The following is a 115,343-nucleotide window of genomic DNA, read 5'->3' as shown; positions in this document are numbered from 1 at the left end:
CGCTTCGGAACCGGTTCGCAGTGCCGAGGTCACTTGCGCAGTGAACGGCCCGTTCGCTCCAAACGCGCGTGAACGGGCCGTTCGCGGCGATCGGAGTTCGGCGTCTCCGGCCGGAGTACGTAGACTGGGGGCGTGCGTCTAGCTCGTATTGCTCATCCCAGTGGTGTCGCGTTCGCTTCGGTCGAGGGGGAAGGTGACGATGCCGAGGTGCTGGAAATCGCGGAACATCCCTTCGGCCAGCCGAACTTCACCGGTAAACGGTGGCCGCTCGCCGACGTCCGGTTGCTCGCGCCGATCCTGCCGTCGAAGGTGATCGCCGTCGGGCGGAACTACACCAAGCACGCGGCGGAGTTCGGCAATGAGGTGCCTTCCGCGCCGATGCTGTTCATCAAGCCGTCCACCACGGTCGTCGGCCCGAACGTTCCGATCCGGCGCCCGTCCGATGTCGGCCGGGTCGACTTCGAGGGCGAGCTCGCGATCGTGATCGGCCAGCCGGTGAAGAACGTGCCCGCTGCGCGTGCCGCCGCCGCGGTCCTCGGCTACACGGTGGCCAACGACGTGAGCGCGCGTGAACTCCAGAAGTCCGACGGGCAGTGGGGCCGGGCCAAGGGGTTCGACACGTTCTGCCCGCTGGGCCCGTGGATCGAAACCTCGCTCGACCCGGCTGACCTGGCCCTGCGCAGTGAGGTGGACGGTGCGGTCAAGCAGGACGCTCGCACCTCCGACCTCGTCCACCAGGTTCCCGAGCTGGTCGAGTTCGTGTCGCGGGTGATGACGCTGCTGCCCGGCGACGTCATCCTCACCGGCACACCGGAAGGCGTCGGCCCGATCGCCGACGGCCAGTCGGTGTCGATCACGATCGAGGGAATCGGCACCTTGACCAACCCGGTGCAGGACGTCTGACCGGTTTTTCGCCGCTCGATGGCCACGGTCTCGGACAGCCGAGACCGTGGCCATATCAACATCCGGGGTGTCTTGCCGCGTTGCCGTTGGGTGGCGACTTGCTGGTGGAGGGCGCTTTTGGGTTGTTGCCGTTGGGTGGCGACAGTCACGTCCACGCAACGTGGCCTCTTCCGGCGAACGCCGGCTCACTCGTGGTGGGCCCGGGCCACTCGGGAGCCGAGTCCTGAGTGGGTTGTCCAGGAGCCGAGTCGCGAATGGGCTCTCCGGGAGCCGAGCTTCGTGTGGGCTCTCCGCGAGCCGAGTTGCGGATGGTCTCCCCGGAGTGGAGCAGCGCTGTGCCGCGGATGCGATCCAAGGCGAAATGTCAGCGCGCCGTGACCGCACGATGTGCAAGCTCGCCGTCCGCTCCGGAGTCGCGGCATTGCCGCGATCAACGAGTCACTCGTTCTTCCGGACAGCCTTCACCGCGTGGCGGTGACTGGTTCCATCGGTCGGCGGGCGAACGGCGGTGCTGCTTCTGGGCGGAACCCCACGCCCAGGAGGCGGGCCGGTAGGTAGCACAGTTTCGGGAAACGGGACAGAAGCGCGATCATCACGGGTGGGGGCTGGTTGCGCCGGCCGGCCATCACGGGGCGCACGACTTCGCGATGCAGCAATCGCTGCAAAGTCTGTACGGCGATCGTCGGCAGGAGACGACGGCTGCGTACGGCTGCGAGTTCCTTCGTCGTCGGACGGCCGCGGCGGAGGCTGTCGGCCAGTAGCCTCGCGGCGGCGACCGCGTCTTGTACTGCCAGGTTGATCCCGACGCCTCCGACCGGGGACATCGCGTGTGCTGCGTCGCCGATGCAGAGCAGGCCGTCGACGTGCCAGCGGTGCAGCCGGTTGAGCCGGACGTCGAGGAACTTGACGTCGTCCATCGACTCCAGTTCGTGAGTCCGGTCGGCGAACTCGGGGCAGACGTCGAGGATGCGCCGGCGGAAGTGCTCGATGCCTGCCGGGCGCAGGTCCTCGCCCTTCGGGGCGAAGTAAGCGACCTGGTAGTAGTCCTTGCGCGGCAACGGAACAGCGAAGCGCCGGTTGCGCATCCGTGGCGTCAGCGTCCCTTCGGCTTCGCCCTCGTGCCGGGAAAGCCGGAACCACCAGGCGTCGAACGGTGTGTCGTATTCACGCGGTTCCAGTCCCGCCCACTGACGGGTCAGCGACCATCGCCCATCAGCGGCGAGGACCAGGTCGGCCTCGAGTTCTCCCTCGCTGCCGTCTGCTGTGCGGTAGCGCACGCCCGACACCCGGCGGCCCGAACGCAGCAACCCGGTCGTCTGGGTCTCGAGCCGAAGCGTGAACGTCGGCTCCTGCTGTGCGGCGTCGGCGAGCAGGTCGAGGAAATCCCACTGCGGCACCATCGCGATGTAGGGGTGCGGCACGTCCAGCAGCGACAGGTCGGCGATGGTCATGACGCCACCGTCGTTGGTCGGGAAGCCGGCCCTGTGCAGTTCGGTGTGGGGAAGGGCGCTGAACTTCTCGCCCAGGCCCAGCTCGTCCAGCAACGTAAGGGTGGACGGATGCACGGTGTCGCCGCGGAAGTCGCGCAGGAAATCGGCGTGCTTCTCGAGCACCGTCACCTCGATACCGGCACGCGCCAGGAGCAAACCGGCCACCATGCCCGCCGGACCCCCACCGACAACCACACACCCTGTGCGCTCGGTCATTCCCCTCAGCTCCCGTCATTTCATCAGCCGTTGAATAACACGAGCATGCACGTCGGAGGCAGGTGACGTCAACCCGGCGTGTGAGGATCCTGTCATCGAGCACCGGCGGAACGGTCGGTAGCGGACGAGAGTCGGATGCGGGCTACGGCTGGGCGCGGCGGTGGGAGTCGGGCGAGGGTCGCAGTGGGTACGCCCGCGTGCAAGAGGCGCAGAGAGAAGGTGAGGCGGTGTCGGGGTCGTTGTCAGGGGGTGTGGCTCGTAGGGCTGGCGTGTTCGCGGGGCGTGGATGGCGAGTGTGAGGTGGACCCGTCGTGCGGCAGCCAGGCGGGCGTTGAAGGGTGAATCGGTGAGTGGATCAATATGCATCGACGCGCAAGGAGGGCACCCTCCGCGTCTTTCCTTGCGATAATGCCGGATAATCTATCTGCAATTTAACACGTTATTTGATGCCGGTTCCAGGGAAGCTATGGTTGCAAATTCATAGTTGCATCGAGTGCTTTGTAAGGTTATTTTATGGTGTAACCGTGTGATGTTGCTTTGCGGCCTGTCGGGCGGGTGGCTGTGGGAATGTGGCCGACGGTAGCGGTGGGGAGACGTGTGGTGGCACTGGCCGCGGTACGGCGAGCGGCGGTGCGCAACGTCGGTTGCCGGCTCGGTCTTGAGCACTCTGCTTCGTTGCAGCTTCATCCCTGCGCATCAGTCCGGACTTCCCCGCGCTTCACTCACTTCCTTCCCGGAGTCGGAAATTCTCGGTCCGGTTGAGGGGATCGGCCGTGGGCAGCGGCGGGGTGCGGCGGTGTCGGGAGTGTTGTTCGGTGCGAACTTTCGGTACCCGGAGTAGAGGTCGTGACCCGAAACAGCGCAGTGGTAATCACCTTTTTGGCCGCGTTGCGGGCGCGGCGCGTGCCCTAGTACTCCAGCCGGACTTCGTGATCGGGGCTGGTGGGGGGGTGCCTGGAGATGGGTGCGGCCGACAGTTGATCATGGTTGGTTGTGTGGACTTCCCAAGATCGCCTGACGGCCGCAGGTGTGAGCATAGACCCTGTCCGGTGGCGGGCGATGTTCGATGAGCTCATGGGGCGGATCGCGGGCCGGTTCGGGCGGGTCGAACCGCGTCGTGGGGCGGAGAAGTTGTTGCTGGGGTTGATGTCTGAGTTGCCGCGGAAGAATTGCTGGACCATCGCCGAGTATGTCGGGGACCCGAGCCCGGACAGGTTGCAGCATGTGCTGGCGCGGGCGGTGTGGGACGCCGACGCGGTACGCGACGACCTGCGTGACTACGTGGTCGAGCACCTCGGTGAGACTGACGCGGTCCTGATCGTGGACGAGACCGGGGATGTGAAGAAAGGCAGCCACACGGTCGGGACGCAGCGCCAGTACACGGGCACTGCTGGGCGGATCGAGAACTCCCAGGTCGCGGTCTATCTGACCTACGCCACCACCGCGGGACACGCCTTCGTGGACCGGGCCCTGTATCTGCCGAAGTCCTGGACCAGCGACCCCGAACGCTGCCACGCGGCCGGAATCGACGAGAACATCGCGTTCGCGACCAAACCGGCGCTGGCCACCGAGATGATCGCCCGCACCCTCGACGCCGGAATCACGGCGTCCTGGGTGACCGGCGACGAAGTGTATGGCGCCGACCCGCACCTGCGCACGGAACTGGAACACCGTGGTGCCGGCTACGTGCTGGCCATCGGACGCGACCGCCGCGTCGCGACCGGAGTCGGCACCTTCCGCCCCGACGACCTCGCGGGACGGCTGCCGAAACACGTGTGGCAACGCTTCTCCGCCGGTGCGGGCGCGAAAGGACACCGCTACTACGACTGGGCCCTGATCGACATCGACCCTGACACCACACCGGCGGGACACCGGTGGCTGCTGATCCGGCGCAACCGCCGCACGAAAGAACTCGCGTTCTACCGCTGCTTCGCAGCCACTGCCACCGCGCTGCCCGTTCTGGTGCGGGTGGCCGGAACCCGATGGCGCGTCGAGGAATCCTTCCAAACCAGCAAAGGACTCACCGGACTTGACCAGCACCAAGTCCGCCGCTGGACCTCCTGGCACCGCTGGACCATCCTGGCGATGCTCGCCCACGCCTTCCTCACCATCGTTGCCGCCACCGAGCGCACCCGGCAAGCGACCTCGACCGACTGGATTTCCTTGACCTGCAACGAAGTCCAGCACCTATTCGCCACACTCGCCATCACACCGATCACCGACATCGCGCACCGACTACGCTGCTCGATCTGGCGCAGACAACACCAATACCGAGCACGGCAGGCCCACTACCAGCGACAAGCCACCCGAGAACCATGAACATCACGATCTACGGCTGGAGTACTAGCCTCACTGGGTGGATTTCGCCGCGGCTGCTTCGACGCCCTCGCTCGCCGGCAACCCTGGGCGGGCGCCGTGGGTGCCTCCCGAGCTGCGGCTGGTGTGTCTCGACATCGACGACACCTTGATCGACTGCACTGCCGCGATCCGCCGTACGCTGTACGCCCTCACAGGTCGTGGCGATCTGTGGCCGTTGTGGGACGTGATCACCGAGGAGCACGTCGCGCTCGTGGTCGCCGGCGAACTCGACTACGACGTCATGCATCACCGGCGTACCGAGTGCTTCCTGGCCGAGTTGGGCATTGTCGTCGAGCCGGTGCAGGTGGGCGCGTTCGAAGCGCGTCGGCGGGAGATTCTGGCGCGTTCCTGGCGATTGTTCGACGACGTACTGCCCTGCCTCGAATGGCTGCGTGCCGCCGGGCTGCAGATCGCTGCCGTGACGAACGCCTCAGGCGTGCACCAGCGACGGAAGATCGCCGAACTCGGGCTGTCGCCGTTTTTCGACCACGTCGCCATCGCGGGTGAACTCGGTGTCGCCAAACCGGATCCGGCGATGTTCCGGTCGGTCTGCCTCGCTCTGCAATGCGCGCCGGGACAGGCGGTGCACGTGGGGGACAAGCTCGACACCGACGCCATCGGCGCGCGCGACGCCGGTCTGGGTGCGGTCTGGCTCGACCGGGACGGCACGGGCCAGGTGGGCGAGCGTGCGCCTGCCGGGGTGTACACCCTGTCCGGCCTGGGCGAGCTGCCTGAGCTGCTCGTTTCGGAGTACGCCACGGTCGGGGTGCCGGCCCAGCGTGCGACCGGGACCCCCGCTGCGCGAGTCCGCGGTGGCGTGTTCTAGTATTTCTCCTCGTGCGGTGCTGAACCGGCTGAGCTGGGAAAGCGCCTCACTGGGGTATGGTGTAATTGGCAGCACGACTGGTTCTGGTCCAGTTAGTCTAGGTTCGAGTCCTGGTACCCCAGCTGCGGAGAGGGACCCGCTTACCGGCCCCGCGAAAGCTTCTGGTAAGTTCTCTCTCGCAAGAAACGCCCCGGAAACGGGGAAGTTCCTAAGCCCCCGTCGTCTAGCGGCCTAGGACGCCGGCCTCTCACGCCGGTAGCGTGGGTTCGAATCCCATCGGGGGTACTCACTGAATCCCCGCAGCAGACTCTCTTCTGCTGCGGGGATTTTTGTCTGTCCTGCTTGCTTCAACTGTGCGCCGGTTCGGTCGGTGCGATCGCGCTCGGCCCGGTCGTGGGACGGATGTGCTTACCCCGCGGTCGCGCAACGGGCGAACTCGGGCGGGAGTGGTGTCCGCTCGCGTGGGGTGTCCGGCTGCCATCCTTTGCCACAGCGTCACGTCGGGCGAGTGGTGTGTCGCCTGAGGGCTCGGTGCGCTGGAGGCAAGGTCGTCGAGCTGTACGTGTGTGACAGGTTCCTGACAATCCAGTGTCGGAGCGTTTGGCGCGCGTCGTCTTGTGCGCCAGCGGGGTCACTTTCTCCTGTGATCGGAGCGAGAACAGGCAGAAGGTAGGTGGTTGATGTGGTCCAGAGCTCGTCGCGTGCACGGCATCGAAAACGGCTGGCTCACCGTAGCCGCGGCTCGTCGCGCCGGCGAGTATGCGCGATGCGACGTCCATCCTGTCGACGAGCATGCCGTATGGCCCATCGCGTCGGCGAGCACGCCGGGTCGCGGGCCCATCGTGTTGGCGGACGGACATGCCGTGTGGCAGATCCTGGCGGCGGGCATGCCCGTGTGTCATCCAACTTGGCGGTGGCCTGGCAGTGCTCACGCTGTGGTAGCTGCGGGTGAGGCCTCGCGCGTGGACCGTGCACGGACGTCGCCGGTAATCGGCAACTGGCTCGGTCGCAATCGTACGAGAGGTAGCGCTGCATCGGTTGGCGTGCAGGATTGCCGGTCAACGAGGTGAGCATCCACCGCAAAAGTGCACCTCCTGTCTCAGCTGAGACGTCCCGATCAGCAGCCGTGCCGGTTTGGTCCCGTCGTCAGGTGGTGGGGCTCTGCTGTGGTGTTCCGGGTTCGTCCGTCTCGTCAGAGAGACCTCGCGCACACGGGGCTACCAAGTGCCACAGCAAATGTTTCATACTGCAATGGTGTCTCAAGACAACAGTGTGCGGGTGCCGGTGCGGGTGCCGCTCGGTCGATGGGTCCGGGAGAGTGCGGCAGGGCTGATCAGTCTCTCGCTGGTGATCGGCGCGGGTGCCGGGGTCGGGGCGGTGGTGTTCCGGTGGCTGATCACCAGCTTCACGCACCTGTTCTCCGGCCAGGCGGACTACTCGGCGGCCGGCCGGGTGGCGCATCCGTGGTTTTCCGCGCTGGGGCCGTGGTTTTTGCTGTTCGCTCCGGTCGTCGCGGGGCTGGTGTACGGACCGCTGGTGTACCGGTTCGCACCTGAGGCGCGCGGCCACGGCGTTCCGGAGGTCATGTACGCGGTCGCTGAGCGCGGCGGGCGGATACCGGCGCAGGTCAGTGCGGTGAAAGCGCTGGCGTCCGCGTTGACGATCGGAGCCGGGGGATCGGTCGGCCGGGAGGGGCCGATCGTGCAGATCGGGTCGGCGCTGGGGTCCACGCTCGGACGGCTGACCCGCCTGCCGGAGCCGAGGTTGCGGGTGCTGGTCGCGTGTGGTGCGGCGGGCGGGATCGCGGCGACGTTCAACGCTCCGCTCGCCGGCCCGTTCTTCGCGATGGAGCTGATCCTGCGGGACTTCGCGGCCGAGTCGTTCGGAGCGGTCGTGCTGGCCAGCGTGACCGCCAGCGTCGTGGGGCGGGCGGTGCTCGGCAACGTCCCGTTCCTGGACCTGCCGCCGTTCACGATGCGGAACCCGGTGGAGTATCTGCTGTTCGTGGCGCTCGGATTGCTGGTCGGCGCGTGCGGGGTGCTGTTCACCCGCGTGCTGTACCTCATCGAGGATCTCTGCGACCGGGTGTGGCGAGGTCCCGAATGGCTGCAGCCGGCAGCGGGCGGGCTGGTGCTCGGCGGAGTGCTTCTCGTGCTGCCGCAGATGTACGGCGTGGGATATCCGGTGCTGCAGAACGCTGTCGAAGGCAAGTACGCGCTGGCGTTCCTGCTCGTGTTGCTGGTCGGGAAAATGGTGGCCACCAGCCTGACGATCGGGATCGGCGGCTCCGGCGGCGTTTTCGCGCCGTCGCTGTTCATCGGCGCGATGGCGGGTACGGCGTTCGGCATCATCGTCCATGCCTGGTTGCCTGAGTTAACAGCTCAACCGGGTGTGTACGGATTGATCGGCATGGGCGCTGCGTTCGCGGGTTCGGCACGGGCGCCGATCACGGCGGTGATCGTGCTGTTCGAACTGACCGGGCAGTACACGGTGATCCTGCCGATGCTCACCGCGATCGTGATCGCCACGGCGATCAGCCGGGTCCTCAGCCGCGACACGATCTACACGCTCAAGCTGCGCCGTCGCGGCGTGGATCTGGAACGGTCCCCGGCGGAACGCCAGCTGGCCGGAACGACGGTCGCCGCGGTCACCGAACCGCTGCCGGAACCGTTGCCGTCCGGGCTGGCACTGGACGAGGCCGCGCACGCGTTGGCCGTTTCGGGACACGGAATCCTGCCCGTGATCGACACGGAAGGCACCTACCAGGGGTGCGTGACCGCCCGCGCGGTCGCCGAAGCAGTCGCCGAGGGGCAGGAGGGCACGGCCGGCGACTTGGCCGAACTGCCGCCGCTGCTGACGCGGGACATGAAACTCGCCGACGCGCTCACGGTGCTCACCAGCGCTTCGGGGACCGGACTGCCCGTGCTCAGCGCGGAGCACCGGCTGGACGGATGGATCACCCACCAGTCCGTGCTCGGGGTGGTGCGATGACCGGTCAGGCCCAGCCGCCCTCGGCGGTCGTGCCCGCCGGTGGTTCGCCGCCGGCCTCGGCGAAGGCGGTCAGTACGTCGACCAGCCCGTGGCGCGCGCCTTCCGGCATCGTCTCGACGATCTTGGCGATCTCCCGGCGGCGACGGTTCGTGACCAGCCGGACGATCCGGGCGCCCTCCCGGGTGAGCTCGATGACCACTTCCCGCCGCGACGACGGATTGCCTTGCCGCGCCACCATGTCCACGGCGACCAGACGGTCGACCATCCGGCTGGCGGTCGAAGGGGTGACGCCGAGCAGCTCGGCGAGCGCGGCGTGCTTGAGCGGGCCGCGGGAGTGCAGGATCACCAGAAGCCGGAACTGCGGCAGCGTGATCAGATCACCCGCGGCCGCGATGGACCGCGCGGACACGGCGACGAGCAGCCTCGACGCGGTCAGCACCGCCTCGGTGACCGCATCGACGTCGGCGGGGACGTCGGCACGGTCGTGGGCGGCCGGGGCGCGGGACATGCCTCCAGTGTGCCGCATTCGCCGCGGGATTCGCCGGGAGAGGGGGCATCGAACGGCCGCGGTGTGACCGGGTGCTGAAGCGAGTGGGGCGGGTCTGTGCCGGCAGGCCGGGGGTGGTGTGAACGGTTGGGTGCGGTGTGGACAACTGGGGGCGGTGCGGACGGCTGCGGGCGGTGTGAACGGTTGGGTGCGGTGTGGACGGCTGCGGGCGGTGTGACGGCAGGGGCCGGTGTGGAGGGTTGGCGGCGGTGTGGACGGCTGGGCCGCTGGCCCTGGCCGCGGCTTGGCCGTGATGGCTTGACGGGCTCGACGCTCGGTCGGCTGTGCTGGCGGCGCGGAGGGTGGAACGTGTGTTCGGAGCCGGGAGGGCGTGAGTCGGTGTGGCTGGTGCTGTCGTCGGAATCGCGTGTCGGGGGATCGGGATCGATTGCTGTCGGGGTAGCGGGCTGACGTCGCGGGGCCGTGAGACGCGGACGTTGGCTCGGCGACCCGGCGACCCGGCGATCCGTCGGGCAGGAGCGGCGCGAACTGCATCGGGTCTGGGCAATGATGCGAGGTTGTTCGGCGGCTTCACCTTCAGCCGGATTCAGCACAGCGGTCGCGCCTCTTGGGAGTCTGTGGTTGTGGCGCGAACGCATGGCTGTGTACGTGCGCTCAGTGGGGTGAAGAAGACGACTGAGTGTCATGCCGTCTGCTGCAAGCGTTTTCGGGCAAGCTGGGACTGTGGTGGCTGGAAAGTGAGGCACTGCCGGGGCACGCTGACTCGGTAGCTGGTGGGGTGTTCGGGCTGGCCTTGCGGGCTCGCGGAGTTCGGCGCGTTCGGGCAGGCTGGCGAAGGACGTCGGGGCTCGGGGTGCGCCGGCGGGCGGCTGGGGTAACGCGGCGCGAGGGTGGAGGTGTGGGATGCCGGTGACCGATCGTCCTCCGGTGGGAGTGGTGCGGTGGTTGTTGCGGGCGCCGATTCCGTTGTACCGGGCGGGATGGGGGAGGCTGTTCGGGTATCGGCTGGTGTATCTCGCGCATCGGGGGCGTGTGTCGGGGCTTCGGCGTGAGGTTGTGGTCGAGGTGGTGCGGCATCGTGTGGAGGTGCCGGAGATCGTCGTGGTCGCGGCGTGGGGCGGGAAGCCGCAGTGGTATCGGAACCTGCGGGTGGCTGCGCCGATCGAGGTACGGTGCGGGCGGTACCGCTGGAACCGGCCGGAACGGCGGTTTCTGTCCACAGCGGAGCTCGACGAGGTACTGCGCGGTTATCGAGCGCAGCATCCGCGTGCCTGGGCACGCCTCGGGCCACGGCTCGGGTTTCCGGCTGAACCGTCGGATCCGCGGTGGGCGGACGCGGTAGGGCGGGTGCACGGAGTCGCGTTCAGTCCGGCCCGCTGAGCGGGTCCCGTAAGGCCTGCCTTGGGGAATCTGCTGTGGCCAAGCCAGGTGTGTGTTCCAGGGAGATAACGGCCGCGCGACGCTGTGGTCTGTACGGGACGGATCGGTTCTGGCCGCTGGGCTACGGAGAGAGTCGCGAAGGCGCTGGTCCAGTCCAGGAGCCGGGTTTGGTCCGCGGCGCGGAAGGGGTTCGGTGAAAGCGGGCGTGACGGGCTGAGTTCGGCGGGGCTGGGGCGTGGCTGGCGCAGGGCTCGAAGGTCGGACCGGCATCGCGGGGTGGCGGCAGCGATTTCGGTAACGATGGAGCCGGATAGTGGGTTGGCGGCGGTGCCTGTGGTCGCGTGTGGTGGCTGGTTGGGGCTGCGGCGGTTCCAGCAACGATAGAGCCGGAAGTCAGCGGGAATCGGCGGCTCGGCGCTTGGTGGCTGGTTGAGGATGCGGCGGTTTCTGCAGCGATGGAGCCGGAAGTCCGCCGGCATCGGCGGCAGGGTGAGTGGCGGACAGGCGTTGCGGCGGCGATGTGGGCGGCGACGGGGTGGGGTCGTCGGTTGGCCGGGGTGCCTGTGGTCGGTTGAGGCAGCGACAGAGCCGGAAGTCAGCGGGAATCGGTGGCAGGTCGCGTGGTGGCCGGTTGGCGCAGCAGCAATTCCGGCACCGACAAAGCCGAAACCCAGCCAGAAGCGGCGCCAGTCGCGTGTGTGGTGAACCGGCGAGACGGTGCCGACAGACCCGGCAACGGCAATGGTCCCGCACCCCAGGAGGGGCGCGGGACCATGGGAACCGGGAGAAATCAGACGCCGGCGAAAGCGGCGTCCACGAACTGCTTGTGCTGGTCCGCCCACTGCTTTGCGGCGTCCTTTTCCTTGCCCTTCTGGGCCTTCTGGATCGCGTCCTCCAGGGAGCCCAGGTCCTCGTCGCTCATTTTCAGCTTCTTCGACACCTCGGTCAGTGCCGGGAAGTCCTCGCTGAAGCCCTTGCGGCCGACGGAGTGGATCTGCTCGCCCTTGCCCATCGCGCCCTTCGGGTCCTGCAGGTCCTTCAACTGGTAGCGCGAGTACGCCCAGTGCGGGTGCCACAGGGTGACCACGATCGGCTCCTTGGCCTTGATCGCGCCGTCCAGCGCGGCGAGCATCGCGGTCGTCGAGGAGTTCTGCAGGGTGACCGCGCCGTCGAGGCTGTACTGGGACAGGACGTCCTTCTGCACGATGTCGGTCTCGCCCGCGCTGGCTTCGATGCCGGTGATCTTGCCGTCGAAGTCGCCCGCCTTCGCCTTCAGGTCGGCGATGCTGGAGACGTCCTGCACGTAGTCGGGCACGGCCAGGTTGAGGGTGGCCTGGTCGTACCAGACGCCGAGGTCCTCGAGCTGGTCGTGGTACTGGTCCCAGTACTTCTTGTGCGTGGTGGGCAGCCAGGAGTCCAGGTACAGGTCGACGTCACCCTTGGCGAGGCCCGCGTAGATCGGGCCGGCGTCGAGCAGCTGCGCGTTGACCTTGTAGCCCTTGCTCTCCAGCACCGTCTGGTACAGGTTCGTCAGGGCGATGTCCTCGTCCCAGCCGATGTAGCCGATGGTGATGCTCTTGGCTTCCTGGCTGTTGCCGGACTGCGACTCCCGTCCGCCGCAGGCGGCGGTGAGACCCACCAGGGCCGTCACCGCGGCGCCGACCGCGAGGATCCGCGTGAACCGTTTCGTTGTCCGCACTCGTTCGTCCTTTCTCCGATACGTGGTGCTCACGCGGCCGCGGTGCGGCGGCGGGCCCGGCCCACTGCCGAGCGGGCGCCGAGCGTCGAGGTCAGCCGGTCGAGGTAGATGGCCAGCACCACGACCCCGATCCCGGCCTCGAAACCCTGGCCGATCTTGAGGCTGGTGACCGCGGCGTAGACCTCCGAGCCCAGGCCGGGGGCGCCGACCATGCCGGAGATCACGACCATCGACAGCGACAGCATGATGATCTGGTTGATGCCGGCCATGATCGAGGGCATGGCGAGCGGAATCTGGATCTCGGTCAGGATCCGCCGCGGCGGTGAACCGAACGCCTCGCCCGCCTCGACCATCTCCGGGTCGACCTGGCGGATGCCCAGCTCGGTCAGCCGGACGCCGGGCGGCAGCGCGAACACCACGGTGGCCACCACACCCGGCACCGGGCCGATCGAGAAGAACACGACCACCGGGATCAGGTAGACGAACGACGGCAGCGTCTGCATGAAGTCCAGTACCGGCTTCACGACCCGGCTGACGGATTCGTTGCGGGCCGCGGCGATACCGGTCGGGACGGCGATGAGCACCGCCAGCACCCCGGCGACGAGCACCTGCGACAGCGACTCCATGGCCGACGGCAGTTCGCTCAGGCCGTCCACCAGCGCGAACCCGATGAGCGAGGCGATGCCGAAGCGCCAGCCGCGCACCCACCAGCCGAGCGCTCCGAAGATCAGCACGAGCACCACCGACGGCGGCCAGGTCAGCGCCGAGGCCACCCCGTTGACCGCGCCCTTGACGACCATGTCGACGAAGTCGAAGAACGGCCCGATGTTGTTCGTCAGCCAGTCGACGATCGCGGCGAACCAGTCACCGACCGGGATCCGCGGTACATGCCAGCCGTCGGCGAGGAAGAGCTCACGCATGCGCGTCCACCTCCTCCTGTGCGTCTTCGACCATGCTCAGCGACCGCAGCAGCGACTGCTGCGTGACCATGCCGAGCAGCGCGCCGTGCTGATCGACCACGGCCAGCGGCGCCGGTGCCGACGCGGAGGCGCCGAACAGCTCGGCGACCGGGGTTTCCGGTGTGGTGCTTGCGGCCGAACGGTCGAGCACCCCCTCGAGCGAGGCCTCGCCGCGGTCCGCCGCCGCCGACACCGCACTGCGCGTGACCGCACCGGCGAACCGGCCGTCGCTGGTCACGAGCACGCCGGTCAGTTCGTGACGGAGCATGGTCTCCCGGGCTTCCACCGCGGAAGTGTCCGTGGTGAACGAGATCCCGGCCGGTTCCATCACCGCGGACGCGGTGAGCACGCGGGTGCGGTCGACGTCGCGCACGAACCGGGTCACGTAGTCGTCGGCCGGTGTGGTCAGCATTTCCTGCGCGGTGGCGATCTGCACGATCCGGCCGTCACGCATCATCGCGATCCGGTCGCCGAGGCGCATCGCCTCGTTGAGATCGTGGGTGATGAACACGATGGTCTTGCCCAGCTGCCGCTGCAGGTTGAGCAACTGGTCCTGCATCTCCTTGCGGATCAACGGGTCCAGCGCGCTGAACGCCTCGTCCATCAGCAGGATCTCGGTGTCCGCGGCCAGAGCGCGGGCCAGTCCCACCCGCTGGCGCATCCCACCCGAGAGCTCACCGGGCAGCCGGTCCTCCCAGCCGGTGAGCCCGACCAGTTCCAGCGCGTCGGAGGTACGGGCCCGCTGCCGTTCGCGCGGCGCGCCCTGCACGCTCAGCCCGTAGGCGACGTTCTCCGCGACGGTGCGGTGCGGGAAGAGCGCGAAGTGCTGGAACACCATGCTCATCCGCCGCTGCCGCAGATCCCGTACCTGCGCCGGGGACATCCCGGTGAGGTCGTTCTCGTCCACGAGCACGCGGCCCGACGTGGCCGGCAGCAGCCCGTTCAGCGTGCGCAGCAGCGTCGACTTCCCGGAACCGGAGAGGCCCATCACGACGAAGATCTCGCCGGGCTCCACGGTGAACGACGCGTCGATCACCGCGGCGGTGACACCCGGGTCCAGATCCGCGCGGTCCGTGCCGTTCTCCAGCCTGCGTACCGCCTCCGTGGGACGGCGGCCGAACACCTTGTACAGATTCTCTACTCGAACTATCGGCAATGGTTTCTCATGTCTTTCGAGCCGGTTCGTTGCCGGGCAGATGATTGCATAATCCAACACTTGCCGGTGCTGAACATGAGCTCGGTTCACCTGTGGCACGTGCTTTTCGTGACCTGCCGCCGCCGTGCGCCGGGGCGGCGGGGGCGGCCGCCGGGCAGTACCGGGCGTAACCGGAAAAACGGGTGTGCGCTGGCGAAACCGGGTTCGCGCGCGAGCCTTTTCCGTGCACCGGACAGTCGAACACGCTGGGTAGCGATCACGTTCCCGTAACAAGACGGAATCCCTTGCTGGCCGCGATTTCCGTGACGTGACCGCGGACACGCACCGTCACACACGGTGCCGGATCGGACACGAGAACGAATCCTCTTCGAGGCGGCCGGGAACGACGATCCCGGCCCGGTACGCGACGTCGCACGACTTGCCGGAGACCGGTCCGTACGGCATCTTTACGCGTGGAGTGCCGGGAAGTCTGGTCGGCCGGCTCGTGCCCGCCCGGGTGACGAGTACCTCGCCGCATCCCAGGAGCACCATGATCCGCTTCGCCGCCGCCGAATTCCGCGATCACTTCCGCGCAACGCCGGCGTCGCCGCGGTTTCCGGCGGCCGCGAACCGGTTAGCCTGGGCAGATGCGTGCTGCCGACATGGCGGAGGACTTCCCGGTCGTCCCCGTCGATTCCGATGCGCTGGCCGCGGTGCGGATGCTGGCCGTGCGGCGGTTGCCGGGACTCGTGGTGATCGATGCCGACGGCATCCCGTGCTCGGTGCTGCCTGCCACGGAGGTGGTGCAGTTCCTCGTCCCGCAGTACGTGCGCGACGATCCTTCGCTGGCCGGCGTGCTCGACGAGCCGATGGCCGACCGGATGGCGGGCAAGCTGTCCGGCCACACCGTGGCGGACCTGCTGCCGGAGGAACCGGCGGAGCTGCCCACGGTGGACGCGGACGACACCGTGGTCGAGGTCGCCGCGAAGATGGCCCGGCTGCGCTGTCCCCTCGTGGCGGTGCTCTCCGGGACCACGCTGGTGGGCGTGGTTTCCGCGTCGAGGTTGCTGGAACTGGCGCTGGGACAGCGCTGAGCGTCCCGGTCGTGAGGTGGGTGGCGTGAGCACGATCATCGCGGTCGTCACTTTCGTCGTCGCCTATTTCCTCATCGCGACCGAGAAGATCCCGAAAACGCATGCCGCGCTCGGCGGTGCCGGGGTGGTGCTGGCGGCCGGGGTGATGGACTCGGGCAGCGCCTTCTTCTCCGAGGACACCGGCATCGACTGGAACGTCGTGTTCCTGCTCTTCGGGATGATGGTCATCGTCGGGATCCTCCGTCGTACCGGGGTGTTCGAGTTCGTCGCGATCTGGGCCGCGAAACGCGCCAAGGGCTCGCCGCTGCGGATCCTGCTGCTGCTGGTACTGATCACCGCCGTCGCGTCGGCGTTCCTGGACAACGTGACGACCGTGCTGCTCGTCGCCCCGGTCACGTTGCTGGTGTGCGACCGGCTGGACATCGCGCCCACGCCGTTTCTCATCGGCGAGGTGCTCGCGTCGAACATCGGCGGCACCGCGACCCTGATCGGGGATCCGCCCAACATCATCATCGGCAGCCGTTCGGGACTGTCGTTCAACGAGTTCCTCGTCGGCCTCGGTCCGATCGTGGTGCTCGAGGTGGCGTTGTTGTGCGTGCTGCTGCCGTGGCTGTTCCGCGGCAGCTTCCGGGTCGATCCGGAGCGGGTCGCCGATGTCCTTGCCCTGAACGAACGGGAGGCGATCACCCGGCCGAAGCTGCTGCTGCGCTCGGGGATCGTGCTCGCACTGGTGTTCGCCGGGTTCGTCCTGCATTCGGTGGTGCACCTCGATCCGGCGGTGGTCGCGCTGCTCGGCGCCGGGGTGCTGGTACTGGTGTCCGGGACCAGGCCGAAGGACTACCTCGCCGGCGTCGAATGGGAGACGCTGCTGTTCTTCGCCGGCCTTTTCGTGATGATCGGCGCGCTGGTCAAAACCGGTGTCATCGACTCACTGGCGCGGCTGGCCGCCGACACCACCGGCGGGCAGGCGCTGCCCGCGGTACTGCTCGTGCTCGGGGTTTCCGCGGTGCTGTCCGGCTTCATCGACAACATCCCGTACGTGGCCACGATGAGCCCGCTCGTCCTGGCCCTCACGCACGACATTCCCGACCCGGCGCACGCCGAGGCGCTGTGGTGGGCGCTGGCGCTGGGCGCGGACTTCGGCGGCAACCTCACCGCGGTGGGGGCCAGCGCGAACGTGGTCATGCTCGGTATCGCGGCACGGTCCGGCACGCCGATCTCGTTCTGGCAGTTCACCCGCAAGGGCGCGGTGGTCACCCTGCTCACCGTCGCGCTGGCCGCGCCTTATCTGTGGCTGCGGTACTTCGTGTTCTGAATCTCAGAACACCGCTGCGGGTTCACCGGTACCCCGGTCAGTCCGCGGATCCGCGGCGGGGCCACGGAGAGCAGAAAGGTGTAGCGGCCCAGTTCTGCGCATACCGTGGCGAGTTCGTCGACCTCACCGCGTCGACGAGCGGCATCCCCAGGCGTACCAGGGCGACCTGATGCAGTGGGCTCTTCCGCGGCTTCGAAATCCGCCCGGGTGATCGGATGTGCGGACGTCAGCGGGACCGTCCCCGGCGAGATCGAGACTTCCTCAGCGGCGCGGGCACGGGCCTGCTCGGTGATCGGATCCAGGATGCCGAGTTCGTCGCGGGCGCCCAACGGCCCCGTTGTCTCGCCAGGGGTCTGCTCGGCCGCTCCGGGAACACGGAACAGGCCCCGTCCGAGAGCGGGCGGGGCCTGTTCCGGTGTCCGGAGACGGCGTTACTTCTTCTTGGCAGCCGAGGGGCGCTTGGCGGCCGTGGTCTTGCGCGCGGTCGCCGTGGTCTTCTTGGCGGCCGGCTTCGCCGCGGCCTTGGTGGCCCGCGTCGTGCTCGCCTTGGCGGTGCTTGCCTTGGCGGTGCTCGCCTTCGGGGCGGTCGCCTTGGTGGCCTTGGCCGCGGTCGCCTTGGTGGCGCGCGTGGTGGTGGCCTTGGCCTTGGTGGCGGTCGCCTTCGCGGCGGGGGCCTTGGCAGCGGTGGCACGGGTACGCGTGGTGGCCGGCTTGGCGGCCGCGGCCCGGGTGGTGCTCGACGCGGTCGCCCGGGAGGCGCTCGCGCGCTTCACGGCAGTGGCCTTCGGCAGCTTCTTGGAGCCGGAGATCACGTCCTTGAAGGTGGTGCCGGCGCGGAAGGCGGGCACGTTGGTCTTCTTGACCCGCACGGACTCGCCGGTGCGCGGGTTGCGCGCGGTGCGAGCGGCGCGGGCGCGCTTCTCGAAGACGCCGAAGCCGGTGATGGTCACCTTCTCGCCCTTGTGGACGGTGCGGATGATGATGTCGACGAGACCGTCGACGGCTTCCGCGGCGGCTTTCTTGTCGCCGATGCGCTCCGACAGCGCCTCGATCAGCTGGGCCTTGTTGGCCATTCCAGTTCCTCCAACCAGAACTTGTTTTTTACGGCCATACAGGCCGAACGAGGCCATTATCACCCACGCGCCCGGCGAGTCCAATCGGGACCTCGGTTTTCCGGCCCGGATCCGGGTGTCCGGCGCGTGGCGGCGCGGGGTCTGTTCGCGCCGGCCGGAACACCGCAGTGGCTTCGGATCGACCGCCGGACCGGACGGGAAAAGCCTGTGCGCTGGGGTTTTTCCGGAAACCGGCTGATCGTCCTGCGGCTGCCGGGGCGCTGCGGTCCGGTGCGGTCCGGTGCGGGGCAAGCGGATCGGAACCGGCCGGAGCGAAGTTTTCCTTGCGGCGTGTCGCGATCCCGGCCGGCGCGTACGGGCCGTCGCGGAGATGGTCCACAGCGGACGTCGCGGTCGGTCTACTGAGGACGATCGGCGCGGAACGACAAGGGTCGCCTCCGCGCCGTGGGGACGGGGGAGGCGGCCCTCGGGGGGTCGCGGTGGGAGCGGGTGGGGTCAGAGTCGTTCCTGCAACGCGTCGGCCGCGGCGAGGAGGTCGGCCGCCCAGCGGGCACCCGGTTTGCGGCCGATGCGCTCGATCGGCCCGGAGACCGACACCGCGGCGACCACCGCGCCGGAGGAGTCGCGGACCGGGGCGGAAACGCTGGCCACCCCCGGTTCCCGTTCGGCGACACTCTGCGCCCAGCCACGGCGGCGTACCTCGAGCAGCGTGCGCTCGCCGTACACCGCGTCCGCCAGGATGGTCCGCTGGGTGTGCGGATCCGACCACGCGGCAAGGACCTTCGCGCCCGAGCCGGCCGTCATCGGCAACCGCGAACCGATCGGAACGGTGTCACGCAGGCCGCTCGGCGGCTCCGCGGTCGACACGCACACGCGCTGCACGCCGTCCCGCCGGTACAGCTGCACGCTCTCCCCGGTGATGTCCCGCAGCTTCGGCAGGACCGAGCTCGCCGCGTCCAGCAACGGATCGGTCGATCCGCCGGCCAGCTCCGCGAGCGCGGTGCCCGGGCGCCACCGGCCGTCCGGTCCTCTGCGCAGCAGGCGATGCACCTCGAGGCCGACCGCCAGCCGGTGCGCGGTCGCCCGTGGCAGTCCGGTGCGCGTGCAGAGTTCCGCCAGCCCACACGGGTCCTCCGCGACCGCCTGAAGCACGGCCACGGCTTTGTCCAGTACTCCGATACCGCTATGCTGTCCCACGACGCGATACTAACTTCCCGCACTTTGGGAAGTCCAGAATCTGGGAAAAACGAAACCCGGGCTGCGCCGTGCCGTGGCTCCGCCTCGTCAGCGACCACCCGAGTTCCGCGCTCCCGGCCGATCCTGTGGAAGGAGCCGGAGAATGACCAGCCCTACCGGCAAGGCCCGTACGCTGGCGGAGAAGGTGTGGGAAAGCCACCTCGTGCGCCGAGGCGAAGGCGCGGAGCCGGATCTGCTCTACATCGACCTTCACCTGGTGCACGAAGTGACGAGCCCGCAGGCGTTCGACGGCCTGCGGCTGGCCGGGCGGCCGGTGCGCCGTCCCGACCTGACCATCGCGACTGAGGACCACAACGTCCCCACGGTGGACATCGAGCTGCCGATCGCCGATCCGGTCTCCCGCACCCAGGTCGACACGCTTCGCCGCAACTGCAAGGAGTTCGGCGTCCGGCTGCATCCGATGGGCGATGCCGAACAGGGCATCGTGCACGTCATCGGACCGCAGCTGGGCCTGACCCAGCCGGGCACGACCGTGGTGTGCGGCGACAGCCACACCTCCACCCACGGTGCGTTCGGTGCGATGGCCTTCGGCATCGGCACGTCGGAGGTCGAGCACGTGCTCGCCACCCAGACGCTGCCGCTGCGTCCGTTCAAGACGATGGCGATCAACGTCGACGGGGTTCTGCGGCCCGGCGTGACCGCGAAGGACATCATCCTCGCCGTCATCGCGAAGATCGGTACCGGCGGCGGACAGGGGTACGTGCTCGAATACCGCGGCAAGGCCATCGAGGACCTGTCGATGGAAGCGCGGATGACCATCTGCAACATGTCCATCGAAGCGGGTGCGCGGGCCGGCATGATCGCGCCGGACGAGACGACCTTCGCCTACCTCAAGGGCCGTCCGCACGCCCCGCAGGGCGCCGAGTGGGATGCCGCGGTGGCCGCCTGGCGGGAGCTGCGCAGTGACGAGGGCGCACAGTTCGACGCCGAGGTGCACCTCGACGCGGACGAGCTGACCCCGTTCGTGACCTGGGGCACCAACCCCGGACAGGGTCTGCCGCTGGGTGCTTCGGTGCCCGACCCGGCCGCCATCGCCGACGAGAACGAGCGGTTCGCCGCGGAGAAGGCCCTGTCCTATATGGATCTGGCGCCGGGCACCCCGCTGCGCGAGATCACGGTGGACACGGTCTTCCTCGGCTCGTGCACCAACGGCCGGATCGAGGACCTGCGGGCCGCCGCGGACGTGCTGCGCGGGCACCGGGTGGCCGAATCGGTGCGGATGCTCGTGGTGCCCGGTTCGATGCGCGTGCGCCAGGCCGCCGAGGCGGAAGGGCTGGACAAGGTCTTCACCGATGCCGGTGCCGAATGGCGGCAGGCGGGTTGCTCGATGTGCCTGGGCATGAACCCGGACCAGCTCGCGCCCGGCGAGCGCAGCGCGTCGACCTCCAACCGCAACTTCGAAGGGCGCCAGGGCAAGGGTGGGCGCACGCACCTGGTCTCACCGCTCGTGGCCGCCGCGACCGCCGTACGGGGCACGCTCTCGTCCCCGGCCGACCTGGTTCCGGCCACCGCCTGACCGCCTCGTGAGTGCCGGGGCCGGGGAGAACCGGCGTTGTCACTCACGAGCACGTGAACCTCTGAGAGGAGCTCCCACCATGGAACCGTTCACCCAGCACACCGGCATCGGGGTGCCGCTGCGCAGGTCCAACGTGGACACTGACCAGATCATCCCCGCCGTCTATCTCAAGCGCGTGAGCCGGACCGGCTTCGAGGACGGCCTCTTCGCCGCCTGGCGCGGGCAGGACGACTTCGTCCTCAACACCGAGCCGTTCTCCCGCGGTTCGGTGCTCGTCGCCGGACCCGACTTCGGCACCGGGTCCTCGCGTGAGCACGCGGTGTGGGCGCTGATGGACTACGGCTTCCGGGTCGTGATCTCGGCGCGCTTCGCGGACATCTTCCGCGGCAACTCCGGCAAGGGCGGCCTGGTGGCCGCGCAGTGCGAGCAGTCCGACGTCGAACTGCTCTGGAAGCTGCTGGAGAACGAGCCGGGCACCGAGGTCACCGTCGACCTCGAGAGCAAGACCGTGCGGGCCAAGGACTTCACCGCGGCCTTCCAGATCGACGACTACGTCCGCTGGCGGCTGCTCGAGGGACTCGACGACATCGCCCTCACGTTGCGCCACGCGGAGGAAATCGACTCGTTCGAGTCCGCCCGCCCCTCGTGGAAGCCGGTGACGCTGCCCGCGCCCACCTCCTGACCGGTTGCCGGGGCACGGATTCCCTGCTCGGAAAGGGAATCCGGGTCCCGGCGGCCACGCTCTCCGCCCGCACCAGACGGCAGCTCCCGGGTCCCTCGGGAGGCGGAACCGTACCCGGGACAAGGGAAATTTCCGCGTGCCGTTTGGAATTTGTGCTGCGTTGGTAATACCGTGTGCGTTAGTCGGCCGACGTGGCCGTGGACGAAGAGTTCTTCTTGGAGGACTGGAATGGCCAACAAGGCCCAGCTGATCGAGGCGCTGTCGGAGCGTCTGGGCGACAAAAAGGTTGCTTCGCAGGCGGTCGACGGTCTCGTCGACATCATCATCCGGACGGTCAACAAGGGCGAGAAGGTGAACATCACCGGCTTCGGGGTGTTCGAGAAGCGTGCTCGCGCCGCCCGTACCGCACGCAACCCGCGCACCGGCGAGTCGGTGCGGGTCAAGAAGACCAACGTGCCGGCCTTCCGCGCGGGCACCACGTTCAAGGACGTCATTTCCGGCACGAAGAAGCTGCCGAAGGCGACCGCGGTCAAGCGCGCCACCGGCACCACCGCACGTGCCGCGAGCACCACGCGGGCGGCCGCGTCCCGCCCGGCGGCCACGCGCAGCACCACGACCCGGACCCGTGCCACCGCGGCCAAGGCGCCCGCCAAGGCCACCTCCACGCGGGCGGCCAAGTCCACCGCGACCCGGGCGACCAAGTCCACCGCGGCGAAGGCCACGACCTCGCGCGCCACCAAGGCGACCCCGGCCAAGGCGACCACCTCGCGCGCCAAGACCGCGGCGAAGCCGGCCGCCAAGAAGACCACGGCGACCGCGAAGAAGACCACGGCCGCCAAGCGCACCTCGGCGGCGAAGAAGAAGTAGCCCTTTCCCGGCGATACTTCACGGCAGGGCCCCGACCCACCCAGGGTCGGGGCCCTGCCGCGTTTCGCGGTCCCTTGATCGGCCGTTCGGGGGTTTTCCGGGGGCTGTGGGTGCGGAGGGGTGGCGGAAACGGTGGTGGCGGTGCTCTGGGTGTTCTGGCGGTGGTGGGGCTCGGATAAGCGTGCTCAGGCTGGGGCGAGTGTCTATGGATACGCGCCGGCGGTGTGCGATGTGCGGAGTTGCCGGTGTGGCGGTGCGGCGGGTGCGGTAAACGCTTGACGATCGGTAAATGGGGGCGAGCCAGTTCGATCGTCGAAGTGAATGCCGGGCGCCGGAGGTAAGCCGGGGACGGTAAAGCGGGATCTTCGGGCAATCCGATCGCCCGGGAATGGCGGTATTCATATCCGGCCCCGCGAACGGCCGGGACGCGGTGACGGGCGGCCGGAAAGGTCGGTGCCCGACGACGGCGAGTCCGGAATACCCGCCTGCCGGACTCGACCCCGGCAGGCAGGCGAAGGACGGGATCGAATCCACAACGGCACTGCACGCGGGGTGGATCGGGCGCTGAGCGGGTTATGCGACAGAGTCGGGGCGATGGTCCGGGGAACTCGGTACCGGGCGGGTGGACCGGTGCGGGCTGCTGTGACTGCGGGAGCAGGTCGATGCCCAGGACCGGTGACGTCGGAACTGAAGCAGGGACAACGACCTGGCTCCACAAGGCCGGACACCGGAGGGTGAGGTCAGTGCGCCGACCGCTGGAGCGGGCCACGGTACGGGTAGTGCTGAAGGGGCCGAGCGGTGCGCCAGCGGACGAGGCGGACGGTGCCGGAACCGAAGCGATTCCCACTGAACCCGAAGAGGGAGCGGCACTTCCCGTCCCCGGAGTATCAGCGATGCCCACCGGACTCGGGGCAGCAGCGCGACCGACCGGGCCCGAAGCAGCAGCGCGAACAACCGGTCCCGAAGCAGCAGCGACACCACCCGCCCCGGGGAAGGGGAGCAGGATGCCCATCCTGCTCCCCTTCTCCCCGTGGAACGGGTGTCAGGAACGGGACGGCACCGGTAGCGGCAGGGGGCTCGGGTAGTAGTCCGCGCTCACCAACGTCGCGGGTGTCGTGCCGGAGGTGCGGAACGACAGCACCCACAGCGAACCCTTCTTGCTGGGGACCACGCCGCCGCGGGAGGCGGGCAGGTCCAGGGCTTCGCGGACGGCCAGTGCGCTCACCAGGTCCGGGATCACCCCGCCCTGGCTGCTGATCAGTGGCGTGCCGCCGGCGGTGGCGATGGCCAGCAGACGGGCGATTCCCCGGGCCGGGTCGGGCCAGTAGCCCTCTTCCGACAACGCGGGCTCGTGCCGGACTTCGGTGGCCAGGTCGTCGGCGACACCGCCGACGGTCTGCACGCAGCGCAGGCGTGGCGCGGAGAACACCCGGTCCGGGCCGAAGAGTGGCAGCAGTTCCCGCAACGCCTCGGCCTGCCGCTGGCCGGCTTGCGACAGCGGGCGCAGGTCGTCGTCGCCGGTCCAGTCGTCGCGTTTGCCTGCCTTGGCGTGCCGGACGAGCAGCACCGTGGTGAGGTCCGCGGGCAGCGCGCAGAACTCGCGCAGCACACCGACGTCCGCGGGCCGGGTGAGCAATCGCTCGGCTTCCACGGGCCCGAGCCAGCGCAGTTCGTCCACCTCTTCGTTGGGCCGGAACTCGCCCGAAACCGCTTCGCCGCTGAAGTAGTCGACGGTCTTCTTCAGCAGCTTCCCGTTGCCCCGTGCGGGGACCTCGTAGGCCGTCTGCGCGACGTAGCGCCCGAGCACCGCGCGAAAGCCGGTCTCCTCGGCGATCTCCCGCACCGCGGTGGCCGGGAGTGTCTCGCCGGGGTCGGCCTTTCCCTTCGGCAGCGACCAGTCGTCGTACCGCGGCCGATGGACCACCGCGACCTCGGTGCCGGACGCCGCGGGGCGCCACAGGACCGCGCCGGCGGCCCGAACATCCACGCTCATCCGGCAGCTCCGTGCAGTTTCGCGAGTTCGGTCTGGTGGTCACGCACCTGCGAACCGGCAGCGGGGAACGGTTGCCACTCCCCGTTCGTGCTGAGCACCCAGCACCGGGTGGCCGGGTCGAGCGCGGAGTCGAACACGGCGTCCAGTTCGGCGGTCAGCTTCGGGTCCTTGACCCGCACCAGCGCCTCGATCCGGCGGTCAAGATTGCGGTGCATCATGTCCGCGCTGCCGATCCAGTGCGTGCCGCCGGCCCGGAAGTGGAACACCCGCGAGTGTTCCAAAAACCGGCCGAGGATCGAGCGGACCCGGATGTTCTCGCTCAGCCCCTCCACTCCCGGCTTCAACGCGCAGATCCCGCGCACCACCACGTCCACCGGAACCCCGGCCTGCGAAGCGTGGTAGAGCGCGTCGATCACCTGCTCGTCGACGAGGGAGTTGCACTTGATCCGGATGCCCGCCTGCAGTCCGGCCCTGGCCAGTTCGATCTCCTCGCCGATCGCCCGCACGATGCCGCGGCGGATCCCGTGCGGCGACGTGAGGATGGTGCGGTAGGTGTCCTGGCGCGAGTACCCGGTGAGCACGTTGAACAGGTCGGTGATGTCCGCGCCGATGCTCGGATCGGCGGTGAGCAGCCCGAGGTCCTCGTACAGCCGCGCGGTCTTCGGGTTGTAGTTGCCGGTGCCGAGGTGGCAGTAGCGGCGGATGGTCGAGCCCTCCTGGCGGACCACCATGGAGACCTTGCAGTGCGTTTTGAGTCCGACGAGCCCGTAGACCACGTGCACGCCCGCGCGTTCCAGCGTGCGGGCCCAGGTGATGTTGGCCTGCTCGTCGAACCGCGCCTTGATCTCCACCAGCGCCACGACCTGCTTGCCCGCTTCGGCGGCGTCGATCAGCGCGTCGACGATCGGCGAATCGCCCGAGGTGCGGTACAGCGTCTGCTTGATCGCCAGCACCTTCGAATCGGCCGCGGCCTGCTCGATGAACCGTTGCACGCTCGTGGAGAACGAATCGTAGGGGTGGTGCACCAGCACGTCGCCCTCGCGCAGCGTCGCGAACACGCTCTTGGGCGTCTCGCGTTCACCGAACGCCGGATGCGTCGCGGGCACGAACGGCCGGTCCTTGAGCTCCTTGCGGTCCACCCCGGAAAGCTGGAACAGGCAGGTGAGGTCGAGCAGGCCGGGCACCTCGACCACGTCCTCGGGCGCCACTTCCAGCTCGCGCAGCAACAGTTCGAGCATGTGCTCGCTCATGTCCTGCGCCACCTCGAGCCGCACCGGCGGGCCGAACCTGCGCTGCGCCAGTTCCCGTTCCAGTGCCTGCAGGAGGTCCTCGTCGCGGTCCTCCTCGACCTCGAAGTCGGCGTTGCGGGTGACCCGGAACACGTGGTGCTCGGTCACTTCCATCCCGGTGAACAGCTCGCCGAGGTGTGCCGCGATGAGTTCCTCCAGCGGCAGGAACGTCGCGCTGCGGCTGGCGCGCTCGGTCTCCACCCGCATCAGCCGCGGCACGTTGCTGGGCACCTTGACCCGCGCGAAGCGTTCCGTGCCGCCGTGCGGATCCCGCACGGTGACCGCGAGGTTCAGCGAAAGCCCGGAAATGTAGGGGAACGGGTGGGCCGGATCGACCGCCAGCGGGGTGAGCACCGGGAAGATCTGCTCGGAGAAGTAGCTGGACAGGCGCAGCTGCTGCGCCCCGCTCAGATCGGCCCAGCCGACGATCCGGATGTCCTGTTCGGCCAGCTGCGGGCGCAGGTGCTCCTTGAACGCGGCGGTGTGCCGCTCCACGAGGTCCTGGTTGCGTTTGGAGATGTAGTCCAGCTGTTCGCGCGGGGTGAGTCCGTCCGCGCTGCGCACGGACAGCCCGGTGTCGTCCCGCCGCTTCAGCCCGGCCACCCGGACCATGTAGAACTCGTCCAGATTGGACGCGAAGATGGCCAGGAACTTCGCCCGCTCGAGCAGGGGCTGCGACTCGTCCTCGCCCAGCGCGAGCACCCGGGCGTTGAAGTCGAGCCAGGACAGCTCGCGGTTGAAGTAACGGTCGTCCGGCAACGTCTCGACGGCGGTGGGCGCAGTGGTGACCGCGGGCGGAGCGGACGGAATCGCGCGGAACTCCTCGTCGGCGCCCGGCCCGCGGCGGGCGGCCGCGAGTACCGGACTGGCGGTTTTCACCGCGGTCGACGGCGCGGGCTTCCCGGCGCCGGACGCGGTGGCTCGGGCCGCGCGGGACTTGGCCGTGGTGCCCGCGGGTTTGGCGGCACCCGATGTCGTCTTGCCGGCTGAGTCGGAGGTGGGCTTCGCGGCGGCCGGAACCGAGGTGCTCTTGGCGGCGGCGGCCGGGGTCGCCTTGCCGGGCTTGGACTTGGCGGCCGGGACGGCTTTGGCGGTGGCCGGGGCCGGTGTGGTCCTGCCGGTCGGGCCCGAGGCGCCCTTCGCGGCTTCCGGAGTCGTCTTGCCGGACTTGGCAGTTTTGGCGGGCTTCGAGGTACCTGCCGGTGCGGAGGTTGACGAGCCCTTCGTCTTCCCGGCGGGCTTCGTGGGGGCTGTGGTGCGTAACGCACTTGCCGGCGCCGCTGTCTTACGCGTGCTGCCTCGCTTGGCGCTCTCGCCCTTCGCCGGCTTCTTCGCCGAGGCCGAGGCCGAGCCCGAGGTCGAGGTGGCGGCCGTGGCCGGCTTCGCTGCTGAGCCGGTGTGGCGGGCGGGGGACGGGCCGGCGTCGGGCTTCGCGGCCCTGCGCCGCCGCGCGGGCGGTCCTTCGGTGGCCGGGGGATTGCCGTCTGCTGTGCTCACGGTACCCATTGTTCACTACAACCCTGCCGTCCGCGCAGACCGCGATGAAGGTCGAGTGAACAGCTCAGCGCACCGGCGCGGACTCCGCCGGGAGCAGCGCCGCGGTGCGCTTGCCCAGGCCCAGCGTCGCGGCGTGCCGAAGATCGTCCGGGGTGTCGACGTCGCTGCGCAGCGACGGCAGTTCGCCGCTGAGCGGGACGGCTCCGGACTCGACGTGCAGCCGCGCCGAACCGGCGCCGAAGTGCGGGTCGAGCGGGGCACCGGGTGCGGCCAGCAGCAGCGTGGTGCCGGTGCCCTGCCGGTCCGCGACCACCGCACGACGCCCGTCGGCCTCGGACAGCGCGCGCGCCAGATCTCCCGCGCGCAACGCCGGGAGATCAGCCTGCAGCGCGCCGACCAGGCCGCGTGGGGAGTCCGCACGCAGCAGCTCCGCGCCGTATCGCAACGCCTCGTTCAGCCCGCCCGCCACAGGTTCCTCGACCAGCTCGACGCCCAGGCCGGCCAGCATCGGCAACGCGCCCGGCTCGGCGGCCACCACCAGCACCCGCCGCACTCCTGCCACCGACGTGACCGCCGTCAGGGTGTCCTGCGCCAGCGCGAGCACCAGCTCAGCGTGCCGGTCCGCGGCGACCGCTCCCCGCAGCCGCGACTTGCCTTCACGCGGGTGTTTCAACGGCACGACCAAGTCCACGTCCACCCGTCCATCTTTACCCGAAACCCGGTCCGAGGGTGGTGAGCGCACCCTCCCTGGACTGCGTGAACCGGCGCGCGGCAGGATCAGGCGTGCACAGCTTCGATCGTGCACAGCTTCGATGAGGAGGAGTCTTGACGCGGCGTGAGAAGGGCGGCTTCTGGGTGGGCCTGGCCGCCACCGTGTTCTACCCGCTGACCGCGATCGGCAAGCGGGCGTACCTCGGTGCGGAGAAGATCCCGCGCCACGGACCGGCGGTGCTGGTGATGAACCACATCTCGCATCTGGACCCGGTTGTGGACGCGGTGTTCGTGCACCGGCAGAAGCGAGTCCCGCGGTTCTTCCTGAAGGACAGCCTGAAGAAGGTGCCGGTGTTCGGCCGGATCGTCACCGGCTCGGGACAGATCCCGGTGTCGCGCGGGTCGAGCGCGGCCGGCGACAGCCTCAAGCACGCGCACGAGGCGCTGGCCGAGGGCAAGGTGATCGTGATCTACCCGGAGGGCACCATCACCAAGGACCCGGCGGGCTGGCCGAAGAAGTCCTACACCGGTGCCGCCCGGCTCGCGTTGCAGAACGACGTGCCGGTGATCCCGGTCGCACGGTGGGGCACCAACCAGATCTTCAACGGCTACACCAAGAAGTTCACACCGTTCCCGCGGAAGAGGATCACGCACCTGGTCGGCGATCCGCTCGATCTGTCCGCCTATGACGGCGCGAACCCGCGCAGTGCGTCGACGCTGCGCGAGATCACCGAGCTGATGATGGACCGGGTCACCGAGCTGCTGGCGGAGATCCGCCAGGAGGAGCCGCCCGCGAAGAAGCCGGCGGACGGTTCCTGATGGGGATGGCCGCGGAGTCCGTGAAGACCTCTCCGAGGGATTCCGGGAAGCGAGCCTTCACGGACGACGTGCAGCGGGTCACCGTGCTCGGCGCGGGCTCGTGGGGCACCGCGTTCGCGAAGGTGCTCGGTGACGCCGGGCGGGACGTCACGATGTGGGCGCGCCGGGAGGACATCGCCGAGGAAATCCGGGCAGAACACCGCAACGAGTCGTACCTGCCGGGCACGCGGCTGCCGGAGCGGATCACCGCGACGTCGGACGCCGCGGCCGCGCTGGACGGGGCGCAGGCGGTGGTGCTCGGGGTGCCGAGCCAGAGCCTGCGCGGCAACCTCACCGGCTGGCGGCCGCTGCTGCCGCCGGAGGCGATCCTGGTCAGCCTCGCCAAGGGCGTGGAACTGGGCACGCTCAAGCGGATGAGTGAGGTGATCGCGGAGCTGGCCGAGGTGGACGCCGGCGAGATCGTGGTCGTGTCCGGTCCGAACCTGGCCCGCGAGATCGCCGACGGGCAGCCGGCGGCGGCGGTGCTGGCGTGTGCCGACCACGAGCGGGCCAAGGCCGTGCAGCGGGCCACGTCGAACCAGTACTTCCGGCCCTACACCAACACCGATGTGGTGGGCTGCGAACTCGGCGGCGCGTGCAAGAACGTGATCGCGCTGAGCTGCGGGATGGCGGCCGGGATGGGGCTGGGCGCGAACACGATGGCGACGCTGATCACCCGTGGCCTCGCCGAGATGGCCCGGCTGGGCGCGCGGCTCGGCGCGGACCCGCTGACATTCGCCGGGCTGGCCGGTTTGGGCGATCTCGTGGCGACGTGCTCGTCACCGTTGTCGCGCAACCGTACTTTCGGCGAACGGCTGGGCCGGGGGGAGACGCTCGCGCAAGCGCAGGCCGCGGCCGGAGGGCAGGTCGCGGAGGGGGTCGCGTCGTGCTCGTCGATCCGCGCGCTCGCCGGCGGGCTCGGGGTCGACATGCCGATCACGGATGCGATGCACCGGGTCTGTCACGAGGGGGTCGACCCGCGGCAGGCCGGAGCGGAGCTGCTCGGCCGGTCGCAGAAGCACGAGTGGAGCTGAGGCGTCCACGAGCTGGGACGGGTTGTCCGGCCGGGCAGGCGCTGGTTGAGTGTGGGGCATGCTGACGGGTGCGAAGACTGTGTGGCCGGGGTCGTGTGCCCCGTGCCCGGTCATGTGCGCGTCGTGTCGCTGTTGTCGGTGAACCCAGCCCCGGCCCAGCTCGACACTGCTTCCTGCGAAGGATTTCTCCGTCATGTTCGCCGTTCCGGACAACACCCTGCTGCGTCCTGAAAACCCTGCCCTGCGCCATCCGGTGCGCACCGCCGTCGAGGTGGCCGCCGACCGGGAACGCTGGGGCAGCCTGCTGCGCTACGACCCCGACGAGCGGTTCTCCGCGCTGGTCGAAAGCGCCGGCGGCCAGGAGATCTGGCTGCTGAGCTGGCTTCCCGGCCAGCACACCGACCTGCACGACCACGCTTTCGCCACCGGTGCCTTCACCGTGGTTTCGGGCCGGCTGAGCGAGACCGTCGCCCGCCGCGCACCCGGCGGCCGCGCCGTGACCGAGGTGCACGCGCTCTCGGCCGGGCAGTCGCGAGTGTTCGGGCCCGGGTACGTGCACGAGGTGCGCAACGACGGGCCGGATCCGGCGATCAGCGTGCACGTATACCGGGAGGCCCGGCAGATGCGCTCCTACGTCTCAGACCCGGTGCACGGCCCGCACCGGGCGGAGTGACTACGCGGGCCGGATCTCGTCCCACGTGACCGGCAGGTGCGCGGGCCCGGTGATCGGGGTGTCGGTCTTGAACCGGAGGTCGGTGATCGGCACGGCCAGGCGCAGGGACGGGATCCGCCGCGGCAGAGTCCCCAGCACCACGTTCAGTTCCAGGCGCGCCAGCTGCTGGCCGACGCACTGGTGCGGGCCGAAGCCGAAGCCGAGGTGGCGCCGGTTGTCGCGGCGCAGGTCGAGCCGGCCGGGTTCGGCGAACTGGGCCGGGTCGTGGTTCGCGCCCTGCACGGCGACCACGACGTAGTCGCCGGCGGCGATCGGCGTTCCGGCGATTTCGGTGTCGGTGACCGCGACGCGCAGCAGACCGGCGCCGACGCCGAGCAGGCGCACCACCTCCTCGACTGCTCCGGGCAGCACGTCCGGCTCGTCGCGCAGCAGCGCGAGCTGGCCGGGGTCTTCGAGCAGGGCGAGAGTGGCGTGGGTGATCAGGCTCGCGGTCGTGTCGTATCCGGCGACCAGCAGCCCGGCCGCCATCCGGACCAGCTCGAAGTCGCTGAAATCGGTGCCGCGGGTGGCCAGGATGCTGATCGCGTCCTCACCCGGTTCCGCTCGCCGTTGCGTGACGAGGTCCTGCACGTAGTCGTAGAGCGGCGTTTTCGCGGCGCCGAACTCGTCGACGTCGGTTTCGCCGCTGAACAGCGCCTCGGCCGCCCGGTGGAAAAGTCCCCGGTCCGCCGCGGGGACGCCGAGCAGTTCCCCGATCACCGCCGTGGTGACCGGTTTGGCGAACTCCTCGTGCAGGTCGACCGGGTGGTCCCGCTCGGCGAGCGCGTCCAGTGCTTCGTCGACGATGCGCTGCACCATCGGCCGGATCTCCGCCATCCGCTTCGCGGTCGAGACGGCCGGGGCGAACAGATGCCGGAACCGGACGTGGTCGGCGCCGTCCATCCGGGCGAATTCGCCTTCCTCGATCGGGGAATCCGGGGGCGTGTGCGCCAGCAGGTGCCCGGCCGAGCCGCCGCGGCTGCTGAACCGTTGCGGGGCGCCCAGCACCTCGCGGACGTCGGCGTAACGGCTGACGAGCCACGCCTCGATTCCGGTCGGGCACGACACCCGGGGCAGGGGCGTGGTTTCCCGGAGTGCGGAGAGTTCGGGGTTGGGGCCGAACGGGCAGACGGCCTCGTTCGGCAGAGGCAGCACCGACGACGACAAGACGCGTTCCTCTCTGTGGCAGGCCGTTTCCCTACCGGTGGTAGCAGCCGTGTCCAGTGTCCCGCATCGGCAGCGTCCCGAGGTGCCCGTTGGTCGGCCCGGCGGGGCTTCTTCGGGCAGCGCGTCAGGACTGCTTGCCGGTCGTACGGCTGCTGCTCCGGCTCCTCGTCCGGACGGATTATCCGGCGTGGACGCTCAGCGGTCGAGGTCGCCGCGGAGGCGGAACTGGTGCTCGATTTCGGCGCGGGACGTTCCGGCGGCGAGCAGAAGCTGCAGCAGTACCCGGGATTTCCGCGGGCACAGCCAGCCCGCCATGGTCGCCCCCATCCGGATCAGACTCGATTCGGAACCGTGAAACCCGTACGTGCCGCGGAAAGTCGGGCCGGCACCGGTGCGCGTGGCGACCACGATCGGCACCTGCGCGGCCTGGACGACGTCCGCGGTCCCGCTCGAGACGTGGCCCACGCCGGCGCCTGCCAGCACCACGCCACGCGCCCCTGCGGCCAGCACCAGGGAAAGCAGCTCGCCGGAATCGGCGAGTCCGGATTCCAGCAGCGGAACCAGCCCGTCGACCTCACCGGCCGGCAACGCGGGCGGACGCGGCGCCGAAGGGTGGAAGTAGTGCACGGCGCCTTCGGCGACCATGCCGAGCGGCCCGGCGGGGACGGAGGAAAACGCTTCCAGGTGACTGGAATGCGCCTTTCGCACCCAGCGTGCCGCGTGTACGTCGTCGTCGAACGCGACCAGCGCGCCGCGGCCGCGGCTGCGGGGATCGGCCGCGACGGTGAGCGCCGTGAGCAGGTTGGCCGGTCCGTCCGGGCTGGGCAGGCTCGGGTTCCGCATCGCGCCGGTGACCACCACCGGTTCGTCGAACGGCCAGGTCAGCTCGAAGAAGTACGCCGTCTCCTCGAGGGTGTCGGTGCCCTGCACCACCACCAGCCCGGCGGCGCCGGCCTCGATCTGCTCGATGCCCCACTGCCGGGTCTGCGCCAGCTTCGCGTAGCTCATGGACGCACTGGACAGCCCGGCGAGCGTGCCCGCCGTGACGTCCATCGGCAGGTCGGCACCGAGTCCGCCGAGCAGGTCCTCGGCACTGAGCCTAGGCACCACGCCGTCATCCGGGGAACGTCCTGGGGCCATGGAGATGGTGCCGCCCAGTGCGGCGACGGCGACGCGGGCACGAGTCATGCCGCGCACTCTAGGAGGCCAGCACCGCCTGCAGGGTGTAGCTCGCCGCGAGCCGGCGCGGGTTGTCGCGCAGCCGCCATTCGCCGTGCCCGGCCGGTTCCATCTCGTGCGGCAGCGCGTTCCACGGCACCGAATCGTGCTCGGTCAGCCCGGTCAGCGTCATGCCCCGCTCCAGCAGCGCGGTGACGATCTCGCCGAGGCCGTGGTTCCAGCTGTGCGTGGTGGTGTCGCGCAGGCGTTCGTCGGTCTCCACGTACGTGGTGTCGTCGCTGAACACCAGCGGTTCGGCGTGTTCGAAGTAGTCGTATTTCGGCCACGCGCGTTCGGCTTCGTCGTCGAGCCCCCACAGCATCGGGTGGCCCTCGCGCAGGAACAGCCGGCCGCCGGGCCGCAGCAGCCGGGTGACCACTGACGCCCATTCGCCGATTCGCGGCAACCAGCACAACGCGCCGACGCCGGTGTACACGAGGTCGAACCGCTGTTCGCCGAACACCTCGACCGCGTCGTAGACGTTCGCCTCGTGGTAGTCGATGCCGGCGCCGGTGCTTTCGGCGAGCGAGCGGGCCTGGTCGAGGGACACCGGGGAGAAGTCAAGGCCGGACATCCGGGCGCCGAGCCGGGACAGCGAGAGCGTGTCGGTGCCGATGTGGCACTGCAGGTGCACGCCGCGCAGTCCGGCGACGGAACCGAGCCGCGGCAGGTCGAACCGCACGACGTCGCTCAGGTGCGCGGGGTCCTCGCGGAACCGGTCGAAGGCGTAGTCCTTCGACCGCGCGTGCACCGGCGCGCGTTCGTCCCAGCTGGCGCGGTTGAGCGCGAACGAGTCGGTCATGCCTCCGCGGCGCTCTTTTCCGTGGCCTTCTCTTCGGAGGCACTTTTCTCAGCGGTCTTGTTCTCGGTGGCCTTCTTCTCCGCGGCACTGCGTTCGACGCAGAACTCGTTGCCTTCCGGGTCGCGCAGGACCGCCCAGCCGGGGCCGTCGGGGCTGCGGTGGTCGTCGTACAAGGTCGCGCCGAGGGTGAGCAGCCGCTGCACTTCCTCGTCCCGCGGGATGTCCGGCCGCAGGCAGACGTGCAGGCGGTTCTTGCCGGCCTTGGGTTCCGGAACGGCGACGAACAACAGCATGATGCCGGACTCCAGGACGATGCCGACTTCGTCGTCACCGGGCTCGTCCTCGTCGGTCACCGGGTGTCCGGTGACGGCGGCCCAGAACTGCGCGAGCTGCCAGGGGTCTGCGCAGTCGACGGTGATCTTGTCCACAACGGCGGTCATCGAGCTCCCTGCGTCCGGTCCGGTTTCTCCCGGAGTATGCCTGTTCTCCCCGACTGGACGAAGCGGTTTTTCAGCCTTGCCGTAGCCCGGGGGAGCGGTGCACGCGCCGGTTCTCGTCGATGATCAGCACTTCGATGCCGGGCTGGCCGGCGGCCCAGGTGATGCCGTCGGCACCCAGCGCGAAAGTCGCCGTGGCCAAGGCGTCGGCGTGCGTGAGGTCGTCGGCGACCACAGTCACGAGCAGGAGACCGACAGCGGGCTGACCGGTACGGCCGTCGAGGATGTGCGCGCCGCGTTCGTACGCCGCGGACGTGGCGACGGCGCTGTCTCGGGAAACCAGCGCGGCGCAGACCGCTTGCGGCTGCTCGGGATGACGGATGCCGACGCGCCACGGCCGTCCAGGCTCGGGCTCTCCGGATGTGACGACGTCACCGCCCGCGTTGAGGTAGAACGTCCGTGCGCCAGCCGCGTGCAGTCGGTCGGCCGCGCGCTGCACTGCCCAGCCTTTGACCACAGCGCACGGATCCAAGGCGTGTCCCGGTGGCTGTGCGGTGAAGGCGCCACCGGAGATGTCCTCGTAGTAGGCACACAGTGACAACACCTCGTCGAGGTCCTCGCTCAGGTTCTTCGCGGCCAGCTGTCCCCGTCCGTAGCGGCTCACTTCGCTGTCTGCCCGGTACGGGCTGAACCGTGCGTCCACCTCGTGCAGCCAGGCGAACGCGTCCGCGACGGCCGGGCCGAAGTCTGCTTCGTCCCGCAGGCAGGCCCATCACGTACTCCACGTGCCGGGGCATCAGGAGCCTTCGAGTATGTGCACGAGTGCCCGCGCGCTTTCGCGAGGTCCAGCAGTTCGGGCAGCAGCACAGCGTCGTCACGGCTACGCGCACGGTAGGTAACCACGACGTGCCCGCGAATGTCTTCCACCAGCGGGCGGATCGGCGTGTCTCTGGTCAGGAAGCGCCACAGGAAGAACTGTCCAGCCCTCGCCGGAAGCCATTCCAAGGCGCGACCAGCAAGGTAGACCGACACCGTGTCCGGTGATTCGGGGACGACGGTGACAACGCGGGATGGTCACGTTCGGATTCACGGATTTCAGCCTCGTCCGGCAACCTGTGGCCGATCTGGGCGGAACCTGTCGAATGACTGTCGGCCGCGGGCTCGGGTCGCGCGCCCGCGCGCGCGTCACGGAGGATGGTGGGGTGCAGAACCCGAACGCGGTGCGGTTGCTCGTCGTCGACGACGAGCCGCACATCGCCGACCTGGTCGCGACGGTCGCCCGGTACGAGGGCTGGCAGGCCGTGACCGCAGGCTCGGGAGCCGACGCGCTCGCCCGCGTCACCGAGTTCCGGCCCGACATCGTGGTGCTGGACCTGATGCTGCCCGACTTCGACGGCTTCACCGTGCTCGACAGGCTGCGAGAGAGCAGCGGCGCGGTCCCGGTGGTGTTCCTGACCGCGAAGGACGCCACAGCCGACCGCGTGGCCGGCCTCACCCGCGGTGGCGACGACTATCTCGTGAAGCCGTTCTCCGTCGAGGAGCTGATGGCGCGGCTGCGCGCGGTGCTGCGCCGTACGTCCGGTGCCGAGCCGCAACCCGCGCGTACCGCTGTCCTGCAGGTCGGTGATCTCACTCTCGACGAGGACACCCGCGAGGTTCGTCGCGACGGCCGGCCCGCCGAGCTGACGCCGACCGAGTACGAGCTTCTGCGCTACCTGATGCGGCGTTCGCCGTCCGTGCTCACCAAGGCGCAGATCCTCGACCACGTCTGGGAGTACGACTTCGGTGGCCGGTCCAATGTCGTCGAGCTCGTCATCTCGCATCTGCGCCGCAAACTGGACGCCGGTGCGGAACCGCTGATCCACACCGTGCGCGGCGTCGGATACGTCGTGCGACGGGCCGGCCGGTGAGCCGCGCCGGGCGTTGGGCGCGACGCTGGTACGCGGCTTGGCGCGCTTCGCGGCTGGGCACCCGGCTGGCGTTCGGGCTGGGTGCGGTGGCGCTCGTGGTGTTCGCGATCGTCGGCACGCTCACGGTCGGGCTCATGCAGGACTACCTCAGCCGGCGCCTGGACGACCAGCTGAAGACCAGCCAGGTCTCACAGGTGCCGCATCTGCGTACCTCGACGGACAATCCGGAGACCGTCTACTCCTGGTACTCCGCGGTCTTCGCGGTCAGCAACGGATCGGCTGTCATGCAGCCAGGTGGCGCGCTGCCTTCCGATCCGCAGCCGTTGGTCAAGGTCGCCGAAGAAGCGGCGAAGGGCGACATCTACCGCACGGTGTACTTGAAAGGCGAAGGCGACTACCGCGTGCGCGCCTGTCCGGTGGATACCGACGAAGGCGGCACGGGCACTGTGCTGCTGAGCGCCGCACCGCAGGCTGACCTCGACAACACCGTGCGGCAGTTGGTGTTCGTCGAAGTGGTCGCGTTCCTCATCGCGCTCACGATCCTCGTCATGGCGGGGCGGCTCGTGTTGCGCCGAGGACTGCGGCCGCTGGCTGACATGGCAGGTACGGCGCACGACATCGCTTCGCACGACCTCACCGCCACGGCGAACCTGCCAGTGCGTGCTTCGGGGGACGGTGGCGGCGCTGAGGTCGAAGAACTGCGTACGGCGTTCAACCTGATGCTCAGTCACATCGAAGCCTCACTTGCCGCGCGCACTGTCGCGAACGAACGGCTACGGCGCTTCGTCGCGGACGCTTCGCATGAGCTGCGTACGCCGTTGACCTCGATCCGTGGCTACGCCGACCTTTTCCAGTACGCAGCCGCGAACGAGCCTGCGGAACGCGAAGCGCACCTGTCGAAGATCCGCGCGGAGACAGCGCGGATGAGCGTGCTCGTCGACGACCTTCTGTTGCTCGCGCGCCTCGATTCGCACGACGCGGAGCACCCCGTGCGTCCGGAACAGATGAACGTGACCGAGCTCGCGACGGCTGCCGCGGACGCGTTCCGCGCCGGACGTCCCCACCATCCGCTCACCACGCGCCTACCGGATGACGCAGTGGTGCTCCAGGCAGATCCGATGCGCGTACGGCAGGTCATGGACAATCTCCTGGCGAACGCAGCCGTGCACACGCCGGACGGCACGCCCGTTGAGCTGTCCCTGTCCATCGAAGGCGGCGAAGCGGTCGTACGCGTCACCGATGCCGGCCCCGGGATCACGCCCGAGGATCAGCAGCGGATTTTCGATCGCTTCTACCGCGTGGACAACTCGCGCACGCGTGCGGCGGGCGGGACCGGGCTCGGGTTGTCCGTGGTGCACTCACTGGTAGTCGAACACGGCGGCGCGGTCAGCGTGGAAAGCCAGCCGGGCCGTACGACGTTCACTGTGCGGCTGCCTCGCTGACGCGCGTGCGTACGTGCTCCGGCACGGACCACGTCGACGGCAGGTCCGCCGACGGCTCCGGTTCGCCGAAGACCGTGCGGATCGGCAGCACGCCGGCCCACGCGGCGTCCGCGGCGACGTCCTCCGGCTCGTCGTCGGGCCCTTCCGCGCGCAGCTTCACCGACGCTTCGGAGAGGTCGAGCGCGAGCACGGAGACGGCGGCGAACTCCTTCGCGTTCACGCCGCGCGAGTGTTCCCACGAACCCGGCGCGAGGTGATCGGTCAGCACGCGCAGGCCGTGCATCTTCTCGTCGCGGCCGGTCAGCGCGCGGGCTCGTCCGAAGATCACCGCGCTGCGGTAGTTCATCGAGTGGTTGTTCAGGGAACGGCAGTAGACGATGCCGTCGACCAGCGTGACGGTGACGCACACGTCGAGCTCACCGGCCGCAGTGCGCAGACTGGCCGCTCCCGTGGAACCATGCAGGTACAGCGTGTCGCCGTCGCGGCCGTACCCGGTCGGCAGCACCAGCGGGGTGCCGTCGTGGACGACGCCGAGGTGGCAGATCAGGGCCTCGTCGAGCACGGCGTAGAGCGTCTCGCGGTCGGAGGCAGCGCGGTTGCGCTTGCGGCCGAGGGTCGTGCGTGTGGTGGGCGAGAGGCTTGTCATACGTTCAGTCTGCGAGCCTTGAGTGGCCTTGTTGAATGTCCACTTCTTCTACACTTGAGAAGTCCACTTCGGGTTGGAACGGAGGTCAGCCGTGTCGTACGCGGACACCGCGTTGCCGGTCAGCCTGGACCGGGCTGCCGACACCCCGCTCGCCGTGCAGCTCGCCGACGCGTTACGCGAAGCCGCCGCCGGCGGTCACCTCCGAGGCGGTGACCGGCTTCCGTCGACCCGTGCGCTGGCCGAGCGGCTCGGCGTCTCGCGCACCGTCACGTCGGCGGCATACGAACAACTGCACGCCGAGGGCTGGATTGCCGGACGGCACGGCTCGGGAACCTACGTGACCACCCCGCCGACGCGCGCCGCGGCTTCGGTCGTACCGCCGGACTCGCTGGTCGCCGAGGCGGAGACAGTGCCGATGCTCGACCTCACTCCGGGGGCACCGTGGGCCGGCGGGATAGACCGTGCGGCCTGGCGCCGCGCGTGGCGGGCGGCGGCCGACCCGGAACCGTTGACGCGCGCGCACCGCGCCGGGCTGCCGGAGTACCGCGCGACTGTGTACGAGCACCTGCTGCGCCACCGTGGCTTGGCAGCGGGCTCTGTTCTCGCGACAGGCGGTACCACTGCGGCTGTGGTCGAACTCGCCGCGGCAGTGGTGCGGCGCGGTTCCGTGGTCGCCTTCGAAGAGCCGGGGTACCAACGCGCGGTGCAGGCGTTCCGGCAGGCCGGCCTGACCGTCGTGGGCGTGCCGGTCGACGATGAAGGCCTTCGTCCGGACGCCATCCCGGCCGGTGCGCGCGCGGTCTACTGCTCGCCCGCGCACCAGTACCCGATGGGCAGCCGGATGAGCGCGGCCCGCCGGGTGCAGCTCGTGGAGCGCGCGCGGGCCGAGGGCATGCTGGTGATCGAGGACGACTACGACGGCGAGCTGCGCTTCGACGTCGCCCCGCTGCCGCTGCTGGCCGCGCTCGCGCCGGACGTCGTGGTGCACCTCGGGACCACGAGCAAGATCCTCACCCCCACGCTCGGCGCCGGCTGGCTCGTGGCGCCCGCGGGGGTGGCCGAATCCGTACTGGACTACCGCGATCTCACCGGTACCCGCCCGTCCCCGGCCGGTCAGCGGGTGCTCGTGGAGCTGGCGCGAACCGGCGACCTGGGCCGTCACCTGCGCAGGCTTCGCCGTGAACTGGCTGAGCGCCGCTCGCTGCTGGCCGCTGCGTTGTCCACCGCGGGGGTCCCGGTCCTCGGCGACGACGCCGGCGCGCACCTCGTCGTCCCCGCGGAAAGCCCGGAGGACGAGGCCCGCCGCATCGCCGCCGCCGAAGGTCATTCCATCCGCCTCGACGGCCTTTCCCGGCACTTCGCCGGTACTCCGACCACCTACGGCATCGCGCTCGGGTATGCGGGTTCTTCGAGAGAGGCGCTGATCGCCGCGCTGCCCACGCTGGTGCAGCTGCTCCGCTGACCGTTCACGGGTCGCGGACCCCGGGCCTGCGCTGTTCACCGTGGTCACCCGGTACGGTGACCGGCTATGAGTGCGGAAAAAACCCGGGTGGCGGTTGTGTTCGGCGGGCGCAGCAGCGAGCACACCATCTCGTGCCTGTCCGCGGGCAGCGTGATCGCGAACCTCGACCCGGACCGCTTCGAGGTGCTCCCGGTCGGCATCACCCCGCAGGGCGGCTGGGTGCTCGGCACCGCCGATCCGGAGGAGCTCAGCATCCAGGGCCGGGAGCTGCCGTCGGTGGAGACCGGGCGCGCGCTCGTGCTCGCCGGTGATCCGACCAGCCGCGTGCTGCGCACGGTCGACCCCGGCCGCGCGACGGAGGTGCTCGGCGGCGTCGACGTCGTGTTCCCGGTACTGCACGGTGCTTTCGGCGAGGACGGCACCATCCAGGGACTGCTGGAACTCGCCGACATCCCGTACGTGGGCCCGGGTGTGCTCGCCAGCGCCGCGGCAATGGACAAGGAATACGCCAAGAAGCTCCTCGCCGCCGAGGGCCTGCCCGTGGGCACCTATGCCGCGCTCCGGCGTGGACAGTCCACAGTGTCCCCGTCCGATCGGGAACGCCTTGGCCTGCCGGTTTTCGTGAAACCCTCGCGAGCCGGTTCGTCGGTGGGCATTTCGCGGGTCACCGACTGGTCCGATGTGGACGGTGCGATCGAGCTGGCCCGTCGCACCGACCCGAAGGTGCTCGTGGAGGCCTCGGTGACCGGCCGTGAGGTGGAATGCGGGGTGCTCGAATTCCCGGACGGCCGCGTCGAGGCCTCGCTGCCGGCGGAGATCCGCGTGCTCGCCCAGGACGAGAACGCTTGGTACGACTTCGAAACCAAGTACCTCGGCGAGGATGCCGAGCTCGACATTCCGGCCAAATTGGACGATGCGGTCACCGAACGCCTGCGTGCGATGGCCGTGGCGGCCTTCCGCGCGCTCGACTGCCAGGGGCTGGCCCGGGTCGACTTCTTCGTCACCGCCGACGGACAGCCGGTGATCAACGAGGTCAACACCATGCCCGGCTTCACGACGAAGTCCGCCTACCCGAAGATGTGGGAGGTCACCGGCGTGGACTACCCGACGCTGCTGTCCACTCTCATCGACACCGCGATCGCCCGCGGCACCGGACTTCGCTGACTCGTCACCCATTACAGTGATCGACTGGTGAGCCGGGCACCCGGCGGCACGTCTCGTGCCGCGGTCCCGGCACGGGCAGGAGGCAGCACGTGCGGATCGCATCCCGGCTCGATCGGCTCCCGATCACCCGCCGGCACCGGTACTTCGTCGCGGTGGTCGGCGTCGCCACCTTCTTCGACCTCTACGACCTCTTCCTCGCCGCGACCATCAGCACGGTCCTGAGCAAGGAGTTCGGCGTCACCGCCGAAACGCTGAAATACGTGCTCGCCTCGGCGTTCGTCGGGGCCTTCGTGGGCGCGGTGTTCCTCGGCCGGCTCGCCGACCGCCTCGGCAGGCGCCGGGCGTTCCTGCTCACCCTCGGCCTGTACTCGGTCTTCACCCTGCTCGGCGCGTTCAGCACCGACGTGTGGATACTCGTGGCCTGCCGGTTCGTCGCGGGCATCGGGATCGGCGCCGAACTGCCGGTCGCGGACGCCTACCTCGCCGACCTGCTGCCCGCGCGCGCCCGCGGCCGCGCGACGGCCTGGGCTTACACGATCGGCTTCTGCGGCGTGCCCGCGGCCGGGTTCCTCGCCCGCGCGCTGGCCGGCCACGCGCCGCTCGGGTTCGAGGGCTGGCGGTGGCTGTTCGTGATCGGCGCACTGGGAGCCGCGATCGTGTGGGCGCTGCGGTTCACGCTGCCGGAGTCACCGCGCTGGCTCGCCGCACAGGGGCGAGAGGACGAGGCCGACGAGATCGTGCGCCGGCTGGAGGACAGCGCGCCCCAGCCGCTGCCCGAACCGGAGCCGGAACCGCCGGCCCCGGAACCGGTCCGGGCTTCCGCCCTGCTGCGCCCGCCGTGGCTGCGGCGCACCAGCATGCTGTACGTCTTCCAGTTGCTGCAGTCCTTCGGCTACTACGGCTTCGGCTCGCTGGTGCCGATCGTGTTGGCGGCCAAGGGCTTCGGCCTCGTCTCGTCACTGACCTTCAGCGCGCTGACGTTCCTGGGTTATCCGATCGGCTCCGCGCTGTCCGTGCCGATCATCGAGCGGCTGGAACGCAAATGGCTGATCGTCGCGAGCGCGGCGGGGATGGCGGTGTTCGGGCTCGCGTTCGGCTACGCCACCTCCGGCGTGCTGATCGCGGTGTTCGGCTTCTGCTACACGGCCGCGAGCAACGTGTTCTCCAACGCCTTCCACACCTACCAGGGCGAGTTGTTCCCGACGTCGCTGCGGGGCACCGCCGCGGGTTCGGCCTACGCGCTGTCCCGGCTGGCCACCGCGGCGATGCCGTTCGTGCTGCTGCCGATCCTGCAGTCGGCGGGTGCCACCACGATGTTCGCCGTGGTCGCGGCCGCGATGGCGGTGCTGATCGTGGACGTCGCGGTGCTCGGCCCGCGCTCCACCGGGAAATCGCTGGAGACGATCGCGGCTAGAACTTCAGGGGCCTGACCGGCAGCTTCGCCGAGACGACGTCGGAGACCGTCTGCAGTGGCCCGGTTCCGGCCGAAGCCGGCACGGTGAGCGCGACGTACACCTCGCGATCGACCACGTACCAGGTGGCCGCCGAGTCCTGGCTGACCTGCAGCCACTGCACGCCGTTGATCACCCGCAGCTGCGCGGTCGAGGTGAGCTCTGCCGGCCGGTCGAGTCCGCAGCGCAGCACCACCGGATCGTCGGTGCCCCAGGCGGCGGTGGCCTTCGGCGCCGGATCGGCGAGCGGGCGACGGTCGAGCTGCTCGCCGTTCGAGGTGAGGGTGGCCGGCGCCGCGCCCAGGAGACCGGCGCAGCCGGGAGTGTCCGCCTGCGGGGCGGGCACGGCGACGAGCGGGAGCGGTCCGTCCGGACCCGTTCCCGCGTCGGTGTCCGGCCGGGTCAGCGCGAAAACGGCGACCGCGACGGCCAGCGCGACCACGAGCACGGACGCGGAGACGAGCACCACCTTCGGCGGTGCCCCGGTGTCGGTGTCTGCCACCGCACCAGTGCACCACGCGTCAGAGATGCACGACCGGGCAGGTCAGCGTGCGGGTGATCCCCTCCACGTTCTGCACTCGCGCGACGACGAGCTGGCCCAGCTGGTCCACGGTGTCCGCGGTGGCACGCACGATCACGTCGTACGGGCCGGTCACATCCTCGGACGTCGTCACGCCGGGCACGCCGGAGATCTCCGCCGCGACCGCGGCCGCCTTGCCGACCTCGGTCTGGATCAGGATGTATGCGTGGACCACGGCGTGCCCTTTCGTCGGTGCGAGCGGTGTCGAGGTAGGAACGGTGTAGGCAAACTAGCGCCGGCCCCGGGAAAAACCTAGGGGATCCGACTGTCGGTGGTCGAGCTAACTCCGGCGAAGAGGAACGGGAGGTGACCGGTGTCACCGGATGAAGGCTCGGTGGCCGGGACGGGTGAGTTCGCCCTGATCCGGCGGATCACCGGGGGACGCAGCCAGCCGGCGTCGACCCTGCTCGGTCCCGGCGATGACGCGGCGGTGCTGGCCGCGCCGGACGGGCGGGTGGTCGCGACCACCGACGTGCTGGTGCACGGCGTGCACTTCCGGCTCGACTGGTCGAGCCCGGAACAGGTGGGGCGCAAGGCGGTCGCGGTGAACCTGTCGGACGTCGCGGCGATGGGCGCGAAGCCGTCGTCGGTCCTCGTCGGTCTCGCCTGTCCGCCGGATACCCCGGCGCAGGTGGTTGCGGAGATCATGGACGGGATGTGGGCCGAGGCGGGCCGTGCGGGCATCGGTGTGTCCGGCGGCGACCTCGTCAGCGCCGATCAGCTCGTGCTCAGCGTCACCGCATTGGGGGACCTGGAAGATCGGGAGCCGGTGACCCGCGCCGGCGCGCGGCCCGGCGACGTGCTCGCCGTGGCCGGGCGGCTGGGCTGGGCCGCGGCCGGGCTCGCCGTGCTGGGCCGCGGATTCCGGTCGCCGGTCGGAGTCGTGAACGCGCAGCGGTGCCCGGAACCGCCGTACGAGGCCGGCCCGCAGGCCGCGCTCGCCGGCGCGACCGCGATGCTGGACGTGTCCGACGGCCTGCTCGCCGACCTCGCGCATCTGGCCGAAGCCTCGGAAGTCGGCGTCGACGTGCAGACGAGCCTGCTCGAGGTCTCCACGAGGCTGCGGGAGGTCGGCAGTGCGCTCGGCGCCGACCCGCTGCGCTGGGTGCTCACCGGTGGCGAGGACCACGCGCTGGTCGCCACGTTCCCGCCGTTCGACGACCTGCCCGAGGGCTGGCGCAAGATCGGCGTGGTGACGATGCCCGGCTCCGGCGTGACCGTGGACGGCGAGGAGTACCGCCACGCCGGCGGCTGGGAACACTGGCAGCAGTGAGTACCCTGCCCGCCCGATCCGATTAGGCTGGTGCGGTGGAGATCCGTGTCGTCGCCTTCGATCACCCCGATGCGGCCAAGCTGACCGCCGAGGTGCAGCAGGAGTACGTCCGCCGGTACGGCACCGAGGACGAAACCCCGGTCGACGTGGCGGAGTTCGCCCCGCCGCGGGGACTGTTCCTCGTGGGTTACCTCGACGGCGTGCCGGTGGCCTCCGGTGGCTGGCGCGCGCACGGGGAATCGGGGAACGTCGAGCTGAAGCGGATGTACGTCGTGGAGTCCGCGCGCGGCAGGGGGTTCGCCCGCGGAATGCTCGCCGAACTGGAACGTGCGGCGCGGGCCGCGGGCGGCCGCGGGGTTGTGCTGGAGACGGGTACCGAGCAGCCGGAGGCGATCGCGCTCTACCGTTCGTCGGGCTACCGCGAGATCCCGGCCTTCGGGTACTACGGCGACCAGCCGGAAAGCCGCTACTACGGCAAGGACCTCGTTCGCGACTGACGGAAGGACCGGAGGCTGCTTTGGCCATCTACGCACTCGGTGACTGCGAACCGACGATCCACCCGGACGCCTACGTGCACCCGGACGCGACCGTGATCGGCGACGTGCGGATCGGCGCGCGGGCCTCGGTCTGGCCGCAGACCGTGCTGCGGGGTGATCACGGGTACATCGAGATCGGCGAGCGGTCGAACGTGCAGGACGGCTGCGTCCTGCACTGCACTTCGCGGCATCCGACGATCCTCGGCCCGTCGTCGGCGATCGGCCACGCCGTGCACGTGGAGGGCGCGACGATCGGCACCGGCTGCCTCATCGCGTCGGGTTCGGTGGTGTTGAACGGAACCGTGATCGAGGACGGCGGCATGGTCGGCGCCGGTGCGGTGCTGTCGTACAACTCGCACGTCGGCCCGGGTGAGGTCGCGCTCGGGGTACCGGCGAAGGTGCGGCCCAACAAGTCGTTCTCCGCCGAGCAGATCGCGATGGTCGTCGACTCGTACGTGCGCCGCGGTGCCCGCTTCCGCGAGGAGCTGCGCCGCCTCGACCCGCCAGAGTGACCACGCGCACTTCGCGCTAGGCTCGCGGGCCGTGACCGCACGAGCGCTGCATGAGATCGTCGAAGCAGGCTGGGCGCAGGCCCTCGAACCGGTGGCTCCCCAGGTCGCCGCGATGGGGGAGTTCCTGCGTGCCGAGATCGCCGCGGGCCGCACGTACCTGCCTGCGGGCGAGCACGTGCTGCGTGCCTTCCAGCAGCCCTTCCAGGACGTGCGGGTGCTGATCGTCGGCCAGGATCCGTATCCCACGCCCGGGCACGCGGTCGGGCTGAGCTTCTCGGTGGCACCGGACGTGCGGCCGATCCCGAAGAGCCTGATCAACATCTACAAGGAGTACACCGAGGACCTCGGCCATCCGCTGCCCGCCAACGGTGATCTGACCCCGTGGGCCGGGCAGGGTGTGCTGCTGCTCAACCGTTCGCTCACGGTGCAGCCGCACAAGTCGAACTCGCACCAGGGCAAGGGCTGGGAGCAGGTCACCGAGCAGGCGATCAAGGCTCTCGCCGCGCGTGGCGGACCGCTGGTGGCCATCCTGTGGGGGCGCAACGCACGCAATCTGCGGCCGATGCTGGGTGCGGTGCCGTGCATCGAATCGGCGCATCCGAGCCCGCTCTCGGCGCACAACGGGTTCTTCGGCTCACGGCCCTTCAGCCGCGCGAACCAGCTGCTCGCCGACCAGGGCGCCGGACCGCTGGACTGGAAACTGCCCTGATCCGGCGTGTCCGGTCCCGGGGCGCGGCTTCGACCACGAAAGTGTGAGCACGGACCCGACCCCAGGAGGACCCCCATGACCGCCACCGTCACTTCCGGCGACGGCACCCCCATCGCGTTCGACACCTACGGGACCGGTTCCCCGGTCCTGCTGGTCGGCGGCGCGGTGACCGACCGGACCACGGTGGCCGCGCTCGCCGCGACGCTGGGTGACGCCGGTTTCCAGGCCGTCGCCTTTGACCGGCGAGGCCGCGGCGACAGCGGGGACGCCCCGGTGTACACGGTCGAGCGGGAGATCGACGACCTCGCTTCGCTGCTCGAGACGGTGGGTGGTTCCGCCGCCGTGTTCGGCCACTCTTCGGGCGCGATCCTGTCGCTGGAAGCGGCCGCCCGCGGCCTGCCGATCACGAAGGTCGCGGTCTACGAGCCGCCGTTCATCGTGGCCGATGAGCGGCAACGCCCTGGTGACGACCTGGTCGACCGGGTGAGCGCGCTGGTCGCCGACGGAGACCGGGACGGCGCTGTGGAGCTGTTCCTGACCGAGGGCACCGGGGCGTCGCCGCAGGCCGTCGCGGAGATGCGAGACGAGCCGGTGTGGGGCTGGTTCACCGGCCTGGCGCACACGCTGCCCTACGACCTGACCGTCTGCGGCCCCGGCAACCGGCTGCCCGCCGACCGGCTGGCCGCGATCACCGTCCCGGTCCTGTCCCTGTCCGGTGGCGCGGGGGAGGACTGGATGACCGCGTCCGCCCGAGCCGTCGCCGCTGCTGTCGCCCATGGCCGACACGAGATCGTCGCGGGCCAGGACCACGGCGTACTCAGCGCCCCGGATTCCCTCCGCGGCCTGCTGACCGGCTTCCTGCGCTGACCGGTCTGCGTCGACTCCCCGAGGCGACGACCACCGGGGTCCAGGCCCTGACAACGGGCCGTAATGCGCCTCCGGAAGGCACCTGAAGCGAAAAAATGGCGAGTGCTCTGCGCGAGCACTCGCCATCCTCAACTCTTCGCTCAGCCGCGAACGACCTTGCCCGCCTTGATGCAGGACGTGCACACGTTCAGGCGCTTGCGCTGGGACACGCCGACCTTGGCGTGCACAGTCTGGATGTTCGGGTTCCACCGGCGGTTGGTACGCCGGTGGGAGTGCGAGACCGACTTGCCGAAGCCGGGCCCCTTGCCACAGACGTCGCACACGGCAGCCACGTCGAACTCCTCTGGATACTGGGACAAAGAATGCGTGCCCGAACGCGCCGGGCAACTCGACCATAGTAACGAGTGGTCTCCGGGCCCTCGCCGCGGGGTCGTTACCCTCGCGGTGACCGGCGAGGAGGTTACGGGGTGCAGGTGCTGGACGCGGTGGCGGTGTCGGAGTGGGCGGGGGCCTGTGTGCGCAGCCTGTCCGTGCTGCGCCCGGCGATCAACGGCATCAACGTCTACCCGGTCGCCGACTCCGACACCGGCTCCAACCTGCTGTACACCATGACCGGTGCGCACGAGGTCCTCGCCGGTGCCGAGCCCGCGGACGCGGCGACGGCGCTGGCGGCGCTGGCGCGCGGCGCGGTCCGGCACGCGCGGGGCAACTCGGGCGTGATCCTGTCCCAGGTCGTGCGGGGGATGGCGGAGTGGGCCGCGAACGGGGGCGACCTCGACGGCGTCGGCCTCGCCGCCGCGCTCGGACAGGCCGACCGGGTCGCCACCGGCGCGGTGAGCCGGCCGGTCGCCGGGACGATGCTCACGGTGTTGCACGCCGCGTCCGCCTCGGTGCGCGGGGAGACGCGGTCGCTAGCCGAGGTCGCGCGCACTGTCGCCGCGGTGGCCGCGTACGCGTTGGAAGAGACCCCCAAGCAGTTGCCCGCGCTCGCCGAAGCCGGGGTGGTGGACGCGGGTGGACGCGGTCTCGTGGCGGTCCTCGACGCGCTCGCGGCGGTGATCACCGGCGAGACCGAGCGGCCCGAGCACGAGCTGGAGGCGGTCGGTACGCCGGAGCCGCAGCCGTACGCGTGGGAGGTCATGTACCTGCTGGAGGACGTCGACGAGGACCGGCTTCCGGCGTTGCGCAAGGAACTGAGTGGCTTCGGGGACAGCGTCACGGTGGCCGGCGACGGCTCGGGCAGTCACGCCGTGCATGTCCACTGCGCCGACATCGGCGCCGCCATCGAGGCTGGGCTGCAGCTGGGCCGGCCACGGCACATCCGGGTCGAGCCGCTGGTCACGCCCACGCCGATCGAGCCGGGTGGTGGCCTGGACCGGTCGGTGGTCGCGGTGGTGCGGGGCGGTGCGCTGGCCGAGCTGCTCCGCGCCGAGGGACTGGCGGTCCTGGCCGTGGCCGACGGCGAGACACCCGGCGTAACGGACCTGATCGGCCTGTTCAACGAAGCAGCCGGACAACACCTGATCGTGTTGCCCGGCGGGCTGGACCTCACCGGCGCAGCGGACACCGCGGCCGGGCATCCGATGGCGGCGGACCGGGACGTGGTGGTGATTCCGTGCGCGTCGCCGGTGCAGGTGCTGGCCGCGCTCGCGGTGCACGACGCGGGCCGCCGGGTGCACGACGACGTGGTCGCGATGGCCGAGGCGGCGGCCGCGACCCGGCGCGGTGAGCTGCGGATCGCCAGAGAGGATTCGCTGACCTGGGTGGGCCGGGCGCAGACCGGGGACGTGCTGGGCCTGGTCGACGACGAGGTGGTGCTGATCGAGCCGGCGCCGGCTTCGGAGACGAACCTCGTCGCGGCGGCGATGGGGGTGCTCAACCGGATGCTCGCGCTCGGCGGCGAACTCGTCACCGTGCTGGGCGGTGCGGACGCCCCGCCGGGCGTGGCCGCCGAGCTCGCCGGGCAGCTGCGGCTGGACCATCCCGAGGTGGAGTTGACGAGTTACGCCAGTGGCCAGCGCGATGCCGTGCTGCTGATGGGGGTCGAATGACGATGGCCGGACTACGTGACGCACTGCCCTTGCTGCTGGGCGCGAAGACGGCGAAGGCGCTCGCCGGCGCTCTCGGCATCGAGACGGTTTCCGATTTGCTGCGGCATTATCCGCGCCGGTACGCCGAACGCGGCGAGCTGACCGACATCGCCGGCCTGGAGCTGGGCGAGCACGCCACCGTGCTGGCGCGGATCGAGAAGATCAGCAAGCGGCGGATGAAGTCCCGCAACGGCACCATTCTCGACATGGTGATCACCGACGGCCGCCGCAGGCTCGCGTGCGCCTTCTTCAACCAGGCGTGGCGGGAAAAGGAGCTCGCTCCGGGCAAAACCGGGCTGTTCGCGGGCAAGGTCACCGCGTTCCGGGACACCCTGCAGCTGGCCAACCCGGAGTACGAGCTGCTCGAACCCGAGCGCGAGGCCGCGGCCGTGGACAACTTCCTTGCCGAGATCATCCCGGTGTACCCGGCCGCGCAGGGAATGCCGACGTGGTCGATCGCGAAGTGTGTGCGGCAGGTGCTCGACGTGCTCGAGATCGGCGACGATCCGGTGCCCGACGACCTGCGCACGCGGCATCAGCTGATCGGCCTGGAGCGTGCGCTGCGTGGTATTCACCGTCCTGAGGACTGGGCGCACCTGGAGAGTTCGCGGCACCGGCTCAAGTGGGACGAAGCAATGGCCGTGCAGCTGATTTTCGCGCAGCGGCGGCATTCCGCGGTGTCGCGCCCGGCGAAGCCGAGCCCGCACACCGACGGCGGCATCCTCGACGCGTTCGACAAGCAGTTGCCGTTCGAGCTCACCGCGGGACAGCGCGCGATCGGCGAAGAGGTCGCCGCCGACCTGTCGTCCGAGCATCCGATGAACCGGCTGTTGCAGGGCGAAGTCGGTTCGGGGAAGACAGTGGTCGCGTTGCGCGCGATGCTGCAGACAGTCGACTCCGGCAGGCAGGCAGCGATGCTCGCGCCCACCGAAGTGCTGGCGGCGCAGCACGCGCGTTCGCTACGGGAGATGCTCGGCGCGTTGGGGATGGCAGGTGAGCTGGGGGCCGCGGAGAACGCAACCCGGGTTACGTTGCTGACCGGCTCGATGGGGGCGAAGGAACGCAAGAAGGCGTTGCTGGACACCGTCAGCGGCGAAGCGGGCATCGTCGTGGGAACGCACGCGCTCATTCAGGACACCGTGCAGTTCCACGACCTGGGCCTGGCGGTGGTCGACGAACAGCACCGGTTCGGCGTGGAGCAGCGGGACGCGCTGCGTTCGCGCGGTGCGGATTCGACCAGCCCGCACGTGCTGGTGATGACTGCGACGCCGATCCCGCGCACGGTCGCCATGACTGTCTACGGTGACTTGGAGACCTCGGCGCTGCGTGAGATGCCGGTGGGCCGCTCACCGATCAAGACCACCGTCGTACCGGTGACGGAGAAGCCGGCGTGGTTCGACCGTGCCTGGGAACGGGTGCGTGAAGAGGTTTCCAAGGGGCATCAGGCGTATGTGGTGTGTCCGCGGATCGGCGACGAGCCGCCGTCGGACAAGAGCGACAAGCGTCCGCCGCTGGCCGTGCTGGACGTGGCACCGGACCTGGCGAACGGTCCGTTGAGCGGTGTGAAGGTCGCCGCGCTGCACGGCCGGATGCCCGCGGACGAGAAGGACGCCGTGATGCGGGCCTTCGGCGCAGGCCAGATCGACGTCCTGGTGGCGACGACCGTGGTCGAGGTCGGCGTCAACGTGCCCAACGCGACCGCGATGGTGATCCTCGACGCGGACCGGTTCGGCGTGAGCCAGCTGCACCAGCTGCGTGGCCGGGTGGGCCGGGGCAGTGTGCCGGGCCTGTGCCTGCTGGTCACGGAGGCACTGGACGGCACGTCGACCCGTGAGCGGCTGGCCGCGGTGGAGTCCACCACGGACGGCTTCGAGCTGTCCCGGCTGGACCTGGAGCTGCGCCGTGAAGGCGACATCCTGGGCGCTGCGCAGTCGGGGAAGCGCTCGGGCCTGAAACTGCTCTCCCTGCTCCGCGACGAGGACGTGATCACCGAGGCGCGCGCGCAAGCGCAGGAAATCGTGGTCGGCGACCCTGCCCTGACCGACCACCCCGGCCTCGCCCAGATGGTGACCGACGTGGTGGACCTGGAACGGGCCGAGTTCCTGGAAAAGAGCTGACCCGTCCCCGGTGGTGGCACCGGTGCCGGGCCGGTGCCAGTGCCGTCGGCAGTGTCAGTGTCATTGCCAACGGCAGTGGAGTTGCCGGTTCGTCGGGTTGTGTGCGGAGCGGTCCGTCACTCCGGTGTGTGGTGTGGTCACGTCGTCGTCGTGTGTGTGGAGCGGTCGTCTCGCTGGTGTGTGGTGTGGCCGGTCGTCGTCGCGTGTGCGGAGCGGTCGTCACGCCGGTTGTGGAGTTGCCGGTTCGCCGCGTTGTGCGCGACGGCCGCTTCGCCGGCGTGTGCGTGAGCGGTCGCCTCGCCGGTGTGTGGTGTGGCCACGTCGCCTGCGAGTCGGTTCAGAGCTGTCGCTTCGCGGGCGAATACTGACAAATCGGTTGCCGTCTCCCGCTGACGTTGCATTAGCGTGCTGCTCATGCCATCACTGAGAGCCCGTTCGCCGCTGTCCGGCGATCTCACGCCGATCACCGACCTCTTCGGCGACGCGCGGATCGTCGCGATCGGTGAGAACAACCACCACATCCGGGAATTCGGTGAGCTTCGTTCCCGCCTGCTGCGCAGTCTCGTCGACGACCACGGATTCACCGTGCTCGGCTTCGAATCCGGCTTCGCGGAGGGTGACCTTGTGCAACGATGGCTGCGCGGCGGTCCCGGTCACGTCGCCGGAATCGCGCGAGACGGGTTCACCTTCACTCTCGGTGACTCGCCGGAGATGCACGAAATGCTCACCTGGCTCCGTGACCGCGGCGGCGTGCACTACTCCGGTCTGGACGTGCCGAGCTCGGGTGGCTCGCCGTTGCCCGCGCTGCATGCCGTCCGGGAGTACCTCCAGGAAGTCGACCCCGAACTCCTTCCCCTGGTAGAGGCCGCGATCACCGCTACCGAGCCCTACGCGGGGGTGAGCAGCGCCGTGGCCCCTGGCCGTTATGAGGCAATGGAGGTCTCGGCACGCGACGCGGCGACGGCGGCTCTGACAACCCTGGCCGCTTACCTCCGTTCGCTGGCGCCCGTTCACCGGCAGCGGAGTGAACGGGACCGTCAGTCCATTGCCGAACATCACGCGATCGGCGCGCTGCGTATTGACGTGTACCTGCGCGAACTCGCAGCCATGATGGCGGGAACAGCCCCGCCGTTGCAGAGCTCTTCGCGCGATACCTACATGGCTGCGACGGTGAAGCTCCTTCGCCGTCTGCACGGAGCAGACACGAAGATCGCGCTCATGGTCCACAACGGACACCTCCAGCGCACGCCGTTCTCGCCGATGCCGAACGTGGCTTTCCCGCCGGCAGGCGTTCACCTGGCCGAAGAGTTCGGAGACGAGTACTTCGCCCTGGGGCTCACGGCCGGCGCCGGAACCACGACCGGCTTGGAACCCGACGAACGAGAGCGCCTCGGCTTCCGCGTTTACGAGCAGGAACTTCCGCCGCTGGCTGAGGGCAGCGTCGAAGCCGCCCTGGACGGTGCAGACGCCTGCGTGGTCGATGTGCGGCAAGACCGGACGAGGGACGAGCCGGGGCCATCGAGCATCCGGCACGCGCACATGTTCACGCCGGTCGATGTCGTGCACGCCTTCGACGCGCTCGTCTACCTGCCGAACATGTCGGTCAGCGCCCACGTGTCGCCCGCGTAAGCGACCATCGGCCGTTTCCGGGCGACAGCGACCGAGCGGCGGTACACCTGATCGGCACAGACTTATGTGTTGGCGAGCCGGCGTCGCGAGCCAAATTCCCCGCGCCGAAACACGCGACGCCATCCACGTACTTGGCGAACCACGCGGCGCCATCGCCTGCCCCACTCTCATGGGGTCCGGCCCCGCACCTCTTGTACGCGAGCGTGCCGAAGCACTACACGGCCGCCCCGCTTTCGCTGACGGCGTAACCAGCACGCGCCTACCGTGGTGAAGCGGGCTCGTGCACCGCGAAGCACTCGTCGCCGTTCAGAAGCCACAGTCACATCCCAGCCCTTGCGATCTACGTCCCATAGATCTGCATCGCCGCGCCCCTCGGCAGCGACCACCGCGTCCCTTGGCGGCGACCACCGCGCCCCTTGGCAGCGATCACCACGACCCTTGGCCAGGAGATCGAGGTCCGGTTCTCAACCTCCGTCGTACCAAGATCGCCATGCCCACTCGCCACTGTGCGGCCACCGAGAGCCTTTCCCGAGGGACCAGCCCATCGTGTGACCCCGAGTTGCCGCTCGACGGCGACCGGGATACGACCCTGGCATGCGGAACCGAGCGGCGCGTGGTCCTTTTTCGGCAATTATGACGTTTCTGCTGGTCACCGGACTCCAGGTGCCGGCTCAGGCGGCGGGAGGAGCTCAAGCCAACCCGCCGAGCTGGGCGCTCGACCGGATCGACCAACGCACCGGCCTCGACCAGAAGTATCACTACGATTCCGATGCCGCGGACGTCACCGTCTACGTGATCGACAGCGGCGTCGACGCCAAACACCCGGATCTGCAAGGTCGTGTCCTGCCCGGTAAGGATTTCCTCAGCGGCGGCACGGACACCTCGGACACCAACGGACACGGCACCCGGGTCGCCGGAATCGTCGCCGGCCGCGGCTACGGCGTCGCCAAGGCGGCGCAGATCGTCCCGGTCCGGGTACTCGACCAGGCCGGCGGCGGTTCCACCGACAACATCATCGCCGGCCTCGACTGGGTCGCGAAGAACGCGCACCAGCCTGCGGTCGCGGTGCTCGGGATCGGCGGCGTGCCCAACGACCAGCTGGACAAGGCCGTCGGTGACCTGGCCGCCGTGGTGCCGACCGTGGTCCCGGCCGGCGAGGGCAGCACCGACGCGGCCCAGATTTCGCCGGCACGTGTCTCCTCCGCGCTCACGGTCGGGGCAAGCGACGTGCAGGACCAGGTCGCGAGTTTCTCGAACTTCGGGACGCCGATCGACCTGTATGCGCCCGGCGTCGACGTGCCCGCGCCGGTCGCCGGCTCCCCGGACGCCGGTACGTTGTCCGGCACCTCGATGGCCGCGGCGGTGGCGGCGGGAGCCGCGGCGGTCTACCGAGCCGGGCACCCGGACGATTCGCCATCCAGCGTCGAAACGGCATTGGTGCAGGCCGCGACGCCGAATGTGCTCAAGAACGTGCCTTCCGGATCGGCGAACCGGCTCCTGTGCACGTTGCCCGCGCCAGGTCGCTGAGTGTTGCGTGGGCGCGAAGACCCCCGGCATCATGCACGCAGGTCGGCGCGCATGATGTCCATCACTTGGACTACAACTCCCGGACAGCGGGAACAACCGGGTAACGTGCCTTCGATACCGATCCGCGACCGGAAGGACCGGGCATGTTCCGCAAGGTGCTGGTGGCCAACCGCGGGGAGATCGCCATCCGGGCGTTCCGCGCAGGCTACGAACTGGGGGCGGGCACGGTCGCCGTGTTCCCGCACGAAGACCGCAACTCGCTGCATCGGCTGAAGGCCGACGAGGCCTACGAGATCGGCGAACCGGGCCATCCGGTCCGTGCCTATCTCTCGGTCGAGGAGATCGTCAAGGCCGCCCAGAAGGCGGGTGCCGACGCGGTCTACCCGGGTTACGGCTTCCTGTCGGAGAACCCCGACCTCGCCCTGGCCTGCGAAGAGGCAGGGATCACATTCGTCGGCCCGAGCGCGGACATCCTCGAACTCACGGGCAACAAGGCACGCGCGGTGAAGGCCGCGCGGGAGGCCGGCGTCCCGGTACTCGGCTCTTCGCAGCCGTCGAGTGACGTCGACGAACTGGTGGCCGCGGCCGACGACCTCGGTTTCCCGGTGTTCGTCAAGGCCGTCGCCGGCGGCGGTGGGCGTGGTATGCGCCGGGTCGAGGACCCGGCCCAGCTGCGCGAGTCCATCGAAGCGGCCGCGCGCGAGGCCGAGTCCGCCTTCGGCGACCCGACGGTGTTCCTGGAGAAGGCTGTGGTCGAGCCGCGGCACATCGAGGTACAGATCCTCGCCGACGGCGAGGGCAACGTGATCCACCTCTTCGAACGTGACTGTTCCGTGCAGCGGCGACACCAGAAGGTGGTCGAGCTGGCGCCCGCGCCGAACCTCGACCCCGACCTGCGGGACCGCATCTGCGCCGACGCCGTGCGGTTCGCCCGCCAGATCGGCTACCGCAACGCCGGCACCGTCGAGTTCCTGCTCGACCGGCAGGGCAACCACGTCTTCATCGAGATGAACCCGCGCATCCAGGTCGAGCACACGGTCACCGAAGAGGTCACCGACGTCGACCTCGTGCAGTCCCAGCTGCGCATCGCTTCCGGCGAAACCCTCGACGACCTCGGCCTTTCGCAGGACAAGATCTACCTGCGCGGCGCCGCGCTGCAGTGCCGCATCACCACCGAAGACCCGGCGAACGGTTTCCGCCCGGACATCGGCATGATCAGCGCCTATCGTTCCCCCGGCGGTTCCGGCATCCGGCTCGACGGCGGCACCGCCTTCTCCGGGACCGAGATCAGCGCCCACTTCGACTCGCTGCTGGTGAAACTCACCTGCCGCGGTCGCGACTTCCGCACCGCGGTGGGCCGTGCTCGCCGTGCAGTGGCCGAATTCCGTATCCGCGGCGTGGCGACGAACATTCCGTTCCTGCAAGCCGTGCTCGACGATCAGGATTTCCGCGAGGGCCGGGTGACCACGTCGTTCATCGAGGAACGGCCGCATTTGCTCACCGCACGCCACTCCGCGGACCGCGGCACGCGGCTGCTCACCTACCTCGCCGACCAGACGGTGAACCGCCCGCACGGTGAACGTCCGCGCACACCCGACGCCGCGACGAAGCTGCCGAAGCTGTCCGAGCTCGCTCCTCCGGACGGTTCCAAGCAGAAGCTGACCGAACTCGGCCCGGCAGGTTTCGCGAGCTGGCTCCGCGAATCGCCGTTGCTCGGCGTCACCGACACGACCTTCCGCGACGCGCACCAGTCGCTCCTCGCGACACGAGTCCGCACGAAAGACCTGCTCGCCGTGGCGCCGGTGGTCGCCGCGACCGTGCCGCAGCTGCTGTCCCTCGAATGCTGGGGCGGCGCGACCTACGACGTCGCACTGCGCTTCCTCGCCGAGGACCCGTGGGAACGGCTCGAACAGCTGCGCAAGGCCGTACCGAACATCTGCCTCCAAATGCTGCTGCGGGGCCGCAACACAGTCGGCTACACGCCTTACCCGACTGAAGTCACCACTGCGTTCGTCGAGGAGGCGACCGCGACCGGTATCGACATCTTCCGCATCTTCGACGCCCTCAACGACGTCGAGCAGATGCGGCCGGCCATCGAAGCCGTTCGCGAGACCGGCACCGCCGTGGCCGAGGTCGCTCTTTGTTACACCTCCGATCTCTCTGATCCGAACGAGAAGCTCTACACGCTCGACTACTACCTCAAACTGGCCGAGCAGATCGTGGGCGCCGGCGCGCACATCCTGGCGATCAAGGACATGGCCGGTCTGCTCCGTGCGCCCGCGGCGGCTCGGCTCGTGACCGCGCTGCGCAAGGAGTTCGACCTGCCGGTGCACATTCACACGCACGACACCGCGGGTGGCCAGCTGGCCACCTACCTGTCCGCGATCCAGGCCGGCGCGGACGCGGTGGACGGCGCCGTCTCGTCCATGGCGGGCACCACGTCCCAGCCTTCGCTCGGCTCGATCGTCGCGGCCACCGATCACTCCGCTCGTAGTACCGGCCTCGACCTGCAGGCGATCGGCGACCTCGAGCCCTACTGGGAGAGCGTCCGCAAGATCTACGCACCGTTCGAGGCCGGCCTCGCTTCGCCGACCGGTCGCGTGTACCACCACGAAATCCCGGGCGGTCAGTTGTCGAACCTGCGCACGCAAGCCATCGCGCTCGGGCTCGGCGATCGCTTCGAGGACATCGAGGCGATGTACGCTGCGGCCGACCGGATCCTCGGCCACCTCGTGAAGGTGACGCCGTCGTCCAAAGTGGTCGGCGACCTCGCCCTGCACCTCGTGGGCGCCGGTGTCACCCCGGCCGATTTCGAGGCCGAGCCGAACCGGTTCGACATCCCCGATTCGGTGATCGGGTTCCTGCACGGCGAACTGGGCGACCCGCCTGGTGGCTGGCCGGAACCGTTCCGCACCAAGGCGCTCGAGGGCCGTTCGGCGGCCAAGCCGGTGACGGAACTGTCCGAAGAGGACCACAAGGAACTGACCGATGATCGGCGCGGCACGCTGAACCGGTTGTTGTTCCCGGGGCCCACCAGGGAATTCCTTGTCCATCGTGAGGCCTACGGCGATACCAGCGTGCTGCCCAGCAAGGACTTCTTCTACGGTCTGCGCCCGGGTGAGGAGTACTCCGTCGATCTCGAACCCGGCGTCCGGCTCCTCATCGAGCTGGAAGCCATCGGCGAGGCCGACGAGCGGGGCGTGCGTACCGTGATGTCCACCCTCAACGGGCAGCTCCGGCCGATCCAGATCCGTGACCGCTCCATCGCCTCGGACATTCCGGTCACCGAGAAGGCCGACAAGGGCAACCCGAAGCAGATCGCCGCGCCGTTCGCCGGCGTGGTGACGCTGCAGGTGGCCGAAGGCGACCAGGTGGAGGCCGGAGCGACCGTGGCAACGATCGAGGCCATGAAGATGGAAGCGTCGATCACCGCTTCGGCGGCAGGCAAGGTCGGGCGGTTGGCGATCACCTCCGTTCAGCAGGTCGAGGGTGGAGACCTCCTCATCGTGCTCGAGTAGCGGTCCGCCGCGCCAGTTTTGTTTGTAGCGATGGGCCCTTTCGCACCGACGTCGGTGCGAAAGGGCCCATCGCTACAAGCTGGACTCGCCATGGCGGCGGTGATCGCGCTAGCGTCGATCTCATGCTGATCAACGCGGTGCCGCAGTGGCAGGGCGCGATCGGTCCCCGGGCTCGGGGGCTGGTCGAGGGCTGCCTTGCGCTTTCCGAACTGGCCGGGCACGTGCTCGGCCTGCCGGTGCACCACGTCCGCCAGGACACCGCGGCGTCCGGCGTCGTGGCCGGTATCGCCAACCGGACGATGCTCACCGGCCCGAACCGGCAGGCACATCTGACTGCCCTGGAAGCACCGGAAGGTCCGGTGCTCACCATCGGCGGCGACTGCGGCGTGGAGCTGCTTCCGGTCAGCGTTGCCCGTTTCCGCTACGGATCCGGCCTCGGCGTCGCATGGTTCGATGCGCACGCGGATCTCAACACTGCGGGCTCGTCGCCCTCGGGCGCCTTCCACGGCATGGTTCTGCGCTCGTTACTCGGAGAGGGGGACAAGGAGTTCTCCGCAGAGCCGGCGGTTGAACGGGGCCAGGCGGCGCTTTTCGGTACTCGCCACTTGGATCCTGAGGAGCAGCGCGCCATCACCGATGGGCTCGCGGTGCGAACCGAAGACGTCACCGGCTCGTTGCGCGCGGCCGGCGTGGACCAGGTCTATCTGCACCTGGACTTGGACGTCCTCGATCCCGAAGAATTCGGCGGGGTGAACTGCCCGGAGCCGGGTGGTCGCTCGATCGGAGAACTGGTCGCGGCAGTCGACGAACTGTCCGGAATGGACGTCGTCGGCGCAGGTATCACGGAGTGCGTGGGCACGGAGATTGGCGTTTTGGAACCGATCGTGGCCGCAGTGGGGAGGGTGCTGACGAGAAGCTAATTCAGTCACGTGTTCGCGCCGAGGCCGGTCTTTCCAGTCTCGTCCGGTGAGTGAACCGCGGGACCGCACGGGCAGAAGGAGGTGTGCCCGCAACCGTGTGGGAGATGGTTCGCAGAACGGCGAAAACCGCGCCGGCCGGATGGGCGACGGGAAGCTGCTCCGGTCGCTCTTGACATCAGCTTTCCGGGAGCGCACCTGAAGCTGATCGGATTGCCACAGCTGTGTGAGCAACTTTGATCATTGTGGGTCGCGTACTCGGGAGTGACGCTGATTGCCGGCAAACGGCTGCCGGAAAGCCCGATGCTGGGGTTACCGCTGCGCGAGCTGCTTGACCAGAGCTACCTTGTCGACATTGCCTACCCCGGGGCCGGCTGCTCGTAGCTGCTCCGGGGGAGCTGAGACGTGGGCGCTCGCCTTGCGGGAGCTCGTCGGCTGTGTTGCTTCGCGGGCTTGTCCGTGTGGACGGCTTCGTTGGGCTTAGCCGCGCGCCGCTTTGCGGTTCAGCCGCGTGTGGTGGCTTTGCGGGACTTAGGGTCTGCCCAGAGTCTTAGTCACACGCGCGCCGCTGTGCGGGTTCGTCCGTGCGTGGTGGCTACTGGGCTTGACTGGGCGCTGCTTCGCCAGGTTTGGACGCCGTCGTGGCTGCTGAGCTTGGCTGTGTGCGCTGTTTCGCTGGATTTGGCCGCGTCGTGGCAGCTGAGTTCTTCTGCGCTGCTTCGTCGGGGCCTGGCTGGCTACGGCGTCTTGCGGCAGTTTGGTCGTCCGCATGGCTTCGTGTGGCTTGGCCGCCTGCGGTCGCTGTGCGGGAATCAGCTGGCTGTGGTTGCTGCGCGGTCATTCGTCCGGCTGCGGTTGCCGCGCAGTGGATCAGTCGAGTGCAGTCGCTTCGCGGGTTTCAGCCGTGCGCACCGCCATGCGAGGGTTTTCTGTCTCCAGCAGCTTCTCGGGGGAGCGGATCGCGCGAGCGGTCGGCCATCCGGTGTCCAGTTACGACACACGGTTGCTGGGGGGCGAGTGTCTGAGGTTCCCCCGCTTTCACGGAGAGCACCGGCCTCAGTGCCGCGGCGTGTCCGCGCTGGCGTTTTCCAGCGCCAATCGGACGGCGTCGACAGCCGTTGCCTGCTCGACGCCGAGTTCGCGGGCGCGAAGTGCGTACTCGGTGGCGGCGTCACGCAGTAGCGTGGCGGGCTCCGGCCGTTTGGCCGGTCCGGTGACGATGGTTCCGCGTGCCCGCGCGGTTGTCACCCAGCCAGCGGTCTCGAGTTCGCGGTAGACCCGGGCCACGGTGCCGGACGCCAGCCCGAGGTCGCGGGAAAGTTGCCGGATCGGCGGCAGTCGCGCGTCGCGGGGGAGCGCTCCGGTCGTGATGGCGCGGATGATCTGGTCGTGTACCTGGCGCCACGGCGGAACGCCGCTCTCGGCGTCGACGATCACTCGTAGCGGCATCTAGTGGGCCGTCATCTACCGTGCCGTCGCGGCGGTGGCTCGATTCTTCTTCGACTTCCGCGGTGGCGGGCCCGCTATCGCGGAGAACGCGGCGAGCGTCACCACGAACGCCAAGAACGTCGGGAACGAGTTCCCGTTGGTCCAGCCGACCATCGCGGCGGTCCCGGTTGCGAGGCCGAGCGCGACCCGCGCGCTGCGGGTTCGCAGCGCCATGTCGACTTGGCCGTCGCCGGTGGAGGGCCGGCGCACCGCGAGGAGCACGATGACCCACGCCGCGGCCGCCACGACGAGGACCAGGCCGAGCAACGGCCATTGCCCCGAAACGGCGAGATGGACCACAGCGGCGAGCTCGGCCAAGCCGGCGACGACGATCGCCCACAGCGGGGCGAAATCGAGTACCCGGCGAGTGGTGAGCACAGCTTCTCTCCGCGGTTGCCGCGATGGACGCTGCGCGACTGCTTCGGCAATGAGCCCGCCGAGGAGCACCACGATCACGAACAAGCCGATGCCGTCGGCCGTCGGAAACGACTTCGGCTGCGGGATGAGAGGAAGCCCGATGAACAGCCACGGATACCAGAAGCGGCGGCGGCGCAGGTAGCGCACCGCGACGGCCACCTGGTCCGGGTTCGGCTCGGGCAGGCCCCACTTGGTGAGCAGCCGGGCACCTTGCCGATCGCCGGGCCACAACACGATGAGGATGGCGAGGCCGAACAAGCCGGCAAAGATCGCAACGGCCAGTGTGTTCTCGAGGGACATGGTGAACTCCTCATCCTTGTATCAAGCACATGCTACAAGACGACTGGTGACCTTGCCATGCAGTGGCCACCGATCGGCGACCGGTTGTCGCCGATGAACGGCAACGGCTGAAGGGGACACGACAGTGCGCCCGGCTGCGGCCGGGTGGGCAGCGGCAGGCTCTACGTCACTGGACCGCGTGCTGAGCGAAGCTCGCGGGGCCGTGCGGTGGGCGGGGTCTTGCGGTGGGCGGGGCCGTGCGAGGTCGGCGGGGTCTTGCGGTGCTGTGGCGGGCGAGGTTTCGCACATGTGGGGCTGCATAGTCGACTGAGTCTTGGCAGCTGGTGTGGTGGATGGGTCAGTTGGCTGGGTACTGCCTGGGACGCCACTCCTGGATCGTGATTGTGAAATCCCGTACCGAGCACGCCGGCATCGACAGCGGTGAGGGATTCCACGGGCGACTGCTGTGGGCGGTGCAGATCCAACGAGCGGGTACTTCGGACGCAGACATCCCGTGCATCGGTACGTCGCGCAGCAGCTGCTCCGTAGCTGAGTAATGCCGGCCAGTAGGGACTCATCCGACGGATCTTCGGCTGGGGGCAGCGGACGGCGCGCCAGCTCCCAGCAAGCCAGCCCGACGGGCATCCCGGCTGCAGGGGTTTAGCCGAGGGCGCTCCGGCTGTAGGGGTTCACGGGACGCGTACTTCAGTTCGCAGCAAACCGCCGACGGGCACTCCAGCCAGCAGTGACTCAGTCGAGGGAATCTCCGGCGGTAGGAGTTCAGTGGACAGGCGCTTCAGTCCGCAGCGAACCGTCGGAGGGCGCTCCGGGCTGAAGGAACTCAGCTGGCCGCAGCAGGTCAGCGGGCGAGCCAGCGGTGCAGTACGGCGGTGAGGGCGGCCGGCGCGTCGAGCTGGATCAGGTGGCCGGCGGCGTCGACGAGTTCCAGTCCGGCGTCCGGGATCAGTTCGGCGAGGCGGTGTGCGCGGTCGGCCGGGATCCAGGTGTCCTCGGTGCCCCAGACCACCAGCGTTGGAAACGTGATGTCGCCGTAGTGTGGTTCGATCTCGTCGGTGTAGCGCTGGTCCGCCTGGGCGATCTGCCGGTAGAACGCGGCCTGTCCGGTCTCGCCCAGCCAGGGGCGGGTGAGCAGGTCGTGCGCCTCCTCCGGGAGGGGGCGGTGTGCGGCGCCCGCGATGTACTCGCGTACCAGCGCTTCGTGCAACGTCGGCGGTAGCTGGGCGAACACCGCCGCGTTGTCGGCGACGAGGCGGAAGAACTCCGACCCCCACGGTGCGAGCGCGACGACGTCCACGAGGACCAGCGAACGGTAGCGCGCGCCGTGCAGCAGGTTGGCGCGCAGGCTGACTGCGCCGCCGTAGTCGTGTGCTACGACGTCGGGCTCGGTCAGGCCGCAGTGCTCCAGCAGCGCGGCGAACGTCTCGCCCTGCGCGGCCAGCGAAACGTCCTGCCCCTCGGCCATCGTGGACTCGCCGTAGCCCGGCATGTCCCACAGGTACACCGTGTGGTCCCGCGCGAAGGTGCGGGCGATCGGCTCCCACAGCTTCGACGACCACGGTGTGCCGTGACAGAACACGAGCGGCGGCCCCGCCCCCTGGCGGGACCACCGCACGTCCTGGCCGCGCCAGGTGAAGACGGGCATCAGTTCGTGAGATCCGCGACGATCTCGTACGAGCGCACGCGGTCGGAGTGCCCGTGGACCATGGTGGTGACCATCAGCTCGTCCGCGTCCGTGTCGGCGAGCAGCTGCTCCAGCCCCTTCCGGACGGTCTCCGGCGAGCCGATGATGCCCGACCCGAAGCGTTGCGCGAGAAACGCCCGGTCCGTCTCCGTGTACGGGTACTCCGCGGCTTCCTCCGGCGTCGGCAGGGCGATCGGCCGGCCACGGCGCAGGCTGAGGAACGTCAGGCCGCTCGGGCCGGCCAGGAATTCCGCGCGTTCGTCGGTGTCGGCGGCCACCACGGAGACGCCGAGCATCACGTGTGGCTCCGAAAGCACTTCCGACGGGCGGAAGTTCTCCCGGTACAGCCGCACGGCCGGCAAGGTGTTCTCGGCCGCGAAGTGGTGCGCGAACGAGAACGGCAGACCGAGCCGTCCGGCGAGCTGCGCGCTGAAGCCGGACGAGCCGAGCAGCCACACCGCGGGCTTGTTCCCCTCCGCGGGCACCGCGTTGACACCACGCGCCGGGTCGTGGTCGAAGTAGTCGACGAGCTCCATCAGCTGCTCGGGGAAGTTCTCCGCGGACAGCCCGCCCGGGCCGCGCAGCGCGAGCGCGGTGCGCTGGTCGGTGCCCGGGGCACGGCCGAGCCCCAGGTCGATCCGGCCGGGGTGGAACGCCTCCAGCGTGCCGAACTGCTCGGCCACCACCAGCGGCGCGTGGTTGGGCAGCATGATGCCGCCCGAGCCGACCCGGATGGTTTCGGTGGCATCGGCCACGTGCCCGATCAGCACCACCGTGGCCGAGCTGGCGATGCCCGGCATGTTGTGGTGCTCGGCGAGCCAGTAGCGCTGGTAGCCGAGCCGTTCGGCGTGCCGGGCGAGGTCGATCGTGTTGCGCAGTGCGTCGCCGACCCCGGCCCCGTCCGAGACGGGGGAGAGATCGAGCACGGACAGGGGCACGTCAGGCAGCGAAGTCACATCCGGGTGCAACGCACGATGGGCCGGTTCCCTTCCCGGGATCTCGCTCGTGCGTGGGTGACGTTGCCTCTCGATGGCGTCAGAGGCGTGGCGGCCAAGCTGGAGCCGGGGTGGGCATGAGCAGTTTGCGGGGTTGCAGCGGGTGAGGACGTGGTGGTTCCTCGGGTACTTGCCGTTGAGTGGCGAGGCTGCAGGATGGTGTCGGGGTGCTGGTGGCCAGCCCGGGCCGGGGTGGGCATGAGCAAGTTGCGGGGTTGCGGCGCGCGGTGACGTGGTGGGTTTCCGGGTCGTTGCCGTTGAGTGGCGAAGCCGCATGATGGCGTCAGGACTCTGGCGGCCAGGCTGGAGCCGGAATGAGCACGGTCGAGTGGTGGGGCTGCAGCGCGCGACGAGGTGGTGGCTTCTCAGATCTTCGTCGCTGAGTGGTGAAGCCGTGACGAAGGCGTCAGGACGCTGGTGGCCAGTTCCGGGCCGGGGTGAGCACGAGCAGGGTGCGGGGCTGTAGTGGGTGATGAGGTGGTGGGTTTCCGGTCCTTGCCGCCGAGTGGCGAGGCTGCAGGATGGTGCCGGGGTTTGGTGGTCAGGCTGGGGCCGGAGTGGGCACGGCCAGGTTGTGGGGCTGTTGCGCGCGGTGACGTGGTGAGCAAGAGCAGGTCGTGGGGCTCTAGTGCGCGACGACGAGGGTGGCTTGCCCGGGCCTCGCCGCTGAGTGGCGAAGCCGTCAGGACGCTGGTAGCCAGTCCGGGTCCGAGGCGAGCACGATCAGATGCTGGGTGGCGCGGGTGAGCGCCACGTACAGCACCCGGCGCCCGGTCGAGGACTCGGTGACCAGCTCCATCGGCTCCACCAGCACCACCGCGTCGTACTCCAGGCCCTTCGAGTCGAGGCTGCCCACGACTTTCAGACGCTCGTCGGCCTGACCGCTCAGCCAGCCGCTGACCTCGCCGACGCGGTCCATCGCGGTGATCACGCCCACGGTGCCTTCCACCGCGCCGAGCAGCTCCTTGACCGCGGCCTGCGTGGCCGTCGCCAGCGCCGCGGCGTCGACCGGCCGGACCTCGGGGGCGATCCCCGTGGTGCGCACCGCCGCGGGCAGCTCTTCGGCCTGCGCGTGCCCGGTCACCACCTTCGCCGCAAGCTCGAAGATCTCCGCCGAATTCCGGTAGTTCGTGCGCAGCGTGTACCGGCGACGGGCGGTCTTCGTCCCGAACGCCTGGTCCCGTGCCTGCGCCGCCTCGCCGGGATCCGGCCACGAGCTCTGCACCGGATCGCCCACCACGGTCCAGCTCGCGTACTTGCCGCGGCGTCCGACCATGCGCCACTGCATCGGCGACAGGTCCTGCGATTCGTCGACCACGACGTGCGAGTACTCGTCGTAGTGCTCCGGACGGTGCGGGGTACCGCCGCCGGTGCGGTCCGGCTCGACCTCGACCACGGTCTGCCTGCGACGGCGCTTCGGCTCCGGCCCGACCAGGACGCGCAGCTCGTCGAGCAGCGCCACGTCGGCCACCGACCACCCCCGCGCCCGGTCCGCGAAATCGGCCGCCAGCAGGCTGATCTCGGCCCGGCTCAGCACGCCCTTCGCGGCCGCGGCGAGCCGCTTCTCCTCGCCCAGCCACTTGAGCACCTGCGCCGGGTACAGCACCGGCCACCACACGACCAGGAAGCGGTGGAAGTCGATCCGCTCGCCGAGGTCGGTGATCAACTCCGCGCGGTCGATCTCCTTCCCGTCCGCCTTCGCGTACTCCTCCGCCTTGTCCGCGAGCGCGGCGAGCAGCAGCTCCGCGACCCGTACGCGGGAACGGTTCGGCGGCGCGCCCTGGGTGTGCGCCTTGCGCCGCACCTTCTCCAGCTCCCGCCCGGCGAGCTTCAGGACCTCGCCGCGGTAGACGATGCGCAGCTCGTCAGGCGCCTCGGGCGGCGTGTCCCGCAACGCGCGCAGCAACACCTTCCGCATCCGCAGTGAGCCCTTGACCGCCGCGAGCGCGGAGGTGTCCTGCCGGGTCGCTTCGAGCCCGTCGAGTACTTCGCCGAGCGCGCGCAGCTCGACGTTCGTCTCGCCCATCGACGGCAGCACGCGCGAGATATAGCTGGTGAAGACGCCCGACGGCCCGATCACGAGCACTCCCGCACCGCCGAGCTGACGGCGATACCTGTAGAGCAGGTACGCGGCACGGTGCAGGGCGACCGCGGTCTTGCCGGTGCCCGGGCCACCGGTGATCTCCGTGACCCCCCGCCACGGTGCGCGGATGACCTCGTCCTGCTCTTTCTGGATCGTGGCGACGATGTCGCGCATCTTCTCGCCGCGCGCACGACCGAGCGCGGCCATCAGCGCGCCTTCGCCGACGATCTGCATGTCTTCGGGCACGGCGTCGGCGATCAGCACGTCGTCGTCCACGTCGAGCACGTTCTGCCCGGAGCAGCGGATCACGCGGCGGCGCACCACGTCCATCGGCTCCTCGGCGGTGGCCTGGTAGAACGCGGCAGCCGCCGGGGCGCGCCAGTCGGTGACGAGGTTGTCGAACTCGGTGTCGCGGATCCCGAGCCGGCCCACGTAGATCCGCTCGCGGTCACGATGGTCGAGCCGGCCGAACACCAGGCCCTCGTACTCCGCATCGAGCGTCTGCAGGGTCTGGTTGGCGTGGTAGACCATCATGTCGCGCTCGAAGAGCATGGAGGCCTGCTCGAAGATCGCCTCGCGCTGGGCGCCCTGGCCGAGTTCGTAGCCCTTCGCCCGCATCGCCTCGGCCTGGGCACGCAGCTCCGCCAGCCGCGTGTAGACCCGGTCGACGTGCGCCTGCTCGACGGCGATCTCCGCCCGCCTCACCCGGGGTTCCGACACGCAACGCTCCTCAACAGCTCGGTCGCCTCTGCAGGGCGAACGACGACTCTACGCGCCCGCGCGTGCGCGAGATTCACCAAGTCCTGCCGAAACGCGCGCCGGCGGGCTCGGCGAAGATGACGGGGTGACGAGGATCGTGGCGGGCACGGCGGGCGGCCGGCGGCTGAAGGTGCCGCCGAAGGGCACCCGCCCGACGTCCGAGCGAGTGCGGGAAGCGCTTTTCAACGCCCTCGAAGTGGCCGGTGAGCTCGACGGTGCACGCGTGCTCGACCTGTATGCCGGATCCGGCGCGCTCGGTCTCGAAGCCCTTTCGCGCGGCGCTGCGGACGCGTGGTTCGTCGAGGCCGACCGGCGGGCCGTGGAGGTGCTGCGCGGCAACGTCGCGGACCTGCGGCTCGGCGGCACGGTGCGGGCCGGCCAGGTGGAGACAGTGGTCGCCGGACCGGCGACAGTGCAGTTCGACCTGCTCCTCGCGGATCCGCCGTACGCAGTGGACGCGTCCGCGCTCGGCGCGGTGCTGACCGCGGTCGACACTGGCGGCTGGCTGGCCGACGGCGGGTTGGTAGTGGTCGAACGAGCGGCGCGCGACGGAGCGCCTGCGTGGCCCGAGGCGTTCGTGCCCTCCCGCGACAAGCGGTACGGCGACACGGCGCTGTATTGGGCCGAGTACCACCGTTCACCGACGGTGTGACGCAGTCGTCACGAAGTGCACGCTGAGCGGCGTGGCTTGGTAGCGTCCGCGCATGCGTCGCGCGGTCTGTCCCGGTTCCTACGATCCGGCCACCAACGGGCACCTCGACATCATCGAGCGGGCCTCGCTCCTCTTCGACGAAGTCGTGGTCGCGGTGGGGGTGAACAAGAGCAAGAAGGGCCTCTTCAGCGTCGAGGAACGCATGGAGATGCTGCGCGAGATCACCGCGAAGCTGCCCAACGTGCGGGTCGACTCGTGGCAGGGCCTGCTGGTGGACTATTGCCGCGACAACGACATCGCGGCGGTCGCCAAGGGCCTGCGGTCGGTCAGCGATTTCGACTACGAACTGCAGATGGCCCAGATGAACCGGGAACTGACCGGCCTGGAAACCCTGCTGATGGCCAACAACCCGGCGTACGGCTTCGTGTCCAGCTCGCTGGTCAAGGAGGTCGCGGCGTTCGGCGGCGACATGGAGGGCCTGGTGCCGCCGGTGGTGTATGAGCGGCTGGTCGCGGCTTTTGCGAAGAAGGACTGAGCCGCCGGGTCCACCCGGTTTCGCGTGGCTCCGGCAAGCCCGCGCGGGCCGGTTAGCCTGAACGGATTCCTACCTTCGTCGGGATTTCGGCCCGGACCGGGGAGTGTTCACCTCAGGGCATCCTCGTGACCACCAGATCGGGCTACGGTCCGAAAATGACCAACCATCGCTCCCGTATAGCGGGTGTCCTGCTCGCGCTGCTGGTCGGGTTTCTGGGGTTCGGTTCGGCCGCGGAGGCCGCGACCGCGCCCACGTCGCCCGCCTCGTCGACGCAGGTCTCCCCGCGGCAGAACTCCTGTGGTGACCTCGCCGGGTTCGAGCACGCGGCGCTGTCCTCGCTGCCCGCCGAGGCCACCGACACCTACCAGCTCATCCTGAAGGGCGGCCCGTTCCCGTACCCGAAGAACGACGGCGTCGTCTTCGACAACCGGGAAGGCATCCTGCCGTCCTGCGACTCCGGCTACTACCACGAGTACACCGTGCCCACGCCGGGCTCGAGCGACCGCGGCACCCGCCGGATCGTGACCGGTGAGGGCGGCGAGTACTTCTACACCGGCGACCACTACGAGTCGTTCCAGGTGATCGACATCGACGGTGGCGGCGGCGACACCACCCAGTGCGGCGACCTGTCGAAGCTGGACACCGCCGGCTACTCCACGCTGTCGGCCGAGGCCAAGAAGGTCGTCGACGGCGTGCGTGCGGGTTCCGCGACCGACGGCAAGACCTACGAGAACCGGGAGGGCATCCTGCCGTCCTGCGATGCCGGCTACTACACGCTGTACCCGGTCGGCTCCGAGGACCGCGTGATCTCCGGTGAGGGCGGCGAACTCGCCTACACGCCGGACGACTACGCCACCTTCCAGCAGATCGACCTCGACGCCTGACCTGCGGCCCGTGAAGGCCACTTCCGGGGAATCGATTCCCCGGAAGTGGCCTAATGGGTTGTGTTCGGGTCTGGTTTGGCAGGCTTGGATGTGGTGGTTGCTGGTGGGTGAGCACTTGTGTGGCCCGGATCGTGTGAGTCCTTCGTGAAGACCGTGCCCCTGCCGGTGGCGGAAGAAGTTGATCACTGAAGGGATGTCGTGCCCGCCCGTGTGGTGTGAGCACTCGACCATTAGGCCGTTGATCTTCTTCCGCGTGGCTGCCGGACTGGCCCTGTGAGCGGACGGGAGCGTGTGTGGCGTGGTGGTGTTCGTGGGTGACGACTGGGCGTCGGATCATCATGATGTGGAGGTTCAGGACCAGGCCGGGCGGCGGCTGGGCAAGGCCCGGTTGCCGGAAGGGGTCGAGGGCATCGCCCGGCTGCACGGACTGCTCGCGCGGTTGCTGGGCGAGGACGCCGAGCCCGCCCAGGTGCTGATCGGGATCGAGACCGACCACGGCCCGTGGGTGGCGGCGCTGGTCGCGGCTGGGTATCGGGTGTTCGCGGTCAACCCGCGGCAATCGGCCCGGTCCCGGGACCGGTTGGGTGTGTCGGGCGCGAAGAGCGACGCCGGGGACGCGCACGTGCTGGCCGACCTGGTCCGCACCGACGCGCACCAGCTGACCCCGTGGCCAGAGGCAGCGACCTCACCGACGGGGTGCAGGGGCTGACCCGGGCGCATCAGGCGCTGATCTGGGACAGGACACGGCATGTGCTGCGGCTGCGGGCCACACTGCGGGACTATTTTCCCGCCGCGCTGGAGGCGTTCGGGGACCCGGCCGGGCCCGAAGCGCTGGAACTGCTCGCGAAAGCCCCCGATCCCGACCGCGCCGCCCGGTTGTCCCGGACACAGATCGCCGCCGCGTTCAGACGCGCCCGCCGGCGCGACGTCGAGGAGAAAACCACCGCCATCCAGACCGCGCTGCGCGCCCCGGCACTGGGCCGCGGCCCAGCCCTGACCGCGGCCCAGGCAGCGGTCACCCGGTCGCTGATCGCCGTGATCACCACCCTGACCGGCGAGATCGACACCCTGGAAACCGAGGTGAAAGCCTGTTTTGGCCGGCACCCTGACGCCGAGGTCTACGTGTCCCTTCCCGGACTCGGGCAGATCCTCGGCGCCAGGGTGCTCGCCGAATTCGGAGACGACCCCGCCCGCTTCGCCAGCGCGAAAGCCCGCAAAAACTACGCCGGAACCAGCCCCCTGACCATCGCTTCAGGCCGCAGAACCACCGTCCGGGCCCGGTTCGTGCACAACAACCGCCTCCTCGACGCCCTGACCCGGCAAGCGCAATCAGCACTACGAGCCTCACCCGGAGCACGCGCCTACTACGACACGCAACGAGCCCGCGGCACCAGCCGCCAAGCCGCGCTACGCCAACTCGCCAACCGGCTCGTCGGCATCCTCCACGGATGCCTCAAAACCCACACCCACTACAACGAGACAACCGCCTGGCCCCACCACACCACACACAAACACACCGCCGCTTGACAACCAAAACCCAGGGATGCCTTCACGGCTTTCCGGGCGCGCCGGAAGAGGACACGCCCGATCGAGTGCGCGTGCACCGGTTCGGGCTGCGAAGCGGGCAGACTGGACCACAGCGAACGGGGATTACTGCTTGAGGGAGTGGCCGTGTACCGGGTTTTCGAGGCGCTCGACGAGCTCGTCACGATCGTCGAAGAGGCCCGCGGGGTGCCCATGACATCCAGCTGCGTCGTGCCCCGTGGCGATGTTCTCGAGCTGCTCGACGACGTGCGCGACGCGTTCCCCGGCGAGGTCGACGACGCGCAGGACGTGCTCGACAAACGCGACGACCTGCTGCACACCGCGCGCAAGGAGGCAGGCGAGACCGTCTCCGGTGCCAACGAAGAGGCCGAGCGCACCGTCTCGGACGCCACTTCGGAGGCCGAGCGGATCCTGTCCGACGCCCGTGCCCGCGCCGAGCAGATGCTCGCCGACGCGCACAACGAGGCGGAGCGCATGGTCGCCGCCGGACAGACGGAGTACCAGAATCTCACCGAACGCTCGCGTGCCGAGTCCGAGCGGATGGTCCAGGCCGGCCGCGACGCCTACGACCGGGCGATCGAGGACGCCCGCGCCGAACAGGCCCGGCTCGTTTCGCAGACCGAGGTCGTGCAGGCCGCGCACGCCGAGTCCGCGCGCATCGTGGACGAGGCGCACGCCGAGGCCGACCGTCAGCGCAGCGACTGCGACGCCTACGTGGACGGCAAGCTGGCCGAGTTCTCCGAGCTGCTGGCGACCACGCTGCGCACCGTCGACTCCGGCCGCAACCACCTGCGGGCGCCCGCGAACCACAGCGGCAACGGCCGCCCCACGCTGTACGACTACCAGGTCTGACGCCCCTCTGAGTGGCTACGCCGGGGAGAACCGGCGTAGCCACTGACGAGGGTGCAGGGGGTGGGTACCCTGGTGGACGATGTCCGAGAACCCTGCCCGCGACTCCCGCCCCGCGCAGCTCGACGACCGCAGCCCGTGGGTGTTCGACACCCGTGAGCTCGGCCGGCACGCGGGGCTCAGCCGTGACGTCCGCCGCTCCGCTTCGTTCGAGACCGCGCTGGGTGTCCCCGGCGTGCTCGAGATCGCCGCGGGCACGCCGGTCGAGCTCGACCTGCTGTTCGAATCCGTCGTCGAGGGAGTGCTGGTCAGCGGCACCGCGCGGGTCAGCGCGTCCGGTGAGTGCTCCCGTTGCCTCGACCCGGTGACCGAAGACGTCGAGGTGGAGCTCACCGAGCTGTTCGCCTATCCCGGTTCGGCGACCGAGGAGACCACCGAGGAGGACGAGATCCCCCGGCTGGTCGACGACCGGATCGACCTCGAACCGCCGGTGCGTGACGCGGTGGTGCTCGCGCTGCCGCTGGCCCCGCTGTGCCGCGAGGACTGCGCCGGGCTGTGCTCGGAATGCGGCGTCAAGTGGGCCGATCTCGAGCCCGCACACGGGCATGAGAAGATAGACCCTCGGTGGGCCGCGCTCGTCGATCGCATCGACGGGAACGCGGGCGAAAAGCCTGCGCACGGCTCCGGAGAGCAAGCCTGACGAGCGTCCAGCTCGATCCGGGAGAAGAAAGTTCGCTCGCCAGCGCGAGCAGACCGTTTGAAGGAGATCTACTCGTGGCCGTCCCGAAGCGGAAGATGTCGCGATCCAACACGCGCTCCCGCCGCAGCCAGTGGAAGGCGGCTCCGGTTCAGCTGGTGCCCTGCTCCAACCGCGCCTGCCGGCAGCCGAAGCTCCAGCACATCGCGTGCCCGGCGTGCGGCCAGCACAACGGCCGCCAGGTCGTCGAGCCCGCCTGACGGGCAGGCCGCCATGGGGGGTAAGCCCGTCGGAGGACCGGCGCAGGATCCCGCACCCTTGCTCGAGGCGCTCGGGGTCTCTCTGGACCCCGAGCTTCTCCGGCTGTCGCTGACCCACCGCTCGTACGCGTACGAGAACGGTGGGCTGCCGCCGAACGAGCGGCTGGAGTTCCTCGGAGACGCGGTGCTCGGCCTGGTCGTGACCGACCACCTGTACACCACGCACCCCGATCTGCCCGAGGGACAGCTCGCGAAACTGCGTGCCAGTGTGGTCAACATGCACGCGCTGGCCGGGGTCTCGCGTGGGCTCGGCGAGGGTGGGCTCGGTGCGCACCTGTTGCTGGGCAAGGGCGAGGAGCTCACCGGTGGCCGGGACAAGGCGAGCATCCTCGCCGACGGTCTCGAGGCCGTGATCGGTGCTGTCTACCTCGCGCACGGCATCGAGATCGCGCGCAAGCTCGTGCATCACCTGTTCGACGGGCTGCTGGCCGAGGCGCCGCTGCGGGGCGCCGGTCTCGACTGGAAGACCAGCCTGCAGGAACTCACCGCCGCCGCGGGACTCGGTGTGCCCGAGTACCGCGTCGAGGACACCGGGCCGGACCACCGCAAGGAGTTCACCGCCACGGTGTACGTCGGCGGCCGTCCGCTGGGCGAGGGTTCCGGTACCACGAAGAAGGAAGCCGAGCAGAAGGCGGCCGAGACCGCGTGGCGCTCGCTGTCCGAAGAGCTCGGCACCGGTGACGAGGAATCCGCCACCGGGAGCTGAAACATGCACTGTGAACGGGGTCTGCCGGCAACACGTCGGCGGGCCCCGTTTTCACGTGCCCGGGCCCGGATCGCGGTTGGCGGCGGAGGAGAATGCAGGGCATGCCTGAACTTCCCGAGGTGGAGACCGTCCGCGCCGGTCTGCAGGCCCACGTCGCCGGCCGTACCGTCGGCTCGGTCGAGGTGCTGCACGAGCGCGCCATCCGCCGGCACGCACTGGGTGCCGCCGACTTCACCGGGCGGCTCGCGGGCGTGCGGATCGAGGCCGCGCGGCGGCGGGGAAAGTACTTGTGGCTCGAACTGTCGCACGGCGAGGCAGTGCTGGCGCACCTCGGGATGAGCGGCCAGATGCTGGTGCAGCCCGGGGACGCGCCGGACGAGAAGCACCTGCGGGTGCGCGTCCGGTTCGCCGACGACGGGCCGGAGTTGCGTTTCGTCGACCAGCGCACGTTCGGCGGGCTCGCGCTCGACGATCTCGTGCAGACCGACGGCGAGGCGCTGCCCGGCACCATCGCGCACATCGCCCGTGACCCGATGGATCCGCGGTTCGATCCGGCAGCCGCGGTGCAGGCGCTGCGCTCCCGGCGGACGGAGATCAAGCGTGCTCTGTTGGATCAGACGCTGGTGTCCGGCGTCGGCAACATCTACGCGGACGAGGCGTTGTGGCGGGCCAGGCTGCATGGCACCCGCCCCACCGACCGGCTCACCACCACGCAGGGCAAGGCCGTGCTCGAGGCCGCCACCGACGTCATGTCGGCCGCGCTGAGGGCCGGCGGCACGTCCTTCGATGCGTTGTATGTCAACGTGAACGGGCAGTCCGGGTACTTCGACCGTTCGCTCGACGCCTACGGGCAGGAAGGGTTGCCGTGCGGCCGGTGCGGTACGGCGATCCGGCGAGAACCGTTCATGAACCGTTCGTCGTTCTCCTGTCCCCGGTGTCAGCCGCGCCCGCGGACGCGCCGCTGACCCGGCGGTCGATGCGCGGGTGGGTCGCCACCAGTCCGATCAGGACGATCAACAGGCAGAGCCAGGCGAACCAGTCGCCGAAGCGGGTGTAGGCCGTGTCGCCGGGGCCGGCCGGGACGTCGGCGGTGACAGTGGTGAAGGCAGCCGGCCCGCCGGTACGGGCTTCCGCGACCACGCGGCCGTAGCCGTCGGCGAGTACGACGTTGCCGTTGGCGTCGGACCAGGCGAGGGATTGCCCGTTTTCGACGCCACGGAGCAGGGCGTTGCGGGAGTGCTGCCAACCGCCGCCTTCGTCCGGTGAAGCCGCGAGTTCGGCGGGGACCGCGAGGGCCCGCGCACCGGCCGCGGTGTAGTCGCGGGCCGGCCGGGGGAAGTTGGTGTCGCCGCAGATCACCATCGCGGTGGGGACCTGGGCGCCGGGTGCGAAGACCAGGTCGTGGCCGCGGGGGCTCACCAGGTCGTGGTGCTTGAGGTACCGGGCCGGCGCGCCGCCGTCGGGCGGGAAGGCCAAGGCGTAGTCGTAGTTGTGGTGGCCCGGACGGTCGTAGTACTCGAAGCCGAGCACGATTGTCGTGTTCTGGGCTTTCGCCGCGCGGCGCATCGGACCGAGCAGGACGGCGGGCCATTCCTCTTCGGCGCTGAACGCGGCTTCCGGCAGCACCACGAGGTGGACGCTGGGCGGCAACGCGGCGATCTGCCGGACGTAGGACTGCACGAGCGCGCTGCCTTCCGGGCTGCCGAGCTCGGGACCCCAGTGATAGCCGGCGTTCTGCGTGATCGCGGCCATCCCGTGCGGCCGGCCTTCTGCTCCGGTCAGCCGCAGCGCACTGCTGCCGAGGAACACCACCAGCAGCACCACGGCGGTGGCCCCGGTCCGCACTCTCGCCGAGCGCGCGACGCCGGGCGCGCAGAGCGCGGCCACCGCGGAAGCGGGCAGCAGCACCAGGAACTCGACGCCCCACATACCGGCCCACGAGGCCGCTTGCAGGACCAGGGGCACGTCGCCCTGGTCGTTCGCGAGGGTCCCCATCATGCCCATCGGATTGGCGACCGCGATCAGGTGGACGACCGCGGTCCAGGCAGCCGGCGCTGCGAGACTCGCCAACAGCACCCGGTGGCGGCGCACCAGCGCCCAGAACACCCACACCGCGAAGGTGAACACGAGAGCCGTGCTCACGTCGATGAGGACGCCGAACGGCCACAGTGGCTCGTCGCCGGAATGTGCCTGATACCACCACATGTTCGCGGTGCCCAGAAGGAAAGCCGCGAAGGCGGTGCCCGCTGACAGGAGCCCGCCGGCACGGGTCGCCAGCAGCAGGACAGGCAACGGTGCGAGCCAGGTCAGGATGGCGATCGGTGCGAGGCCGGTGCCGAAGTAGAACAACACAGCCGAACACAGCGCCGCCCCGGCCGCGAGCCCGAGGTGACGGGGCCGCCCGTGCGCAGCCTGCTGCGGCTCGATCCGTTCCTCACGCGTTGAGACCATCGAAAATCCTCCAAGCCGACCGGTGACACATCGCTCGGAAGTCCACTTCGGACGTTTCGATCCGGCCGGAAAGGTAGAGCAGCACCATCCCCTGGGTTTGCGTGCTCACGGTCAGCGCGACCTCCAGCGGGTCGTCCTCACGCAGTACACCGGTCCGCATGCCCTCTTCGACCAGGCGGACCAGCTCGGCGAGCGGTGGCCCGCCGTGGTCGCGGAAATCGCCGGGGAACCGCCGCGCCTGCGCCCAGTCGTCGGTCATCAGGAAGCGGTAGAGGTGCGGCTGGCCGACGGCGAAATCGAGGAAACGGTCCTGCAGCAGGTCGAAACGGGCAGCCCAGTCCTCGTTCGGAGCCGGCTCCCGCCACACCTCGGCGAGCTCTCGCGCCGCGGTGGTGGCGACCGCGCGCAGCAGCACCTCGCGGTTGTCGTAGTGCCGGTAGATCGCCATCGGGGTGATCCCGGTGGCCTCGGCGACGCGGCGCATGGTCACTGCGGCGGTTCCCTCGGCGGCGAGGATTTCCCGGGCGGCGGTTGCGATCCGCTCCGCGGTCGGCGTGCTCATGTATACAGCGTAGACCACGCTGTATACGCTGTATACCCCGAAGTGGCCGCGGATGCGTCTGCTCGTGGCTCGCGCACGGCTTGGCGTAATGCCGTGCGCACTACTGCGCTATGCGTGGTACCGTTCCAAGCGCAAGACCTGGAGGGTGTCGTGGAGATCAGTCAGCTGCTCAAGGGAGTGCTGGACCTGGCGGTGCTGGCGGTGCTGCGTGACGAGGACGGGTACGGCTACGACGTGCTTCGAAGACTCCGTGTCGCCGGCCTGGAGGAGGTGGGCGACGCGTCGGTGTACGGCACGCTGCGGCGGCTGTACAAGGCCGGGCTGCTCACGTCGTACGTGGTGCCCAGTGAAGAAGGCCCGCACCGCAAGTACTACAGCCTCAACGAACCGGGCAGGCTGCGGCTCACTGAATCGGTGAGTACGTGGCGCAGCTTCGCTTCGGCGATGGGGCAACTGCTCAAGGAGGCGACATGAGCACACAATCCGCTCGAGTTACCTGCCGGAGGCGGGTGACGGGCGGCGCAGGGGTCGCCGGAGGAACAAGGCTGGACTTCCGCGAGGCGGGAAAGACACGGGGAGAAGCAGGATGAGTACGGAAAAGCCCACCGCCGTGCGGGTGTACCTGGCAAGGGTCCGCACTGCGCTCGCCGACCTGCCCGCCGGGGAGGTCGAGGAGATCCTGGAGGACGTCCGGCCGCATCTGGCCGAGATGGAGGCCGAGCTGGGTGCTTCGGCACGGGTCGAGGCGCTCGTCGAAGGGCTCGGCACGCCGGAAAGCTATGCGGCGGAACTGCGGGCGGCCGGCGGTTATCCGGCTCCGCCGCCGGGCGGGGACGGGGCCACCGAGGTACTGGTGAAGCCGGCGGCGCCGAGTCCGGTCGCACCGCGGATCGCCTTGTGGGGCATGGTGACCGTCGCGCTGGGGATGGCGCTGCTGGCGTTTTCGGCAGCGGTATCGGTCGATCCGGACCCGCTCGTCGGGGTGCTGGTGCTGGCGCCGGTGTTCGCGGTGAGTCTGTGGCTGCTGATGCGGCGGGGGATCCAGTCGGTGCTGGACCTGCCCGAGGTCGGCAAGCTGCGGGAGTCGATGCGGACGTGGCGCGAAGGTCGGGGGGAACGTTCGGCGGCCTACCTTGGGGCGCTGACGCCGGCTTGGTGGCTGCTCTGCGCGGCGGTGCTGGTGCTGTTCGGCCTGCTGCTGATGGTGCGGAACACGTACGCCGCGGCGCTGCTTCCGTTTCTGGTGGTGGCCGCTGTCGCGGTGGTCTGGGCCGGGCCGCGGACCCGCCGGGACCGCAGGCTGTTGTGGCTCGCGGTACCGATTTCGGCGTTCGTGGTCGGTGGCGTGTTCGGTGGTCTCGGAGCGGCGATCGAACAGATCGACAACCGCGGTTCGTACTACGCGGGCAACGCGTCGTACTCCACGCCGGCCACCGACGACTACGGCAACCAGCAGCTGAGCTACGGCGACGAGGAACTGCGGAACGTGTACGCGTTCGACTCGGATGGCAAGCCGCTCAAGGACGTCTACCTGTACGACGAGCAGGGCCGTCCGCTCACGATCACCCGGTACGGCTGCGAGCAGGACACCGGCACCACCGCGACGCGGGGTTCGGACAACCGCTTCCCGCGGCCGAAGATCGTGGAGGGCGTGCAGGACGACCGGGGCAATCTGGACGGCTACAACAGCAGCCGGTCCTACTGCCGCGAGGACGACGGGGTCCCGTTCGCGGCGGCGATCCCGAAGCCGGGCTCGAGCACCCCGACGCCATCGGGCACGCCCAGCCCGGGTACCCCGGCTCCCGGCACGCAGCCGTCGGGCGCGCCGGCTTCGGGCACAGGCTCGGGTACTGCTTCGAGCACCCAGGCGAGTGCCCCGTCGACGACCGGTTCGCCGGCCAAGCCCGCTCCGCCCACGAGGTAGAGCCGCGCGGGGGCGGGGGAGCAGAGGTCGGGGCTGCTCCCCCGTCTCCCTTTGCGACGGGCCTCCGGACCGCAATGGCCCGGGGCGCCCGTCGTGTCGTGGTGGGAGTGGACCTGCCGGCCGCCGCGGCGGCCGGTCGGGGTTTCGGGGACGTCTCGGGTCTGGCGGTTTGGGCCGCGACGTACCCGAGTCAGCTGCCCCGGGCCGCCGGTCCGGTGCCTGGACGGGTGGTGAGCCGGGAGCCAGCGCTGTGGGACGAATGTTCGGCAGGCAAGGCTGGCTGGTGAGCGTCCAAGCCGGTGAGCACCGATCTGAACACTGACGAGATCCTGGTTACGCCGCCGCTACTTCGTCGACCTTGTGCGACACAGCACCAGCCCCGGCGCCGGAGTCCGGTCTGTCGTCCGGTGGCGTCGCCGGCGCCGGGTTCTGGTGTGGTCTTTTGGTGGCGAGACTCCTGTGCGCAGGTCCGGAGTCCGGTCCGTTGTCCGGTGGCGTCGTCGGTGCAGGGTTCTGGTGTCGTCGTTGAGTGGCGAGAGCCTTGTACGCAGGTCCGGCACCGAAATCCGACACTGTGGTCCGGTGCCGGTGCCGGTGCCGGTGCCGGTGCCGGTCCGTCGTCGGCTGGCGATGTCGGGCACCGTGGTCCGGTGTCGCCGTTTGGTGGCGAGACTCCTGTGCGGAGGTCCGGCATCGGGCTCCGGCACCGTGGCCTGGTATCGGAGTCCGGTCCGTCGTCAGCTGGCGTCGCCGGCATCGGGTTCTGGCGTCGTCGTTGAGTGGCGAGACTCCTGTGCGGAGGTCCGGCATCGGGCTCCGGCACCGTGGCCGGGTGCCGGAGTCCGGTCCGTCGTCGGCTGCGATGTCGGGCACCGAAGTCCGGTGTCGCCGTTGAGTGGCGAGACGCCTGTGCGCAGGTCCGGCATCGAAATCCGGCGAGATCCGGCACCGTGGTCCGGTGCCGGAGTTGGGTCCGTGTCCGGTGGCGTCGTTGGCGCCGGTTTCGGCGTCGTCGTTGAGTGGCGAGAGCCCTGTACGCAGGTCCGGCGCTGAAATCCGGCACCAGAGCCGGCGTTGCCGTTCAGTGGCGAAAGCCCTGCACGCAAGTCCCGCACCAAAACCCGGCACCCACGCCGGAGCCCGGCGCCTCCTCCGGCATCAACGGCCGGCGGAGGCCACCGCCGGGACCGCACCCGGCCGGCCGGCGGCGGAGTGGTGCCGGGTCAGTGTCCGAACGCCGAGCGGGCCGCGAGGTCTGCCAGGAGTTCGCGGCCGCGTTCGGCGTTGCGGGGCTGGGAGAGTACGTCGTAGCGCTGGGCGACCAGCTGGCTCTGCGAGACGAAACCGCGCTTGTTGCGGTTGGCCGCGTAGCCGAGGGCGCCGAACAGCAGGTTGAACGCGATCCCCGCGACCAGGCCGAGCACGATCGGCAGCAGGCCGGCACCCGGGTTGAGCATGCTCAGCACCAACCCGAGGAACAGGCCGAAAACGGCACCGGACATGGCCGCGCTGCCGAGCATCTTGCTCCAGCTCATCCGGCCGGCGATCCGCTCCACGAGCATCGGCTGCACGCCGACGATGGTCACGTCGGTGACCGGAAAGTCGGTGCCGGCGAGGTGGTCGACCGCCCGCTGCGCCTGCTCGTAGGACTCGTAGGACCCGATCGGCCACCCCGTGGGCAGCGTCGGGTACTGCGGCCTCGCCGGCTGCTGGCTGAACCTGGCCTGCGTGAATGCTTCAGTCATCCCTCTCACCTCTCTTGCCCTGTCCAACGTAGAAGACCCCGCATTTGGTCCCGGAACGGGCCGATTCACAGTTTCTTCTCAGCCGGGCATCCCGGACAGAGCGGACGCCGCCAAAAGGACTGGAAGCATACCTTTGGTCGGATTGACCGCGCCGCGGCGGGCAGGTAGGAAGAACGCGCAAAGGATCCCACCCAAACCTTTGGGACGGTGCGATGGCAGGCAGGCGAGGGTTGCTCACGCTGGACGCGCTCCGGGAGCGGGTGGCGGCGGGCACGATCGACACGGTGCTCGTCGCCCTCACCGACATGCAGGGCCGGCTCCAGGGCAAGCGCTGTTCGGCCGAGTACTTCCTGGAAGAGGTCGCCCACCACGCCACCGAGGCGTGCAATTACCTGCTCGCCGTGGACGTGGACATGAACACCGTCGACGGGTACGAGATCTCGTCCTGGGAGCGCGGCTACGGCGACTTCGTACTGCGCCCGGATTTCGACACGCTGCGTGAGATCCCGTGGCACGAGGGCACGGCACTGGTGCTCGCGGACGTCGAACGGGTGCAGGGCGGGTCCGTCGCCGTGTCGCCGCGGCAGATCCTGCGCCGCCAGCTGGACCGGCTCGCCGACCGCGGCCTCGGCGCGTACGTGGGCACCGAGCTGGAGTTCATCGTCTTCGACGACTCGTACGAAACGGCCTGGGACAAGCGCTACCACGGCCTGACCCCGGCCAACCAGTACAACGTCGACTACTCGATGCTCGGCACCGCCCGGCTCGAACCGCTGCTGCGCCGCATCCGCACCGAGATGGCCGGCGCCGGCCTGTACCCCGAATCGGTGAAGGGCGAGTGCAACCCGGGGCAGCAGGAGATCGCTTTTCGCTACGCCGAAGCGCTGGCCACCTGCGACAACCACAGCGTCTACAAGAACGGCGCGAAGGAGATCGCCGCGCAGGAGGGCAAGAGCCTCACGTTCATGGCGAAGTACAACGAGCGCGAGGGCAACTCCTGTCACGTCCACCTCAGCCTGCGTTCCGCCTCCGGCGACCCGGTGCTGGCCGGCGACGGCGAGCACGGTTTCTCGCCGTTGATGGAGCACTTCCTCGCCGGGCAGCTGGCCGCGCTGCGAGAGCTGACCTGCTTCTTCGCGCCGAACATCAACTCCTACAAGCGGTTCGTCCGCGGGAGTTTCGCGCCGACCGCGATCGCCTGGGGCACCGACAACCGCACCTGCGCGCTGCGCGTGGTCGGGCACGGCGAGTCGCTGCGCGTGGAGAACCGGGTGCCCGGTGGGGACGTGAACCCGTACCTCGCGGTCGCCGCGCTCGTCGCTGCCGGTCTGCACGGCATCGAGAACGAGCTGACGCTGGAGCCCGAGTTCTCCGGCAACGCCTACACCTCCGGCAAGCCAGTCGTGCCCACGACGCTCACCGAGGCGGCCGCGGCGCTCGACGAGAGCCGTATCGCGCGTGACGCCTTCGGCGACGAGGTCGTCGACCACTACCTCAACGCCGCGCGGGTCGAGCTGGCGGCCTTCGAGAGCGCGGTGACGGATTGGGAACGGATCCGTGGTTTCGAACGCCTGTGACTCCTCTGACGTGCCGGTCATCGGCCTCACCACGTATGCGGAGCCCGCGAAGTTCGTCGTCTGGGACGCGGAAGCCACGGTGCTGCACCGGGTCTACTCCGAATGTGTCGTGGCCGCGGGCGGCATCCCGGTGCTGCTGCCACCGGTCACCGCGGCGTACGACGAGCTCGTGGCACGGGTCGACGGCCTCGTGCTCACCGGGGGCGCGGACGTCGATCCCGGCCGCTACGGGCAGGAGCCGCACCCGTCCACCGCCAGCCGTCCGGAGCGGGACGTCTTCGAAGCCGGTCTGTTCGCGGCCGCCCGGGCCGCGGGAAAGCCCGTGCTGGGCGTGTGCCGCGGGATGCAGGTGATCAACGTCGCCCTCGGCGGCACGTTGGCCCAGCACCTGCCGGAATCCCTCGGCAGCACGGCACACCAACCGGCTCGGGCGACGTTCGGTACGACCTCGGTCGCGTTGACCCCGGGCAGCCGTGCCGCCGCGATCTTCGGCACCGAGACGAAGGCGCGCTGCTACCACCACCAGGCCGTCGACCGGCTCGGTGTGGGACTGGTCGCCTCCGGCCGTGCCGCGGACGGCACGATCGAAGCAGCCGAGCTGTCCGGTGGATTCGTGCTCGGCGTGCAGTGGCATCCGGAACAGGACACCGACGACGTCCGGTTGTTCGCCGCTCTGGTGAACGCCGCGCGGGAGGGCAGATGACGAACGCAGCCGACACGGCGGGCAGTTTCGACGTACTCAATCCGGCCACCGAGCAGGTGGTCCGCCAGGTTCCGCTCACCAGTGCCGCGGAAACGGACGCGGCGATCGCCCGTGCGCAGGCCGCGTTCCCGGCGTGGCGGGCGGTGGAGCCGGGCGATCGGGCCCGGCTGCTGCGCCGATTCGCCGCCGCCGTGGACGCCGACCGGGAGAACCTGGCGCGGCTGGAGGTGGCGAATTCCGGGCACACGATCGGCAACGCCCGCTGGGAGGCCGGCAACGTCCGCGACGTGCTGGAGTACTACGCCGGCGCGCCGGAACGCCTGCTGGGCCAGCAGATCCCGGTGCCAGGCGGGGTGAACGTCACGTTCCACGAGCCGCTCGGCGTGGTCGGGGTGATCGTGCCGTGGAACTTTCCGATGCCGATCGCCGGCTGGGGGTTCGCACCGGCGCTGGCGGCGGGCAACACGGTGGTGCTCAAACCCGCCGAGCTGACCCCGCTGACCGCGCTGCGGCTGGCCGAGCTGGCCCGCGAGGCGGGCCTCCCGGACGACGTGTTCCAGGTGCTGCCGGGCAAAGGATCGGTGGTGGGGCAACGGTTCGTGACGCATCCGGCGGTGCGCAAGGTCGTGTTCACCGGTTCGACCGAGGTCGGCAAGCAGATCATGGCCGGCTGCGCGGAGCAGGTGAAGCGCGTGACGCTGGAGCTGGGCGGCAAGAACGCGAACGTGGTGTTCGACGACGCCGACCTGGAGCAGGCCGCCGCGACCGCGCCGTACGGGGTGTTCGACAACGCCGGTCAGGACTGCTGCGCGCGGTCGCTGATCCTGGTGCAGGACACCGTGTTCGACCGGTTCATGGAGCTGCTGGAGCCGGCCGTGCGAGGTGTCGTCGTCGGCGACCCGGGTGCGGAGACGAGCGAGATGGGCCCGCTGATTTCCGCGGCGCACCACGCGAAGGTCTCCTCCTACGTCGGTGACGGAACGCCGGTGGCCTTCCGCGGCAGCGCCCCGGACGGGCCGGGCTACTGGTTCGCGCCCACGGTGGTGACGCCGTCCGGGCTGGCCGATCCGCTCGCCCGCGACGAGATCTTCGGCCCGGTCGTCGCGGTCCTGCGCTTCCGCGACGAGGACGAAGCGGTCCGCATGGCCAACCACACCGACTACGGGCTGTCCGGATCGATCTGGACCCGCGACGTCGGCCGTGCGTTCCGGGTGTCGCGCGCGGTGGAAGCCGGGAACCTGTCGGTCAATTCGCACGCCTCGGTCCGCTACTGGACGCCGTTCGGCGGCTTCAAGCAGTCGGGGCTGGGGCGGGAGCTGGGCCCGGACGCCGCCGCGGCGTTCACCGAGACGAAGAACGTTTTCCTGAGCACGTCCTGAACACGGAGGCATGAACCAGATGGTGCAGCGTTTCGAGGACCGCGTCGTGGTCATCACCGGCGGGGCGAGCGGGATCGGCCTCGCCGCCGCCCGTCGGCTGGCAGACGAGGGAGCCAAGGTGGTGATCGCCGACGTCACCCCGGAGCAGGGCAAGGCGGCGGCCGACGAGGTGGGCGGCCGGTTCGTACAGACCGACGTGACCGACGCCGAGCAGGTCGACGCGCTGTTCCAGGCCACTGTCGACGAATTCGGCACGGTCGACGTGGCGTTCAACAACGCGGGCATCTCGCCGCCCGAGGACGATTCCATCCTCACCACCGGCATCGAGGCGTGGGAGAAGGTGCAGCGGGTCAATCTCACCTCGGTGTACCTGTGCTGCAAGGCCGTCCTGCCGCACATGCAGCGCCAGGGCAAGGGTGCGATCGTGAACACGGCGTCGTTCGTCGCGGTGCTGGGCGCGGCGACGTCGCAGATCTCCTACACCGCGTCCAAGGGCGGAGTGCTCGCGATGACGCGTGAGCTGGGCGTCCAGTTCGCGCGGGAGAACATCCGGGTCAACGCGCTGTGCCCGGGCCCGGTGAACACACCGCTGCTTGAGGAGCTGTTCGCGAAGGATCCGGAGCGCGCGGCGCGGCGGCTGGTGCACGTGCCGCTCGGCCGGTTCGCCGAGCCGGAGGAGATCGCCGCCGCGGTGGCCTTCCTCGCCAGCGACGACGCGAGCTTCATCACCGCCTCCCAATTCCTCGTCGACGGCGGCATCTCCGGGGCCTACGTCACCCCGCTGTGAGAGGTGCCCCACCGGGTGTGGCGTGACCCGGTCGAGCTGGACTGGTTCGCGGACCGGCAGGTATGGTGCCACCACAGCAGCGCCCGCGGGCACGCCGCGGGACAACTTCATACGGGCCGTTCGAGCCGGAGCGGGAGAGCCTCAGGTCAGCAGTGCCGTCGAGCAGTGCCGGCGAAGGGGCACCGAAGGAGCAAACTCCCCGGAATCTCTCAGGTACCCACTACCGCTTTCGGCGAGGCCACTCTGGAAAGCAGGCGCACCCGCGCCTCACCCAAGGTGAAAGCCGCATGGCAGAGCGATCTGCGCGGTGAATCTCTCAGGTGCCCATGACAGAGGGGGAGTTCCCAGCGCACCGCCGCGCCCGGTGCCCGTCCCGAGGAGCTCCCATCACCTCCACCCCTTTCGACACCCGTCACATCGGTCCCGGCGAGGCCGAGCGGGCCAAGATGCTCGCTGAATGCGGTTACGGAAGCCTGGACGCGCTCGTCGAGGCCGCGGTGCCCTCGGCCATCCGCACGACGCGTGACCTGGACCTGCCGGCCGCCGCGTCGGAGGAGGAAGCCACCGCTGAGCTGCGTGCGCTCGCCGCGCGCAACCGTCCGATGACGCAGATGATCGGGCTGGGCTACTACGACACCGTCACGCCCGGCGTGGTCCGCCGCAACGTGCTGGAGAACCCGGCCTGGTACACCGCTTACACGCCGTACCAGCCGGAGATCTCGCAGGGCCGGCTCGAGGCGCTGCTCAACTTCCAGACGATGGTCTCCGACCTCACCGGACTGGCCACCGCGAACGCCTCCCTGCTGGACGAGTCCACCGCGGTCGCCGAAGCGATGACGGTGATGCGGCGGACGTCGAAGGCGAAGTCCGACGTGCTCGTGCTGGACGCGGAATGCCTGCCGCAGACGGTCGCGGTGGTGCGTACGCGGGCCGCGGCGCTGGGCATCGAGGTGCAGGTGCGCGACCTGCTCACCGGGCTGCCGGAGGAGTTCTTCGGTGTCGTCGTGCAGTACCCGGGCGCGTCCGGGGTGCTGCGGGGGCGTGGCTTCTACCAGGCGGTGTCCGAGGCGGCGAAGGCCGCGGGCGCGTTGTACACGGTGGCTGCCGACCTGCTGGCGCTCACGCTGGTCGCGGCGCCCGGTGAGTTCGGCGCGGACGTCGCGGTGGGCTCGACGCAGCGCTTCGGTGTGCCGCTCGGGTACGGCGGACCGCACGCCGGGTACATCGCCGTACGGTCCGGTCTGGAGCGTTCGCTGCCCGGCCGGCTCGTCGGGGTGTCGGTGGACGCCGACGGCAACCCGGCGTACCGGCTCGCGCTGCAGACCCGTGAGCAGCACATCCGCCGCGAGAAGGCGACGTCGAACATCTGCACCGCGCAGGTGCTGCCCGCCGTGCTGGCCGCGATGTACGCGGTCTACCACGGTCCGGAGGGCCTCAAGTCCATCGCGGACCGCGTACACGGGCTGGCTGCGGGCTTCGCGGACGCGTTGCGCACGGGTGGGGTCGAGGTCGTGCACGAGGCGTTCTTCGACACTGTCGTGGCGCATGTGCCTGGCCGTGCCGCCGAGGTGCACGCTGCTGCCCGCGAGGCGGGAATCAACCTCGGCCATGTCGACGCCGACCACGTACGCGTCGCCTGTGACGAGGTGACTCGCCCCGAGACGCTGGCGAAGGTGCTTCGTGCGTTTGGTGTGGACAGTGCGGGTGAAGTCTCGAAGGCGCTGCCGAGCGGTCTCGTGCGCGAGAGCGGGTTCATGACGCACGAGGTGTTCAGCACGCACCGCTCGGAGACGTCGATGCTGCGTTACCTGCGCCGGCTCGCCGACCAGGACTTCGCGCTCGACCGCGGGATGATCCCGCTCGGTTCGTGCACGATGAAGCTCAACGCCACCACCGAGATGGAGCCGATCAGCTGGCGCGAGTTCGCCGGGATCCACCCGTTCGCGCCGGCCGGGGACGCCGAGGGGTACCACGAGCTGGTCCGGCAGCTGTCCGGCTGGCTCGCCGAGGTCACCGGCTACGACGAGGTGTCCCTGCAGCCGAACGCGGGCAGCCAGGGTGAGCTGGCCGGGCTGCTGGCCATCCGCGGCTACCACCGGGCCAACGGTCAGCCGGAGCGGGACGTCTGCCTGATCCCGTCGTCCGCGCACGGCACCAACGCCGCCTCCGCGGTGCTCGCCGGGATGCGGGTGGTCGTGGTCAAGTGCACCGCCGAGGGCAATGTGGACCTCGAGGACCTGCAGGCCAAAGTGGACAGCCACCGGGACACGCTGGCCGCGATCATGGTCACCTACCCGTCCACGCACGGGGTGTACGAGCACGGCATCGAACGGCTGGCGAAGATCGTGCACGACGGCGGCGGACAGGTCTACGTGGACGGCGCGAACCTGAACGCGCTGCTCGGACTGGCGAAACCGGGTGAGTTCGGCGGCGACGTCTCGCACCTCAACCTGCACAAGACGTTCTGCATCCCGCATGGCGGTGGCGGCCCGGGAGTCGGCCCGGTCGCGGTGCGCGCGCACCTCGCGCCGCACCTGCCGAACCACCCGCTGCTCGCGCAGGCCGGCCCGGAGACTGGCGTCGGCCCGATCAGCGGTGCGCCCTACGGTTCGGCCTCGATCCTGCCGATTTCCTGGGCGTACGTACGGATGATGGGCGCGTCCGGCCTGACCGCGGCGACCGAGGTCGCGGTGCTGGCGGCCAACTACGTCGCCGCCCGCCTCGCACCGCACTACCCGGTGCTCTACACCGGGCAGGACGGCCTGGTCGCGCACGAGTGCATCCTCGACCTGCGCGGGATCACCAAGGAGACCGGCGTGACCGTCGACGACGTCGCCAAGCGGCTCATCGACTACGGCTTCCACGCGCCGACGATGTCGTTCCCGGTCGCGGGCACGCTGATGGTCGAGCCGACCGAAAGCGAGAACCTGGCCGAGATCGACCGGTTCTGCGAGGCGATGATCGCCATCCGCCACGAGATCGACGAGGTCGCGGCCGGCCGGTGGACCGCGGCCACGAGCCCGCTGCGTGGCGCGCCGCACACCGCGGAGGCGCTGGTCGGCGAGTGGAGCGCGGACTACGACCGCGAGCTGGCCGTGTACCCGGCCGGAGTGTCGCGCCGGACGAAGTACTGGCCGCCGGTGCGCCGGATCGACGGCGCCCGCGGCGACCGCAACCTCGTCTGCTCCTGCCCGCCCCTCGACGCGTACAGCTCGTGAGTGGCCGGCACTTCGGCCGCCACTGACGACTACGAAAGGCAACGTGTGTCGAAAGAGACGTCACTGCACGGGGTTCACCAGGACCTCGGCGCCCTGTTCACCGATTTCGCCGGCTGGTCGATGCCGGTCCGCTACGCCAGCGAGCTGGCCGAGCACAAAGCCGTCCGCGAGGCCGTGGGCCTGTTCGACCTCTCGCACATGGCCGAGATCCACGTCCGCGGTGCGCAGGCCGCCGACGTGCTCGACCACGCGCTGGTCGGCAACCTCTCCGGGCTGAAGCCGGGCCGTGCGCGCTACACGATGATCTGCGACGCCGAGGGTGGCGTGCTCGATGATCTGGTCGTCTACCGACTGGCCGACGAGGAGTACCTGGTCGTGGCCAACGCCGGGAACGCCGACGTGGTCGCCGAGGCGCTCGCCGAGCGTGTGCGGGGCTTCGACGCCGTGGTGGACAACCGCTCCGAGGCGACCGCGCTGATCGCGGTGCAGGGGCCGAAGGCGGCCGACGTGCTGGCCGCGGTGACCGATGCGGATCTGGCCGCGTTGAAGTACTACGCGAGCGTGCCCGCGGTGGTGAAGGGGCACGAGGTGCTGCTGGCCCGCACCGGTTACACCGGCGAGGACGGCTTCGAGCTGTTCGTCGCCGCGGCGGAAGCGCCGGCGCTGTGGGGGATCCTGACCGAGGCCGGCGAGCCGCACGGACTGATCCCTTGTGGACTGGCCTGTCGTGACACGCTCCGGCTCGAGGCCGGAATGCCGTTGTACGGCAACGAGCTCAGCCGGGCGTTGAATCCGTTCGCGGCCGGCCTCGGTCGCGTGGTCAAGTTCGAGAAGCCCGGCGACTTCGTGGGCCGGGCCGCGCTGGAAGAGCTGGCGAAGGCCGAGGTGCCCCGGGTACGGGTCGGCCTGCGCGGCGCCGGGCGCCGGGCGCCGCGCCGCGGTTACCGGCTGCTGTCCGAAGAAGCCGAAGTCGGCGAGGTCACCAGCGGAGCGCTGTCGCCGACGCTCGGGTACCCGATCGCGATGGCGTACGTCGATCGGGCGTACGCCGAGCCCGGCACCCGGCTGTCGGTCGACATCCGGGGCAAGATCGAACCGGTCGAGGTCGTCGGCCTGCCCTTCTACTCCCGGGCCTGAAAGCCCGGCGGCCGGCGCTGCGGACAGGAGCGGCCGGCCGTACCGAAAGGATCCCCGCAATGAGCGTTCCGGAAAACCTCTCCTACACCAAGGAACACGAGTGGCTGTCGGTCGCCGACGGCGTGGCGACGGTGGGCATCACCGCGTTCGCCGCCGAATCGCTCGGCGACATCGTGTTCGTGCAGCTGCCCGCGGCCGGTGACCAGGTCACCGCGGGCGAGGTGTTCGGCGAGGTCGAGTCGACCAAGTCGGTCAGTGAGCTGTACTCGCCGGTCAGCGGCGAGGTGGTCGAGGCGAACGAGACCACGAGGGACAGTCCCGAGATCGTCAACTCCGATCCCTACACCGAAGGCTGGCTGGTGAAGGTCCGGCTGACCGGCGACGTGCCGGAGCTGCTCGACGCCACCGCCTACGCCGCGTTCACCCAGGAGGGCTGATGACCACCTTCGACGCTCCCTTGTCCGAAGTGGACCCGGAGGTCGCCGCCGCGGTCGCCGCGGAGCTGGACCGCCAGCAGTCCACGCTGGAGATGATCGCCTCGGAGAACTTCGCGCCGGCCGGCGTGCTCGAGGCGCAGGGCTCCGTGCTGACCAACAAGTACGCCGAGGGCTATCCGGGACGGCGCTACTACGGCGGCTGTGAGCACGTCGACGTGGTCGAGCAGCTCGCGATCGACCGGGCGAAGGCGCTGTTCGGCGCGGAGCACGCCAACGTGCAGCCGCATTCGGGGGCGCAGGCCAATGCGGCGGCGATGGTGGCCGTGCTCAAGCCGGGGGACACCATTCTCGGCCTCGATCTCGCGCACGGCGGGCACCTCACGCACGGAATGAAGATCAACTTCTCCGGCAAGCTCTACAACGTCGTCGCCTATCACGTCGACAAGGAGACCGGCATCGTCGATCTCGGCGAGATCGAACGGCTGGCCGTGGAGCACCGGCCGAAGCTGATCGTGGCCGGCTGGTCGGCCTATCCGCGGCAGCTCGACTTCGCCGAGTTCCGGCGGATCGCCGATCTGGTCGACGCGAAACTGATGGTGGACATGGCGCATTTCGCCGGCCTCGTGGCGACCGGGCTGCACCCGTCGCCGGTGCCCTACGCCGACATCGTCACCACGACCACGCACAAGACGCTCGGCGGTCCGCGGGGCGGTCTGATCCTGTGCCGCGAGGAGCTGGCGAAGAAGATCAACTCGGCGGTGTTCCCCGGCCAGCAGGGCGGGCCGCTGGAGCACGTCATCGCGGCCAAGGCGGTGGCGCTGAAGATCGCCGCGAGTGCCGGGTTCCGCGAACGCCAGGAGCGCACGCTGGCCGGTTCGCGCATCCTGGCCGACCGGCTTTCCCGCACCGACTGCGCGGAGGCGGGCGTGCGGGTGCTCACCGGCGGCACGGACGTGCACCTGGTGCTCGTCGACCTCGTCCAGTCCGCTTTGGACGGTCAGCAGGCGGAGGACCGGCTGCACTCGGTCGGCATCACGGTCAACCGCAACGCGGTGCCGTTCGATCCGCGGCCGCCGATGGTCACCTCGGGTCTGCGCATCGGTACGCCGGCGCTGGCCACGCGCGGTTTCGGCGACGATGACTTCACTGAGGTCGCGGACGTGATCGCCCAGGCGCTGAAACCGGACTTCGACGATTCGGTGCGGCAGGCGCTGCGGCACCGGGTCGAGCTGCTGGCCAAGAAGCACCCGCTGTACGCGGAGCTGGCCCGATGAGCGCCCAGCCGGAGGGGCGGAAGTTGTTGCGGCTTGAGGTGCGTAACAGTGAGACGCCGATTGAGAAGAAGCCGTCGTGGATTCGGACTCGGGTGCGGATGGGTCCGGAGTTCACGGAGTTGAAGGGCTTGGTGCGTCGGGAGGGTCTTCACACGGTGTGTGAGGAGGCGGGGTGTCCCAATATTTATGAGTGTTGGGAGGACCGTGAGGCCACGTTCCTGATTGGTGGGGATCAGTGCACGCGGCGGTGTGATTTCTGTCAGATTGATACGGGTAGGCCGGCGGCGTTGGATCGGGCGGAGCCGCGGAAGGTGGCGGAGTCGGTGCAGGCGATGGGCCTGCGGTATTCGACGGTGACGGGTGTGGCGCGGGATGATCTGGATGATGGTGGGGCGTGGTTGTATGCGGAGACGGTGCGTGAGATTCATGCGTTGAATCCGGGTACGGGTGTGGAGTTGCTGATTCCGGATTTCAATGCTGATCCCGGTCAGTTGGGTGAGGTGTTCGGGTCGCGTCCGGAGGTGTTGGCGCACAATGTGGAGACGGTGCCGCGGATTTTCAAGCGGATCCGTCCGGGGTTTCGGTATGCCCGGTCGTTGGAGGTGTTGACGCGGGCGCGTGCGGCGGGGTTGGTGACGAAGTCGAATCTGATCCTGGGGATGGGTGAGACGCCGGATGAGGTGCGGGTCGCGTTGCGGGAGTTGTTCGATGCGGGGTGTGAGATCATCACGATCACGCAGTATCTGCGTCCGTCGCCGCGGCATCATCCGGTGGATCGGTGGGTGAAGCCGGAGGAGTTCGTCGAGCATTCGCGGTTTGCCGAGTCTCTGGGTTTCCCGGGGGTGATGGCGGGTCCGTTGGTGCGGTCGTCGTATCGGGCGGGCCGGTTGTATGCCCAGACCAAGGCCCACCGCGGGGAGGACCTGCCGGAGAACCTGGCCCACCTCGCCCAGCAGGGACCAGCCGCACAGGAAGCCAGCTCACTGCTGGCCAGACACTAGAGAAGGGGCGGATCAATGGCGATCAGCGTCTTCGACTTGTTCTCCATCGGCATCGGCCCGTCGAGTTCGCACACCGTCGGGCCGATGCGGGCCGCGGCGACCTTTGTGGACGGTCTCGCCGGCGACGGAGCGCTGGACAGGGTGACGCGGGTGCAGGCCGAGCTGTTCGGCTCGCTCGGCGCGACCGGTTTCGGGCACGGCAGTGACAAAGCGGTGCTGCTGGGGCTGTCCGGCGAGCGTCCGGAGGAGATCGACACGGACACCGTGCCGGAGAAGGTCGCCGCGATCCGGGAGTCCGGGCGGTTGCTCGTGGGCGGCAGGCACGAGGTCGCCTTCACCGAGGATCCCGACCTCACCATGCACCGGCGGAAATCCCTGCCCGCGCATCCCAACGGAATGGTCTTCCGCGCCTTCGCCGAGGACGGCGTGCTCCTGCGTGAGCGCACCTACTATTCGGTCGGCGGCGGTTTCGTGCGCGACGAATCGTATGAGACCGACACCGTGTTCGTGGAAGACTCGACGCCGGTGCCGTATCCGTTCCGCACCGGCTCGGACCTGTTGCGGCACTGCGCGGAAACCGGCCTGCCGGTCAGCGAGATCATGCTGCGCAACGAACTGTCGTGGCGCAGCAGGGAGGAGATCCGGGACGGCCTGCTGGAGATCTGGCAGGTGATGGCCGAATGCGTGCGCAACGGCTGCACCCACGAGGGCGTGCTGCCCGGCGGCCTCCGGGTGCCGCGGCGGGCGAAGGCCTTGCAGGACAAGCTCCTCGCCGAGGACGGCGCGGGCGATGCGTTGTACGCCATGGACTGGGTGAGCCTGTACGCGCTGGCGGTGAACGAGGAGAACGCCGCGGGTGGGCGCGTGGTCACCGCCCCGACCAACGGCGCGGCCGGGATCATCCCCGCGGTCCTGCACTACTACCAGCGGTTCATCACCGGCTCGTCCGACGACGGCATCGTCACGTTCCTGCTCACCGCGGGCGCGATCGGCTCGATCCTGAAGCAGACCGGTTCGATCTCCGGCGCCGAGGTCGGCTGCCAGGGCGAGGTGGGCTCGGCCTCGGCGATGGCCGCGGCGGGCCTGACCGAGATACTGGGCGGCTCGCCCGCGCAGGTGGAGAACGCGGCCGAGATCGGCGTGGAACACCACCTGGGCCTGACCTGCGATCCGGTTGGCGGGCTGGTGCAGATCCCGTGCATCGAACGCAACGCGGTCGGCGCTTCGAAGGCCATCCACGCCGCCCGCATGGCGATGCGTGGCGACGGCAGCCACGTCGTGACCCTGGACAAGGCGATCAAGACCATGCGCGAAACCGGCGCGGACATGTCGGTCAAGTACAAGGAAACCGCCCGCGGCGGGCTGGCGGTGAACGTCATCGAGTGCTGAGGCCTTCGTACGGCGGCACTGCCTCGGCCTCAGGTGGAGCTGCCGATCGCGGCCAGGTAGTCCGATACGGCGGCAGCGTCGCCGGCGTCGGAGATCAGCGCGAGGTACCCGTCGGGCCGGATCAGTACGAGGGTCTGGCCGGAGGCCTGATAAGCCGCGGCGAGCAGGCCTTCGGTGTCGGCGACGTCGCTGGGTTCGGCCGGTTCTTCGACGACGTGGAAGATCCGGAGGCCGGGTGCCTGCGGCAGGTCCGCAGTGGTCCCGAAATCCAGCAGGGTGAAGTGTTCGCCTCGCATCAGGTCGAACAGGCGGCGTTTGCCGTCCACTGTGCACAGACCGGTCGCGTCGGGAGCGCGGTCGCCGGCGCGAAGCCGGGCGATTTCGTCACGATCGTCACGGGCCAGCGGCGAGCCGCGGTAGCCGACGGTGAGCTGCCTGGTGTCGGCGTCGCCGCCGGCAGGCAGGCTCTTGTTTTCGAGTGTCTGCTCGAGACGGGAGTTCGACAGTGTGAGCACACCGGCGGCGACCGGCTGCCGTTCGGTTTCGTAGCTGTCCAGCAGGGCCGGTGGGGCCCCGTTCGCGACGGCGGCGATTTTCCAGCCGAGGTTGTACGCGTCCTGGATGCCGGTGTTCATCCCCTGGCCGCCGGCCGGTGAGTGGATGTGCGCCGCATCGCCGGCGAGGAACACGCGACCCGCGCGGAAGCGGTCGGCGAGGCGGATGTTGGCGCGCCACAACGACGACCACTCCGGCTCGTGGAGGCGGATGTCGGTGCGTCCGCTGCGCCGGTCGAAGATCCGCTGCAGGTTCGCGAGGCTGAGTTCGCCGTCCTGTCCCGGCGCGATGGTCGCCTGATACTGGAACACACCGGTCGAGGGCAGCGGGCAGAGACTGGCGAAGCCTTCCTCGTGCCACCACGTGTGCCAGGCTTCGCGGCCGAGACCGTCGACCTCGACATCGGCCACGATCATCCGCATCTCGTCGCGGGTTTCGCCAGGGAACGCGATTCCCGCCCGCTTGCGGACGGCACTGTGCCCGCCGTCGCAGCCGACGAGCCAGCGCGCAGTGACCGTTTCCGCCACGCCGTCCCGGACCACCGTTGCGGACACGGCCTCGCTCGACTGCTCGAAGCTGCCAAGTGCAGTGCCGAACTCCACCGTGCCGCCGAGCTCCGCCAGCCGCAGCCGGAGCGCCTCCTCGACTCGCCATTCGGGGGTGATCAGGCTTGCCGGATAAGGGACGTCGGAGCGGGCTTCTGCGGTGCCGGCGCCGCCGGAGACGATCCGGCCGTCCGGCGCTGTGGAGCACATCGGCATCGCCATCCGGCCGTGAGCGAGCACGCGATCGACGATGCCGAGGTCATCGAACACTTCGAGGGTGCGCGGCTGGATGCCCTTGCCGCGCGAGCCGGCCTGCGGGCCGGGGGCCGACTCGAGGAGCCGGAACGGAACATCGCGGCGTGCGAGTTCGCAGGCCAGCATCAGTCCCGACGGTCCGGCTCCGGCGATCAGCACCTGCGACGGCGGCTTCGGTCCCAGCATGGCATCCCCTAAGAAAGTGATTTCTTTCTAGCGAGCATAGGTCCGCTTGGCAAGAAAGGCAAAGCTTTCTATGGTGAGCTCGTGGTCGCCGAAGAACCCGTGCGCCGTCGCCGGCACGGCAAGGAACTCGAGTCCGCGATCCTCGCCGCCGGATGGGAGGAGCTGGTCGAGACGGGGTACGCGCGCCTGACCATGGGGTCGGTCGCCGTCCGTGCCCGGACCAGCGAGGCCGTGCTCTACCGGCGCTGGGCCAACAAAGACGCGTTGGTGCTCGCCGCGGTCGAGCACCACCGTGCCGCCAATCCGATCGCCGACGCGGACACCGGCGCGCTGCGCGGCGATCTGCTCGCCTCCCTGACCGCCGTGGGTGAAGCCCTTGCCGGGTTCTTCGCGATCGCCGCGGCCGCCGCGTTCTCCGGCTTGCTGTACGACACCGGTCTGACCCCCACGCAGGTGCGGGACCGGATGCTCACCACCGAAGGGGTCCGCGCGCTCTACCACCGTGCCCACGACCGTGGCGAAATCGACCTGGCGAAGTTGCCCTCCGCGCTGCTCGATCTGCCGTTCGACCTGCTGCGCCACGATCTGCTCATGAACCTCGAACCGCCGGCACCCGCCCGTGTCCGGTCGATCGTCGACGAGCTCTTCCTTCCGCTGGTGCGCAGCTACCAGGCGGACCGCTGACCAGGGTGGCCGGCTCGCGCGCCCGGGCGGTGGCAGTACCCGGGAAGCCTAGACTCGAGCCCGTGGAAAGCTCGGTGGTGAGTGCGAACGAGGCGCTGTTCCGGCCCGTGCGCGCCGGGAACGCCTTCGAGGAGACGGTCGAGCGGTTGCTGCAGGCTGTCCGGCTCGGAGTGGTCGGTGCGGGGGAGCGGCTGCCGTCCGAGCGGGAGCTGGCCGAGCGGCTCGGGGTGAGCCGGGTGACGTTGCGGGAGGCGATCCGGGCGCTGGCCGACGCGGGGTACGTGGTGTCGCGGCGGGGGCGCTACGGCGGGACCTTCGTCAGCGACGTGCTGCCCGATCCGGCCGAGCGGGTCACCGGCGAGATCGACGGCACCGAGCTGGAGGACGCGCTGTGCCTGCGGTACGTGCTGGAGAACGGGGCTGCCGAGGCGGCTGCCGCCCGCACGCTGAGCCCCGCCGACCGGCAGCACCTCACCGGGACGCTGGCCGAGGCCGAGGCGGCCGGGCTCGCCGACTACCGGCGCCGCGACTCGCGGCTGCACCTGGCGATCGCCGAGGTCACCGCGTCCGGCTCGCTCACCACGGCCGTGGCCGACGCACGGACCCGGGTCAACCAGCTGCTCGACCGGATCCCGCTGCTCGAGCCCAACCTGGGGCATTCGAACGTGCAGCACCAGGCGATCGTCGACGCGATACTGGCCGGCGATCCGGCGGCCGCGCGGCAGGCGATGGCCGAGCACGTCGAGGGCACCGCTTCACTGCTGCGTGCCTTCCTCGCGTGAATTGATCACCGGATCCGCTGAACCTTTTCCTCCGGTCGCTCGTCATGGCCGGGGTGGAGAGCTCGACTGACGAGGAATCGGCCGTTGAAGACCGCCGAATCGAACGCCGCCGGCGGTGGCGGCGGGTCCGGCGGGTCGCCTACTGCGTGGGCGGCGCCGCCGTCGGCCTGCCGCTGATCGCGTTCTGGATCGCCTACTTGCTGCTCGACGTCCGTAGTCCGCAGGCGGTGCTGGACTCGCTGAGCAAGACCGTGCCCCTGCGCTACGCCGACGGCGGCGAGCTGCTGCGTGTCGTGCCCGAGGACGGTGACCGGCGGTTCGTACCGTATGACAAGGTGCCGGAGAAGCTGCGTGCCGCGATCGTGGCCACCGAGGACCCGACGTTCTGGGACAACGCCGGCTTCGACCCCACCGGGATCGGCCGGGCGCTGCTCACCGGCGTCGGCGGCGGGTCGGGGATCACCCAGCAGTACATCAAGAAGTCCACCGGCGACGAGGATGCGACGCTGGGCCGCAAGCTGCAGGAGCTGGTGCTCGCCACGAAGATCACCCAGCAGCAGAGCAAGGAACGGATCTTCGAGAGCTACGTCAACATCATCTCCTTCGGCCGCGGCACGTTCGGGCCCGCGGCGGGAATGAACGCCTTCTTCGGCCGCCCGCTCGACGACACCATGACCTGGAGCGAAGCCGCCTTCCTGGCCGGGATGATCCAGTCGCCTTCGGTGCACGACCCGGCCGTCTCCGGCGACGCGCACTCCGCCAAACGCTGGGCCTACGTGCGGGACAAGCTGGTCGAACGCGGGTACGTGCACGGCGCCGAGGCGGCCGCGATGACCTATCCCGGCGCGGACATCCGCCCGCCCGGTCAGACGCGTGAGCGGCTGGGCTACGACGAGTACCACGTGAAGCAGCAGGTGCTGGCCGAACTGGAGCGGGACGGCTTCCCGCTTTCCCGCCTGCAGCAAGGAAACCTGATCGTGCAGACGACGCTGGACCGGGGCGCGCAGGCCGCCGCGCGCTCGACGCTGCACGACCGGCTGCGCGGCGAACCGAAGGAATTCCGCGGTGGGCTGGTGTCCGTGGACCCGGTGAACGGCGCTGTGCGGGCATACGACGGCGGCGACAACGGTGTGCGCGACTACGCGGGCACTGCGCATCCGCTCGGTTCGGCCTTCTACCCGTTCACACTGGCAGGCGCGCTGCGCACGGGTACTTCGCCGGACGAGCGGGTACCGTCGCCGGAGAAGATCAACTTCCTCGGCGAGGATTTCGCTTACCCGCCAGGGTGCCCGCAGTCGTGCACCCTGCGCACCGCGATGTCTTCGGGCGCGGACACCCCGTACATCGCGCTGGCCAAGCGGCTCGGTCCGGACGCGGTGAGCGCCGCGGCCCGGGACGCCGGGATCCCGGCAACCATGGACGGCACGCCGACCCTGCGGGAGAAGGACGGCTATCTGATCGGCTCCGGCATCGCCGTGGGCCGTTACCCGTTGCGGCCGCTGGACGTGGCCGGTGCGTACGCGACGTTCGCGGCCGGCGGTATGCGGACGACGCCGCATCTGGTGGACAAAATCCTCGACCAGGACGGCGATGTGGTGTGGCAGCACGAGGACAGCCGCACGCCGGCGTTCTCGCCGGACGAGGGCACCAGCCGTCGGATCGCCGATCAGGTGACTGCGACCTTGCCGGCCACCCTGCCCGGTGGCCGCGCCGCGGCGTTGCGTACGGGCGAATTCCAGCACGGCAGTTCCGAGGACACGCAGGACGCCTGGGCGGTCGGCTACACCCGCCGACTCGCGACCGCGGTGTGGATCGGCTCGGACGACGAGCGGCGGCTGTTCGAGGCCGATGGCAGAAGACTGGCCGGCAGCGACGTGCCCGCCGACATCTGGCGGGCGTTCATGAGCCGGTGACCGGGTCCGGCGGGCCGGCGGGCCGGGCTTGGCGAACTGGGCTTGGCAGGACGCTGGGCGGGCGCGGGTTCAGCGGACCAGGTCGGCGGACCCGGTTCAGCTGGACCGGGCTCAGCGGACGCGGGCGAGCAGGAAGCCGTCGTACCCCTTGTCGCCGACGGTCTGGATGGCCGTCGCGTCGAAGCGGGCGTCGCCTCGTAGGAGGTCGAACATCCGTCGCACGCCGCGTACCGACGGATCGGGGTCGGCGGCATCGGCCACCGCGCCGTTGCGGACCACGTTGTCCAGCACGATCGTGGTGCCCGGCCGGGACAGCCGGAACACTGCTTCGACGTACCCCGCGAGATTGGTCTTGTCCGCGTCGACGAACACGAAGTCGAACGGTCCGGTGAGCTTCGGCAGCGTGTCGAGCGCGGCACCGACGTGGATCTCCGCCACGTCCGGCCCGAAGCCGGCGCGGTCGAGGTTCGCGCGCGCGACCTCGGCGTGCTTCGGCTCGTATTCGCAGGTGACCAGCCGGCCGCCGGAGGGCAGGGCGCGCGCCAGCCAGATCGTGCTGTATCCGCCCAGCGTGCCGATCTCCAGGATCGACCGCGCGCCCGCGGTGACCGCCAGCAGGTTCAGCAGCTTGCCCTGACTCGGCGACACGGCGATCGGGGGCAGGCCGGCCGCGGCCGAATCGGCGAGTGCCGCGTCCAGCACCGGATCGGCGGCCAGCAACGCTTCGTCCACATAGTGCTCGACCTGGGTCCACCGTTCGAGGGTCATGGCACGAACCTAGCGGTTCACGCCGCCCGGCGGCGCGGGATGACCAGCGGTGTCCCGGTTTCCGGGCACTCCATCACGCGGCACGGCAGTTCGAAGATCCGTTCCACGTTCTCCTCGGTGACCACCTCGGCGGGAGTTCCGGTGGCGAGGACCTCCCCGTCGCGCATGGCGATCATGTGCGTGGCGTAGCGGGCCGCATGGTTGAGGTCGTGCAGGACCGCCACAAGCGTGCGGCCCTGGTCCACGTGCAGGTTCGCGCACAGGTCCAGCACGTCCATCTGGTGCGCGATGTCCAGGTAGGTGGTCGGCTCGTCGAGCAGCAGCAGGTCGGTCTGCTGGGCCAGTGCCATCGCCATCCACACGCGCTGGCGCTGTCCGCCGGACAGCTCGTCGACGAGGCGTTCGGCGAGGTCCTCGACCCCGGTCGCGCGCATGGACTCGGCGACCACCGAGGCGTCGTCGCGAGACCACTGGCGCAGCAGCTTCTGGTGCGGGTACCGGCCGCGGGCCACGAGGTCGGCCACGGTGATGCCGTCCGGGGCGACCGAGCTCTGCGGGAGCAGGCCGAGCCTGCGGGCGACCTCCTTCGCGCCGTAGCTGGAGATCACCTCGCCGTCGAGGTACACCGAGCCCTTGCGCGGCTTGAGCATCCGCGACAACGCGCGCAGCAGCGTGGTCTTGCCGCAGGCGTTGGGGCCGACGATGACCGTGAACGACTTGTCCGGGATCACCACGCCGAGCGATTCGGCGACGGTGCGCCCGTCGTAGGCCAGGGTCAGTTCTTCGGCGTGCAGCCGCGGCTCGGTGCGGGCCGGCGCTTCCTCGATCGTCTGTGCCACAGAGGTAAGGCTAACCTAGTGACCTGCGTCCGCGGGAGTTCCGTCCGTCGCATTCGCAGTCCGTGACCGGACGGTGTCCCCGTGCGTCGGCTATCCGCGGCGCCGCCACAGGAGCCGGGTCAGCGTGGCCGCGACCGCGGCCGGTGCGGGCTGGCGTGGCCGGTTCCGTGCTTCCGGCGCGGACTCCGGCATCACCCGGTAAGCCAGGTGCGCGACGAACCGGGTCAGGTCGGGGACGGCGAGGGCGGCCAGTTCGGCGGCGCGGCCCTCGGGCAGGGTGAGGATCTGCGGCCGCTGTTCGATGGCCTTGACGACCAGCGCGGCGGCTCGTTCCGGGGAGCTCGCGGGCAGGCCGCGGTACGAGCCGGTGGGCGCGATCATCGCGGTGCGCACCAGCGGCATCCGCACCGAGCTGAAGGTGACGCCGTCCGACAGGGTTTCCCTTCCCGCGGTCAGGCCGAACTCCTCCAGCGCCGCTTTCGAAGCGAGGTAGGCAGAGAACCGGGGCGTGTCGGTCTGCAGGCCCATCGTCGTCACGTTCACGACGTGGCCGGAGCGGCGTTCGGTCATCGACGGCAGCAGGCCGAGGATCAGCCGGACCGGGCCGAAGTAGTTGATGGCCATGGTGCGCTCGTAGTCGTGGAAACGTTCGGTGGCCAGCTGCACGGAACGGCGGATCGACCGACCTGCGTTGTTCACGAGTACGTCGACCGCACCGTGGTCGGCGAGGACGGCTTTCACGAGCGCGTCGACGGAATCGCCGTCGGTCAGATCGCACGGGTACGCCGCGGCTTCACCGCCGCCCGCGGTGATCTCCGCGCGCAGCTCTTCGAGCTCTTCAGCGCGCCGCGCGACCAAGACCACCTTCGCGCCGCGACGCGCCACTTTGAGCGCTGTCGCCCGTCCGATGCCGGACGACGCACCCGTCACGAGGACGACGCGCCCAGCCAGTCCCGAACGGCGCGCGCGGTCCGGGTCGAGATGTTCGCGCCAGTACCGATACAGCGGCTCCGCGTAGTCGCGAAGCTCGGGCAACTCGACACCGCTGCCGTACAGCTCCGAAGTCGTTCGCGCGGTGTCGAACTCCACCGCCATGCTGAGGTGCGGCAACACTTCGAGTGGAACTCCCAGCTCGTTCAGCACAGCCGCGCGCGTCGCACGCCCTGCAGGCAGGCGGTCGACGCCGGCTGCGAGGCGAGACGCTGTCGCGCGAAGCAGCTTCGTCGGCACTGTCGTCCGTACGCGCGGTCCGCCGGCGACGCGCGCGAAGGCGTTGTACACCTCGTGCAGCTTCTGCGGGCGCGGCGACGCGAGGTGGTACGTACTGCCGGAAGGCGCTTCGCGGTGCATCAGGTAGTCCATCGCGGTGACGACGTAGTCGACCGGGACGAGGTTGGTGGCGCCGAGGTCCGGGGCGGCCAGCGGCAGCCGTCCCGGCAGCGCGGCGAGCCGGGAAATGGCCGGCAGGAAGTAGTAGGGACCGTCGATCTTGTCCATCTCGCCGCTGCGCGAATCGCCGACCACGGCCGAGGGGCGATACACCCGGTACGGCACCTCCCGCTGGTCCCGTACCCGCTTCTCGGCCTCGAACTTCGTGGCATGGTAAGGGGATTCGAAGCTCTGCCCGAGGTCGAAGTCGGATTCGGTGAACCGGCCGGCGTGGGTGCCCGCCACGGCGATCGACGAGACGTGGTGCAGCAGCCGCGCCCCGGCGGCCGCGGCGAAGGCCAGCACGTTGCCGGTGCCCTCGACGTTCGCGGCGCGGTTGGTTTCCTCGTCCGCGGTGAGGTCGTAGACGGCGCCGAGGTGCACCACGTGGTCCAGCCCGGCGAAGGTGGCCGGGTCGAGGCCGAGCAGCGGTTCGGTGAGATCACCGACGGCGGGGACCAGGCGGTCGCGCTCCGGCCACTCGCGGGCGAGCGCGTCCAGCCGCTCGCGCGAGGTGTTGCGGACGAGGACGTGCACGGCGGTGGTGTCCCGCCGCGCCAGCAGCCGGGCGACCAGGCGCTTCCCGAGGAAGCCCGTCGCGCCCGTCACGAAATAGGTGGTCATGGCCGGCACCTTCTGCTCGGGGTCTGCACCGATCGGCACCGACTCTACCTACTCGCAAGTAGGAACGGTAGTTGTCACTCGGTTCCGGTGCGTCGCGCCGGCGCGGCCGTCGCCACCACGGCATCCCGCAGCGCCGCCCGCAGCCGTCCGACCTCCAGCGGGCCGAGCACGGCCGCCTCGCCGGGCGGCGCGACGATCACGATCTTGTCGTCACTGCTCACGAACACCGTCAGGTCCCTGCGCCTGCCCGCCAGATCCCGGCAGCCCACCGACCATTCGTCCCGCCCTGTCACGCTTCGCCCTCCGATCCACACTTCTTCCGCGTGCTCTTCGTGCCGCGGTGGGACCGGGGCCGCGGCGGGCTCTTACGCCGGTTCACCCGAATTGCCTACGCACACCGATTTCGCGCTCCGGACGGGGGTGTGGCGGATCGGCGACGGGAGTACCGTCCGGCGGCAGGACGCGGGGACTCGGGAGGACGGGACATGGCGGAACCTCGGAAGATCGTCGTCGTCGGGGCCGGGCTGGCGGGTGCGTCGGCCGCGGCGGCGGTGCGGGAGCGTGGATTCGGTGGGGACATTCTGCTGCTCGGCACCGATCCGCACCGGCCGTACGAGCTGCCGCCGCTGTCGAAGGGCGTGTTGCTCGGTGCTGCCGACGAGCCCGACTGGGTGCACGGCGAGGACTTCTACGCCGAGAACGACATCCGCCTCTCCTCCGGGGTCACTGCGACCCGGCTCGAACTCGGCGCGCGGCTCGTCCTCGACGACGCGGGCGGCGAGCACCGCTACGACCGGCTCGTGCTGGCCACCGGCTCCCGGCCGCGGCAGCTGGACGTGCCCGGCGGCGACCTGCCCGGCCTGTACACGCTGCGGACCCTGGACGACGCGCTGAAGCTGCGTTCCGCCTTCACCGAAGCCCAGCGCGTGGTGATCGTCGGAGCCGGCTGGATCGGCACCGAGGCGGCCGCGGCCGCCCGGACCCACGGCGCCGAGGTGACCGTCGTGGCGCCGGAGCAGCTTCCGCTAGCGAACGTGCTCGGCGACGGAATCGCCGGAGTTTTCCGGGACCTGCACACCGAACACGGCGTGCAGTGGCGGCTCGGCGAGGGCGTCGCCGCGATCACCGGGGACACCGTGCCCACCGGCGTCCGGCTCACCGGCGGCGACGAGCTGCCGGCCGACGTGGTGCTGATCGCGGTCGGCGTGGCACCGCGGGTCGATCTCGCGCACGCGGCGGGCCTCGAGATCGCCGACGACGGCGGGGTCTGCGTCGACGCGGGCCTGCGCACGGCGGCTCCGGACGTGTACGCCGTCGGCGACATCGCCTCGCACTTCCACCCCCGCTACGGCCGCCGGGTGCGCGTCGAGCACTGGGCGGCCGCGCGCGGGCACGGCACGCACGTGGCGGGCAACCTCTTCGGCGAGCACGAGCCGTACCTGGAGAGCCCGTACTTCTTCACCGACCAGTACGACCCGGACCGGGGCGGCCCGGCGATCGGCTGCGAGTACCGCGGGCTGGCCGATCCGGGCAGCGACCGGCTCGTGGTCCGCGGAGACCTGTCGGCCTACGACTTCACCGCGTTCTGGCTGGGCCCGGACGGAGCCGTGCACGCCGCGATGAACGTCAACCAGTGGGACGACGGCGATGCCTTGCAGCGTCTGGTGGACGAGCGGATCACGGTCACGGCCGAGCAGCTCCGGGACGGGAACCTCGCCGACCTGGCCGGGTGAGCGCCGAGGCGAGCAGCGCGAGCACACCGAATCCGGCCATCGTCGCCGCCATCGGCACCGCGGTGCCCGGTCCGCCGAGGCCGACCAGCGGGGTCGCGATCGCGCCGATCGCGAACTGCAGCACCCCCAGCAGTGCCGCGGCGGAACCGGCCGACCGGGCGTGCGCGTCGAGTGCGAGAGAGCTCGCGTTCGGCATCACCAGTCCGACGCTGGACACCATGAACAGCAACGGAATCAGCACGCCCGGCAGCGGAAGGGCGAGCAACGTGGCGGTCAGGGTGAGCGTGCCGGCGACCGCGGCGATGGTCAGGCCCGTGAGCAGCAGGTTCCGCTCGGCGAAGCGGCCGACGAGGCGTCCGTTGAGCTGCCCGGCGAGCACGATGCCGACGCCGTTGAGGCCGAAAACCAGGCTGTAGAGCTGCGGGCTGAGGCCGTACACGCCTTGCAGGGCGAAGGAAGAACCCGAGATGTATGCGAACAGGCTGGCGAACAGCAGACTGGCGGCGAGCGCGTAACCGAGGAAGGTGCGGTCGGCCAGCAAGTGGCCGTAGGTGCGCAGAACGCCGCCGAGCCGCGCAGGACGGCGACGTTCGGCGGGCAGCGGCTCCGGCAGCGCGACGGCGGCCGAAACGAGCAGCAGCAAGCCGAACGCGGTGAGGACCACGAAAACCCCGCGCCAGGACGTGAAAGTGAGCAGCTGCCCGCCGATCACCGGGGCGAGGATCGGGGCCAGCCCGTTGACCAGCATCAGCATGGAGAAGAACTTGGTCATCGCGGTGCCGGAGTACAGGTCCCGCACGGTGGCGCGGGAAATCACCAGCCCGGCGGCCGCGCCCAGTGCCTCGAGCACCCGGGCCGCGATGAGCAGCTCGATCCCGGGGCTCAGCGCGGCGAGCACGGAACCGGCCGCGTAGAGCACCAGCCCGGCCAGCAGCGGCCGCCTCCGCCCGAGCGCGTCCGACAGCGGTCCGGCCACGATCTGCCCGATGGCCAGTCCCACCACGAACGCGGTCAGCGTGAGCTGGACGGTGGTGTCGGGGGCGCGCAGATCGGCAGCCATCCGCGGGAGCGCGGGCAGGTACATGTCGATGGACAGCGGCCCGAACGCGGACAGCCCCCCGAGGATCAGCAGCAGACTCCATCGCCGAGCCGGCCGAGCAGACGAGCGCGGCCCGGCGGAGGCGTTCGTCTCCGGGACGTCTGTCGCGCCGGTCGTGCGGGGACCGGTCGCGGTGTCGGTGGTTGCGCTGCTCGTGTGGGGACTGGTCGTGGTGTCGGTGGTTGCGCCGGTCGTGTGGGCCGGGCTGATCGCCGTGCCGGCAGTCGTGCGGGCCGGGCCGGTCGCGGTGTCGATGGTTGTCGCGTCGGTTGGGACGCCCTTGCGTCCGGGTTTCTCCTCCGCCGCACGCCTGGCCTCACCGGTGGTGTGCCGGGTGGTCTCGGGTCCGCTCGTCATCCGCCCTCCGCTGCCGGGAAGTCCTGCCCCTTCCGGCAACCGCGACCCGCCGGGAGGTATTCCGGACCACGCTCGCGGCCGGGCGGGTTCCGACGTGCGCGCGGGCTGCCGGAGGAGCACGATCAACCAAGGAGTGGTTCGAACCATTCCCGACCACTCCCGACCCTGGTGATCCGATCACTTTCCCGAGCCGATGGCCCGCTTCCTCTAGATTCGAGGGGCACTGATCCGCTATACATCGGATGTATCGCGGTACTGCAGTGAGTGACTCGAGCGAGAGGGGACACGTCCGTGCGGTTTGTGCGTCTCGGGGCGGCGGGAGCCGAGCGTCCGTTCATCCGTGCCGGTGACGGAACACTTCACGAGCTCTCCGGGATCACCCCGGACGTCGATGGCGCCTTCCTCGCCGGTGACGGCCCCGCGCGGGCCGCGGCCGCGCTCGCGGCGGGGGAGCTGCCGGTGGCCGACGGGACCGGGTGGCGGACCGGGCCGCCGATCGCGGCGCCGGGCAAGATCGTCTGCATCGGCATGAACTACCGGCGGCACGCCGAGGAGACGGGCGCGGCCGTGCCTGCCGAACCGGTGCTGTTCATGAAGGCGCCGGACGTCGTGTCCGGGCCGGACGACGACGTGCTGATCCCGCGCCGTTCCACCAGCACCGACTGGGAGGTGGAACTCGGCGTGGTGATCGGCAGGACCGCGCGCTACCTGGACGACCCCGGCCAGGCCCTCGCGCACGTCGCGGGATACGTGCTGTCCAACGACGTCTCCGAGCGCGAGTTCCAGATCCACCGCGGCGGCCAGTGGGACAAGGGCAAGAACTGCGAGACGTTCAACCCGCTCGGCCCGGTGCTGGTGACCGCCGACGAGATCCCCGACCCGCAGGACCTCGGTCTGCGCACCTGGGTCAACGGCCGGAAGGTCCAGGACTCGACCACCAGGGACATGGTCTTCACCGTCGCGCAGATCGTGCACTACCTCAGCCAGTTCATGGTCCTGCGCCCCGGCGACCTGATCAACACCGGTACGCCCGAGGGGGTCGCGCTGGGACACCCCGAGCCGAAGCCCTACCTGCGCGAAGGGGACGTCGTCGAGCTGGAGATCGACGGTCTCGGCCGGCAGCGCCAGCGCATGAGGCAGGCCTGAGATGGCGCGCATCGTGAGCCTGGAAGTGCTCGACGTCCGCTTCCCGACGTCGGAGGAGCTGGACGGGTCGGACGCGATGAATCCGGATCCCGACTATTCCGCCGCGTACGTCGAGCTGCGTACCGACAGCGGTCCCGACGGCCACGGGTTCGCCTTCACCATCGGCCGCGGCAACGACGTGCAGGCCGCCGCCATCCGCGCGCTCGCCCCGCACGTCGTCGGCCGTGAGGTGCCCGAGGACGCCCGGGCACTCGGCGACTTGTCCCGCGACCTGATCGGCGACTCGCAATTGCGGTGGCTGGGACCGGAAAAGGGCGTCTCGCACATGGCCATCGGCGCGGTGGTCAACGCCGCGTGGGACCTGGCCGCGCGCCGAGCCGGGTTGCCGCTGTGGAAGTTCGCCGCGGGGATGACTCCCGAAGAGCTGGTCTCGCTGGTCGACTTCCGCTATCTGTCCGACGCGCTCACCGAGCAGGAAGCGCTGGACATCCTGCGCGAGGCCGAGCCCGGCCGAGCGGAACGGATCGCGAAGCTCGAAGCCGAGGGCTACCCCGCGTACAGCACGTCGCCCGGCTGGCTCGGCTACTCCGACGCGAAGCTGGTGCGGCTGGCCGAACAGGCCGTGGCCGACGGTTTCGAGATGATCAAGCTGAAAGTCGGCGGCAGGCTTTCCGACGACGTGCGGCGGATGAAGCTGGCCCGTGAAACGGTGGGCCCGGACATTCGCATCGCCGTCGACGCGAACCAGCGCTGGGACGTGGCCACCGCGGTGTCGTGGATGACCGAGCTGGCGCCGTTCGACCCGTACTGGATCGAAGAGCCGACCTCTCCCGACGATGTGCTCGCACACGCGGCCATCGCGAAGGCACTCGCACCGATCCGCGTGGCGACCGGGGAACACGTGCAGAACAGGGTGGTGTTCAAGCAGCTGCTGCAGGCCGGTGGGCTGTCCGTGCTGCAGCTCGACGCCGCGCGCGTCGGCGGGGTGAACGAAAACCTCGCCATCCTGTTGCTGGCAGCCAAGTTCGGCGTTCCAGTGTGCCCGCACGCCGGCGGTGTCGGGCTGTGCGAGCTGGTGCAGCACCTGTCCATGGTCGACTTCGTCGCGGTGTCCGGTACCGATGCCGGCCGCACCATCGAATGGGTCGACCATCTGCACGAGCACTTCACCGATCCGGCCGTCGTGCGCAACGGCCGCTACCTCGCCCCGGCCGCACCGGGGTTCTCCGCGCGGATGCACGACGCGACGTTGCGCCGGTTCCGCTTCCCTGACGGTCCGGAGTGGACGGAGCGTGCGCAGTGAGCGAATTCGAGGGACTGGTCGCCGTGGTCACCGGCGGTGCTTCCGGGATCGGCCTGGCCACCGCGAACCTGCTGGCCCGGCGCGGTGCCCAGGTCGCCGTGCTGGATCTGGGCACGGACGGCCTGCCCGCGCCGCTGACCGGGTTCCGGTGCGACGTCACTGCCGACGTCGAGGTCCGGGCCGCGGTGGACGCAGTGGCCGAGCGCTTCGGCCGGCTCGACATCCTGGTCAACAACGCGGGTATCGGTGCGCAGGGCGACGTGACCGCCAACGGTGACGACGAATGGCACCGCGTCTACGACGTGAACGTGGTCGGCATGGTCCGCACGGCGCGCGCCGCGTTGCCGCACCTGCAGGACTCGCCCGCGGCCGCGGTGGTCAACACCTGCTCCATCGCGGCCTGGGCCGGGCTGCCCGCCCGCGCGCTGTACTCGGCCACCAAGGGCGCGGTGCTGGCGCTGACCCTGGCGATGGCCACCGACCACCTGCCGGACGGAATCCGCGTCAACTGCGTGTGCCCGGGTACCGCGGACACGCCGTGGGTCGGCAGATTGCTCGACTCGGCCGCCGATCCGGCCGCGGAACGGACGGCGCTGGCCGCCCGGCAGCCGATGGGCCGGCTGGTCACCGCGGACGAGGTGGCGAACGCGGTGGTGTACCTGGCCAGTCCGCTCTCGGCGTCGACCACCGGAACCGCGCTCGCGGTCGACGGCGGCATGTACGGGCTGCGGCCACGAGGACCTGTGCAGAACTGATCTCCCACGCGAGTCGTCAAGGAGGATGCAGTGCGTACCAAGGTGATCCGGTTGGCCGCCGCGGTGGCCGTCTGCGGTGTGGTGCTCGGCGCGTGCGGGTCGACGAAGGACAAACCGGCCTCGTCCGGCGGCGCCGCCGGCGGCAGAGTGGGCGCGACCGTGCCACTGCTGACCTCGCCGTTCTGGCAGGCCTACCACAACTACGTGCCGCAGATGGCGAAGGAACAGGGCCTGGACGCGCTCCCGACGGTGAACGCGGACAACGACGCGGCGAAGCTGATCACCGACATCGGCACGCTGCTCAACCAGGGCATCAAGGGACTGGTCGTGACCCCGGTCGACTCCGCCGCGGTGGTCGCCGGGCTCAAACAGGCCGAGAACAAGGGTGTTCCGGTGGTCGCGGTGGACGTCGCGCCGGAGAGCGGCACAGTGGCCATGGTCGTGCGCGCGGACAACAAGGCGTATGGCACCAAGGCCTGTGACGAGATCGGCAAGCGGGTGAAAAGCGGCAAGGTCGTGCAGGTGATGGGCGATCTGGCCTCGGTCAACGGCCGCGACCGCTCGGCCGCGTTCCGCGAATGCATGAAGCAGAAGTACCCGGCGGTCAAGGTGCTGGAGATCGCCGCGGAGTGGAAGGCGGACAAGGCTTCCTCCGGGCTGGACAGCCTGCTCACCGCGAACCCGGACATCAAGGGCGCGTACATGCAGGCGGGCGGGATCTACCTCGCGCCGACCGAGCAGGCGCTCAAGCGCAAGAATCTGCTGTTCCCGGCCGGCGATCCGCGGCACGTGGTGCTGGTGAGCAACGACGGCATCCCGCAGGAGCTGGCCGCGATCCGCAGCGGCGAACTCGACGCGACTGTGTCGCAGCCGGCCGACGCCTACGCCAAATACGGCATGTACTGGCTGAAGAAGGCGATGGCGGGGGAGACGTTCAAGCCCGGCCCGACCGACCACGGTTCGCAGATCGTCGAAGTCTCGCCGGGCATTTTGGAGGACCAGCTGCCCGCACCGGTGGTCACGAAGGCGAACGTGGACGACAAAGCGTTGTGGGGTAACCACCTGTGAGCGCGCCGGTGGTGCACGCGGCGGGCGTCGGCAAACGCTACGGGCCGACCGTGGCACTGCACGACGTCAGCCTCACCGTGCGGCCCGGTGAATCGCACGCGCTGGTCGGCCGCAACGGCGCGGGCAAGTCCACGCTCGTGTCCATCCTCACCGGGTTGTCCGGTACGGACACCGGAAGCGTGTCCTTCGGCGGCGAGCCGGCGCCGCCACTGTCCAAACAGGACGAGTGGAAGGCACGGGTGGCGTGCGTGTACCAGCACGCCATGGTGGTGCCGCAGCTGAGCGTCGCGGAGAACCTGTTCCTCAACCGGCATGCGCGCGGCGGGTTCGCGATCGGCTGGAAGAAGCTGCGCCGGCAGGCCAGTGAGCTGCTCGACTCGTGGGACGTGCGGGTGCCGGTGGACACGCCGGCGGGCGAGCTGTCGGTGGAGGACCGGCAGCTCGTCGAGATCGCCAGGGCACTCAGCTACGGCGCGCGCTTCATCGTGCTCGACGAGCCGACCGCGCAGCTGGACAGCCAGGCGATCGAGCGGCTCTTCGAACGCATGCGGCACCTGCGAAGCAGCGGCGTGACGTTCCTGTTCATCTCCCACCATCTGCACGAGGTGCACGAGGTGTGCCAGGCGGTCACCGTGCTGCGCGACGCACGGCATGTGCTGACCGCGCCGGTCGAGGACGTCAGCAGGGCCGCGCTGGTCGACGCCATGACCGGGGAACAGGGCGGGCTTTCGGTCCGTGACGCCGCCGTCCGGGATCCGCTGGCCGTCGACGCCGACGAGGTGCTCACTGTCGACACGCTGTCTGGTGACGGCTTCCACGACGTGTCGCTGCGCGTCCGCCGCGGCGAGGTCGTCGGACTGGCGGGCAGCAACGCGAGCGGCAAACACCAGGTCGCCGAGACCGTGTACGGCCTGCGCTCGCCCACGGCGGGAATCGTTGCGGTGGAAGGAAGACGGCTACCGCCCGGGGACATCGCCGCGGCGGTGCACGCGGGCGTCGGCTGCGTTCCGCGCGACCGGCACCACCAGGGACTCGTACTGGGACATTCGGTCATGGACAACGCCACCCTCTCGGTGCTCGACCGGCTGGGCCGCGGCGGTTTCGCCCCACCGAAGGTCCGCCGCAGCCGCGGTGCCCGTGCGCTGTCCGATTACGGCATCGTGGCCGCCGGGCCGGAGCAGCCGGTGTCCGATCTTTCCGGCGGGAACCAGCAGAAGGTGGTGCTCGCCCGCGCGCTGGAGAGCGATCCGCGCCTGGTGGTCCTGATCAATCCGACCGCGGGGGTGGACGTGAAGTCGAAGGAGGCGCTGCTCGCGGTCGTCGACCGGGTGCGGGCCGAGGGGAAGGCGGTGCTGCTGGTGAGCGACGAGCTGGACGATCTGCGGCTGGCCGACCGGGTGCTGGTGCTGCGGGCCGGTGCGGTGGTGGCCGAGCACGGGGCCGGCTGGGCGGACAGTGCTCTGGTGGCCGGTATCGAAGGAGCTGGTCCCCGTGCATGACCTGATGAGCGACCCGCGGACCGCGGTTCCTGCCCGGCCGGCGCGGCGGCGGGGCGCGCTGTGGCTGCGTGAACTCGCGCTGCTGCCCGCGCTCGTGGTCGTGTTCGTGATCGGCGGCCTGATCAGCGACACGTTCCTCACCTTCGACAACGTGATCAGCATCCTGTCCGCGGCGGCCGCGCTGTCGCTGGTGGTGCTGGGTGAATCGCTGGTGCTGCTCACCGGCAAGTTCGACCTGTCCCTGGAATCGACCATGGGCATCGCACCGGCGATCGGCGCGATGCTGGTGATCCCGTCCGCCTCCTCCGGGTTCGGCACCGGATGGCCGGCCGCGCTCGGTCTGCTGGCGATCCCGGTGGCCGGCGCGCTGATCGGCTTCGTGAACGGCTTCCTGATTGTGAAGCTGAAACTGAACGCGTTCATCGTGACGCTGGCGATGCTCACCGTGCTGCGCGGCACGCAGATCGGCACCACCGACGGAAAGACCCTGTTCGACCGGCTGGACGCGTTCACCGCCCTGGCGACCACGACGTTCGCCGGGCTGCCGATGTCGGTGTGGCTGGCCGCGGTGCTGTTCCTGCTCTTCGGGCTCGGCCTGCGCTACCACCGGGCGGGCCGGTCGCTGTACGCGATCGGCGGCAACCGCGAGGCGGCGCGCGCGGCGGGCATCCGGGTGGACCGGATCTCGTGGATCGTGTTCGTGGTGGCCGGGGTGCTGGCCGCGATCGGCGGACTGGCCTACACCGGCTACGTCGGCGCCCTCGGCGCGGACCAGGGCGACGGCCTGATCCTGCAGGTGTTCGCCGCGGCGGTGATCGGCGGCGTCTCGCTGGACGGCGGCAAGGGCACGGTGGTCGGCGCGCTGACCGGGGTGCTGCTGCTGCAGTCGGTGGACAGCCTGCTGCGCATCGCGCAGGTGCCCGCGGAGTGGCTGAAGGCGATCTACGGCGGCATCATCCTGGTCGCCCTGATCATCAGCCGCTACGCCGGCGGAAAACCGCAGACCTGACCGGCGGGCCGGCGATGATCCGACCTCCCGGGAAGTCCGTGCAGGCGTCCGTGACGGTCGGGTGGCGGAAGCGGGACGTGGGTTCAGGGCTCGGCGGTCGCCGGGGCGAGGGTGCTGCGCAGCCACTGTTCGACCCCGGCGATGTGCACCGTCGCCCAGGAACGTGCCAGCTCTGGCTCCCGGTTGGCGATCGCCTCGTGGATCGCGGCGTGCTGCTCGCGGGTGCGGGCCACCGCGCCCTCCTGGGTGAGCCCGCGCCAGATCCGCGCCCGCGCGGTCGGCCCGGAGAGGCTGTCCAGCAGCGAGCACAGCACCGGATTGCCGGAGCCGTCCGCGATCTTGCGGTGGAACTCGAGGTCGTTGGCCACCAGCGCCTCCACCGTCGGCGCGTCGGCCAGCTCGCCCAGCAGCTCGGCCAGCTCGGCCACGTCCGCGTCGCTCATGTGCAGCGCGGCCATCGCGGTCGCGGCCGGTTCCAGGATCCGCCGCACGGCGAGGAAATCCAGCACCGTGTCGTCGCGGTGGAAGTCGACCACGAAGGTCATCGCGTCGAGCAGCAGGTTCGGCTCCAGGCTCGTCACGTAGGTACCGTCGCCCTGGCGCACGTCCAGCACCCGGATGAGGCACAGCGCCTTCACCGCCTCGCGCAGGGAGCTGCGCGAGAGCCCGAGCCGCTGGGCCAGCTCGGCCTCCTTGGGCAGCCGGTCGCCCGGCGCCAGCTCGCCCGAGATGATCATGTCCTTGATCTTGTCGATCGCGACATCGGTGACGGGCACGGCGACCACCCCTCCCTGCAAAGACCTCGGATGTTTCGGCGTACTCGCACAGCGTGCCACGCAGCTGGTCAGGAGGAGCGATGACCCACGTCCCGGTACCGCAAAGTGTGGCGCCGCGGCTGTCCCCGCTGGGGCTGGGCGGCGCGCAGCTGGGCAACCTCTACCACGCGATCTCCGACGAGACGGCCGGGGCGACCGTGCGACGGGCGTGGGACGAGGGCATCCGCTACTTCGACACCGCGCCGCACTACGGGCTCGGGCTGTCCGAACGGCGCCTCGGTGCCGCGTTGTCGGCGTATCCGCGCGACGAGTACGTGGTGTCCACCAAGGTCGGCCGGGTACTCGAACCGCAGGCGGCCGAGCCTGGCACACGCGACGGCCAGGGGTTCGACGTACCCGCGACCTACCTCCGCCGCTGGGACTTCAGCCGCGACGGCGTGCTCCGCTCGCTGGAGGACAGCCTGACCCGGCTCGGAGCCGATCACGTGGACCTCGTCTACGTGCACGACCCCGACGAGCATTTCGCCGAGGCGGTGGCGGGCGCGTTCCCTGCCCTGCTGCAGCTACGGGACCAGGGCGTGGTGCGGGCGATCGGTGCGGGCATGAACCAGGCGCCGATGCTGGCCGAGTTCGTCCGCCGGTTCGACCTCGACCACGTGCTGGTGGCCGGCCGCTACACCCTGCTCGATCAGGCCGCGCTCGACGATCTGCTGCCCCTGTGCCTCGAGCGCGGTGTCGGGGTGGTCGCCGGCGGCGTGTTCAACGGCGGAATCCTCGCCACCGCGGAACCGGGCAGGATCTACGACTACGCCACCGCGCCCGCGGAGCTGGTGCGGAAAGCCGAGCGCATCGCGGAAATCTGCGCGCTGCACGGCGTCGAACTGCCGGACGCGGCCCTCGCGTTGCCGCGTGTCCATCCGGCAGTGTCCTCGATGGTCCTCGGCGCGCACGATCCTGGTCAGGTGTCGCGCAACGTCCGTCGCGCCGCGGCGGACGTGCCGGCCGGGCTGTGGCAGGACCTCGTCGACAAGGGCCTGCTCCGCACCGAGGCAGCCACCGTCGTTTCCGGAGGAACGCAGTGATCGATTCGCACCACCACCTGTGGGATCCCGCCCGCCGCGCGTATCCGTGGCTGGCCGCCGAGCCGATGGCTCCGATCCACAAGCCGTACACAGTGGACGATCTGCGCCGGGTGACGGCGAACGCCGGGGTGCGTGCCACCGTCCTCGTGCAGACCGTGCCGGAGCAGGCCGAGACGGAGGAGTTCCTCGTCACCGCGGCGGCCGAGCCGCTGATCGCCGGTGTCGTCGGCTGGGTGGACCTGACCGCCCCGGACGTCGCCGATCGGCTGGCGCGGCTGAAGGAACTCGGCCCGCTCGTGGGCATCCGCCACCAGGTCGAGGACGAACCCGGCGCGGAGTGGCTATTGCGTCCGGAAGTGCTGCGCGGGCTGGCCGCGGTCGGTGCTGCCGGACTGGTCTACGACCTGCTCGTCACCACGGCGCAGCTCGGCTCCGCCCGGCAGGTGGCGCAGCAGCTGCCGGACCTGCCGCTGGTGCTCGACCACGCGGCGAAGCCCGGTGTCGCGGCCGGGGAGTGGCAGCCGTGGGCCGTCCGCCTGGCGGAGCTGGCCGCGCGGGAGAACGTCCACTGCAAGCTTTCCGGACTCGTGACCGAGGCGGACTGGCACGAATGGCGGGTGGGTCACCTGCGCCGCTACGCCGACCACGTGTTCGGCACGTTCGGCCCGGACCGGGTCATGTTCGGCAGCGACTGGCCGGTGTGCGAACTGGCCGCGGCCTACGAGGTGGTGCTGGACGCCGCGGTCTCGCTCACCGGCCCGCTCACCGATCCGGAGCGGCTGGCGGTGTTCGAGCAGACCGCCGCTCGCGTGTACGGGCTGGGCTGAGCGCCCGCGCCGCACGGGTCAGAAGTCCTGGCCCTGGATCATTTCGCGCAGCTTGCTCAGCGCGCGGTGCTGGGTGACGCGGACGTTGCCGGGGGAGATGCCCAGCGTCTCGGCGGTCTCGTTCGCGCTGAGCCCGACGATGATGCGCAACGCGAGGATTTCCTGCTGCAGCGGCGCGAGCCTGGTGAGCAGCTCCTGCAGCCGGGCGCCCAGATCGACCTGCAGTGCCCGCGTTTCCGGTTCGTTGCCGGTCAGCGGACGCTCGGGCAGCTCCGGCACGGGGTCGGACCGGTCGCGCGCGACCGTGCGGTAGGCGTCGGCGACCTTGTTCGCCGCGATCGCGTGCACGAGGTAGAGGAAGGAGCCGCCGCGGTCCTGGTAGTCGGGCAGGGCCTTGAGCACGGCCATGCACACGTCCTGGGCGACGTCGTCGGCGGAGAGATAGGACAGGTCGCGGCCACCCATCCGGGCCCGGCAGTAGCGGGCGACCACCGGACGCAGCACGTGCAGCAGCTTCGCGATCGCCGCCTGGTCGTTCCGGCCCGCCGCGCGCACCAGAGGATCGAGGTCCTCCTTGGTGAGCCGCCCACCGGAGCGCGGCAGCATTTCCGGCGTCACGTACCCCGTGACGGCGGGTTCCTCGGTGCGGGACGGCTTCGACGGTGCTGACATGGTCGTCTCCCCGGCGACCCGGCGACCGTCGCAGTCTTGGGGTCAACACTCTGTGATGTTGCGGTCGCGGCTCCCCCGATCGGCGGGGTAACAGCCACGTCCGTTGCGACGCTGTGTAACCCTAGGCGGCTGCTGGCCCAACAGTCCATCTTTCAACTACGAATACCCCGTTAGCAGCAGTGGTCTTGACACAAACGAGACCGGACGACGCACAGTACGAATCCCGGCTCGCAGAATGTGCGGATCGCGCCGCCGACATGTCACGAAGAGTGACCTGGTCGTGGCGCAACAGAGAGTGGTCACGGCTGCCGACGGCACCCTCTCCGGAGCTACTGCCGCGTAGGTGTCCGGTCCGGGTCCCCGGCTCCGTTGCCTTGCCGGACGGCGCCACCGCGGTGTCGCGGGAACAACAGGGTGCCGCGGGAACAGGGCGCCGCGGGACAGGAGGATCCGATGAAGTACCGCGCCACTGCTGGCCCGCCGGGCTGCGCGACGGTGTGCAGGTTGTCACCGACGGTCCGTTCGCCGAGCCGAGGAGGTCATCGCCGGGTACTGGATCGTCGACTGCGACGGCCTCGATCGGGCCACCGAGATCGCCGCCGGGCTGAACCGCGCGCCGGGCCGGCCGGCCGATTCCGGCGTGGTGATCCGGCCGCTGGCGGAGGCCGAGTCCGACGACCTCTGACGAGACGATGCCCCACGAACCGGTCGAGGACGCGCTGCGGCGGCTCGCCCCGCAGGTCCTCGGCGGGCTCGTGCGGCGCTACGGCCGGTTCGATCCGGCCGAGGACGCCGTGCAGGAGGCGCTCCTGATCGCCGTGCGCCAGTGGCGGGCCAACGGCGTGCCGGAGCGACCGTACGGCTGGTTGCTGCAGGTCGCCTCGCGCAAGCTGATCGATCTGCTGCGTGCCGAACAGGCTTCACGGCGCCGGGAGGCCGCGGCGGCGAGCCGGGTGCTGCCGGGGGAGGCGGCCCGCTCGCCCGCGGATTCCACAACGGGCGACGCCGACGACACGCTGATCCTGCTGACCCTGTGCTGCCATCCGTCGTTGCCGCAGCCGTCGCAGATCGCGTTGACGTTGCGTGCCGCCGGCGGTCTGATCACTGCCGAGATCGCCAGGGCGTTCCTCACCTCGGAAACAGCGATGCCCCGGCGGATCTCCCGTGCCAAGCGCACTGTCCAGGGCAGTGGTGTCCCGTTCCGGATGCCGCCGGAGGCCGAGCGGGCGAAGCGGCTCGAGTCCGTCCTGCACGTGCTGTACCTGATCTTTCGCGAGGGCTACTCCGCGACGTCGGGCCCGGACCTGCATCGCGCCGATCTGGCCGCGGAGGCGATCCGGCTGGCCGAGATCACCGCCGCGGCCCTGCCGGACGACAGCGAGGCCGCCGGCCTGCTGGCGCTGATGCTGCTCACCGACGCCCGCACCCCGGCACGGCTGACCGGGCACGGCGAGCTGGTCCCGTTGCACGACCAGGACCGGACCTGGTGGAAGGCGGAGCCGATCCGCCGCGGCGTCGACCTGATCACCCGCGCCCTGCCGCACGGCCCAATCGGTCCGTATCAGCTGTAGGCCGCGCTCGCCGCGATCCACGACCAGGCAGTGAG

97 protein-coding genes, 2 tRNA genes, 1 pseudogene and 1 riboswitch are annotated in these 115,343 nt (G+C 69.9%); of the genes and pseudogenes, 65 read left to right on the top strand and 35 right to left on the bottom strand.

Going from position 1 to position 115,343, the window contains the following annotated elements; all coding sequences use genetic code 11:
* Nucleotides 1-132: 132 nt before the first annotated feature.
* Nucleotides 133-903: a fumarylacetoacetate hydrolase family protein gene (locus BJY18_RS14730; RefSeq protein ID WP_184780522.1), complete on the top strand. Its 771-nt coding sequence runs from the start codon at nt 133-135 to the stop codon at nt 901-903.
* Between the two features lie 461 nt (nt 904-1,364).
* On the opposite strand, the gene BJY18_RS14725 is transcribed toward BJY18_RS14730, so the two are convergent.
* On the bottom strand, nt 1,365-2,609 hold the full coding sequence (locus BJY18_RS14725) for an FAD-dependent oxidoreductase (RefSeq protein ID WP_184780521.1): 1,245 nt from the start codon (nt 2,607-2,609) through the stop codon (nt 1,365-1,367).
* 1,059 nt (nt 2,610-3,668) lie between these two features.
* On the opposite strand from BJY18_RS14725, the gene BJY18_RS14720 reads away from it, so the two are divergent.
* The 5 genes from BJY18_RS14720 to BJY18_RS14700 all read left to right on the top strand — a co-directional run bounded on the left by BJY18_RS14720 (nt 3,669) and on the right by BJY18_RS14700 (nt 8,784).
* Nucleotides 3,669-4,928, top strand: a complete 1,260-nt coding sequence (locus BJY18_RS14720; protein ID WP_446680338.1) for an IS701 family transposase — start codon at nt 3,669-3,671, stop codon at nt 4,926-4,928.
* Between the two features lie 121 nt (nt 4,929-5,049).
* Nucleotides 5,050-5,793, top strand: a complete 744-nt coding sequence (locus BJY18_RS14715) for an HAD family hydrolase (protein ID WP_184784619.1) — start codon at nt 5,050-5,052, stop codon at nt 5,791-5,793.
* Nucleotides 5,794-5,843: 50 nt separating this feature from the next.
* Nucleotides 5,844-5,915 (top strand) — tRNA-Gln (locus BJY18_RS14710).
* A 90-nt stretch (nt 5,916-6,005) separates the two neighbouring features.
* A tRNA-Glu gene (locus BJY18_RS14705) sits at nt 6,006-6,078 on the top strand.
* 969 nt (nt 6,079-7,047) lie between these two features.
* Nucleotides 7,048-8,784, top strand: a complete 1,737-nt coding sequence (locus BJY18_RS14700; protein WP_376774665.1) for a chloride channel protein — start codon at nt 7,048-7,050, stop codon at nt 8,782-8,784.
* A gap of 4 nt (nt 8,785-8,788) precedes the next feature.
* On the opposite strand, the gene BJY18_RS14695 is transcribed toward BJY18_RS14700, so the two are convergent.
* Complete coding sequence (locus BJY18_RS14695; protein WP_221457727.1) at nt 8,789-9,292, bottom strand: MarR family winged helix-turn-helix transcriptional regulator; 504 nt, start codon at nt 9,290-9,292, stop codon at nt 8,789-8,791.
* A gap of 909 nt (nt 9,293-10,201) precedes the next feature.
* On the opposite strand from BJY18_RS14695, the gene BJY18_RS14690 reads away from it, so the two are divergent.
* A complete protein-coding gene (locus BJY18_RS14690; protein WP_184780518.1) occupies nt 10,202-10,672 on the top strand; it encodes a nitroreductase family deazaflavin-dependent oxidoreductase in 471 nt (156 codons plus the stop codon).
* Between the two features lie 790 nt (nt 10,673-11,462).
* On the opposite strand, the gene BJY18_RS14685 is transcribed toward BJY18_RS14690, so the two are convergent.
* From BJY18_RS14685 to BJY18_RS14675, 3 genes are read right to left on the bottom strand one after another with little or no spacing between them, the layout of a single operon-like run.
* On the bottom strand, nt 11,463-12,371 hold the full coding sequence (locus BJY18_RS14685) for a glycine betaine ABC transporter substrate-binding protein (protein ID WP_184780517.1): 909 nt from the start codon (nt 12,369-12,371) through the stop codon (nt 11,463-11,465).
* A gap of 29 nt (nt 12,372-12,400) precedes the next feature.
* On the bottom strand, nt 12,401-13,291 hold the full coding sequence (locus BJY18_RS14680; RefSeq protein WP_184780516.1) for an ABC transporter permease: 891 nt from the start codon (nt 13,289-13,291) through the stop codon (nt 12,401-12,403).
* Nucleotides 13,284-14,453 (bottom strand): quaternary amine ABC transporter ATP-binding protein, encoded by a 1,170-nt coding sequence (locus BJY18_RS14675; RefSeq protein ID WP_312873849.1) that lies wholly within the window; start codon nt 14,451-14,453, stop codon nt 13,284-13,286. Before BJY18_RS14675 ends, BJY18_RS14680 begins: the two co-directional genes overlap by 8 nt.
* Before the next feature lie 659 nt (nt 14,454-15,112).
* Here BJY18_RS14675 and BJY18_RS14670 point away from each other — a divergent pair.
* Together BJY18_RS14670 and BJY18_RS14665 are read left to right on the top strand one after the other, a co-directional pair.
* Nucleotides 15,113-15,559 (top strand): CBS domain-containing protein, encoded by a 447-nt coding sequence (locus BJY18_RS14670; RefSeq protein WP_184780514.1) that lies wholly within the window; start codon nt 15,113-15,115, stop codon nt 15,557-15,559.
* 25 nt (nt 15,560-15,584) lie between these two features.
* Nucleotides 15,585-16,874 (top strand): ArsB/NhaD family transporter, encoded by a 1,290-nt coding sequence (locus BJY18_RS14665; RefSeq protein WP_184780513.1) that lies wholly within the window; start codon nt 15,585-15,587, stop codon nt 16,872-16,874.
* Nucleotides 16,875-17,305: 431 nt separating this feature from the next.
* Here BJY18_RS14665 and BJY18_RS14660 read toward each other — a convergent pair whose 3' ends face one another.
* Nucleotides 17,306-17,947 carry an HU family DNA-binding protein gene (locus BJY18_RS14660; protein ID WP_184780512.1) on the bottom strand — a complete coding sequence of 214 codons (642 nt, stop codon included), beginning with the start codon at nt 17,945-17,947 and terminating at the stop codon, nt 17,306-17,308.
* 495 nt (nt 17,948-18,442) lie between these two features.
* Nucleotides 18,443-19,144, bottom strand: coding sequence for an IclR family transcriptional regulator (locus tag BJY18_RS14655; protein ID WP_051792855.1), 702 nt, complete (start codon nt 19,142-19,144; stop codon nt 18,443-18,445).
* Nucleotides 19,145-19,286: 142 nt separating this feature from the next.
* Between BJY18_RS14655 and leuC the strand changes: the two genes are divergently transcribed.
* The 3 genes from leuC to BJY18_RS14640 all read left to right on the top strand — a co-directional run bounded on the left by leuC (nt 19,287) and on the right by BJY18_RS14640 (nt 22,269).
* The gene (leuC, locus tag BJY18_RS14650) at nt 19,287-20,720 is read left to right on the top strand and encodes a 3-isopropylmalate dehydratase large subunit (protein WP_184780511.1); all 1,434 of its coding nucleotides are present in this window, start codon (nt 19,287-19,289) and stop codon (nt 20,718-20,720) included.
* 79 nt (nt 20,721-20,799) lie between these two features.
* Nucleotides 20,800-21,402, top strand: a complete 603-nt coding sequence (gene leuD, locus BJY18_RS14645; RefSeq protein WP_184780510.1) for a 3-isopropylmalate dehydratase small subunit — start codon at nt 20,800-20,802, stop codon at nt 21,400-21,402.
* Nucleotides 21,403-21,630: 228 nt separating this feature from the next.
* On the top strand, nt 21,631-22,269 hold the full coding sequence (locus BJY18_RS14640) for an HU family DNA-binding protein (protein ID WP_184780509.1): 639 nt from the start codon (nt 21,631-21,633) through the stop codon (nt 22,267-22,269).
* A gap of 1,042 nt (nt 22,270-23,311) precedes the next feature.
* Here the strand turns inward: BJY18_RS14640 and BJY18_RS14635 are convergent.
* The 3 genes from BJY18_RS14635 to cofC form a co-directional block, all read right to left on the bottom strand.
* On the bottom strand, nt 23,312-24,262 hold the full coding sequence (locus BJY18_RS14635; RefSeq protein ID WP_184780508.1) for an NUDIX hydrolase: 951 nt from the start codon (nt 24,260-24,262) through the stop codon (nt 23,312-23,314).
* Nucleotides 24,259-27,048 carry an RNA degradosome polyphosphate kinase gene (locus tag BJY18_RS14630; RefSeq protein WP_312873848.1) on the bottom strand — a complete coding sequence of 930 codons (2,790 nt, stop codon included), beginning with the start codon at nt 27,046-27,048 and terminating at the stop codon, nt 24,259-24,261. The genes BJY18_RS14635 and BJY18_RS14630 overlap by 4 nt, the downstream gene beginning before the upstream one ends.
* Before the next feature lie 64 nt (nt 27,049-27,112).
* Nucleotides 27,113-27,745: a 2-phospho-L-lactate guanylyltransferase gene (gene cofC / locus BJY18_RS14625; RefSeq protein ID WP_184780507.1), complete on the bottom strand. Its 633-nt coding sequence runs from the start codon at nt 27,743-27,745 to the stop codon at nt 27,113-27,115.
* 128 nt (nt 27,746-27,873) lie between these two features.
* Between cofC and BJY18_RS14620 the strand changes: the two genes are divergently transcribed.
* The 3 genes from BJY18_RS14620 (at nt 27,874) to BJY18_RS14610 (ending at nt 30,324) form a co-directional block, all read left to right on the top strand.
* On the top strand, nt 27,874-28,578 hold the full coding sequence (locus BJY18_RS14620) for a lysophospholipid acyltransferase family protein (protein ID WP_184780506.1): 705 nt from the start codon (nt 27,874-27,876) through the stop codon (nt 28,576-28,578).
* A 20-nt stretch (nt 28,579-28,598) separates the two neighbouring features.
* A complete protein-coding gene (locus tag BJY18_RS14615; protein WP_312873847.1) occupies nt 28,599-29,651 on the top strand; it encodes an NAD(P)H-dependent glycerol-3-phosphate dehydrogenase in 1,053 nt (350 codons plus the stop codon).
* A gap of 193 nt (nt 29,652-29,844) precedes the next feature.
* The gene (locus tag BJY18_RS14610; RefSeq protein WP_184780504.1) at nt 29,845-30,324 is read left to right on the top strand and encodes a cysteine dioxygenase; all 480 of its coding nucleotides are present in this window, start codon (nt 29,845-29,847) and stop codon (nt 30,322-30,324) included.
* On the opposite strand, the gene BJY18_RS14605 is transcribed toward BJY18_RS14610, so the two are convergent.
* The 5 genes from BJY18_RS14605 to BJY18_RS14585 form a co-directional block, all read right to left on the bottom strand.
* Nucleotides 30,325-31,530 carry a cytochrome P450 gene (locus BJY18_RS14605; RefSeq protein WP_184780503.1) on the bottom strand — a complete coding sequence of 402 codons (1,206 nt, stop codon included), beginning with the start codon at nt 31,528-31,530 and terminating at the stop codon, nt 30,325-30,327.
* A 195-nt stretch (nt 31,531-31,725) separates the two neighbouring features.
* Nucleotides 31,726-32,718 (bottom strand): asparaginase, encoded by a 993-nt coding sequence (locus BJY18_RS14600; protein ID WP_184780502.1) that lies wholly within the window; start codon nt 32,716-32,718, stop codon nt 31,726-31,728.
* 10 nt (nt 32,719-32,728) lie between these two features.
* Nucleotides 32,729-33,550, bottom strand: coding sequence for a class I SAM-dependent methyltransferase (locus BJY18_RS14595; protein WP_184780501.1), 822 nt, complete (start codon nt 33,548-33,550; stop codon nt 32,729-32,731).
* Nucleotides 33,547-33,990: a VOC family protein gene (locus tag BJY18_RS14590; RefSeq protein WP_184780500.1), complete on the bottom strand. Its 444-nt coding sequence runs from the start codon at nt 33,988-33,990 to the stop codon at nt 33,547-33,549. The genes BJY18_RS14595 and BJY18_RS14590 overlap by 4 nt, the downstream gene beginning before the upstream one ends.
* Before the next feature lie 70 nt (nt 33,991-34,060).
* The gene (locus tag BJY18_RS14585; protein ID WP_312873846.1) at nt 34,061-34,690 is read right to left on the bottom strand and encodes an FAD:protein FMN transferase; all 630 of its coding nucleotides are present in this window, start codon (nt 34,688-34,690) and stop codon (nt 34,061-34,063) included.
* 499 nt (nt 34,691-35,189) lie between these two features.
* Between BJY18_RS14585 and BJY18_RS14580 the strand changes: the two genes are divergently transcribed.
* A complete protein-coding gene (locus tag BJY18_RS14580) occupies nt 35,190-35,897 on the top strand; it encodes a response regulator transcription factor (RefSeq protein ID WP_312873845.1) in 708 nt (235 codons plus the stop codon).
* Entirely contained in the window at nt 35,894-37,339 is a 1,446-nt protein-coding gene (locus BJY18_RS14575) for a sensor histidine kinase (RefSeq protein ID WP_184780498.1), read from the top strand. Before BJY18_RS14580 ends, BJY18_RS14575 begins: the two co-directional genes overlap by 4 nt.
* Here BJY18_RS14575 and BJY18_RS14570 read toward each other — a convergent pair.
* Nucleotides 37,317-37,985: a pyridoxamine 5'-phosphate oxidase family protein gene (locus tag BJY18_RS14570; protein ID WP_184780497.1), complete on the bottom strand. Its 669-nt coding sequence runs from the start codon at nt 37,983-37,985 to the stop codon at nt 37,317-37,319. The genes BJY18_RS14575 and BJY18_RS14570 overlap by 23 nt on opposite strands.
* A 91-nt stretch (nt 37,986-38,076) precedes the next feature.
* Here BJY18_RS14570 and pdxR point away from each other — a divergent pair, with 91 nt between their 5' ends.
* The 3 genes from pdxR to BJY18_RS14555 all read left to right on the top strand — a co-directional run bounded on the left by pdxR (nt 38,077) and on the right by BJY18_RS14555 (nt 42,041).
* The gene (gene pdxR, locus BJY18_RS14565) at nt 38,077-39,447 is read left to right on the top strand and encodes a MocR-like pyridoxine biosynthesis transcription factor PdxR (protein ID WP_184780496.1); all 1,371 of its coding nucleotides are present in this window, start codon (nt 38,077-38,079) and stop codon (nt 39,445-39,447) included.
* A 66-nt stretch (nt 39,448-39,513) separates the two neighbouring features.
* Nucleotides 39,514-40,611 carry a D-alanine--D-alanine ligase family protein gene (locus BJY18_RS14560; RefSeq protein ID WP_184780495.1) on the top strand — a complete coding sequence of 366 codons (1,098 nt, stop codon included), beginning with the start codon at nt 39,514-39,516 and terminating at the stop codon, nt 40,609-40,611.
* Between the two features lie 89 nt (nt 40,612-40,700).
* Nucleotides 40,701-42,041 (top strand): MFS transporter, encoded by a 1,341-nt coding sequence (locus BJY18_RS14555; protein ID WP_184780494.1) that lies wholly within the window; start codon nt 40,701-40,703, stop codon nt 42,039-42,041.
* Here BJY18_RS14555 and BJY18_RS14550 read toward each other — a convergent pair.
* Together BJY18_RS14550 and BJY18_RS14545 are read right to left on the bottom strand one after the other, a co-directional pair.
* Nucleotides 42,022-42,564, bottom strand: a complete 543-nt coding sequence (locus tag BJY18_RS14550) for a DUF3515 domain-containing protein (protein WP_184780493.1) — start codon at nt 42,562-42,564, stop codon at nt 42,022-42,024. The genes BJY18_RS14555 and BJY18_RS14550 overlap by 20 nt on opposite strands.
* Before the next feature lie 19 nt (nt 42,565-42,583).
* Entirely contained in the window at nt 42,584-42,817 is a 234-nt protein-coding gene (locus BJY18_RS14545; RefSeq protein ID WP_184780492.1) for an Lrp/AsnC ligand binding domain-containing protein, read from the bottom strand.
* 138 nt (nt 42,818-42,955) lie between these two features.
* Here BJY18_RS14545 and BJY18_RS14540 point away from each other — a divergent pair, with 138 nt between their 5' ends.
* The 5 genes from BJY18_RS14540 (at nt 42,956) to BJY18_RS14520 (ending at nt 46,539) form a co-directional block, all read left to right on the top strand.
* Nucleotides 42,956-43,915, top strand: coding sequence for a thiamine-phosphate kinase (locus BJY18_RS14540; protein ID WP_184780491.1), 960 nt, complete (start codon nt 42,956-42,958; stop codon nt 43,913-43,915).
* 35 nt (nt 43,916-43,950) lie between these two features.
* The gene (locus BJY18_RS14535; protein WP_184780490.1) at nt 43,951-44,412 is read left to right on the top strand and encodes a GNAT family N-acetyltransferase; all 462 of its coding nucleotides are present in this window, start codon (nt 43,951-43,953) and stop codon (nt 44,410-44,412) included.
* A gap of 20 nt (nt 44,413-44,432) precedes the next feature.
* Complete coding sequence (locus BJY18_RS14530; protein ID WP_184780489.1) at nt 44,433-44,963, top strand: gamma carbonic anhydrase family protein; 531 nt, start codon at nt 44,433-44,435, stop codon at nt 44,961-44,963.
* 31 nt (nt 44,964-44,994) lie between these two features.
* A complete protein-coding gene (locus BJY18_RS14525) occupies nt 44,995-45,672 on the top strand; it encodes a uracil-DNA glycosylase (RefSeq protein ID WP_184780488.1) in 678 nt (225 codons plus the stop codon).
* A gap of 75 nt (nt 45,673-45,747) precedes the next feature.
* Entirely contained in the window at nt 45,748-46,539 is a 792-nt protein-coding gene (locus BJY18_RS14520; protein WP_184780487.1) for an alpha/beta fold hydrolase, read from the top strand.
* A gap of 140 nt (nt 46,540-46,679) precedes the next feature.
* Here BJY18_RS14520 and rpmB read toward each other — a convergent pair whose 3' ends face one another.
* Entirely contained in the window at nt 46,680-46,871 is a 192-nt protein-coding gene (gene rpmB / locus BJY18_RS14515; RefSeq protein ID WP_003091970.1) for a 50S ribosomal protein L28, read from the bottom strand.
* 135 nt (nt 46,872-47,006) lie between these two features.
* Between rpmB and BJY18_RS14510 the strand changes: the two genes are divergently transcribed.
* From BJY18_RS14510 to BJY18_RS14485, 6 genes are all read left to right on the top strand, one after another.
* The gene (locus BJY18_RS14510; RefSeq protein ID WP_184780486.1) at nt 47,007-48,590 is read left to right on the top strand and encodes a DAK2 domain-containing protein; all 1,584 of its coding nucleotides are present in this window, start codon (nt 47,007-47,009) and stop codon (nt 48,588-48,590) included.
* Nucleotides 48,591-48,592: 2 nt separating this feature from the next.
* Nucleotides 48,593-50,746: an ATP-dependent DNA helicase RecG gene (recG, locus tag BJY18_RS14505; RefSeq protein WP_184780485.1), complete on the top strand. Its 2,154-nt coding sequence runs from the start codon at nt 48,593-48,595 to the stop codon at nt 50,744-50,746.
* A 414-nt stretch (nt 50,747-51,160) separates the two neighbouring features.
* Entirely contained in the window at nt 51,161-52,375 is a 1,215-nt protein-coding gene (locus tag BJY18_RS14500) for an erythromycin esterase family protein (protein WP_184780484.1), read from the top strand.
* Between the two features lie 594 nt (nt 52,376-52,969).
* Entirely contained in the window at nt 52,970-53,902 is a 933-nt protein-coding gene (locus BJY18_RS14495) for a S8 family peptidase (protein WP_184780483.1), read from the top strand.
* 143 nt (nt 53,903-54,045) lie between these two features.
* Nucleotides 54,046-57,420, top strand: a complete 3,375-nt coding sequence (locus BJY18_RS14490) for a pyruvate carboxylase (RefSeq protein ID WP_184780482.1) — start codon at nt 54,046-54,048, stop codon at nt 57,418-57,420.
* 122 nt (nt 57,421-57,542) lie between these two features.
* Nucleotides 57,543-58,340: an arginase family protein gene (locus BJY18_RS14485; RefSeq protein ID WP_184780481.1), complete on the top strand. Its 798-nt coding sequence runs from the start codon at nt 57,543-57,545 to the stop codon at nt 58,338-58,340.
* Nucleotides 58,341-59,393: 1,053 nt separating this feature from the next.
* Here BJY18_RS14485 and BJY18_RS14480 read toward each other — a convergent pair.
* The 5 genes from BJY18_RS14480 to BJY18_RS14460 all read right to left on the bottom strand — a co-directional run bounded on the left by BJY18_RS14480 (nt 59,394) and on the right by BJY18_RS14460 (nt 66,021).
* Nucleotides 59,394-59,786: a GntR family transcriptional regulator gene (locus BJY18_RS14480; protein WP_184780480.1), complete on the bottom strand. Its 393-nt coding sequence runs from the start codon at nt 59,784-59,786 to the stop codon at nt 59,394-59,396.
* Nucleotides 59,787-59,801: 15 nt separating this feature from the next.
* Nucleotides 59,802-60,542: a hypothetical protein gene (locus tag BJY18_RS14475; protein ID WP_184780479.1), complete on the bottom strand. Its 741-nt coding sequence runs from the start codon at nt 60,540-60,542 to the stop codon at nt 59,802-59,804.
* An 838-nt stretch (nt 60,543-61,380) separates the two neighbouring features.
* On the bottom strand, nt 61,381-62,184 hold the full coding sequence (locus tag BJY18_RS14470; protein ID WP_184780478.1) for an alpha/beta fold hydrolase: 804 nt from the start codon (nt 62,182-62,184) through the stop codon (nt 61,381-61,383).
* Entirely contained in the window at nt 62,184-63,161 is a 978-nt protein-coding gene (locus BJY18_RS14465; RefSeq protein ID WP_184780477.1) for an LLM class flavin-dependent oxidoreductase, read from the bottom strand. Before BJY18_RS14465 ends, BJY18_RS14470 begins: the two co-directional genes overlap by 1 nt.
* Nucleotides 63,162-63,900: 739 nt before the next feature.
* Nucleotides 63,901-66,021 (bottom strand): HelD family protein, encoded by a 2,121-nt coding sequence (locus tag BJY18_RS14460; RefSeq protein WP_184780476.1) that lies wholly within the window; start codon nt 66,019-66,021, stop codon nt 63,901-63,903.
* A 124-nt stretch (nt 66,022-66,145) separates the two neighbouring features.
* Here BJY18_RS14460 and rsmD point away from each other — a divergent pair, with 124 nt between their 5' ends.
* The 9 genes and pseudogenes from rsmD (at nt 66,146) to mutM (ending at nt 73,213) form a co-directional block, all read left to right on the top strand.
* The gene (rsmD, locus tag BJY18_RS14455; RefSeq protein ID WP_184780475.1) at nt 66,146-66,712 is read left to right on the top strand and encodes a 16S rRNA (guanine(966)-N(2))-methyltransferase RsmD; all 567 of its coding nucleotides are present in this window, start codon (nt 66,146-66,148) and stop codon (nt 66,710-66,712) included.
* Between the two features lie 52 nt (nt 66,713-66,764).
* Nucleotides 66,765-67,247 carry a pantetheine-phosphate adenylyltransferase gene (gene coaD, locus BJY18_RS14450; RefSeq protein ID WP_184780474.1) on the top strand — a complete coding sequence of 161 codons (483 nt, stop codon included), beginning with the start codon at nt 66,765-66,767 and terminating at the stop codon, nt 67,245-67,247.
* A 155-nt stretch (nt 67,248-67,402) separates the two neighbouring features.
* Nucleotides 67,403-68,131, top strand: coding sequence for a ribonuclease domain-containing protein (locus BJY18_RS14445; protein WP_184780473.1), 729 nt, complete (start codon nt 67,403-67,405; stop codon nt 68,129-68,131).
* 301 nt (nt 68,132-68,432) lie between these two features.
* Nucleotides 68,433-69,658: pseudogene (locus tag BJY18_RS14440) on the top strand (IS110 family RNA-guided transposase).
* A gap of 144 nt (nt 69,659-69,802) precedes the next feature.
* Nucleotides 69,803-70,528 (top strand): DivIVA domain-containing protein, encoded by a 726-nt coding sequence (locus tag BJY18_RS14435; protein WP_184780472.1) that lies wholly within the window; start codon nt 69,803-69,805, stop codon nt 70,526-70,528.
* Nucleotides 70,529-70,607: 79 nt separating this feature from the next.
* Entirely contained in the window at nt 70,608-71,225 is a 618-nt protein-coding gene (locus BJY18_RS14430; RefSeq protein ID WP_184780471.1) for a YceD family protein, read from the top strand.
* 74 nt (nt 71,226-71,299) lie between these two features.
* Entirely contained in the window at nt 71,300-71,482 is a 183-nt protein-coding gene (gene rpmF, locus BJY18_RS14425) for a 50S ribosomal protein L32 (protein WP_020661787.1), read from the top strand.
* Nucleotides 71,483-71,495: 13 nt separating this feature from the next.
* Complete coding sequence (gene rnc, locus BJY18_RS14420; protein ID WP_184780470.1) at nt 71,496-72,248, top strand: ribonuclease III; 753 nt, start codon at nt 71,496-71,498, stop codon at nt 72,246-72,248.
* 101 nt (nt 72,249-72,349) lie between these two features.
* A complete protein-coding gene (gene mutM, locus BJY18_RS14415) occupies nt 72,350-73,213 on the top strand; it encodes a bifunctional DNA-formamidopyrimidine glycosylase/DNA-(apurinic or apyrimidinic site) lyase (protein WP_184780469.1) in 864 nt (287 codons plus the stop codon).
* Here mutM and BJY18_RS14410 read toward each other — a convergent pair.
* Together BJY18_RS14410 and BJY18_RS14405 are read right to left on the bottom strand one after the other, a co-directional pair.
* Nucleotides 73,152-74,699 (bottom strand): nitrilase-related carbon-nitrogen hydrolase, encoded by a 1,548-nt coding sequence (locus BJY18_RS14410; protein ID WP_184780468.1) that lies wholly within the window; start codon nt 74,697-74,699, stop codon nt 73,152-73,154. The genes mutM and BJY18_RS14410 overlap by 62 nt on opposite strands.
* The gene (locus BJY18_RS14405; protein WP_184780467.1) at nt 74,683-75,261 is read right to left on the bottom strand and encodes a TetR/AcrR family transcriptional regulator; all 579 of its coding nucleotides are present in this window, start codon (nt 75,259-75,261) and stop codon (nt 74,683-74,685) included. Before BJY18_RS14405 ends, BJY18_RS14410 begins: the two co-directional genes overlap by 17 nt.
* Nucleotides 75,262-75,411: 150 nt before the next feature.
* On the opposite strand from BJY18_RS14405, the gene BJY18_RS14400 reads away from it, so the two are divergent.
* Nucleotides 75,412-75,735: a PadR family transcriptional regulator gene (locus tag BJY18_RS14400; protein WP_184780466.1), complete on the top strand. Its 324-nt coding sequence runs from the start codon at nt 75,412-75,414 to the stop codon at nt 75,733-75,735.
* Between the two features lie 112 nt (nt 75,736-75,847).
* Entirely contained in the window at nt 75,848-77,185 is a 1,338-nt protein-coding gene (locus BJY18_RS14395) for a DUF1700 domain-containing protein (RefSeq protein WP_246458868.1), read from the top strand.
* A gap of 1,223 nt (nt 77,186-78,408) precedes the next feature.
* Here the strand turns inward: BJY18_RS14395 and BJY18_RS14390 are convergent.
* Nucleotides 78,409-78,930, bottom strand: a complete 522-nt coding sequence (locus BJY18_RS14390; protein ID WP_184780465.1) for a YflT domain-containing protein — start codon at nt 78,928-78,930, stop codon at nt 78,409-78,411.
* Nucleotides 78,931-79,142: 212 nt separating this feature from the next.
* Between BJY18_RS14390 and BJY18_RS14385 the strand changes: the two genes are divergently transcribed.
* The 10 genes from BJY18_RS14385 to BJY18_RS14340 all read left to right on the top strand — a co-directional run bounded on the left by BJY18_RS14385 (nt 79,143) and on the right by BJY18_RS14340 (nt 91,832).
* Nucleotides 79,143-80,507: a glutamine synthetase family protein gene (locus BJY18_RS14385; protein WP_184780464.1), complete on the top strand. Its 1,365-nt coding sequence runs from the start codon at nt 79,143-79,145 to the stop codon at nt 80,505-80,507.
* Nucleotides 80,508-80,517: 10 nt separating this feature from the next.
* Nucleotides 80,518-81,210 (top strand): gamma-glutamyl-gamma-aminobutyrate hydrolase family protein, encoded by a 693-nt coding sequence (locus BJY18_RS14380; protein ID WP_312873844.1) that lies wholly within the window; start codon nt 80,518-80,520, stop codon nt 81,208-81,210.
* Complete coding sequence (locus BJY18_RS14375) at nt 81,207-82,589, top strand: aldehyde dehydrogenase family protein (RefSeq protein ID WP_184780462.1); 1,383 nt, start codon at nt 81,207-81,209, stop codon at nt 82,587-82,589. Before BJY18_RS14380 ends, BJY18_RS14375 begins: the two co-directional genes overlap by 4 nt.
* A 19-nt stretch (nt 82,590-82,608) precedes the next feature.
* Nucleotides 82,609-83,376 (top strand): 3-oxoacyl-ACP reductase, encoded by a 768-nt coding sequence (locus BJY18_RS14370; protein WP_184784617.1) that lies wholly within the window; start codon nt 82,609-82,611, stop codon nt 83,374-83,376.
* A 233-nt stretch (nt 83,377-83,609) separates the two neighbouring features.
* Nucleotides 83,610-83,719: riboswitch (glycine riboswitch) on the top strand.
* A 43-nt stretch (nt 83,720-83,762) separates the two neighbouring features.
* Nucleotides 83,763-86,594 carry an aminomethyl-transferring glycine dehydrogenase gene (gene gcvP / locus BJY18_RS14365; RefSeq protein WP_184784615.1) on the top strand — a complete coding sequence of 944 codons (2,832 nt, stop codon included), beginning with the start codon at nt 83,763-83,765 and terminating at the stop codon, nt 86,592-86,594.
* Between the two features lie 45 nt (nt 86,595-86,639).
* A complete protein-coding gene (gene gcvT, locus BJY18_RS14360) occupies nt 86,640-87,731 on the top strand; it encodes a glycine cleavage system aminomethyltransferase GcvT (RefSeq protein ID WP_184784616.1) in 1,092 nt (363 codons plus the stop codon).
* A 59-nt stretch (nt 87,732-87,790) separates the two neighbouring features.
* On the top strand, nt 87,791-88,168 hold the full coding sequence (gene gcvH / locus BJY18_RS14355; protein ID WP_184780461.1) for a glycine cleavage system protein GcvH: 378 nt from the start codon (nt 87,791-87,793) through the stop codon (nt 88,166-88,168).
* Nucleotides 88,168-89,442 carry a serine hydroxymethyltransferase gene (gene glyA / locus BJY18_RS14350; RefSeq protein ID WP_184780460.1) on the top strand — a complete coding sequence of 425 codons (1,275 nt, stop codon included), beginning with the start codon at nt 88,168-88,170 and terminating at the stop codon, nt 89,440-89,442. The genes gcvH and glyA overlap by 1 nt, the downstream gene beginning before the upstream one ends.
* Nucleotides 89,439-90,443 carry a lipoyl synthase gene (lipA, locus tag BJY18_RS14345; protein ID WP_184780459.1) on the top strand — a complete coding sequence of 335 codons (1,005 nt, stop codon included), beginning with the start codon at nt 89,439-89,441 and terminating at the stop codon, nt 90,441-90,443. The genes glyA and lipA overlap by 4 nt, the downstream gene beginning before the upstream one ends.
* Nucleotides 90,444-90,458: 15 nt before the next feature.
* Nucleotides 90,459-91,832: an L-serine ammonia-lyase gene (locus BJY18_RS14340; protein WP_184780458.1), complete on the top strand. Its 1,374-nt coding sequence runs from the start codon at nt 90,459-90,461 to the stop codon at nt 91,830-91,832.
* A 29-nt stretch (nt 91,833-91,861) separates the two neighbouring features.
* Here the strand turns inward: BJY18_RS14340 and BJY18_RS14335 are convergent, their stop codons facing one another.
* Nucleotides 91,862-93,373 (bottom strand): FAD-dependent oxidoreductase, encoded by a 1,512-nt coding sequence (locus BJY18_RS14335; protein ID WP_184780457.1) that lies wholly within the window; start codon nt 93,371-93,373, stop codon nt 91,862-91,864.
* Between the two features lie 81 nt (nt 93,374-93,454).
* Between BJY18_RS14335 and BJY18_RS14330 the strand changes: the two genes are divergently transcribed.
* The 3 genes from BJY18_RS14330 to BJY18_RS14320 all read left to right on the top strand — a co-directional run bounded on the left by BJY18_RS14330 (nt 93,455) and on the right by BJY18_RS14320 (nt 96,752).
* Nucleotides 93,455-94,057 (top strand): TetR/AcrR family transcriptional regulator, encoded by a 603-nt coding sequence (locus tag BJY18_RS14330; RefSeq protein WP_184780456.1) that lies wholly within the window; start codon nt 93,455-93,457, stop codon nt 94,055-94,057.
* 62 nt (nt 94,058-94,119) lie between these two features.
* Nucleotides 94,120-94,839 (top strand): FadR/GntR family transcriptional regulator, encoded by a 720-nt coding sequence (locus tag BJY18_RS14325; protein ID WP_184780455.1) that lies wholly within the window; start codon nt 94,120-94,122, stop codon nt 94,837-94,839.
* Between the two features lie 53 nt (nt 94,840-94,892).
* Nucleotides 94,893-96,752, top strand: coding sequence for a transglycosylase domain-containing protein (locus BJY18_RS14320; protein ID WP_312873843.1), 1,860 nt, complete (start codon nt 94,893-94,895; stop codon nt 96,750-96,752).
* A 111-nt stretch (nt 96,753-96,863) separates the two neighbouring features.
* On the opposite strand, the gene BJY18_RS14315 is transcribed toward BJY18_RS14320, so the two are convergent.
* The 4 genes from BJY18_RS14315 to BJY18_RS14300 all read right to left on the bottom strand — a co-directional run bounded on the left by BJY18_RS14315 (nt 96,864) and on the right by BJY18_RS14300 (nt 100,704).
* Nucleotides 96,864-97,520 (bottom strand): O-methyltransferase, encoded by a 657-nt coding sequence (locus tag BJY18_RS14315; RefSeq protein ID WP_184780453.1) that lies wholly within the window; start codon nt 97,518-97,520, stop codon nt 96,864-96,866.
* Between the two features lie 17 nt (nt 97,521-97,537).
* On the bottom strand, nt 97,538-98,359 hold the full coding sequence (locus BJY18_RS14310) for an ABC transporter ATP-binding protein (protein ID WP_184780452.1): 822 nt from the start codon (nt 98,357-98,359) through the stop codon (nt 97,538-97,540).
* A 90-nt stretch (nt 98,360-98,449) separates the two neighbouring features.
* Nucleotides 98,450-100,411, bottom strand: coding sequence for an SDR family oxidoreductase (locus BJY18_RS14305; protein WP_184780451.1), 1,962 nt, complete (start codon nt 100,409-100,411; stop codon nt 98,450-98,452).
* A gap of 74 nt (nt 100,412-100,485) precedes the next feature.
* The gene (locus tag BJY18_RS14300) at nt 100,486-100,704 is read right to left on the bottom strand and encodes a hypothetical protein (RefSeq protein ID WP_184780450.1); all 219 of its coding nucleotides are present in this window, start codon (nt 100,702-100,704) and stop codon (nt 100,486-100,488) included.
* Nucleotides 100,705-100,896: 192 nt separating this feature from the next.
* On the opposite strand from BJY18_RS14300, the gene BJY18_RS14295 reads away from it, so the two are divergent.
* Nucleotides 100,897-102,144: an NAD(P)/FAD-dependent oxidoreductase gene (locus tag BJY18_RS14295; RefSeq protein ID WP_184780449.1), complete on the top strand. Its 1,248-nt coding sequence runs from the start codon at nt 100,897-100,899 to the stop codon at nt 102,142-102,144.
* Here BJY18_RS14295 and BJY18_RS14290 read toward each other — a convergent pair.
* A complete protein-coding gene (locus BJY18_RS14290) occupies nt 102,095-103,600 on the bottom strand; it encodes a multidrug effflux MFS transporter (RefSeq protein ID WP_246458866.1) in 1,506 nt (501 codons plus the stop codon). The genes BJY18_RS14295 and BJY18_RS14290 overlap by 50 nt on opposite strands.
* A 291-nt stretch (nt 103,601-103,891) precedes the next feature.
* Here BJY18_RS14290 and BJY18_RS14285 point away from each other — a divergent pair, with 291 nt between their 5' ends.
* Genes BJY18_RS14285 through BJY18_RS14260 form a run of 6 tightly spaced genes read left to right on the top strand, consistent with a single transcriptional unit; the run spans nt 103,892 to nt 110,380 of the window.
* On the top strand, nt 103,892-104,746 hold the full coding sequence (locus BJY18_RS14285; RefSeq protein ID WP_184780448.1) for a fumarylacetoacetate hydrolase family protein: 855 nt from the start codon (nt 103,892-103,894) through the stop codon (nt 104,744-104,746).
* Between the two features lies 1 nt (nt 104,747).
* The gene (locus BJY18_RS14280) at nt 104,748-106,049 is read left to right on the top strand and encodes an enolase C-terminal domain-like protein (RefSeq protein ID WP_184780447.1); all 1,302 of its coding nucleotides are present in this window, start codon (nt 104,748-104,750) and stop codon (nt 106,047-106,049) included.
* Entirely contained in the window at nt 106,046-106,804 is a 759-nt protein-coding gene (locus tag BJY18_RS14275; protein WP_184780446.1) for an SDR family NAD(P)-dependent oxidoreductase, read from the top strand. The genes BJY18_RS14280 and BJY18_RS14275 overlap by 4 nt, the downstream gene beginning before the upstream one ends.
* A 30-nt stretch (nt 106,805-106,834) precedes the next feature.
* On the top strand, nt 106,835-107,872 hold the full coding sequence (locus tag BJY18_RS14270; RefSeq protein ID WP_376774664.1) for a sugar ABC transporter substrate-binding protein: 1,038 nt from the start codon (nt 106,835-106,837) through the stop codon (nt 107,870-107,872).
* Nucleotides 107,869-109,371, top strand: coding sequence for a sugar ABC transporter ATP-binding protein (locus tag BJY18_RS14265; RefSeq protein WP_184780445.1), 1,503 nt, complete (start codon nt 107,869-107,871; stop codon nt 109,369-109,371). The genes BJY18_RS14270 and BJY18_RS14265 overlap by 4 nt, the downstream gene beginning before the upstream one ends.
* Entirely contained in the window at nt 109,364-110,380 is a 1,017-nt protein-coding gene (locus BJY18_RS14260; RefSeq protein WP_184780444.1) for an ABC transporter permease, read from the top strand. Before BJY18_RS14265 ends, BJY18_RS14260 begins: the two co-directional genes overlap by 8 nt.
* An 83-nt stretch (nt 110,381-110,463) precedes the next feature.
* Here BJY18_RS14260 and BJY18_RS14255 read toward each other — a convergent pair whose 3' ends face one another.
* The gene (locus tag BJY18_RS14255; protein WP_184780443.1) at nt 110,464-111,156 is read right to left on the bottom strand and encodes a FadR/GntR family transcriptional regulator; all 693 of its coding nucleotides are present in this window, start codon (nt 111,154-111,156) and stop codon (nt 110,464-110,466) included.
* A gap of 80 nt (nt 111,157-111,236) precedes the next feature.
* On the opposite strand from BJY18_RS14255, the gene BJY18_RS14250 reads away from it, so the two are divergent.
* Nucleotides 111,237-112,238, top strand: a complete 1,002-nt coding sequence (locus BJY18_RS14250; protein WP_221457718.1) for an aldo/keto reductase — start codon at nt 111,237-111,239, stop codon at nt 112,236-112,238.
* Nucleotides 112,235-113,065 (top strand): amidohydrolase family protein, encoded by an 831-nt coding sequence (locus tag BJY18_RS14245; RefSeq protein WP_184780442.1) that lies wholly within the window; start codon nt 112,235-112,237, stop codon nt 113,063-113,065. The genes BJY18_RS14250 and BJY18_RS14245 overlap by 4 nt, the downstream gene beginning before the upstream one ends.
* A gap of 18 nt (nt 113,066-113,083) precedes the next feature.
* On the opposite strand, the gene shbA is transcribed toward BJY18_RS14245, so the two are convergent.
* Entirely contained in the window at nt 113,084-113,737 is a 654-nt protein-coding gene (gene shbA, locus BJY18_RS14240) for an RNA polymerase sigma factor ShbA (RefSeq protein WP_184780441.1), read from the bottom strand.
* Between the two features lie 692 nt (nt 113,738-114,429).
* Between shbA and BJY18_RS14235 the strand changes: the two genes are divergently transcribed.
* Nucleotides 114,430-115,308 carry an RNA polymerase sigma factor gene (locus BJY18_RS14235; RefSeq protein WP_312873842.1) on the top strand — a complete coding sequence of 293 codons (879 nt, stop codon included), beginning with the start codon at nt 114,430-114,432 and terminating at the stop codon, nt 115,306-115,308.
* Nucleotides 115,309-115,343 lie beyond the last annotated feature (35 nt).

Source organism: Amycolatopsis jiangsuensis (genome assembly GCF_014204865.1).
GTDB classification, from domain to species: Bacteria; Actinomycetota; Actinomycetes; order Mycobacteriales; family Pseudonocardiaceae; genus Amycolatopsis; species Amycolatopsis jiangsuensis.
Note: the sequence above shows the minus strand (reverse complement) of the source record. Positions and strands in the feature narration are given on the sequence as shown.

Bases quoted from the DNA above. Each gene is read 5' to 3' on its own strand.
- BJY18_RS14610 (WP_184780504.1), top strand. From the start codon at position 29,845: ATGTTCGCCGTTCCGGACAACACCCTGCTGCGTCCTGAAAACCCTGCC.
- BJY18_RS14640 (WP_184780509.1), top strand. From the start codon at position 21,631: ATGGCCAACAAGGCCCAGCTGATCGAGGCGCTGTCGGAGCGTCTGGGC.
- BJY18_RS14475 (WP_184780479.1), bottom strand. From the start codon at position 60,542: ATGTCCCTCGAGAACACACTGGCCGTTGCGATCTTTGCCGGCTTGTTC.
- leuD (WP_184780510.1), top strand. From the start codon at position 20,800: ATGGAACCGTTCACCCAGCACACCGGCATCGGGGTGCCGCTGCGCAGG.
- BJY18_RS14235 (WP_312873842.1), top strand. From the start codon at position 114,430: ATGCCCCACGAACCGGTCGAGGACGCGCTGCGGCGGCTCGCCCCGCAG.
- BJY18_RS14370 (WP_184784617.1), top strand. From the start codon at position 82,609: ATGGTGCAGCGTTTCGAGGACCGCGTCGTGGTCATCACCGGCGGGGCG.
- BJY18_RS14570 (WP_184780497.1), bottom strand. From the start codon at position 37,985: ATGACAAGCCTCTCGCCCACCACACGCACGACCCTCGGCCGCAAGCGC.
- BJY18_RS14375 (WP_184780462.1), top strand. From the start codon at position 81,207: ATGACGAACGCAGCCGACACGGCGGGCAGTTTCGACGTACTCAATCCG.
- BJY18_RS14250 (WP_221457718.1), top strand. From the start codon at position 111,237: ATGACCCACGTCCCGGTACCGCAAAGTGTGGCGCCGCGGCTGTCCCCG.
- BJY18_RS14520 (WP_184780487.1), top strand. From the start codon at position 45,748: ATGACCGCCACCGTCACTTCCGGCGACGGCACCCCCATCGCGTTCGAC.
- BJY18_RS14335 (WP_184780457.1), bottom strand. From the start codon at position 93,373: ATGCTGGGACCGAAGCCGCCGTCGCAGGTGCTGATCGCCGGAGCCGGA.
- mutM (WP_184780469.1), top strand. From the start codon at position 72,350: ATGCCTGAACTTCCCGAGGTGGAGACCGTCCGCGCCGGTCTGCAGGCC.
- glyA (WP_184780460.1), top strand. From the start codon at position 88,168: ATGACCACCTTCGACGCTCCCTTGTCCGAAGTGGACCCGGAGGTCGCC.
- BJY18_RS14495 (WP_184780483.1), top strand. From the start codon at position 52,970: ATGCGGAACCGAGCGGCGCGTGGTCCTTTTTCGGCAATTATGACGTTT.
- BJY18_RS14600 (WP_184780502.1), bottom strand. From the start codon at position 32,718: ATGACTCGTGCCCGCGTCGCCGTCGCCGCACTGGGCGGCACCATCTCC.
- leuC (WP_184780511.1), top strand. From the start codon at position 19,287: ATGACCAGCCCTACCGGCAAGGCCCGTACGCTGGCGGAGAAGGTGTGG.
- BJY18_RS14385 (WP_184780464.1), top strand. From the start codon at position 79,143: ATGGCAGGCAGGCGAGGGTTGCTCACGCTGGACGCGCTCCGGGAGCGG.
- BJY18_RS14500 (WP_184780484.1), top strand. From the start codon at position 51,161: ATGCCATCACTGAGAGCCCGTTCGCCGCTGTCCGGCGATCTCACGCCG.
- BJY18_RS14490 (WP_184780482.1), top strand. From the start codon at position 54,046: ATGTTCCGCAAGGTGCTGGTGGCCAACCGCGGGGAGATCGCCATCCGG.
- BJY18_RS14305 (WP_184780451.1), bottom strand. From the start codon at position 100,411: ATGACCACCTATTTCGTGACGGGCGCGACGGGCTTCCTCGGGAAGCGC.
- BJY18_RS14480 (WP_184780480.1), bottom strand. From the start codon at position 59,786: ATGCCGCTACGAGTGATCGTCGACGCCGAGAGCGGCGTTCCGCCGTGG.
- BJY18_RS14720 (WP_446680338.1), top strand. From the start codon at position 3,669: ATGTTCGATGAGCTCATGGGGCGGATCGCGGGCCGGTTCGGGCGGGTC.
- BJY18_RS14430 (WP_184780471.1), top strand. From the start codon at position 70,608: ATGTCCGAGAACCCTGCCCGCGACTCCCGCCCCGCGCAGCTCGACGAC.
- BJY18_RS14590 (WP_184780500.1), bottom strand. From the start codon at position 33,990: ATGACCGCCGTTGTGGACAAGATCACCGTCGACTGCGCAGACCCCTGG.
- BJY18_RS14695 (WP_221457727.1), bottom strand. From the start codon at position 9,292: ATGTCCCGCGCCCCGGCCGCCCACGACCGTGCCGACGTCCCCGCCGAC.
- BJY18_RS14340 (WP_184780458.1), top strand. From the start codon at position 90,459: ATGGCGATCAGCGTCTTCGACTTGTTCTCCATCGGCATCGGCCCGTCG.
- BJY18_RS14660 (WP_184780512.1), bottom strand. From the start codon at position 17,947: ATGGCCAACAAGGCCCAGCTGATCGAGGCGCTGTCGGAGCGCATCGGC.
- coaD (WP_184780474.1), top strand. From the start codon at position 66,765: ATGCGTCGCGCGGTCTGTCCCGGTTCCTACGATCCGGCCACCAACGGG.
- BJY18_RS14395 (WP_246458868.1), top strand. From the start codon at position 75,848: ATGAGTACGGAAAAGCCCACCGCCGTGCGGGTGTACCTGGCAAGGGTC.
- BJY18_RS14560 (WP_184780495.1), top strand. From the start codon at position 39,514: ATGAGTGCGGAAAAAACCCGGGTGGCGGTTGTGTTCGGCGGGCGCAGC.
- BJY18_RS14290 (WP_246458866.1), bottom strand. From the start codon at position 103,600: ATGACGAGCGGACCCGAGACCACCCGGCACACCACCGGTGAGGCCAGG.
- BJY18_RS14470 (WP_184780478.1), bottom strand. From the start codon at position 62,184: ATGCCCGTCTTCACCTGGCGCGGCCAGGACGTGCGGTGGTCCCGCCAG.
- BJY18_RS14280 (WP_184780447.1), top strand. From the start codon at position 104,748: ATGGCGCGCATCGTGAGCCTGGAAGTGCTCGACGTCCGCTTCCCGACG.
- BJY18_RS14670 (WP_184780514.1), top strand. From the start codon at position 15,113: ATGCGTGCTGCCGACATGGCGGAGGACTTCCCGGTCGTCCCCGTCGAT.
- BJY18_RS14595 (WP_184780501.1), bottom strand. From the start codon at position 33,550: ATGACCGACTCGTTCGCGCTCAACCGCGCCAGCTGGGACGAACGCGCG.
- lipA (WP_184780459.1), top strand. From the start codon at position 89,439: ATGAGCGCCCAGCCGGAGGGGCGGAAGTTGTTGCGGCTTGAGGTGCGT.
- BJY18_RS14410 (WP_184780468.1), bottom strand. From the start codon at position 74,699: ATGGTCTCAACGCGTGAGGAACGGATCGAGCCGCAGCAGGCTGCGCAC.
- BJY18_RS14680 (WP_184780516.1), bottom strand. From the start codon at position 13,291: ATGCGTGAGCTCTTCCTCGCCGACGGCTGGCATGTACCGCGGATCCCG.
- rnc (WP_184780470.1), top strand. From the start codon at position 71,496: ATGGGGGGTAAGCCCGTCGGAGGACCGGCGCAGGATCCCGCACCCTTG.
- BJY18_RS14390 (WP_184780465.1), bottom strand. From the start codon at position 78,930: ATGACTGAAGCATTCACGCAGGCCAGGTTCAGCCAGCAGCCGGCGAGG.
- BJY18_RS14405 (WP_184780467.1), bottom strand. From the start codon at position 75,261: ATGAGCACGCCGACCGCGGAGCGGATCGCAACCGCCGCCCGGGAAATC.
- recG (WP_184780485.1), top strand. From the start codon at position 48,593: ATGGCCGGACTACGTGACGCACTGCCCTTGCTGCTGGGCGCGAAGACG.
- BJY18_RS14315 (WP_184780453.1), bottom strand. From the start codon at position 97,520: ATGACCCTCGAACGGTGGACCCAGGTCGAGCACTATGTGGACGAAGCG.
- gcvH (WP_184780461.1), top strand. From the start codon at position 87,791: ATGAGCGTTCCGGAAAACCTCTCCTACACCAAGGAACACGAGTGGCTG.
- BJY18_RS14295 (WP_184780449.1), top strand. From the start codon at position 100,897: ATGGCGGAACCTCGGAAGATCGTCGTCGTCGGGGCCGGGCTGGCGGGT.
- shbA (WP_184780441.1), bottom strand. From the start codon at position 113,737: ATGTCAGCACCGTCGAAGCCGTCCCGCACCGAGGAACCCGCCGTCACG.
- BJY18_RS14445 (WP_184780473.1), top strand. From the start codon at position 67,403: ATGACCAACCATCGCTCCCGTATAGCGGGTGTCCTGCTCGCGCTGCTG.
- BJY18_RS14635 (WP_184780508.1), bottom strand. From the start codon at position 24,262: ATGAGCGTGGATGTTCGGGCCGCCGGCGCGGTCCTGTGGCGCCCCGCG.
- BJY18_RS14725 (WP_184780521.1), bottom strand. From the start codon at position 2,609: ATGACCGAGCGCACAGGGTGTGTGGTTGTCGGTGGGGGTCCGGCGGGC.
- BJY18_RS14485 (WP_184780481.1), top strand. From the start codon at position 57,543: ATGCTGATCAACGCGGTGCCGCAGTGGCAGGGCGCGATCGGTCCCCGG.